Origin of the sequence: Jonesia denitrificans DSM 20603 (assembly GCF_000024065.1) — a bacterium.
Classification (GTDB): domain Bacteria; phylum Actinomycetota; class Actinomycetes; order Actinomycetales; family Cellulomonadaceae; genus Jonesia; species Jonesia denitrificans.
On record NC_013174.1, the window covers coordinates 747,315 to 862,657 of the forward strand.

Here is a 115,343-nt window from a genome sequence, read left to right on the forward strand (position 1 = left end):
TGCACAACCCCCAGAGTGGTGAGCTCCTTGACAATGTTCGACACGGTGGCAGCCGACAACCCGGTCGCACCGGCGAGCTCCACTTGGGTGAGCCCGCCGAATTGCTTGATCGCGTCGATGATCCGCGTCCGATTGGATTCGCGAAGCGACGACTGCGACCCTGGCGTCGGCGGCTTTGCATTCACAAAGTGAACTCTAGCGAACAGGTGCTCTCACCCGGTAGTGACCCGCCCTGAAAGGGGGTGCCTTGTGTGTGAGATCTCCGCTAGAGTAGGTGAGGTGTCACAACTGGCGTATCCCTGACTGTGGGTCAGGTGTGGTGGGGAACCACCGGGGAGTGACACAGCAGCTTCGACCAAGGGTCGTCCGCCTGGGCCCGGTCACGACACGGCATTGTCAGGACCGGAGCTGCCCGTTGCTCTCCTTTCGGTGCCGTGCACAGAAACCGAAGCATCGCGGAACTTCCGCGAGGAGATTGGAGAAGCATGTCCGCCACCGGTGAGTCCATCATGGATCAAGGCCTAGCTCAGGTCGACCCCGAAATCGCAGCCGTTCTCGACGGTGAACTGACACGTCAGCGCGGTACGTTGGAGATGATTGCGTCGGAGAACTTTGTTCCTCGAGCTGTCTTGCAAGCACAAGGGTCAGTGCTGACAAATAAGTACGCTGAAGGATACCCTGGTCGCCGTTACTACGGTGGCTGCGAACAAGTTGATGTGGCAGAAAACCTCGCCATTGAGCGGGTGAAGGCCTTGTTTGGCGCGGAACACGCTAACGTTCAACCCCATGCTGGAGCTCAGGCAAACGCTGCGGTGTTGCATGCGCTGATTAATGCGGGCGACAAAATCATGGGTCTGAACCTTGCCCACGGTGGTCACCTCACCCACGGAATGAAGATTAACTTTTCCGGGAAGCTGTATGAGGTTGCTGCTTACGGGGTGGAGGAAAGCACCTCTCTCATCGACATGGATAAGGTGCGAGACAAGGCCCTTGCAGAGCGACCAGATGTCATTATTGCTGGGTGGTCGGCTTACCCACGGCACCTCGACTTTGCTGCTTTCCGCTCGATAGCTGATGAAGTTGGTGCGAAATTGTGGACTGACATGGCGCACTTTGCCGGGTTAGTTGCGGCGGACTTGCACCCTAGCCCTGTTCCGCACTCCGATGTTGTGTCCTCCACTGTGCACAAAACCATTGGTGGTCCGCGTTCTGGGTTTATTTTGTCCCGAGAGCAGTGGGCGAAGAAGATTGATTCTGCTGTCTTCCCCGGCCAGCAGGGTGGCCCGCTCATGCACGTCATTGCTGCGAAGGCTGTTGCCTTCAAAATTGCTGGTAGCGCTGACTTTGTGGAGCGCCAAGAACGTGTGCTCCGTGGGGCGAAAATCATCGCTGAGCGGTTGACCGGTGCTGATGTTGCTGACGCTGGTGTGTCTGTTCTCACCGGCGGGACTGACGTTCACCTTGTTCTGGTTGACTTGCGTCACTCGGACCTCGATGGCCAGCAGGCTGAAGATCTCCTCCACTCTGTGGGAATCACCGTGAACCGGAACGCGGTGCCTTTTGATCCGCGCCCACCTCGCGTGACATCAGGTTTACGTATTGGTACACCTGCTCTTGCTGCGCGCGGGTTTGGTGATGCTGAGTTTAGTGAGGTTGCGGACATTATTGCTCTCGCTTTGGCAGGTGGAGGCAAGGCGGACGTTGATGCGCTTCGTGCGCGTGTTGACCGACTTGCTGACAACTTCCCGTTGTACCCCGGTCTTGAACAGTACTGAGAGGCGGAGCAGATGACTGCCCAGATACTTGATGGGAAAGCGGCTGCTGCTCGGATGAAGACGCAGCTTGCGGAGCGGGTGGCCGTGCTTCGAACGAAGGGTGTCACGCCTGGGTTGGGCACTCTTCTTGTGGGAGATGACCCTGGTTCTACGTGGTACGTCGCTGGTAAGCATCGTGATTGTGCGGAAGTGGGGATCGCGTCCATTCGCGAGGATCTTCCCGCTGACGCGACACAGGATGACATCGTTGCGGCGATCACACGGCTGAATGAGGACCCAGCGTGCACCGGGTACATTGTTCAGTTGCCGTTGCCGCATGGGGTGGACACGAACGCTGTGTTGGAGCTGATCGATCCTGCGAAGGATGCTGATGGCCTGCACCCTATGAATCTGGGACGCCTGGTTCTGCGGGTGAATGAACCGGTGACCTCACCGCTGCCTTGCACACCTGCGGGCATTATTGCGTTGATTGAAAGCAATGGTGTGTCGCTTGAGGGGAAACATGTGGTGGTGGTTGGGCGCGGAACAACGGTGGGGCGCTCTATTGGTTTGTTGTTGACGCGTCGGGCGGTCAATGCAACTGTCACGTTGACTCACACCGGGACGAGGAACCTTGCTGAGTTGCTGGCTCAGGCGGATGTCATTGTCGCGGCAGCCGGTGTGCCAGATATTGTCACGAAGGAACATGTGAAACCTGGGGCGATCCTCATCGATGTGGGGGTGTCACGCCGGGTGGATGAGGCTACAGGGAAGTCGATCGTGGTGGGTGATATTGCTGCCGATGCGCGTGATGTGGCTGCGTGGGTATCCCCGAACCCCGGTGGGGTGGGTCCGATGACTCGCGCGTTCTTGCTGGAAAATGTGGTGTCAACAGCGGAAAGACACGTGGCTTCCCAAGGCGTGTAGGCAGGTATGTTCTGTGGTTGCCTCAGGCGACCACGTGAATTGTGGGGTGGGGTGCACAAGCACCCCACCCCACAACTGTATGGTGACTTCTCCCCGTCACCCGAGGGAGACGGGGAGGGGGAGAGCCCGTACATTGTGTGGTGAAGCGCTTGACGTTGGGGTGCATGGATGCACAAAACCCCGAGCGCAGTGAAAATTATCACGAACTTCGCAAGAGGTTCATTTTCCGGTGAACGCAACGACGCGTGACCACCGTAAGTTCCACATCGACACCCCACACCCACCGGGGAACTGACAGCACACCGTGCAGGCAAAGGAACGCCATGACATACACACCGCGCACGCGCCACACAGCAGCTCTCCTGCTGACCGGAGCGCTCATCGCGACTCCACTCAGTACGCTGTCCGCAACAGCAAACACCACCCCTACAATCACCCCCATCGCGCAGATCCAAGGAACAGGCGACGCGACACCACTCGCTGGACAACAAGTGACCACCCGTGGGGTCGTCACCGCGAGCTACCCCACCGGTGGGTTCCGCGGATTTATCATCCAAACACCAGGGACCGGCGACAACACAGACAACGCCTCACAAGCACTTTTCATCTACGCCGCCTCCACAAACCTCCCCGCCGTCGGTGACTACGTCGAAGTGACCGGAACCGCCGGCGAATACAACGGACTCACCCAACTATCACAACCCTCAGTGACACCACTGGACGAGTCAGTTGACGCACCACTGCCCTACACCGGGCAGTGGCCGCGCACCGATGAAGAACGCGAACGTCTCGAATCCATGCTCTACCAGCCGTCCGCGCCCTTCACCGTCACCAACACCTACTCCACCAACCAATACGGAGAACTCGGTCTCGCTTTCGGTGACACCCCCCTGCAACAGCCCACCGATGTGGCTCGCCCAGGGACAGATGACGCTGCAGGGGTCGAATCCGACAATGCTGCCCGCACAGTTGTCCTCGACGACGGCGCCACCACGAACTTCTTCTCCACAAAAACAGCCACACCCCCCTACATCTCCGTGACTGACCCAGTGCGAGTTGGGGCACCAGTCACCTTCGACGAACCCGTCGTCGTGGACTACCGCAACGGCACCTGGAAACTTAACCCCACCAGTGCCATCACCCCTGGTGATGAACCCGTTACAGTCAAAAACACCCGCACCAACGCACCCACCAAAGAAACACTCGGTGACGCAGACATCACCCTGGCATCGTTCAACGTCCTTAACTACTTCACCACCACTGGTGAAGACTGGATCAACGCCGGACACACCTGCTCGTCCTACACAGACAAAGACGGTCAAGCAATCACTACCCGCTCCTGCAGCGACAACGGCCCACGCGGAGCCTGGGACACCGAAAGCTTCACCCGGCAACAAAACAAAATAGTCGCCGCGATTAACGCACTGGACGCCAGCGTCGTCGGACTGCTAGAAATCGAAAACTCCGCAGCCCTTGGCGAAGACACCGACGAAGCGACCACCACCCTCGTTGCTGCCCTCAACGCAGCCGCAGGCGAAAAACGATGGGCAGCAGTCGCATCGTCACAGCAACTTCCCCCAGCCAGCGAACAAGACGCCATCACCAACGCGATCATCTACCAAGTTGACCACGTTGAACTACTGGGACAACCACAGGCACTAGGGGACAAATCAGGGGCCGGACAAGCCTTCTCCAACGCCCGTGAACCCATCGGGCAAGCCTTCATCCCGGCCACAGACGGTGAACCCTTCTTCTACGTTGTGAACCACTTCAAATCAAAAGGATCAGCAGGTCCATTACCCGGTGACGACGACCAAGGTGATGGGCAAGGGTCCTCTAACGCATCACGAGTCGCCCAAGCAACCGCTCTCACCCAATGGGTACCCACCGCGCTCGACACCATCGCGAAGGAAACGGGTACCACCATCACCGATGTAGCGCTCGCTGGTGACTTCAACGCCTACACACGTGAAGACCCCATGACGGTCCTGTCCGATGCCGGGTACACCAATGCGGCAGCAACCCACGCTCCCGACAAAGCCAGCTACTCCTATCAAGGGCTGTCCGGGTCGCTGGACCACATCCTTTACAACGACTCCTTCGCAGACCGGATCACGGGCGCAGACATCTGGAACATCAACGCCCCAGAGTCCATTGCTCTGGAATACTCCCGGTACAACTACCACGGCACCGTCTTCTACGAGAACAACGCCTACCGTTCCTCGGACCACGACCCCGTCATCGTTGGGGTCACCGCAGGGTCAGGAACCACAACACCAGCAACAATTGACCTCAACATCTTGGACATCAACGATTTCCACGGACGTATCGACGCCAACACGGTCGCCTTCGCAGGAACCATTGAAGAAGCCCGCAGTGAGCACCCTGACACCACAGTGTTCCTCTCCGCAGGAGACAACATTGGGGCCTCCCTGTTTGCCTCCTCAGTCGCAGACGACAAACCCACCCTCGATGTGCTCAACACCCTCGACCTTGCCGCATCAGCTGTCGGGAACCACGAATTTGACGTCTCCTTCGACCACCTCACCACCCAAATCAAGGAATGGTCACAGTTCCCCTACCTTGGGGCCAACGTCTACACCAAGGGCACAACCACCCCAGCACTGGATGAGTACACAGTCATCGACGTTGACGGAGTTGCCGTTGGGGTGATTGGCGCGGTCACCGAGGAAACTCCTTCCCTCGTGACCCCCGGTGGTATCGCAGACATCGAGTTCGGTGACCCAGTCGATGCAGTGAACCGAGTGGCCGAACAGCTCACTGACGGTGATGACACCAACGGTGAAGCTGACGTCATCGTCGCGCTCTACCACGAAGGAGCAAGTGCCGGAACACCTGACGGATCAACACTCGAGGAAGAAATCGACGCTGGGGGAGTGTTCGCTGACATTGCGACCCTCACCTCCGCAGAAGTTGATGCTATTTTCACAGGTCACACTCACAAACAGTACGCCTGGCTCGCAGACAACAACGGCACCGAACGCCCCATCATCCAAACAGGGTCCTACGGTGACCACATTGGCCAGGCAGTGTTGACGCTCGATACCACAACAAAAGAGGTTGTTGCGGCACGTGCCACCAATATCGCACGCACCACAACCCCCGCATCGGAACTCATCGCCACCTACCCACGTGTGGCACAGGTGTCACAGATCGTTGACGATGCCCTCGCTCATGCACAAGAAGTCGGTGCGCGTCAGGTCGGGTCCATCACTGCTGACATCACCACGGCCTACCGCGACGGGGAATACGTGGACGGAATCTACACAGGTGGCTCTCGTGACGACCGTTCCTCTGCGTCCACACTCGGCACACTGGTGGCGAACTCGTTGCGAGACACACTCCAGACCCCAGAACGCGGCGGAGCAGATTTTGGTGTCGTCAACCCAGGTGGATTACGGGCAGACCTACTCTACGGTGATGACGGTGTTATCACCTACGCGCAAGCAAACGCCGTCCTCCCATTTGTCAACAACCTATGGACAACATCGCTCACAGGTGCACAAGTCAAAACGCTCCTCGAACAACAATGGCAGCGCACAGCCTCAGGTGAAGTACCCAGTAGGCCCTACCTCCAGCTAGGACTCTCCGACAATGTCACCTACACCTTCGATGCATCCCGTGACGAAGGAGACCGCATCACCTCAGTGAGTATCGACGGACAACCACTCGATACACAGCGCACCTATGTTGTCGGAACATTCTCATTCCTCGCACAAGGAGGCGACAACTTCCACGTCCTCAAAGACGGAACGAACACAAAAGACTCCGGTCTGATCGACCGAGAAGCGTGGATTGCTTACCTCACCGCGAACAAGGACCTCGCCCCTGACTTCGCTCGACAAGGTGTCTCAGTGTCCCCACTACCCACCACGGTGACAACCGGTGACACACTGACCACCACAGTCAGCGACCTCAACCTCACCAGCTTGGGTTCTCCTGCCAACACACGACTGACCGTCGAATTCCTTGGTGGAGACCTCAACGACACAGTGACAGCAGGCGAGGTGACGGTCGCACAAGAACAACGAGGAACCGCACAGGTGGCACTCGAGGTACCTGACAGTGCAGCAGGTGCAGGACAGGTGCGTTTCACGGCGCAACCATCTGGCACAACAGTGACCATTCCCATTGACGTGACCGCAGACTCCACACCCCCAGCAGCCGACTACACGACAACAACATCGCTCGACACCGGCAAGAAACACTATGCGGGAGCACCCATCCGCATGTCCGTGACGGTGAAAGCCACACCTGCAACGAACGCCACCACCAACGGTGCGCAAGGCCGTGGCAAAGGATCACACCACGGAAAGAAAACCCCGAAAGTTACCGGCACAGTGGACATTGTCGCTGATGGTGAAACCATCGCCACCGGCCCGGTCAAGAATGGCCGTGCCCACCTCACCGTGACACTCCCAGCAGGTTCACACAGCCTCACAGCAGTGTTCACAGCCACAGATGACACCACATTCAGTGGTTCGACTTCGCCCGAAACCAAGGTCACCATCGCGAAAAACACCAGCGATGTCCGCACCAAGGTCAAGCCCGGGAAAGTGACCACAGACAAACCAGCCCAGGTCGTCATCACAGTCACCGCGAAAAAGCAGGGTGCCGCCCCCACAGGTGACATCACCATCAAAGATGGCACCACAACGATCGCATCCGGCAAACTCACCCCAGGTAAAAAGTCCAGTTCAACCGTCACCGTTGAACTCACCGATTTGCCACGAGGAACATACAAGAAACTCGTTGCCCTCTACGACGGCGACACCAACACGAAGGGATCACAAGAGACCATTCGCACCATCATCGTGCGCTAACACACCACACACAACAGGTGCCAGGTCGCAGCCTTCATCGGCAGCACCTGGCACCTGCCATGTGCTGGCCGTTTGCCCAGCCGCACTGGGCTACGACATGATGGGGGCCATGCTCACCATCGCAACCGTCAACGTGAACGGCCTGCGCGCCGCCTGGCGCAAAGGAATGCCCGCCTGGATCGACGCCGCACAACCAGACATCATCCTCATGCAAGAAGTCCGTGCACCCGACGACATCGTCCACGGGTTCTTCTCCAACGGGTGGTCCCTCGTCCAACAAGCCTGCGACATCAAAGGACGAGCCGGAGTCGCCATCGCCACCCGACACGACATCATCGCCGCACGCATCGGTCTGGGACCACAACAACCAGAAATCCCCGTCGACACCGGCCGCTGGGTTGAAGCCGACATCGCCCTCGAACACGGGCGCACACTGACCGTGGTGTCCGCCTACATTCACTCAGGGACCGCAGGCACCCCAAAAATGGACGAGAAATACTCCTACCTCAACAGGGTCACCACCCGCCTCGCCGAACTCAACACCCCCGACTCCCTTGCCCTGGTCGCCGGAGACATCAACATTGCCCACACGAACAACGACATCAAAAACTGGCGCGGAAACAAGAAAAGCGCAGGGTTTCTCCCAGAGGAACGTGCTTACCTTGACCAATGGTTCGACGCCGGCTGGCACGACACCCACCGCGACCTCGTGGGCGAACAAGAAGGACCCTACACCTGGTGGTCAAACCGAGGCCAGGCATTCGACAACGACTCAGGGTGGCGCATTGACTACCACCTCACCACACCAGAACTTTTCACCCACGCCTCATACCCACGCGTGGACCGCGCACCCTCCTACGACACACGCTGGTCCGACCACGCCCCACTTGTTATTGACTACTCCCTGACACCGGCGTCACGGTAAGGCGCATCCCCGCCAACCCGCGCTCGCGGTGACCTAACTGGGAGGCGATCTCGCGTAAGGTCACCGCAGCCGGGGATGTGGGGTGTGCGAGAACAACCGGGGTTCCCTCGTCTCCGTCTTCACGCAACGTCATATCAAGGGGGATCTGCCCGAGGAGGGGGACATCACGCCCGCTCACCGTGGTGAGCGATGCTGCGACCTGTTGCCCACCTCCCTGCCCAAACAGTGGCACCCGGGTGCCGTCTGGTTGTTCATACCACGACATGTTTTCAATAACCCCAGCAAGTGGTTGCCGAGTTTGCAAAGCGATGGAACCGGCCCTTTCCGCAACCTCAGAGGCCGCCAGTTGAGGCGTGGTGATGGTGAGGATCTCTGAGTGGGGGAGCAGCTGCGCCACCGATATAGCAATATCTCCGGTGCCGGGGGGAAGATCAAGGAGAAGAACGTCAAGGTCTCCCCAGTACACGTCAGTGAGGAACTGTTCGAGTGCCCGGTGGAGCATCGGGCCGCGCCACACCACAGGTTGTCCGGCTGGGACAAACATGCCGATCGACACCACTTTGACCTCGTGTGCGATCGGGGGCAAAAGCATGGAACCCACCTTGGTGGGCACTGAACGAGCACCTAATAGGCGAGGGATGGAAAACCCGTAAATGTCTGCGTCAATCACTCCCACAGACAGCCCTTGAGCTGCCATTGCAGCCGCTAGGTTGGCGGTGACCGTTGACTTTCCCACGCCGCCCTTCCCTGAAGCGATGGCGTAGATGCGGGTGAGGTTCCCTGGTTGGGTGAATGGAATGACTGGTGTTGCGGAGCCGCGGAGCTTGACTTTGAGGGCCTCGCGTTGGTCCGGGGTCATGGCCCCTAACTCCACGGTGACGCGTGCGACGCCGTCAATGCCTTGTGCGGCGACACTGACCCGTTCCTCGATGGCTGACTTCATGGGACAACCCTCGGTAGTGAGATTGATCGCGATAACAACGTGTGCCCCGTTGTCATCGTCGGATGCAATCGACACAGATTTCACCATGTCAAGCTCAGTAATGGGCCGGCGGATCTCAGGATCGATCACCGTCGACATGGCCTCGTGAATGCGCGCTACTAGATCAGCGTGAGGAACGGTAGACATGTCCCCAGTGTAGTGCGCAGCTACACGCTGTCGGTGGGTGTATCGTCCTCGGGTTGCTCATCGTCACGATCAGCAACAGCGTCGTGGGCGGAGCGCTGCAATTCCTCGACGATGACTCGCAGTTCGGAGCGTACAAAGTCACGCGTGGCAACTTCCCCCATAGCGATGCGCAGGGATGCCATTTCACGAGCCAAGTACTCAGTGTCAGACAGGTTCCTTTCTGCGCGTTGCCGGTCTTGTTCTGCTGCGACGCGATCACGGTCTGCTTGTCGATTTTGGGCAAGCAAAATGAGTGGGGCTGAGTAAGATGCCTGGATTGACAGCATAAGCGTCAGCGCAGTGAAACCGTTTGCTGCTTTGTCGAAGCGGAAGTCAATGGGACCCCACGAGTTCCAGATCAGCCATGCAGCACAGAACACGGTCATGTAAAACAAGAACTTGGGAGTGCCCATGAAACGGGCGATCGCTTCGGCGATGTGTCCGAAGGAGTCCTCATTGCCGCGTGTTTTTGGGCGTGTCCACCAGGGGCGGCGGGCCTCACGTGGCGTGTCGAGACGTTCAGCCATGGGGGGTCCCCTCCTTCTCGTCGCGCATGTCAGCAAGCGATGTGTGTGGTTGTTCGCGCCAGTCATCGGGCAGCATGTGGTCGAGGATATCGTCGACGGACACGACTCCCAGGAGCCTGCGCTCAGAGTCGAGGACGGGTAGCGCCAGGGCGTTGTAGGCGGCGAAAAGTCGGGCGACGTGTCCGAGTCGGGCATCGGTGGTGACGTGTTCGATGTCCGTATCGAGGATGGCCCCAATAGGGGAGTGGGGGGGTTCTCGCAGGAGTCGCTGGAAGTGGGCAACTCCAAGGAACCGCCCGGTGGGCGTTTCTAGGGGTGGGCGGACAACAAATACTGTCGATGCGAGGGCCGGGGGGAGGTCCTGTCTGCGGATGTGAGCGAGGGCCTGGGCGATGGGTGTTTCGGGGGCGAGGATGACGGGGTCGGTTGTCATCATCCCGCCGGCGGTGTTTTCGTCGTAGGCGAGGAGTCGGCGCACATCGCGTGCTTCCTCTGGTTCCATGGCTTCAAGGAGTTGGGCAGCTTGGTCGTCGGGGAGCTCATGGAGGAGGTCGGCGGCGTCGTCAGGTTGCATGAGTTCAAGGACGTTGGCGGCACGTTCTGTGGGGAGAGCCGACAAGATCGCGACTTGGTCGTCTTCGGGGAGTTCCTCGAGCACGTCGGCGAGTCGGGGGTCGTCCAGTGCGGTTGCGACTTCGACGCGTCGTACGTCGCCAAGTTCGTGGAGTAGGTCCGCGAGGTCGGCGGGTTTTTTATCAGCGTGAGCGGCGAGGAGTGAGGCTGCGCCTTGTTCGGCGGTGGTGTATTCGAGACCTTGGACAGCGTCAATGTCGACGATGAGGGTTTCGCCCCGCCGACGGAGAAGACCAGTGGTTCGGCCATCAGTGCGACGGACGAAGACTCGAGTGATGTTCCAATCACCGGTCCGGGTGCGTTCGATGGCGACATCCTCGATGAGGGCGTTTCCCGAGCCGTCTTTGAGGGTGACGTTGCGGTCAAGGAGTTCACCGAGGATAAGGGTTTCGGTGGCTCGTTGTTCGAAGCGTCGCATGTTGAGGAGACCGGTGGAGATGACCTGACCGGAGTCAATGGTGGTGACTCGGGTCATGGGGAGGAATACTCGCCGTTTGCCGGGGACCTCAACAACGAGCCCGACCACGCGTGGGGCGCGGGTGAGGCGGAGGAGGACAACCACATCGCGCACCCGCCCTACTTGGTCACCCAGAGGGTCAAAGACGGGTGTGCCAGCGAGTTTTGCCACATAGATTTGGGTTCCAGTGCTGTTCACGTCATTAGACTACGTGGCTTTTGAGTTCTTGACCGGGTGAGCACGCGGTGAGTGGACGGTGTCACATGGTCTCTGAGGAGGTTGTCGGGCAGATCCCAGGTTCCTGGGGGACAATAGAGCTTATGAGTATGATGTCACCTGCCACTCCGCCGAAGGTCCCCACGATGCCTAGTGGTGAACCCATTGCAACGTATTCAACATACCTTGCCGCGCAAAAAGCTGTCGATTCCCTTTCTGATGAGGGTTTTGATGTGCGTAAGGTGACCATTGTTGGGCATGATCTGCACATGGTGGAGCGGGTGACAGGTCGGCTCACTTATCCACGTGTCGCTGCGGCAGGGTTTGCTTCTGGTGCATGGTTTGGTTTGTTTGTTGGGTTGCTGCTGTCGTTATTTAGCCCGGACGGTACCGGCCTCGCGATCTTTGCGGCCATCATGATTGGTGGAGCTTTTGGTCTGTTATTTTCGGTTCTGTCCTACGCGTTGACCGGCGGGAAGCGGGACTTTACCTCGCAGAGCCAGATCGTCGCAGCGCGGTATGTTCTCCTGTGCTCAGGGGAGATCTCGGGGCAAGCATTGCAACTGTTGCGGAGTAAAGGAAACGCCGGTGACCTGGGCGCTCTTTCGCCGACACCGCGTGCAAGCACCACACCAGCGGGGGACACATCTGGGCCACCGGTGACCCCCACGAACTCCCCCCAGGCGCCGGCTGTCCCCGTAGACACCCCAGAAGCAGCATCAGAACCTGCCAGCCCCCCACGCACCTACGGTGAGGCAATTGACGCTGCGAGACGCCAGCAAGCGGCCACTCAGCGCGCCCGTAGCGCATCGACAGCGCCCAGTGCTGACACGGTGAGTGACGATGTGACACCTGCAGAACACTCTGAGGCTGGCGAGCGCGGAACAGGCGATCCGGAAGTACAAGCACCGAACAACCCATTCCGCGCTCCGTGATCGTTAGGCGTTACCTAGCAGGTCAGCCATCCACGCCTCGACATCGGCCACTGTCCGGGGGAGTGCTGCACTGAGATTGCGGTTCCCCTCAGCGGTGATGAGGACGTCATCTTCGATGCGCACCCCAATGCCACGGAATTCTGCAGGGACGGTCAGGTCGTCGGATTTAAAGTACAGGCCGGGTTCAATGGTGAACACCATGCCTGGTTCCAGGACACCATCGAGGTACATGTCACGGCGCGCTTGGGCGCAGTCGTGCACATCCAGACCGAGGTGGTGACTTGTCCCGTGCACCATCCACCGGCGGTGTTGTTGACCTTCCGGTGTGAGCGACTCTGATGCCGGGACCGGCAATATTCCCCATTCTTCCAAGCGTGTCGCAATCACCTGCATGGCTGCTGCGTGGACATCAGAGAATTTCGCGCCTGGTACTGCAGCCTCAAATGCTGCGTCAGCCGCATCGAGCACGGCCTGGTAAATACGACGCTGTACCTGTGTGAATGTTCCGGAGACAGGCAACGTGCGAGTGATATCAGCGGTGTACAGTGAGTCCACCTCAACGCCTGCGTCAACAAGGACGAGGTCGCCCTCGCGCACCTGCCCGTCATTGGTGATCCAGTGCAATGTGGTGGCGTGATCGCCGCTCGCGGCGATCGTCTCATAACCAAGGCCGTTGCCTTCAAGGCGAGCATGGGCGCCAAAGACGGTTTCAATGACGCGCTCACCACGCCGGTGCTCAACGGCTCGAGGCAGCGCCTTGACCACATCGGCAAATCCAGCGATTGTTTCATCAACGGCCAGCTGCATTTGCTCGATTTCGTACTCATCTTTCACTAACCGCACTTCAGACAGCGCCTCGAGAAGTGCGTCATCGAGTTCTGTGGACTGCGCATGGTCCTGGTCAAGACCAGCTTGTTCCCGCAGCAACGTCACGAGCGCTTCCACCGCGGCATCCACGTCGCGCACCACACGTAACCGCACGTGGCTGACGCCCAGGTCTTTGGCTAACACGTCTGAAAGCGTGTCGATGTGTACTGCCCGTATCCCGCTTGCAGTGGTGACATCGTCCAACGTGGGGCGCGCTCCCACCCAAAATTCGCCGTACCGAGAATCGGCGTAGAACTCTTGTGAGTCTCGGCTTGCCAGTGGCCGGACAAACAGGAGTGCCTCGTGCCCGCTGGGGGTCCCCTGGTCGTCGAATGTGGGGTCGAGCACCAAGACAGCATCGGGTTCCTCATCGGTACCGAACCCCGTGAGGTGGGCAAACCCACTGTGCGGACGGAACCGATAGTCCGTGTCATTGGACCGAACCTTAAGCGAACCGGCGGGAATGACCAGACGCTCTCCGGGGAAGCGGTGGGAGACAGCTTCTCGCCGCGCAGCAGTGAAGGCGCTGACCGCCCGTGGTGTGATCCCTAAGTCGGCCCGCGGTGCCCAGCCTGATGTCATGAACTCAGCGAAGCGTTGCGACTGTGGTCGGTGGGACCTGTTATTCACGCGGTCAGAAATGTCTGTTGGTGTGTCGGCGGATCGCGCCGATGTGTGTTCCGTAGCCATACCCACCAGTCTCTCACTGCCCGCCGTATAGTGGGGAGGTGCGCATTGACCTTCACACCCACTCCCATGTTTCTGATGGCACGGACTCTCCGGAACAGGTCATGCGCGATGCGCACAGTGCCGGCTTGGATGTTGTGGCCCTCACCGACCATGACTCCACGTTGGGGTGGGAAGCGGCTGCCCGACAGGCTCGTGATCTTGGCCTCATTTTCGTGCCTGGGTGTGAGATCTCTGCCAAGTACCATGGCATTTCGGTGCACATTCTTGCTTACCTTCATGACCCCACACACGAGCGTATTCGTGCTCATGAGACGCGGGTTGTCACTGCGCGCCGAGACCGGGCGCGGCTCATGGTGGAGCGGCTTGCTGAGGACTTTCCCATTACGTGGGATGTGGTGCTAGACCAAACGCAACCAGGGACAACAGTGGGTCGACCTCACATTGCTGATGCGCTTGTTGCCGTGGGGGTGGTTCCTCACCGCAGTGCTGCGTTTGACACCCTTTTGACTACGTCTAGCCCTTATTACGTTCATCACTACGCCCCTGATGTCATTGAGGCTGTTGAGATGATCGCGCAGGCAGGTGGGGTGTCTGTGTTTGCTCACCCCGGTGCCAGCGCGCGTGGTGAAGTTGTTGGTGACCATACGATCAACGGTATGATCGACGCCGGGCTTGACGGACTTGAAATCCACCACCGTGACAATCCGCCCCATCAACGCGAGCGACTCACCGAGATCGCACGTCGTCGCGGAGTCCTCATCACAGGGTCGAGCGACTATCACGGAGACGGTAAACCGAACCGTCTTGGCGAAAACACCACCACTCAGACGGTGTTTGCACAGATAGAGGAGCGTGGCATGGGCGCAGTGGTCCGACCGTGAACGACATTATTGACATTCGCCTTCTCATTGAGGTGTATGTAACTCTCTTTGTCATCATGGACCCTCCGGGGACGGTACCGATCTTCCTGGGGTTGACCGGGTCAATGACGGCGAAGCAGCGCGCAGGGGCAGCACGAACCGCAATTGCTGTTGCAGCCGGGGTGATCCTTGCTTTTGCGGCTTTTGGTCAGCAGTTATTGACCTACATGCACATTTCTCTTCCAGCGCTTCAGGCTTCTGGTGGATTGCTGTTGCTTCTCATTGCGATGCAGTTGCTGACCGGGAAGATGGAAGAAGAAGCGGACAGTCCGTCGAACAAGAACGTCAACGTTGCCCTCGTGCCGTTGGGCACGCCGCTGTTGGCTGGGCCTGGCGCCATTGTCGCGTCGATGCTTTTTGTGCAGCGAGCTGATGCTTCGGCTGATTGGTTTGCGCTTGCCGTGGGATTTGCTGCGATCTGTCTGACGCTGTGGGTTTCGATGCGTTTCGCAGGTGTCATTCACCGCCTGCTTGGTGAGTCGGGCACTATTCTTGTGACCCGCATCGCTGGGTTGTTGCTTGCTGCGATCGCTGTTCAGCTGATTGCCGATGCGGTCATCGCTTTTGTCCGTGACGCGATGGGGACTTGATACCACCGCAGGTGGAAGGGGATGTTCTCTTCCCAAAACCGCTGGTCGTATGCGTCATGACCAGCGGTTTTATTCTGTCCTGCCAGTAGTGTGGGGATCGGCGTCGGCAAGGAAGTCCATCAACCCCCTGTGTTGGGGAGTGCTCCCGGTGTCATCTTTCATCCAGTTGACACATAGTCCTAGTGACAGAGCATTCCACAAGAAAGCGGTCACCATGGCACTTCGTCCCCGCACACCTGCGCAGTTGGTTGCGCTCACTGCGCTCCTGGGGGCTGTGGTTGGTGTCACCGCATGGATGTTGATGACGCACACCGCCACGAAAGAAATCACGGTGAGTGCGGAATATCCCTCCTACGCGTCATTGGCTGACGCGCAGGAAGCCTCTGATGCGATTGTCGTTGCTCGTGTCCTGGATTCGCGTGTCGAACTCCTTGAGCCGCGGCAAGTGAAAAGTTCACGCGGCGGGGTGCGCGGGGTGGCGACATCGATTGATTCCGGTGCCCGTATCGTCGCCACTATGTACACAGTGGAAGTATCAACAGTGATCAATGGTGACACTGTGCGTGGTGGGGACACCATGACAGTGTCCCAAATCGGTGGGACGTACAAGGGAGTGACCTACATTGACCCGCAGGGGGTTGCGCTCTCGGAACTGGGCGAGTCGCTGGTTCTCCTCCTTGAGGACACTGGTGAGGGAATGTACACGCCCATCCACCCGGATATTGGTGTCTTTGAACAGCGCGCAGGGCTGCTGATTCCCGTGACCGATCGAGTTGCGCCTGAGTTTCGTGGCCTCACAGTCGACTACCTATCGTGGGCTGCGACTGAGTGACATTCCCTTCGAAGGTGTCGCAGTGGTGTGGTGGTCACAAAACCAATATCAGCGTGATGACTCTGTGCCTTCACCCTGATCTGACCGGCGGCGACGACGTTGCCGTGGACGACGCTCGCGGGTTGGCTGCGCAGACGCCGCCTGATCCTGAGGCGGCGCGGTGCTCGATGTGCCAGCGTTAGTCGTCGGTGTTGACTGCGGTGCTTCGCCTGCTTGCTGCTGGGTGCGTGGTGCGACCCGGCGGCGGGTGCGTTGGCGGGCTGGTCGGTCCCGTTCGCCTCGTGACGCTGTGTCTGTACGGCGCTGTGACGATGCGGGGGTGGACGTCTTCTTTGGGGTACGACGGCCTGTTTCACCCACGTCTTCGAGTTCTTCTGCCTGAAGCCCTGCGCGGGTTTGGCGGTCCTTGGGCAGTCGGCCTTTTGTTCCTTCAGGAATGTTGAGGTCCGTGAACAGGTGTGGGGAGGACGAGTACGTTTCAACAGGTTCTGGGATGTTTAACCCGAGCGCTTTGTTGATGAGTGTCCACGTGTGCAGATCCTCCCAGTCAACGAAGGTGACGGCGGTGCCTTTGTTTCCTGCCCGGCCTGTGCGCCCAGTACGGTGAAGGTAGACCTTGTCGTCTTCAGGGACCTGATAGTTAATGACGTGGGTGACATTCTCGACGTCAATTCCTCGTGCTGCCACGTCTGTGGCCACGAGGACGTCAACTTTTCCGTTCCGAAACGCCCGGAGTGCCTGTTCGCGGGCTCCTTGCCCAAGGTCACCGTGCAACGCACCGGCAGCGAATCCTCGTTCAGTGAGTTCGTCGGCTACCTTTGCGGCGTTGCGTTTTGTTCGGGTGAAGATGACGGACAACCCGCGCCCTCGGGCTTGCAAAATACGGGCAATCATCTCGACCTTGTCGAGTGGGTGTGCGCGATATACCACTTGGGTGATGTTCTTCACCGTGGAGCCCAAATCTTCGGGGTCCTGGGCTCTGATGTGTGTGGGTTGGTTCATGTACCGCCGCGCCATGGCGACTACAGCGCCTGGCATCGTTGCGGAGAACAGCATCATTTGGCGTACAGCAGGTGTTTGCGCGAGGATTTTCTCGACATCGGGGAGGAACCCTAGGTCAAGCATTTCGTCTGCTTCATCAAGGACGATCACCCCGGCACGAAGGAGGGTGAGGTGCTTTTGTTTCAGCATGTCAATCATGCGGCCTGGTGTTCCAACAACGACCTCAACACCCCGGTTAAGCGCCGCGATCTGCGGTTCGTATGCGCGCCCGCCATAGAGTTGGACGATCCGAACGGATCGGGTGGATGACGCCAACTCCAAGTCTTTTGCCACTTGTACGGCAAGTTCGCGGGTAGGGACGATGACAACAGCTTGTGGTTTGCCCGGGGCGGGGAGTTGGTCGAAGCCTTCCTCTCCGGGGGCGACAACGCGGTTGAGGAGAGGGAGCCCAAAACCAAGGGTTTTCCCGGTTCCTGTTTTCGCTTGCCCAATAATGTCGTGTCCAGACAATGCGACGGGCAGAGTCAACGATTGGATGGGAAACGGTGAGACAATTCCTGCTGACGCGAGCGCAGCAACGATGTCGCTACGCAGGGGGAAGTCTGCGAATGATGTGGTGAGTTCAGTATGAGAAGACGTGGTCACTTTGCCTCGTGTCGTGCGTCGTGGGCGGTGCCACACAGCGTGTGTCCTCCCGTGAGTTGGGGAGCAACGTTCACGCCGGGCACAGCGCCGGTGGGGGGCAGCCGAACGTGGAAATATGCGTCACGTGGTGACGCGGAGAGTCCTATGTCGTGACGAACGGGCAACCTCAGTACCCACCTAGTGTACCGCTCGAAGTCTTTCTTGGGCAGTAGCGCGCAAAACACCGGTATCCTTGCGGTGTGTCAGTTGATGGAACACCCCACGAAACAACCGCTTCTGCTGAGGATGTGCGCGAGTTGCTGGGCCTCTTGGCCTACACCCAACTCACGGCGAGCCTACGGTACGCACACGATGCTGGTGCCACAGACGTCTTGTCGCGTCGATTGGCTTTTGCTGAACTCGCCGCGCAAGAACACGGCCGCCTCACCGTGTTGCGTGAGCACATCGACCAGACAGGCGGTGACTCCTTGAATCTTTTGCGCCGATATCATGGCGTATTTGACGAGTATGAGTCGCGCACGCACGCGGATTCGTGGCACGAACGGATTTTGAAGGGGTATATCGGTCACAGTGTGGCGCTGGACTTTTGCCGGATCGCGGTCAGTACCGCTCCGGGTGTCACCCGAGAGCTTGTCACGACGCTGTTGGTGGATGATCGTGCACAGGACCTGGCTCGTGACGTGCTGGAAGCAAAGATCACTGACGATCACACGTTTGCTTCGCGTCTTGCGCTGTGGGGGCGCCGAGTCGTTGGAGAGGCGTTGGGGCAAGTTCAGCAAGTAGTGTCGCGAGAACCTGCGCTGGCGAGGCTCTTGTCCGGTGGGGCCGCTGGTTCGGGGTTCACTCCTGACTCAACGGCCCCCACAGATGAGGACAAACAACTCATGGCGTGGCTGTACGCCCAATTAACGGCTGAGCATTCTCGCCGGATGGATCGCCTGGGACTTGCTGCTTAGTTCCTAGATCACGCGTCAGATCAGGCATGGTGGAGATACTCGGGGACATGTGGGTGTTAAAACTGTGCAAATCCCACGGGGCGTTTGTCCGACTCGCCAAACTCAACGTACGCAATGGACTTACCAGGAATAATGATGTGACGTCCTTTTGATGTGGTGAGAGCGAGGGGTTCACCCTTGTCAATGGCCGTGCTCACGTGTTGTGTCAGTGAGTCTGCGTCTGTGTCGGTCTCAAAAGTGACTTCGCGTGTCAGGTTGTGAATGCCAATAGTGACCTGCATGATGGCTCGCTTTCATCGTCGACAGTTGTTAGTGGGTGGCCTCCTGTTGATGCGCACCCACTGTCTTTGCCATCTTAAGTGGGTGCGATCGCCGCGACTGTCTGCGCGGAAGCCTTTCCCTCACGGCGTAACATTCCTGAGATGCCATACCAGGCGAAACGTGCAAGCAGGTCGATGTGCTCCTCCCGGTTGAGTGCGGCTGCTGTGTGATGCAGAACATCGACTGCTGCGTGACGGGCCAACGCGGTCGCACACCGTGCGATGGTGACGGCTTCGTGGTCGCTGAGCTCTGTGATATGGGTGAGTCGAGTGGCAACACGGTGGGCGACAAGCTCTGACGGTTCCTGAATTTTTTCCCGGATATGGTCATCACGGGTGACGTCAGATTCGAAGAGAAGGGTGGCACTGCCCCCCGACTGTTCCGCAAACTCAACATACGCACGCATGATGGCACGGACCGTTGCAAGCCCTATGGTGTTACTGGTGTCATGTGCGCCATCGTGGCGGTGATGGCGAAGATCAGGAGCCGCCGTGGGCGAGTTGAAGATGTCCGACTGGTCGAGAGCGTCGTCAACGGCACGTAACAGTGCGCATTTACGGTCATCAATCGTGGCAAGGTACAGGTCGCGCTTGGAAGGGAAATGGCGGTACAGTACGGGCTTACTGACCTGCGCAGCAACTGCGATCTCGTCCATCGTGATGTGGTGAAACCCGTGCGACGCGAACATAGCTTGGGCGCGCTCAAGGAGTTGTGCGCGGCGGTCCTGTTTTGTCATCCGCCTGCGTGGGGGCTGCGCAGGTAAGGAGCTCACAAGTCCCACCCTAAAGTCCTTCCAGATGGAAAGACAACAGTTTTTATATGGTGGACATTCGGGAAGTCTCACGTGCCTGAGTACTCGTGTCTGTTGCAGCGATGTCAGAAGCGTGTGATTCCATGTGGGAGTGGACACTCCCCTTGACCCTTCGCAGCGCGCATTTCTTGACGCCTACGAGAACACCAACAACAATCTCGTTCTCGTTGGAGCACCAGGCAGCGGGAAAACACACACCATGGTTGAACTTGTCCGACACGCAGTGCACCGTGGTGTTTCCACAGAGCGAGTACTTGTCCTCGCTGCCACCCGTCACCTCGCGTCAGTGCTGCGTACTCGAATCACACAAGTGATCGATGTGCCTGTCCGCGGAGCTATCGCCCGAACAGCACCAGCCCTTGCCTATTCTCTCCTGTCAGCACACGCGGCTGCGCAATCACAACCGTTACCACGGCTGATTACTGGACCAGAACAAGACCACCTTTTAGCACAGATTCTCGCCGGTCACGCCCAAGGGCTTGTCCCGGCTCCAGCGTGGCCTCCCAGTGTTCCCCCTCAGACGTTGTCACTGCGCGGGTTTCGTGACGAACTGCGTGACCTGTTTATGCGGGTCGCTGAGCATGGCTTGACCTCTGGCGAGCTCTTCGAATTAGGTCAACGCCATGAGCGGCCGGATTGGTGTGCGGCAGCACAGGTGCTCGCGGAATATGACACCGTTGTGGAGTTGTCGAGTATGCAACCAGACGTAGGTCGGCGTGACGACCCCGCACGAATTGTGTCTTCAGCTGCGGACATCCTGTCACACTGGGACACCGGTGGGCGTCCCACCTATGATCTTGTCATCGTTGACGATGCCCAAGAAATGACTGCTGCAACAGTGGCTCTTCTCCAGGTACTTCACCGTGATGGGGCCAGAATAGTGATGGCAGGGGACCCGGATATGACCGTCCAAGGTTTTCGTGGTGCCTCTCCTCGCCACCTCAACCAAGCGACGTTCCCGCGCACTGCCCCAGGTGGATTTGCCGCTGAGCGCTTGACCCTCTCCACTGTATGGCGTAGCCATCCCGCAGTACGCGAACGGGTCCGCGAGGTGACCTCAGCCATCGCATCGGCAGGAATTGTAGCTCACCGGCGCGCCACCTCACGACACGTTAACCGTGCACAGGACCCCCAAGCCTCACCGCCCGATGAGAAACCAACCACCGTTTCGCGGACTCAGCCCGGTGTTGAAGCACACCTTGCCCCCAGCATTCACGTTGAAACAAGTGCGATCGTCAACACACTTCGACACTGGCACATTGATGAAGCCATCGCATGGTCGTCCATGGCCGTGATAGCCCGGTCGACTGCTCATCTCCAGAGGATTCGCCGAGCCCTCGAACGAGCCCAGGTTCCCGTCACTGTCCTGGGAACAGACGTTGCTTTGCGTGATGAACCCGCGGTCCGTGGACTCTTGGATGTTCTTGCACTGGCCCGAGACGACACCATCGACCTCGACCTTGTCCTGCGAGTCCTTCAAGGAGTGTACGGGGGGTTGGATTCGCTCGGTATCCGTCAATTGCGCCGCCATCTACGGTCCGCAGAACTTCGTCAAGACGGCGCACGGACCTCCGATGAACTTCTCATTGACCTTATGGCAACTATCCGTGATCACGGACACCATGACATTCCTCCGCACCACGTTGCAGCGGCAGCAATTGGTCGTCTCACGGCGATGATCCAAGCAGCCTGCACTGTGATGCAGGGCCACACACACGATGCGCAAACAGCACTGTGGGCGGTGTGGGACGCGGCCCAAGTGGCCCCCACATGGCGGCACATCGCTCTGTCGGACTCCCCGGCATCGGGGCGCGCACATGATGACCTTGACGCAGTGATGGCACTCTTCCGGTCGGCGGAAACTCATGTGGACCGCATGCCAGACCCGTCCGTCGAGTCATTTATTGCGTTTATCGAAGCGCAGGACCTTCCTGCCGATTCATTGGCAATTCGCAACCAATCAGACCACGTCGTCTCCCTGCTCACCCCGCAAGCAGCAGCTGGCCGACAATGGCAACGAGTGATCATCACTGCACTCCAAGACGGAATCTGGCCAAACCTCACACTGCGAGACTCCCTGTTAGGGTCGCTTCACCTGGTCGACATTCTCACTGGCCGGGCAAGTGAAGACGGCGGTCCCCGCGATTCAGCTGCTCGTACTGACATCCTTCACGACGAGTTGCGGTCATTTGCTCTGTCCCTGTCGCGTGCACAAGAACACGTCATGCTGACGGCAGTTGATGACGATGAACAATCCCCATCCCCGTTCCTTCACCTGGCAGCACCACAACCGCGTCCTATCACGCTGGGAGACGAATCAGGTCCCCTCGACATGAGATCGGTGACAACCGCGGCTCGAGCTGCGCTCCATCAAGCGCTCCTGCGTGAGGACGCCGAGCAAGCCCACCAACTGGCATCTCTCTTGGCCGCAATGGAACCCCACACTCCCGCTTCTGACCCACACACGTGGTACCAAGCACATCCAGTCAGCACAACACTCCCGCTGTTCCACGAGCTCACGACTCTTCCGTTGTCCCCCTCTCGCGTCGACGTCGCTCAGACATGCTCACTGCGCTGGGCGCTCGAAACATCAGGAGGCCAACCAGCCTCAGGGCTCTCCCAAAGCGTGGGCACACTCATCCACGACGTCGCTGCACATGCGCCAATGGGGACGATCACGCAGTTCACACAACTCCTTGACGAACGCTGGGACCAACTGAACTTACCTCCCGGTTGGCCCGCCCAACGACTTCGAAGCCAAGCACAAACCATGGTAGGTAAACTCGCGCAATACACCTCCATGGTCCGTGATGACGTCGTTGAGGTTCTTGTCGAACACCCCTTCACCGTCGAGATCGCTGGTGCACGGATCAGTGGCAGCATTGACCGGGTTGAAATCCTCCGCTCAGGAGACGCACGAATTGTTGACCTCAAAACCGGGCGTACTGCACCTACACAAGCTGACACCCAGGTCAATCCGCAACTAGGGATCTATCAACTTGCGGTCCTCCATGGTGCAGTGCCAGGCGTCGAGCACACGCACGGTGCCGACCTGCTGTACATAGCTACCCCCACCAAGAAACCCACAACACGCCACCAACCACCGCTGACAGAGCCTGACAACAACTGGGTGACAACGCTCATTGAGGACACCGTGACGACCATGCGTTCCGCATCAATGACTGCGCACCGTAACCGGCTCTGTGATCAGTGTCCGGTACGCACTAGTTGTCCGCTGCACACTGACGGGAGGCACCTGTCATGACACGCTTACCTCTCAGCGCCCGAGATATTGCACAATTGCTGGATCTGCCTCACCCCACTGTGGAACAACAAGCAATCATTGAAGCTCCCCTTGAGTCCATGCTTGTGATTGCAGGGGCGGGGTCGGGGAAAACGGAAACCATGTCAGCCCGGGTTGTCTGGCTGATTGCCAATCAGATCATTGCTCCAGAACGAGTCCTCGGGTTGACGTTCACTCGTAAGGCGGCCGGAGAACTGACTGAACGCATCCGTGCCCGTCTGGCCCACCTTGACCGTGTCGCCCCTGGGCTTACTTCCCGGCGCATCGACACCAACAACGACAGACACACCACTGCTGACACCCCACCAGCATTGAGCGCCCTGGCGCGTCCCACGATCTCCACCTACAACTCCTATGCTGCCTCACTGGTCACCGAACACGGGTTACGCATCGGCAGGGAACCCGGCGCCCGCCTCCTGACCGAAGCGAGCATCTGGGCGATGGTGTCAGACATTGTTGACCACTGGCAAGAAGACCTTGACACGGACTACGCCGTGTCAACAATGACCGATGCGGTGGTTACCCTCGCGGGAGAACTCGCCGATCATCTCCTCACAGTGCCCGAGGCCGCAACCCAACTCGATCACCTACTGGAGAGCCTCGCAGACCTCCCCTTAGCTGGGCGAAGCCTCGCCCCCTCCGTTGCCAAGCTTGGGAAGCAACTCGCCACGAAACGGCGCCTACTCGACTTAGTCTCGGAGTATCACCGGGTCAAACGTCACTCAGAGTCCATGGATTTCTCAGACCAAGTGGTTCTGGCTGCTGAACTTGCTCGTGACCATCCGTTTGTCGCCGACACAGAACGACGACGTTTCGCTGTCGTATTACTTGACGAATACCAAGACACCTCGTACGCACAAATCCAGCTCCTCACCGCACTCTTTGGTGATGGGCACCCGGTCACTGCAGTGGGGGACCCGAACCAATCAATCTATGGGTGGCGCGGAGCCAGCGCCTCAGGGCTCACCAGGTTCCCTCGCGACTTTCCCCGCCCCAACGGCACCCCTGCATCGATCGCTTCCCTGTCCACCTCGTGGCGCAACGATGCACAGATCCTGTCGGCGGCTCACCGGATCGCGCTGCCTCTTGCGAGCGCCTCCGCCCTGCCCCTACCCACGTTGTCTACTCGACCTGGTGCTGGGACAGGAAGCGTCACCGTGGGGTACTACCTGTCAGCACAAGACGAAGCACAAGGCATTGCCGATTTCTTCACTCGCCACTTCGTTCCAGGGATGACCACTGCTGCAGTGTTGTGTCGAGCACGAAAACAGTTTCCCCTCCTTGAAGAAACTCTGCGGAACGCAGGCCTCCCCGTTGAAGTGGTGGGTTTGGGTGGGCTCCTGCACACCCCAGAAATCCGTGACCTCGTCAGTATGCTTGAGGTAGTCCACGACCCATCCAGAGGAGATTCCCTGATGCGGTTACTGACTGGACCACGCTTCCACCTGGGGGCACACGACATCCACACCCTCGGTGTGTGGGCACGCGAACTGAGTTCCCGGGCTCACGGTTACAGCGGCCCCCCGCGCGGAGCATTACGTGAAGCAGCTGACGAACGATCCATCGTGGACGCACTCGCACAACTGCCCCCACGCTCGTGGCAGGGGCACCATGGCGAAACATTCAGCGAAGCAGGGTATGAGCGGCTGACTCAACTCTCCGCACTGATCGATGCACTGCGCCAGCAAACCTATCTGGCATTGCCCGAGTTTGTGGACGCAACCGAGCGAGCATTGGGGCTTGACGTTGAGGTGGCGCTACGGGCAGCGCATCGACACGCGGAAACAGGGACCACGGATCCGTCGGACCCGTGGGGTCGCGCGCACCTTGACGCTTTCCGTTCCGTGGTGACAGATTTTGTTCACCAAGCGGTGCACCCCACATTGGGTGCACTACTCGCATGGCTTGACGATGCCCGTGACCGAGAACGTGGACTGGACCGGCCAACAGGACACCTCGACCCGCACGCGATTCACCTCATTACGGTGCACGCAGCAAAAGGGTTGGAATGGGACCTTGTGGCTGTCCCAGCGCTCAGCGACGGTGTTTTCCCCTCCACCGCGACGACCACGCCGCGAGGCCCCACAGATTCTGGGTGGACCAGTCACCTGGGTGCGTTGCCATTTTCCCTTCGGGGAGATGCCCCTGATCTTCCCCATCTCTCCCTCGCTGATGCTGACCATGATGCGGAAATTGCGCGTCGACTCACCGAGTTCACGGCGCAGTGCGGGCACTACCAGGTTGCTGAAGAACGACGTCTTGCCTATGTGGCGTACACCCGTGCGCGCACTGCACTGCTCGTCACAGGTGCCTGGTGGCGCACCGGGAAAACCGCGACCCCACCCTCACCATTCCTCACCGAACTCCTTGACATTGACGGGGTTCAGATTGCAGACCTCGTGACCGAACCAGGAGACGACAACCCGCACCCACCTGACGGTGACACAGCAGTATGGCCACAATCGCTGGTTGACGACATCACCAAGCGTGCTGCTGACCTTGTCATGAGTACACGCCACAACGGCAGACCGATACTTGACCACATCGGCCCGGTACAGGTCCACGGAGTTGACCTCGCGCAGCGAGCGCGACAGGTCTTGAACGTCCAGCAGCGCCCGCGAGGCTCATCAGTGATATTCCCCGACCACGTCAGCGTCTCCGGGTTGGTGGAACTTTCCGCCGACCGCGAAGGTTTCCTCACCCAATACCAGCGCCCCATTCCTCGCCAACCGTCGCCGCAATCACGACGGGGAACAACCTTCCACCTCTGGGTGGAACAGTTTTATGGGCACACCCCGCTGTTCGACATGGATGACCTCGATAACACCAGCGACAGCGACGACCATGGTACGGACCGCACACTTGACGAACTGAAAGCGACATTTGAACAGTCACGGTGGGCACGGCTCACACCCAAGGAACTCGAAGCAGACATCGACGTTGTCATAGCTGGAGTGGTTATTCGAGCTCGAATAGACGCTGTCTTTGATGACCCTGACCGCCCTGGCGGTGTCATCGTCGTGGACTGGAAAACAGGGCGTGCCCCCACAACCGATGCCGACCAGCGTCACCGTAACGTACAACTGGCGGTCTACCGTCTTGCGTGGGCAACATGGTCAGGGTGTGACATCAACGATGTGACAGCAGCGTTCTACTACGTGGCGCAGGACCTCACAGTGATCCCAGACCAACTTCCAGAAAGAGAGGAACTCGAACGTCTTGTGCGTCATGCCGGAAACATCCAGGGTGTTGGCCCCCAGGATCACTGAGAGGTGTTCTTCGGTGAGTCGGCACTCCTGGGTGAGGAAGACACCTGCCGAAAAGCAACAGTTGGAGTATCTGCATAAGGTTGGGGAGGCCGACGGTGCGAGTAGTCGGGGATGACAAGGTCCGTTAACGTCGCCCACGGGTCGTCGACGGTCTGCGCATTGTCGCCACCCTCCTCATCGCTGTCGCCTGTTGCCGACACCGGCCGTAGGCGCGGAATTCCACCCGTTTCCGCGATCGCACCAGTAGGAAGACGACCGGCAGCACTCCGATCCACCCTGGGTAACGAGCCAGTGTCACCAACGACGCGCTCGCGGCCTGCAGGCCGAGTCACAGATGCCTGAGACACATCAAACTCATCACTGCCCTCAAGCGCATCAACAAGATCAGCGATCATGACCCGTGCATCATCAACGACCTCAGAATTGTGAGTACGCACCCCGTGGAGCAACCATTGTGCGAGCGCAAATTCACTGGCAAACGTTGCCCGATCAAGGAGGTGGCGGTCAGCGCTTTCTGTCACACGCATGTGATACGCCTCAACGATTGATTCCACACAATCTGCAGGGGCACCAGCCACAAGCCACGCGAGATCTTCTGCGGGATCACCGCCTTGAACTGCATCCCAATCAACAATCCCCGACACTTGCCCATGCGCCATGATGATGGAATCTGCTGACAACTGACTATGGGTAATAACAGGTCGGAATCGCCACAACGCAACGTTCTCGAGTGCTGACTCCCACCTACGCAACAGTGGTGCCGGGATAGCGCCGGTCCCCGCAGCTTCGTCTAACTCTGCAAGCCGGCGCTCGCGATGTTGCTGAGCCGAATACACCGGGAGACCGCAGGCTTCAACAAGTGTCAGCGGGAGCGAATGGAGTGCGGCAATTGCTCGTCCCAATGAAGCAGCGGCACCAGGGCCTGGTCGCATGGCTTCGAGACGTAATTGGTTGCCGGTCACTCTTGGGTACACGATTGCCCGTCCGCCTCCAATGAGCGGGGCAGATCCAGCAACACGTGGGACAACAAATGGTAGCTCTCCGGAATCAACGGCCGGTTCTAGCCGTTGGAGGAAAGCGACCTCAGCTTCAAGAGTTGCCCCTGCCGCCGCGGTGCGAGGCAGACGGACAACCCATTGACGTGATTCGGAGTCCACAGCAACGGCTGCTTGATACCCGTCGGCACTGCGGATAGGGAACGCATGCCACACATCGAGACCTGGAAGCGCCACGGTTGCCAGCGCTGCAAGGGCAAGCGGGGACTTCCATGCGAGAGGTGCAGGTGTGCCTGCGTGCTCGTTTCCCGGGGCATGGGGTGCCGGTGAGGGGGTCGCGTCCGATGGTGAGGGTGAAGGATGCACACCCCTAGGGTAGCCGCATGAGTGTGGACGACGGCGGACGAACACCGGTGTGGTGTCGCCCGCCGCTGTCAGCTCAGGAGGACAGTTGCTCCAGTTTGTCTTTGACCTGCGCAAGACTTGGATTGGTCATCGCGGTGCCATCAGCGAACACGAGGGTTGGGACAGTCTGGTTTCCACCATTGACAGATTCGACGTAGTCGGCTGTGCCAGGGGTTTCTTCGATATTGATTTCCGTGTAAGGGATGTTGGCGGAGTTGAGTTGGGTTGTGAGGCGGCGGCAGTAGCCGCACCATGAGGTGGAGTACATCACAACCGAACCTGGGGATGCGGGGAACGGTGAGGCGCTCATCGTTACTCCTTTCCTAAGAGGCACGTGTGTTGGGCAACTTACCATGTGTCGTGCAGTGGAGCAGAAATCGCCCGGGTGTGGATGGGGCAGGTGTGGTACCTCCAACCTGACACAATGGTGAAGATGACTGCGCCACACCTGCCCACTGCTGACGAAATTCTTGATGCGCTTGACCCTGACCAGCGCGCGGTTGCGACCACGCTTTCTGGCCCGGTGTGTGTGCTCGCAGGTGCTGGGACTGGGAAGACTCGGGCAATTACTCACCGGATCGCGTATGGGGTACGGACCGGCCACTACGCTCCAACTTCTGTGCTTGCAGTGACGTTTACTGCGCGTGCCGCAGGTGAAATGCGTGCGCGTCTTGCCCAATTGGGGGTCGTGGGTGTGCAGGCGAGAACGTTTCACGCCGCCGCGCTGAAGCAGCTGTCGTATTTTTGGCCACGTGTTGTGGGCGGAGCGCCACCAACAATTGTGGAACACAAAGCACGTCTGGTGGCGTTAGCGGCAACTCGCGTGGGTGTGGAAGTGGATCGAGTGGCAGTCCGTGACTTAGCGAGCGAGATTGAGTGGGCGAAAGTGACGATGCTCGCCCCACAGGACTATGTGACAGCTGCTCAGGCTACAGGCCGTGCGGCACCAGCCGGGAGTGATTTTCGAGATGTCGCCCGACTGCTTGACGCATATGAGGAGGTCAAAGAGCTCGCGGGCGTGATCGACTTTGAGGATGTGTTGTTGCTTCTGGGAGGCATGTTGCATGACCGACCTGATGTGGCCCGTCAGGTGCGTGATCAGTATCGCCGGTTTGTGGTGGATGAGTACCAGGACGTGTCTCCATTGCAGCAGTTTGTTTTGGATCAGTGGTTGGGGCAGCGCCGCGAGGTGTGTGTTGTGGGGGACCCTAGCCAGACGATCTACTCGTTCACGGGGGCAACGCCGCATCATCTGTTGAACTTTGGGGCCCGGTATCACGATGCGACAACGATTCGTCTGGTGCGTGACTATCGGTCCTCGCCGCAAATTGTGCATGTGGCAAATACCCTCCTTGCATCAGCCACTGACCGAGATAAAGTCCCGGTTTTAGAGTTGGTATCTCAACGAGAACCTGGCCCTGAGGTGGGCTTTGAGGTGTATGAGGATGATGTGGCTGAGGCGCAGGGAGTGGCGCGTCATGTGAAGGAACTGGTTGATGCAGGTGCCGCGGCCAGTGATGTTGCTGTGTTAGTGCGGACCAACGCACAACTTGAGCAGTATGAAGAAGCGTTGTCTGCGGTGGGTTTGTCCACGCAGGTTCGTGGGGGTGAACGTTTCTTCTCCAGAAAAGATGTCCGTTCAGCTGTTGTTCTCTTGCAAGGGGCGGCGAAGGCAGGAACAGGCGATGATGCGATCAGTGTCATTGATGATTGCGTCCGCAGTGTGGGATGGAGTAATGACCCGCCACAGACACGTGGGGCAGTTCGGGACCGCTGGGAGGCGCTTGATGCGTTGCGACGCCTTTGCCATGAGCTTGTTTCACAGGGCAATGACCTCGCGCAGGTGGTCGCAGAAATCCAGGAACGAGCGCGTCACCATCATGCGCCCACAGTGGACTCTGTGACTCTTGCGTCTCTTCATGCTGCGAAAGGGCTTGAGTGGCCAATAGTTCACCTCGCAGGAATGAGTGAGGGGTTGATGCCGATCTCGTTGGCTGCGACACCAACTGCGATCGCTGAAGAACGGCGATTGTTGTATGTCGGGATGACTCGCGCTCAGGAGTTGTTGACCTTGTCGTATTCTCAGTCACGGTCCGGAACGAGCCGGTCAGTGCGTCAGGTCTCGCGGTTCCTCGCCCCATTGTGGCCTGGAGGGGCTCCAGCGTCCCGTTCTCGCACACAACGAGCTGTCCCACGCGATGGTTTCGATTCGTTCGGACGGGCGGGCGCTCAGGAAATGGATCGTGCGGTGTTTGAGGCGTTGAAGGCATGGCGCACACAGGTTGCAACCCGTCATGATATGGCAGACCATGCCGTCTTATCGACCAGCGTGATGCGGGCACTCGCGACAGCTCGGCCCGGGAATCGCGACGCTCTGGTTGCAGTTCGTGGCATGGGGCAGCAAAGGGTTGTGATGTGGGGAGAGGAGATCCTTGAGGTCATCCAAAAGTATGGTTCGCACACAACTTCATAAAAAAAGTTCAATAATCAGTTGCCCTTGTATGCACGGGCACCATAGTGTTGTTTCTGTCAGTGAAAACGCGGCTTTGCACTTGTGTGCTTGCCCTGTCTTAGGAGGAGGTGGAACGACGATGAAGAACATGAACCTTGCGGCTCGTGGACTACCGCTTTACGTGAATCGACTTCGTTCTACCACCGGGCTCCCTGAACGTGCAGGGCGTCCACTGGGCGATCAGCCCATACCTCCGCGGACTCACTTGACACTCCAATGATGTGTTGACGTCCACCTAGGATGATCCTCCTCATTGTCTGAGGATGTGACCGCCGCGGAGATCCAACTGGGATCCGCGGTTTTTGTGTATTGGCACAAACTTCACCATCACGATGGCTGATATCCGCGTATCCCGCACCTTCATGAGATTTGGGATACACAGGAGGATATTGTGCGATCAGCAGCGATGCTTGACGCAATGGCCAGCGAGACGACAACGCTGGCGTCGCCCACAACTGAGTTGACGAACTCGTCTGCTCGTACGTCGGCGACTGCGACAAAACCCCTCAGCACCACGGAAAAGGGTGCGTTTCGTGACCTTGTTCAAACCCTCATTCCGTGCCGGAATGAAGATCCTGAACTGTGGTTCGCAGAGCACACCCCGCTTATTGACCAGGCAAAAGAACTATGCCAGCAGTGTCCGCTCATGAGCGAATGTTTGCAAAGTGCGCTGGACCGTCAGGAGCCATGGGGAGTATGGGGCGGACAGTCTCTCGTTGATGGGCGGATTGTTGCCCGCAAGAGAGGACGGGGACGTCCTCGTAAAGACGAGGCGGCATGAGATGAACCGCCCAGTCAATGTACGCGTCGATAAGCACACGGCGCCGGCCGTTATCGCCGGCGCCGTGTCGCCTTTTCTGGGCACCTCAGTGTGATCACTGTCGTATCCCACTCGCCAGTGTGGGCGAAGAATGAGTCTTGAAGTAGTCACACGGGTGACAAGATCCCCATTTATGACGTTGTGGTAACACTGCGCCGTTGGACACTGTCATCACGTGAGTGCTTGTGTGTGGTTGTTCACCACCGAGGAAAGAGGCAATCTCGTGTCCGGCAATTGCCGCAGCCACTGCACGAGAGGTGTGCGAATACGGTGGGTCATCTGTATCTGCGACTGGAGCAGAGCGAGAATGTGTCGGTGTGTTCTGCAGAGACGCTGTACAGCAGTCCACACACGCTGTGGAGCCAGGAATGACAAAAGGGCCGATACGAATGCGTGTTGCTTCCTCCACAACAAAAAGATGTGGAACATGCTCAACGCTGAGCATGGCGGAGGCTAAACGATCATGATCCTCACCCCGTGCCTTGATGACGACGACATCGATCGGAGAATCTGCTCGTCGAATGGTGACCGGGTAACGTGTGGTCAGGTAAGAAATGGCACCCTCACGTCGGCTACGACCGCGTTCAAATACTCCTGAGAGGATCCCGGAGGGCTGCGGAGCGCCGACATCGTCGATCACGAGATGGCGGACACCCAACCCCACCGCATGTGTGATGAGAGCCACCGTTGTTGGTGACAGGCCGCGCACCGCAACAACTGCCCGGGAACGGCGATCCAGGATGATGCGTGATTCTTCGACACCGTACCCCTGTGCTTGTAATGCCGCCTCTTCCCACCTCATGTGTGCGGGAGCTGGGCGCGCCGCGGGCGCGGGTGTGACCGGGGCGTGGACAAGAAAGCCCGCATCAGTGAGGAGCTTTTGCGTCCTTGTTGCACGGGCAGGGACAGTCAACGGGATAGATGTTGACAAACTGCGAAGCCAGCGTTCGGTCTCAAGATCAACATCGGTTAGACAGAGTTGTTCGTCCCTGTTGCCAAATACCACAACTGTTCCGTGTGAGGGAAACGTCAAGCACGCACCATCTCGTAGTTCCATACCGTCCACTGTGGGTCATGAATATCGTGATAGTGAGTTTTCCACAGGGGCCATTGGGTGCACGGGGCAGTGTCCGGCGATGGCGGCGCAGTGAGCGTTGCGTTCACCACATGAGGGGGTGTCGTTCGCTACAGTGGGTTCATGTCAGACCGGGTCGCGCGGCAGCCCGCCACCACGGCGGGCAGTGAGGCGAGCAATCATCCCGAGGAGCAGCAGGCAGAAACCCGGCGAGTTGAGGTGCGCAGGTCTCGGCGCCGCCGAAGTACTGTTAGTGCTTACCGTGAGGGGGACACAACGATCGTGTCCATCCCTGCCCGCTTCACCGTACGCCAAGAGCGGGAATGGGTGAACACCATGATGACGCGTCTTGATGACAAGGAAGCCAGAAGACGGCCCAGTGACGATGAACTCATGGCTCGTGCCCAGGAATTATCTCAACGCTACCTCGGGGGGAAAGCAGTTCCGTCGTCGGTGCGGTGGTCTAACCAGCAAGAACGTCGGTGGGGATCCTGTTCCATGCCTGAGGCTGCGATCAGGATTTCGTACCGTGTCCGAGGGCTTCCCGAGTGGGTCATTGATTACGTCCTCCTCCACGAGCTCGCCCACATTCTTGTGTTCGATCATAGTGAGGCGTTCTGGGATCTGTTGCGAAACTACCCCAAAACCCAACGGGCGCGCGGTTTCCTTGATGGTCTAGCATTCGCCGAAGATACCGCACGGACGTCAGGAGAGCACGCAGGTCACGAGTCGTCACCCTCGTGATCCGCAGAATCGAGAATTTCTGCTAATGCCCGGTCAAAGTCGCTGTCCTGTTTCGGTTCGCGGCGGCGGCGCACATAACCACGCGGATCATCAAGATCAAGGGGACTCGGCAAGAGGTCAGGGTGTTCCCATACACGTTCCCGTTCTTCTTGCCCTTCCTCGGTTGTGAGGATCTGCCAGAGTTCCGCAGCGTTGCGTGATCGGCGTGGCCGTAACTCGAGACCGATGAGGGCTGCAAAGGTTTGTTCAGCAGGGCCGCCTGCTGCTCGCCTCCTCCTGATCATTTCGCTGAGGGCCACCGTTGCAGGAAGGTGGGCAAGAGCCGCTGACGTCACCACATGGTCTACCCATCCTTCGATGAGTGCGAGGGTTGTCTCAAGCCGTGCAAGGGTATCTTTTTGCTCATCTGTTGACTGGATGGAAAACACCCCTGAACCGAGAGCTTCTTGCATGGCGTTCGTGTCGCTGGGATCGATGTCCCGCATCGATCCTTCCAGCGCATCCATATCAATGGTGATACCACGGGCATAAGCATGAATGAGCCCGTATACGTGCGACTGGAGCCACGGAACGTGGGCAAAAAGTCGTGCGTGAGCGGCCTCCCGCAATGCGAGGAACAGGCGGACTTCGTCCTCGGGGACCTCAAGCCCCTGTGCGAACTGCTCAACATTGGTGGGAAGAAGCGCGGTCACGGGTGTGGGCGTGAGTGGCACTCCGATGTCCGTGGTTCCAAACACTTCCCGCGACAAGGTGCCTGCAGCAGTGCCGACCTGCATCCCAAACACGGCGGCACCGATCTGGTGCATGAGCTTCTCAGGGGTCAACCCGTCTGCCCCAAGCATCCCGGTAAACGGGGAGGGCATGCCAGGAACACCGGAGATCTGGAATGACACGGAATCCGCCTGAGAGGACAGATCATCAGGGAGTGAATCTTTGAGAATCTTTGCTAGAGCATCGGCAACAGATTGTGCGATGGGAGCCGCCAGTGATTGCCATGCGGGTAGCGTCAACTCGACCCACTGGGAGCGGTCTAGTGCGCGAACCGTCGCCGCACTGGGAGGGAACTGCGTTGCGGAGTCGAGCCAAAGTTCCGCGACCTTCATGGCATCGTTGACCGACTTCTCTTGGCTGGAAACCACCGATGGGTCACCCTGCGCTCGGGCAGCCTGCCGGGCAACGTCGTGCGCCACATCAGGGTTGACGGCTTCACCTGACGCGTTAGCAAACATCTGAGTGACTTGGTTCAGCAGGGGGCCAAGCACCTGCGGGTCTGAAGGCAAATCCGGACCAGCGAACGAGGTGGGGTCGATGCCCCGCGCCTTCATGTCGCGGATGACCTCATCTGCTTGACTGCCTAACATGGAGCGCAACATGTCTTCCCAGGGTGAAGACCCTCCATCGTCCGGCGTGCCAGGCGTATCGGGGGAGTTGTTGGTCATAAGATCTCCAAAGAAGCAGGGAAGGATTCAGTGTCTACACTTGAGCGTAGCGACTTTTATTTGACCGTGGGGGACAGATGTCGTGCCTGACCAATTCGTTCACTCACAGCGCACGTCGGATCCAAATTCGCATCCGATGATCATAGTTGTGGGAGAAAACCCTCTCGCTCGAGCGGTCTGTGACTATCTCGGGGCAATAAGCGTACCGGATTCGCTCATGTCAGCTCACCGCTTTTCCGGGGCAGATGTGGTGGTCGTCGCGGGGTACGAAGCAAACTTCGCGCAGCGGCAACGAATGGACCCACAGGCGCGGGCACACCGTATCCATGACCGCGCCTTTCGAACCGTCTACGACGCAGCGGCGTGTGGAGTAGAACGGATTATCGTGCTGTCATCAGCAATGATGTACGGAACGACACTCCACACCACGCGTCAGCTACCGGCGTCTCGCCCTGACCACCTGTCCTGGTATGACGACTCAAGTCCTGCTGCACCCCCGCTCACGGGGTTCGCGTCTGATGTTGCACTCTTTGAAGAGTCATTTGCGCAGGCTGTTGCCCAACTTCCAACGGGTATTGCACGGCCAGCTGTCACGGTGCTCCGAGCCGCTGCGATTGTGGGTGGCGAGGTGGACACACTTGTTTCTCGTCACTTTGAAGCACCTCGGTTGCTGGTGATTCGTGGGGTAGAGCGCCGCTGGCAGTTGTGTCATGTGGAGGACCTCGCAAGCGCGGTGCGTGAGTGTGTAGTGAACCGGGTTGACGGGGTTGTCACTGTGGGGGCCGTGCGATTGGAGAATGGTCAATGGGTTCCTGATGAACAGGATTCTGACGTTGTTGCTGCACGTGCGGGCACGCGTGTGATTGCGATGTCTGAGTCGGCGGCGTTCGCTATGGCACAACAGCTTCATCGAGTGGGTATTCTTCCTGCGCCCTCTTCTGATTTGTCGTTTGCGGTGTTTCCGTGGGTCGTTTTTCCTCGCAGGCTCCTCGAACTGGGGTGGCGGCCTCGGTACAGTTCGCTGGAGTGTATCGATGTGCTTGCTCAGGCCACGAAAGGGCGTGTTGGTGTTGGCGGACGGCGGTTTGGTGGTCGCGATGCGGCGGCCGCGGGTGCGGCCGGTGCTGCCGTTGCTGCGCTGGCAACCGCAGCTGTGTGGAAGCAGGCGAGGGCGCATCGGTAGGTGTCGCGGGGTTGCTGGGGAGAGACGGTCAGGTTGTCTGTGCTGAGGGCATACCAAGGGATTGTTCAGGGAAATATCAGTTGGGTGGGGTAGAAACATGGGGTGACTGACTCCCAGCCTGATGTACCACGTTCTTCGCGCCGCCATCTGACCTTTGCGGTGTCGACACTCCTGACTGCTCTGTTACTTGCAGCATTGATGTGGGTGCCTGCGCCGTACGTTGTGCGTACTCCTGGTCCCACGAAGGATGTGCTTTCGGAGGTCAACTCCCAACCTCTCATCACGATCTCTGATGAGGAGAGTTACGACCCCTCAGGTCAGCTGCTTCTCACCACGGTGGGGGTTCAGGGCGGGCCGGCAGCAAACGTGTCGTTTGCGCAAGTGCTCATGGGCTGGCTGGATTCCGATCGCGCAGTGTACCCGGTAGAAACGGTGTACCCACCGGAATCAACACAGGAAGAGATCGAGACGGTGAACAACGCGCTGATGGTCACGTCGCAAGAAAACGCAACCTACGCTGCGCTGACTGAGCTGGACTACACGGTGCCGATGACGTTGACGGTTCAAGAGGTCCTTGATGAATCGCAAGCACATGATGTTGTGCGCAGCGGTGACGTGCTTGTGTCACTTAATGGGCAAGCAATTGACACGTATGCGACGCTTGTTAGTCAGTTGGATGCGGTGACACCCGGAGAGGCAGTGACCTTAGAGGTGATGCGGGAGGGGGAACTCGCGGAAGTGAGTGTCACGACTATCGGGTCGCAAGACTCCTCAGGTGCGCGTCTTGGGTTGACGATCGACATTGGGTTCGATTTTCCGTTTGATGTCGGGATCGCCATTGACAACATTGGCGGACCAAGCGCAGGAATGATTTTTGCCCTGGGGATCATGGACATGCTCACTGAAGCCGACGAACTTGACGGTGCTGTGGTCGCTGGTACAGGCACGATCGACACCGAAGGCAATGTGGGGCCCATTGGGGGCATCCGGCAAAAACTTCATGGCGCCAAACGCGACGGGGCTGAATGGTTCCTTGCTCCTGCGTCGAACTGCGACGAGGTTGTGGGACACACCCCAGAAGGACTTGATGTCATTGCGGTGGAAACCCTGAGCGACGCTTGGACCGCTGTTCAAGCAATCGGGAGTGGTGACACCGACGATCTTGCCCGGTGCAGCTAACGTTCGCTCTGACTTTCACGCAGGACGGACGGTGCGTCCATCAACGGTAGTCCCTACGCTCATGAGGGTTTCTTGATCAGTATGTGTCTGAGCTGTCCTCAGCAAGAGTGGTGCGTACAGCCTCAATGAGGCTGGGCACAAGAGTGGGGCCGTGTGCAACGTCCAAGTCGTCGTCGTTATCGCGGGTGCGAATCGCACACCATGATGACCCACGTCGAAGGACGCCCACAGCAATACGAACATCCTGACGCTCCGGATGGGTGGAGACGTAGGCAAGCGCGGCAGTGGGATCGTCAGGGATCCCATCTTCAGCACTAGGCGGCAAAATGACACGTTCGGTGACGACCGCACAACCAGCAACAGTGGCTGGCCACACGATCGAGCCAAGAAGCTCCTCCAGCGAATCCACGGCTGGGAGGTTCTCCTGCTCAACCGAGGTCAAATGGTGCGGATCGTGTAACGCAGCTTCCACCGTAGCTGCAGGAAGCTGATCAGCCACGGCCGGATCAGCAGCGAGCGCATCGCGAGTGGTGATCAACGCAAAGACGCGGATATCACCATCCCACCCGGCTCGAGACACATGGCGCTCAATTTCAGAGACAGCGTCAGCAAGAGCAGCGACATGGGCTGGCAGGTCAGAAGCAACAGGTCGTGACATACCTTAAGCATGGCATGGTCGCTGTAGCTCCACGACTCAACCCACCTGACAACTGTGAAAGAACTGTGGGAACCTTAAGGAAGCGTCAGGCGTTTACCAGTCGACGATACCCATCCCAGTGATCGACACACCATCGAAGAGCGAGGAAAAACAGTGGCCTTTGCCGCGCAACCACGCCCAGCACGACCCACCCAAGGCAGGAAAATAAGCCCCCTAGCCGTGACGATTGCCACCGCCGGTATCGTCATTGCGTTGGTGTTCCTTGCCGCCCAATACTGGACTGAAGTGCTCTGGTTCCAAGCCATCGGGTTCCAGGACGTTTTATTCACCGAATGGGGAACCCGTATTGCGTTGTTCTTCATTGGGTTGACGGCCATGTCGGTGCCGGTGTGGCTCTCCATGTTCTTGGCCCACCGTAACCGGCCCATTTATGCGCCCTCAACTCCAGAACAAGCAACGCTTGACCAATACCGCGAAGCGATTGAGCCACTGCGCAAAATTGTCATGATTGGGGCGCCGCTAGCAATTGGATTCTTTGCTGGTCTTGCCTTTCAGGCTCAATGGGACACCATTCAGTTGTGGTTCAACGCCAGCGACTTTGGGATTGCGGACCCTCAGTTCCAGATGGACTATTCCTTCTTCGTGTTCACACTGCCAGTGCTCCGTTTCCTGGCGAACTTCCTCATGGCGATCCTCATTATCAGCGGAGTGGGTGCGGCGCTCACTCACTACCTTTACGGTGGGTTCACTCTGGGTACGGACGGGCGATCATCATCTGCAACACGAACTGCGCGCATTCAGTTGTCTCTGATTGCTGCAGGAATTGTTCTGGTCATGGCAGTCAACTACTGGTTTGACCGTTACAGTTTGCTTCTGCAGTCAGGTGACCGGTTCGATGGGGCCGGATACACCGACATTAATGCGGTCATCCCCGCAAAGGCCATCATGGCAGGTGTCGCTGTATTTGTGGCCCTGATGTTTATCGCGACCGCTGTGCGTGGAAACTGGCGGTTACCAGCTGTAGGTGTGGGGCTCATGATTGTGTCCGCTGTCGCCATTGGCACCATTTACCCTGCCATTGTGGAACGCTTCCAAGTGGGACCCAACGCACAACAACTTGAATCGCCCTACATTCAGCGCAACATTGACACGACACGCTACGCATTTGGGCTTGATGACATTGAGGTCACTCCCTATGACGCGAAGCAAGTCGCCGAAACAAATGCGCTTCGGGAAGACGCGGAAACAACCGCATCAATCCGTTTACTTGACCCTACAATTGTCAGCCCTTCGTTCCGCCAACTTCAGCAACAACGTGGGTATTACGCATTTTCTGAAAACCTCTCCGTTGACCGCTACACCGTTGATGGTGAAAGCCGTGACACAGTGATCGCTGTTCGCGAACTCGACCTTGATGGGTTGAGCAACAATCAACGGAACTGGGTTAATGACCACACCGTGTACACACACGGGTATGGTGTGGTGGCCGCCTACGGTAACCAGATCGGTAATGATGGCCGTCCAGCCTTCTTCGAAGGTGCGATCCCTCCTGAGGGTGCCCTGACTGACATGAGCGGGGAAGGTGGCTACGAACCTCGTATCTACTTCAGCCCCCAAGCACCGTCATACTCCATTGTGGGTAACAGCGAAGACGCACAACCACGCGAACTTGACTACCCCACAGATGACGGCACTGGACAGGTGAACTACACCTTCCCTACCCAAGACATCACCGTGGGGCCCTCAGTGGGGAATTTCTGGAACAAACTGTTGTACGCGATCCGGTTCCAGGCCGAACAAATTGTGTTCTCCGACCTCGTCAATGAACACTCCCAGATTGTCTATGACCGTGACCCCGCCGATCGCGTTGAGAAGGTGGCACCATTTATCACCCTCGACAACCGGGTGTACCCAGCAGTTGTTGATGGAAAAGTTGTGTGGATCCTCGATGGGTACACCACCAGCAACAACCTTCCCTACTCCACCTCCGCATCACTAGACGAAGCAACAGCCACCGCGGTCGGCGGGGGAGTGCAAGCTCTGATGCCACAAGAGGTCAACTACATTCGCAACTCGGTGAAGGTCACTGTGGATGCTTACACGGGTGACGTCACTATCTATGCCTGGGATAACGAGGACCCCATTCTCAAGGCATGGCAGAACGTCTTCCCCGATGCGATCACCCCCACGGAAGAAATTTCTGCGGAACTCATGAGCCACATCCGTTATCCAGAGGACATGTTCAAGGTGCAACGCACTTTGCTGACCCGGTACCACGTGGACACTGCTGAAGAGTTCTTCTCTGGTCAGGACTTCTGGCGCGTCCCCGACGACCCGTCCGCACCACAAAACGTTCAGGGCTTGCGGCCGACGCAGCCTCCCTACTACCAGACGCTCCAAATGCCACGCCAGGATGGGTCGGCGTTCTCGTTATCCACACCGTTCATTGCCGGTGGTACAAACGACCGAAACGTGTTGACAGGGTACTTGGCCGTGAACGCGGAGGCGGGTGAAACACCCGGGCAACCGGCAGAAGACTACGGGAAACTGAGGCTACTCGAGCTTCCGCGAGGCTCAATTGTGCCTGGTCCAGGCCAGGTGCAGAACAACTTCTCGTCCGACTCTGGGATTGCTCAGCAGCTGACCTTGTTGAAAAACAACCAAACCGATGTGGTCAACGGAAACCTGCTGACCCTGCCCGTCGGTGGTGGGTTGCTCTACGTGCAACCGGTGTATGTCCAAGCGTCCTCTGGTACCCAATTCCCACTACTGCGCAAGGTTCTTGTCGCGTTTGGTGACCGCGTGGAAATCGCGGACACCCTTGATGAAGCACTTGACGCAGTGTTCGGTGGTGAATCAGGGGCAACAGCTGGTGATGCTGAGGTCGCAGAAGACGACATTGAGATCGATGATTCTGCGGTGCCCGAACCGGGAGACACACCGCCAGGTGACTCGGCAACAGAAGAACCAGATGCGCCGCAAACAACAGAACCGGCTGACCCAACTCAGGAACCCAGTGACTCACCGAGCACACCCGGTTCCGCGGATGCGCGGGCTGACTTGGATGCGGCACTCCAAGACGCACGCCAGGCCATGGAAGATTCCCAAAAGGCGCTCACAGATGGTGACTTCACCGCCTATGGTGAAGCCCAAGCGCGCCTCCAACAGGCCGTTGAACGGGCACTCGCTGCTGAGGAAGCACTTCAGTAGCCATCAGTGACATGACGTCACACAACGGGGGCCAGCACGAGAGGTGCTGGCCCCCGTTGTGTTTGTCACCCACAGTCCGCATCTTGAGGACGACAGTCATCCCACGACCACCGCCAACACCACGTAGACTTGCCTGTGACTGAGCCGACTTGGCCATAGAAACAAAGAGAACGGGAACGTACCACATGACCGCGCCCAACACCCTTGACCATGGGTCACTGGACTCACTGCCCACCGTCATCCTGACGCACGGGGGCAGTGGATCTCGCGTCGAAATCACTCAACGCGGAGCGACCGTGTTGTCGTGGAAGGCGCCGTGGCGCCGTGGCCTTGGAGATTTTATGGAGGGGTTTGTCTCCGAAGAGGATTTCAATGGGCAATCCGGAATGCGTAACGGTCTGCTTTTTCCGGTTCAGAACCGCCTTCGCGATGCCCGCTACAGCTGGGACGGGAAAACGTACAGTGTTCCCATGCAATGCCCATCAGATCCAGAACCGATCCACGGGTTTGTGCGGCTCCACGATTGGACACTGATTGCTACTGACCTCGATCACGAGGACCGGGTGTCGGTTGTGTTTGCTTTCTCGATCCGCCCGGGCGACCATGACTGGTACCCTTTCTCTTTGGATCTGACAGTTCGCTATGAACTGACCGCCGACTCACTGAATGTGGAGTTCCGGTGCATGAATATTGGTGACACCGACGCTCCAGTGAACTTTGGCTGGCACCCGTACTACCGGATCCCAGGGCACGAAACTTTTGACGATCTTGCCTTGCGTATTCCAACCCGTGCGCAAGTCAACACTGACGATGCGCTGATTCCGCTTCCCGGTGACGCCGCCTATGATGTCCGGGCCAGCGACGTTATCCATGAAACGCTCGCAGATGTCCACTATGACACTGCATTCACGGCGTTGGTCAGAGATGAGGACGGAATCATCCGCACGCGCCTGACTGAAGGAATCGACGGTCCTGGTTTGGCCTTGTGGCAGGAACGCGGTGGCGTGTTGGTGTACACCGAGGGGAACTACCCTCGGTACCGCGGGTCAGTTGCAATTGAACCGGTCGAGTCCCTCACTGACGCGTTTAACCGTCCAGATAGGCAAACAGAGGTCCGTCTTGAGGCAGGAACCGAACGTGTGTTCCGTTTTGGTGCTTCGGTCGTCCAGTAGTTAAGCGTCACCAGCAGGGTGGTGTGCTTCACAGAGGTAAGGATCACACCGCCCTGCACGGGTTATCGTTTGATAACGCCACGTGAACGTGCGTATAGTGGTCAAGCCGACGCGGGGTGGAGCAGCTCGGTAGCTCGCCGGGCTCATAACCCGGAGGTCGCAGGTTCAAATCCTGTCCCCGCTACTACAGGGAATCGTGTCTGCAGGTTCCCTCACGGGTGAAAGTCCGTGCACGAGCAGACCGTCGCGGGGTGGAGCAGCTCGGTAGCTCGCCGGGCTCATAACCCGGAGGTCGCAGGTTCAAATCCTGTCCCCGCTACCAATTCACAGGGCCGAGAGATTTTCTCTCGGCCCTGTGTGTTTCCCCTGCGGTTCCCCACTGTGTGGGATCTGGGGGGCGCGGGACGTATGGCCCAGGGCTACACGCGAGGCCAGGTTTACGTTGACACTATGAACGATTCAAAAGTTCTTGAACTGTCAGTGGATGTGGTGGACCAGTTGGCAGCGCTTGCTGACTCCGTTCGTCTTGCCATCGTGCAACAACTCGCAACGTACGGGACACAGTGCGTGTGTGATCTCAACACCCACGCACAAGTCTCCCCAACAAAGTTGAGTTACCACCTCAAAATACTCAAAGATGCCGGGCTCATCCGGGGCACCCGTCGCGGGCGTTGGATTGACTACGCACTGGTTCCCGGCGCTTTTGATGAGATGGCTGGCATCCTTCATCAACTTGGGCGCGCCACTGAGAAGGCGGCCCTGTCATGACACCCCCACGCGCTCTTACCAGCAACAAAGAATGGGTCCTGAAAGCTCACGTACTAGGCTTCCTCGTTGCTGTTGTTGGTCTCTTCGCGCTCAATGAATGGGCGTGGGATGCACTCTTTGCCGCGATTCCAGGCGTGGCCATGGATCATGGGTGGGGTGCAGCCCTTCACTTTTTCCTCTATGACACAACAAAGATCATGCTCCTGCTTGTGGGCATTATTTTCCTTGTCGGGCTACTGCGCGCATCAATCAATACTGATAAAGTGCGCGATTGGCTAGCGGGAAAAGGCCTTGTTGTTGGGCTCCTCCTTGCCATTGTGTTTGGCGTGATCACCCCTTTTTGTTCCTGCTCGTCCATCCCTTTGTTCATAGGATTTGTGGCAGCAGGTATCCCGCTATCGATAACTCTGACCTTTCTCATCGCCTCACCACTGGTCTCCGAAGTAGCAGCGCTACTCATTGCCACCCATTTTGGGTGGCAGATCGCTGGAGCGTACGTGCTGTCCGGTGTTGTCATCGCCTTTGTGATCGGCCTCGTTCTTTCACGGTTTTCCCTTGATCAGTACCTTGAACCCATCATCACGCGGACTACCACACCTTTAGTACCTCCATCTTCTGCGCATCAACCACTGGCGTTGACATGGCAGTCCCGTGTGGACGTTGCCACGGATGACGTTCGTGACATTGTGGGGAAAGTGTGGCCGTGGATCCTCGTGGGAGTGGGAGTCGGTGCCGCTATTCACGGCTGGGTCCCAGCCAGCTTCTTCTCTTCGGTCGCTGGCAGTGACAATCTCCTGGCGGTTCCAGCAGTGTCTCTTGCTGCAGTCCCGCTCTACGCGAACGGTGGCGCCGTCATCCCGATTGCCGAGGCCATGTGGGCGAAAGGTCTTCCGGTCGGGACAATGCTCGCATTCATCATGAGCGCAATCGCGCTATCCATCCCCGAGGCCATCATGCTGCGGCGCACCATGAAACCTCAACTTCTTGTCATCTTCTTTGGATCAGCCACGGTAGGGATTATGACTGCCGGATACCTGTTCAATTTCTTGTTTGCCTGATCACCCACCAGGCGTCCACCCACTCACAAAGGAAACGCTCATGAGCACCCACATCACCGTCTTTGGCCCCGGATGCGCCAACTGTGTCCGTCTCGACAAGGAAGTCCACAAGGCCCTAGCAGCCACAGGCATCAACGGAACCGTCACTAATGTGACTGACTATGCAGACATTGCAGCCGCAGGTGTCACCGCCACGCCAGGTCTCATGATCAACGGTGAACTCCTCGTCACTGGGCGTGTCCCCAAAGCACAGGAGATAGGGGAGCTTCTTACCCGGTACAGTGGGTAGTACTCGCAGCCGCGCGCGAGCACAGCCACACCACCAAAACACTACTCGCTGGTTCACCAGCGGGTAACTCGCGCGCAAGGAGACACAATGCACCTGCCCTATATTGCCGGAATGACCTGGGGTTGGACTGGGGTTCGCGGAACCTGGACCGGAGACGCTGCTAAGCACTCCATGACTCTCATGGCGCAGCGACTCCACGTGAACTGGACTGCCATCACGTTCGCTGCCCACCAAGACACCGCATGGTCGACCACGATCCACTACGAGGACGAACCTACCGTCACTGACGACGAGATCCGCACGGCGATCTCCCAAGCGCACAACCTTGGACTTCAGGTGTGCCTCAAACCCGTTGTCAACGTCAGTGACGGAACCTGGCGGGCGCACATCAACTTCTTCGACCACGATGTTCCTTGTGAACCCACATGGGGCCAGTGGTTCGACAGTTACACCCGTTTCATCGTGCACTATGCGCGTATCGCTGAAGACATGAACGTTGCCATGTTCTGCATCGGATGCGAAATGGTGAACACGGATCGTCGAGCAAACCAATGGCGTGACGTGATCCACGCAGTACGTCAGGTGTATTCAGGCTTGATCACCTACAACTGTGACAAATACCAGGAAGACAACGTGACGTGGTGGGACGCAGTAGATGTGATCTCCTCCTCAGGCTATTACCCGCACGGAACCTGGGACACCGAACTTGACCGCATCGAAAACGTTGTCAGACGGGAAAACAAACCCTTCTTCTTTATGGAAGCCGGTTGTCCATCACGCGAAGGGTCACAGCACCTGCCCAACGACTGGAACCTCGTTGGCGAGCCCAGCGGGGCAGCACAAGCCCAATGGTATGACGACGCATTCCACGCGTGTGACACCCGCCCCTGGGTCCGTGGTTTTATGTTGTGGGACTGGCCTGCCCACCTGTACCACCCAGATGAGGCCGCCACCAACGATGATTACTGTCTGTATGAGAAACCAGCAGAACGTACCGTCCGGAAATACTACGACGCGCATCGGCAATAATCCCCACCTGCCACAGCAACACTCCGGAAAACACCGGCATAACAAAGGCGTGCCCCTCGACCAACTGGATAATCGAGGGGCACGCCTTTCTGCGGCCCGAGGTGCCTTAGGCCCCGTGGCACCTCACGAAGATGATGCGCAAGCCGTCCCATTCAGTGTGAAACTGCTTGGTGCTGGGTTTGAACCGCTGTGCGTTCCGTTAAACCCAAACTGAACGCTTTGACCTGGGTTGATCGTTGCGTTCCAGGCAGCGTTTGTCACGGTCACCTGAGAACCTGAGGAACTCACGTCTGCCGACCACATGTTCGTGATCGTTTGTCCCTCGCTGAACGCGAAGGCCAAAGACCACCCCTGAATAGGGGAGTCAGACACGTTCTTCACCGAGACTGATGCTGTGAAACCACTGTTCCAGTCGTTGCTGGAGTAGGTGACCTGGCAACTTGCTGGCCCTGTGCCAGGATCAGTGGGCTCAGGGTCCGGGTCGGTTGGTTCGGGGTCAGGATCAGTGGGTTCTGGATCCGGGTCGGTTGGTTCGGGGTCAGGATCAGTGGGTTCTGGATCTGGGTCGGTCGGTTCTTCGCCCCCGCCTGAGCCATCACCTGGCGTGTAGTTGTCCACGTCACCAACAATGATGCCGCGACCGTTAGTTCCGATGTACACCCGACCGACAACGTCTGGGTCACCGGTGATGGAAGCTCCCGTCCAGTACCACTGGTTTTGGTCATCGTTGATGCGGTGCCAGGTGGCACCTTCATCGTCAGAACGGAAGATCCCGCGCTCGCCACCAATCTTTGACGAGGTGTAAATGATGGGGTAATCGCCGGTCGTTTCCGGTTTTCCAAAACCGATTGAGTCACCTTCGTCGACCCCGGTGAGCTGTGACCAGGTCACACCGCCATCGGTTGACCGCCACATTCCGTAGGTTTCGCCGGTGGTTCCGCCAGCCAACCATACGTGTCCTTCGTGACCTGGTACTGCACGGAAGCGCACATTTCCTTCTGTGGGAAGACCAGTGAAAGCCGATGCGGTAAAGGACTGACCTGCATTCGTTGAGTAGTAGAACTTCCCTTGCGCGTAGGCGTAGAACTTTTTGGGATCTTCCCGGTCGGAGGCAACTTGCGCTCCCTCAGGTAGGCCAGTGAGGTCACTCCACGTTGATCCCAACGTGGTTGAGCGACGTGCTGGACCGCCCTCTGGTGCCCACACGATTGCTGATGCGTCAGCGCTGATGGCAACAGTTCCTGGACCTGTGACATCGCCGGGCTTGTTGCCCGCAAACCACGAGGATCCGCCTGAGGTGGACACGCCAATCCATGACTCTGTTTCACTGGAAATTGATTTTCCGGCACGCACCACTGTGTCTGGTTTGTCTTCGGCGAAGTCGATTGATGACACGGTGTCATGGTGCGGTTGGGAGTAGTGGAAACTGTCAGGAACGGTGGAGATGTCTGTGTGAGCGAATCCGCCAATGTCACCAAGTGCTGAGTACAGTTCGACGTTCCCTGGAGGAGCAGCAAGATCTTGGACAGAGGTCTCTTCGATCCCTTGTGCTTTCACACTGATATCAACTGTGCCACCGGTGTCCCAGTCGGTGAGGTTGGTCCCTCCGTAGATACCGCCACCAGTGCCGTAGTAGAACCGGTCTGAGTTGTGCGGGTCAATCTCGAATGATTGGGTCATCCACCCGAGTTTCGGGTTGGACTCTGGTGGCTGGACGGTGCGACCAAAATCAAGCCAGGGCGCGCCAGAGTAGTCATGCGTGAAACGTGCAAGACGGTTGGGGTATCCGTCGAATTCCCAGATGGGTGACCAGGTTTCTCCCCGGTCCGTGGACCGGTAGATGAACATGTCAGGCCACCATGAGATTTGTGAGTTCACCATGATGGTGTCGGGGTCATTGCGGTCAATGGTGAGCCCTGAATAACCAAAAGCAGCATCTTCGCTGGAGGAGGGGATCGGGCTGATTTGGGTCCATTCGCCGCTGGTTACGTCGAGCCGCCAGACGTCACCTTTGGAGCCGTCGTATGGGCCACCGGTGTCAGAGGTCGCAATGTAGAGTTGTTGGCCTTCGTGGTCAAGTACGCCTTTTTGGGCGAGGTAACCGGTTGGCTGTCCTGGGATGCGCTCCCAGGTGCTGCCGCCATCTGTTGTCCGGTAGACGGTGTTGTCTTTGTCAGCGACACCCACGTAGATCGTTTGGGTGGTTTGCCCTGCGTTGGCGGAGGTGGGGTCGAACGTGACCCACACAACTCCCTGGTTGTCAGCGGTGTAGTCGTAGCTGGGGTCCTGAACGTAGTTCCCTGCGTTGGGAAACTCAGTGACTTTGTTCCAGGTCTCTCCGTAGTCTGTTGATTTCCACAATCCATTGCCTGACTCGGTTCCCAGGTAAAGGATTTTGTTGTTGTTGGGGTCGATGGCGAGCCGTTCGCCCATGCCGCGACCAGGCATGTTGCCGCCGATCTTGAATGGCAACATGGTTTTTTCCCAGGTGTTGCCTCGATCGGTCGACCGAAGAATAGCGCCGTTTTGTGGGTCCCAATCTGTTGTGTAGGTTCCGGCCGCAAGGTAGACACGGTCGGGGTCCACAGGGTCGGTGGCGAGTGAAAGAATGCCCGAGTGGCTCCACTGGTCCCAGCCGAGGTCATCATTGAGTGGTTTCCACCGTCCGCTTTCTTCGTCAAGACGGTAGGCGCCACCGATGTCTGTGCGGGCATAGACGAGGCCTGGCTCGCTCTGGTTGAAGATGATGCCTGGGACGAATCCGCCCCCAACGATCTCTACGTTGGACCATGAATATCCGGATGGGGAGTCCCCGTTGCTGTAGGCGGCTGGTGCTGTTGCGAGTGGACTTGCTGTTGCTGCAAGTCCGACGCCGCTGACAGCGAGTGTCGCTGTTGTTGCGGTCGCCATGAGTGTTCTCAGTCGCATCCGCGTCACTCCTTCGTGTTTGAGCGGTTCACCTGATGAACGACGCGTCTTGCCGCTGGCTTACGCGCACGTTGCGCCCGACTTTAGCGAAGCGCTTCGATGAGGCCAACCAGGTGAATCGTTTAAGATCTGCTGCTTTGCGTGGGCATGTGTCCACAGGGCCAGGGGGTGCGTAACCTGTGGGGGTGGCAAGCATGTTGCTTGCCACCCCCACACGTCATGTTGGGTGCCGATTATGGGCAGTGTTGTCCGTTGATCGTGAAGTTCGACAATGCTGTGCTGCCGTTTCCGTTCTTTGCGACGTTGAAGTTGAAACTAACGGATTGTCCGGGGGCGATCGTTCGGTTCCACGTCCCTGGTGTGACGGTCAGGCGTTGTCCGTTTTGACTATAGGTCCCCGACCAGCCAGTAGAGAGTTTTTGCCCTTGCGGCAAGGTGGTGGCGAAAGTCCAGTCGGTGATGGGAGTCGTTCCCTTGTTGGCTACGACAATGTCCATGGTGTAGCCGCTGCCCCAGTTCGCACCAACCTTGGCACTGATCCCGCATGTCAAGCCGGGTGTGCCACCATTGTCCCCACCTGAGGCGCTCTTCGCGCCCATGGCTTGAGCAACCGATGCGAGAGCTGGTTTTGTTGTGTAGTTCTCGTTCCACGGAAGGGAGGCGTTCCAGCCTGGTGAGACCTGTGGGATCCATGAGTATTTGTCGGTGATTCCCCAGATGGTGACACCGGTGCACCGTGAGATGCCAAAGCAGTTTTCCACAACTTGCCCGTATTCGCGCGCTTGGGTGTTGAGGTCCTGTTGAGAAGCTGGAAGCTTGATGCGAATGTCGAGTTCGGTGATCCGGACGTCCACACCAAGATCAGCAAACCGCTGGAGGTTCTGCTTGTTGGTTGCAGGCAGTTCGCCAACAATCAAGTGGGTTTGGAACCCGACACAGTCGATGGGGACTCCGCGGGACTTGAAGTCTTTGACCATGCGGTAGATGGCGTCAGATTTGGCGTTGATGCCGTCCGTTGAGTAGTCGTTGTAGCACAATTTCGCGTTCGGGTCTGCTGCGCGTGCCGTGCGGAACGCCTCTTCAATCCAGTAGTCCCCCATGACCTTCTGGAGTTCGGATTGGCGGCGGGTGCCGTTCCATTCGAAGGCTTCGTTGACCACGTCCCACGCCTCAATTTGGCCTTTGTAGCGCCCTGCGACTGCTTTGATGTGGTCGTTCATTGCACGTCGCATGTCATCGCGCGAGGTGATTTGCTTTGCCCAGTTTGGCATCTGTGAGTGCCATACCAGAGCGTGCCCGTACACTTTCTGGTTGTTTGCCTTGGCGAACGACATGATCTCGTCGGCGCCATTGAAGGTGAATTGTCCACGTCGTGGTTCGGTTGCGTCCCACTTCATGTTGTTTTCGGCGGTGACCATGGAAAATTCGCGCTGAGCAATGGCCTTGTACTGGCTGTCTTGCGCTGCGATGTGTGGTGCGTAAGCGAAACCAAAGGTTTTTCCTTTGCGGGCGGCTGCGTCCCGAAGAGGCTCGTAGTCGTGGCCGATTCCTTTGGTGGCAGTGGTGATTGTTGGGCTGGTGGGCAACTCGGCATTGAGTGGGCTTGCCTGGGTGGGTGCGGCCAGTGCTGTGGTAGCCAGAACACTCAACGCCGCGATGAGTGTTGCTGCTGTTCGACGTGTCTTCACAAGTCTCCCTCGTTGTGTAGTCGAGCACGATGGGGGTGGATGTGTGTATCGGTTCACATCGTGCCTCCTCAGTATTGATAACGAACTGATAACGGGCAACGGGGAGTGGTTTATGGGGAGAACAAGCCACAAAAGCCGCGTGTGGGGCGCACAGCGCGCGGCCCGGGCAGGTCACCCCACCCGGGCCGCGCATCAGTAGTCACAGCGTGCTAGTTGCAGGCCGCTCCGTTCAGCGTGAAGCCACTCAAGGAGCCAAGAGACCCTTGGAAGTTGGCATTAAACCCGATGCTCACACTTGCCCCGGGAGCCAGGGTCGAGTTCCACGCCACGTTCCGAGCCGACAGGGTCGACCCAGACTGCGTGTACACCGCATTCCACCCCTGAGCCAACGAGTGCCCTGCTGGAAGCGCTGCTGTCAGTTCCCACCCATTAATCGCCTGGGAACTGGTGTTCTTAATGGTCACCGTCGCCGTGTAGCCTGAGTTCCACGAGTTCACACTGGCAGTGACCTCGCAAGCGCCCGGTGTGGGATCAGTAGGCGGGTCGGTGGGGTCAGTTGGAGGATCAGTAGGATCAGTGGGTGGGTCTGTGGGGTCAGGCGTCGATCCACCAGTTGTTGCCCCCATCACCTGGGCAAGTTCCGCAAGGGCAGGCTTGACTGAGTAGTCGCTGTTCCACGGAAGAGCAGCGCCCTCGCCCGAGAACACATCAGGGATCCAGGAGTACTGGTCAGAGATACCCCAAATTGTCACACCATTACAGCCATCAACAGCCCAGCAAGCCTCAAACACTTTCTTGTAGTCCTGAGCTTGCTGTGCGATGTTTTGTTGGCTCGCAGGCGTGTTCATGCGAATGTCGAGCTCGGTGATGCGAACCTCCACACCCAGGTCCACAAATCGTTGGATGTTCTGCTGGTAAGTGGAAGGAACCTGCCCCACGATCAGGTGGGACTGAAGACCAACACAGTCGATGGGAACACCACGTGCCTTGAAGTCACGGACCAGGTTGTAGATGGCTGTGGACTTGGAATTGATGGCGTCAGTGGAATAGTCATTGATGCAGAGCTTCGCGTTCGGGTCCGCGCTGCGTGCCTCGCGGAACGCCTCCTCAATGTACCCATCACCCAGGACGCGTTGGAACACCGACTGACGTCGAGTGCCGTTGTCTTCAAATGCTTCGTTGACAACATCCCAGTACGCAATGTCCCCCTTGTACCGTCCAGCCACCGCGTTGATGTGATCTTTCATGACGGTGCTCAGCCGGGTTGGGTCCGAAATGTTGCTCGCCCACCCTGGCAATTGCGAATGCCACACGAGTGTGTGCCCGTACACTTCTTGGTTATTCGCTTGGGCGAAGTCGACGACGGCGTCAGCTCCACTCCAGTTGAATTGGCCTTCGGAGGGCTGTACTGATTCCCACTTCATGGTGTTTTCTGCGGTCACCATCGAGAATTCGCGTTCTGCGATGGCGCGATAGTTCGCGTCCTGTTGGGCAAGGTGAGGCGCGTATGCGAAACCGAAGTAGCGGCCGGAACGTTCAGCGGCGTCACGGAGTGGCTCGTAGTCGTGCCCCACACCTGCAGGTGCGGTGGTGAGAGGAATTGCTTGGGCGATAGCCCCAGGAACCACAAGAGCTGTGGTCAGGGCCAGCGCGCCCAGTAGAGTGCGCTTGTTCATTGTTCTCCCTAGTTGATGTGGCACGAGGTGCCGTTGATGGTCATTGCATTCGGAACGGGGTTACTGCCGGAATGTGTCCCGGAGAAACCGATCTCAACAGATCCTCCTGGCGGGATAATGCCGTTCCATGCAGCGTTTGTCAGGGTTACTGACGACCCACTGCTCGTTGCGTTGGCAGACCACACATTGGTGATGGTTTGCCCCGCAGAGAAATCGAATGCCAATTCCCACGACTGTATGGGGGCATCCGATGTATTGGTGATGGTGAGGTTGGCGGTGAATCCAGATGCCCAATCATTTGTTGTGTAGGCAACCGTGCACGAACCGCCCGGTGACGGTTCGTCGGTCGGCTCATCGGTGGGATCAGGATCAGGGTCGGGTGTGGGGTCATCTGTTGGTTCGTCGGTCGGCTCATCGGTGGGATCAGGATCAGGGTCGGACGGTGAATCACCCGAGACGTCACTGAGGCTGATGCCCGTCGTGGAATTCGCCCCACCCAGGGGAACATCATGATCCAACGACACGAACTTACCGTTGTGGGACCACAAGGCAGGTTCCAGTAAGTCATACTTGGCTTCATCCCAGCTTGCCCAGTCGTACCCAAGTAATCCGCCTGTGTCACCGGAGTTGGGGTTCAGTACCCAGAATGTGTGGTGAAGTCGTTCATCAACGATGAGGTCGCGGATAGCGTTCATCCACTTTTCGTTGGGTCCACCATCTAAGAAACCACCCCATTCACCAATGAGTAGCGGTGCAATGTTGTCCTGGTGGATGTACAGCCAGTTTGGCCCCCACACCTCGTCTTCTAAGGATTGACGATCCCAGTCATCCTCGAACCATGGTTGAGACGCAACAAGTGGCCCGTAATCGTGTGGTGAATACACGAGTTGGGCTTGGTGCTCGCCAAGGTCAACAGGGTGCTCTTTGACACCGCGAAGGTTGCCACCCCACCAGTAGTTGTCGTAGTCGTTCACGCCAGTTGAGGTCCAGTCGACTCCGTCTTTGGGGTAGATTTGGATCCCTTCCACGAGGATGAGCATGTTGGGGTTGTGGGTGAGAATCCGGTCAGCGGCCTGTTCCGCAAAAAACTTGAAGTTGTCGTGGTCTGTTGACGAATCCCACTTCGCGCGCTCGGCATCACCTTGCGAACCGTGAGGTTCGTTTTTCAGATCGGCGCCAATGATGGTGTCGTTGTTTTTGTACGTCTCTGCGACCCACTCCCACGCATTCAGAGCATCACCGGTCGTGATGTCACCTTTGTACCACATGTTGTACACGTGACCGGAGTTATCTGCCTCAGCAGAGTGCACATCGATAATGACTTTCAGCCCGTACTTTTCGCACAAGTCGAGCCAATGGTTGAAGATCTCAAGATTGTTCATCCCGGCGAGATCAGGGTTCGCGAACTCGTTGATGTTGGGGTTCTCCAATGGCGTTCCAGCACGCCATTCCAAGAGGAGTTCGGTGGAGACAGGAACACGGATGACATTCATACCGCGTTCTGCGACTTGGCGGGTTAGGGTCTCCAAGTTGGCGGACCAAAGACCGTGAAATACCCGTTCGGAGGCGTTAAATCCAAACCAGTTGACACCGGTGAGCCAGACCGGGTTGCCGGTGGAGTCAACGATCTGGTTGCCTGAAGTAGACAGCCAATCTTCCGTACTGGGGGCAGATTGGGCTGCGGGTGCACCCGTGGCAGCGAGTGCAGCTCCTAAAGCAAAAGCAAGGAAAGTTGTGCGCCGTGTTCTCACTGTTGAGTCCTTACACGAGGATGCTGGGCCCGCCGTACGGCGGGCCCAGCGGGGGAGAGGTTAGGAACAGGTTGCGCCGTTCAGTGTGAAGCTGGTGGGTGCGGGGTTGTTCCCGTTGTGGGTTCCGTTGAAGCCGAACTCCACGGTTTGTCCTGCGTTAATGGTGGGGTTCCAGGCAGCGTTGGTGATGGTTGCTGTGGAACCTGTTGATGTGTTGGTTGCGGACCACAGGTTGGTGATCTGTTGACCGGCAGGGAAGGTGAACGCCAGGCTCCAGCCGTTAATGGGTTGGGTGGAGGTGTTCGTGATCTTCACTGTTGCGGTGAAACCACTGTTCCAGTCGTTGGTGGTGTAAGTGACATCGCATGTGCCACCTTCACCTGGGTCGGTTGGGTCAGTGGGTTCTGGGTCCGGATCGGTAGGATCGGTGGGTTCTGGGTCCGGGTCGGTTGGGTCAGGGTCCGGATCGGTAGGATCGGTGGGCTCTGGGTCCGGGTCCGTTGGCTCAGGATCAGGATCCACACCATCGGGGTCGATCACTGGGTAGGCGTTCGCAACGAGTTCTTGGAACTGCTCGGAGAACCACTTTCCGGACACAGGTGCGTTCGGCAAAGCGCCAGTGAGAAGTCCGTTGAGCTTAGGCGAGTTGAATGTGGGGTCGCACATCCGGTCGAAGCCTTTGCCCTCATCGTTGGGGATTTCGGAGGAGGAACCATCTGATTCACCCGGTGGTTTCACCCACACGTAAGCGTCAAGGTGTGAGTTGGGGAAGTCAGTGGGGGCAGCTTGTGGGCGTTCCCCAATTCCTGCTCCTGCAGCGTTGCACCATGCGCCACGGTGGGTGCGTTGGTCCACTCGAGACTGGTCAACATAGGTGTTGAGGTCGGAGGAGGTGCTTGCCGCGGTGGGCCGGTCTGGGCCACCCCACCCGTTGCGGGAGGTATCAACGAGCATTCCGATGTCGGAGGGGAAACCCGCGGCGACGAGGCGACGGTACAGGTCAGCTGTCCAGTCTGCTTCGTCAAATGCGGTGTTCCACTCGTAGTAGTCCGAGGAACGGATGGGTTGTCCACCGACCTGCTTGCTTGGGTCGGGAAGGAACGGTTCGTTCAACGGTGTGGTGTTCGCTGTGTTGGTGACGAACCCGTGGATGGAATCGAAGCCCTTGTTGGTCATTTGGGCAACTTCAGTAAAGGTTTGTACAGACCCTGTGGCGTTGTCTTCCCAACCGAGCCACCCGGAGTGGGCTGCATCCACGTAGTTGTACACCCCTTGGATGTCTGAAAGTTCAGACAGAGCGTAAGCGACACCCTCTTTGTAGTAAGGCTCCGCTTCCACACACTTGGGGTCGTGCATGTTGGTGGTGAGGTTCGGCAGTGAGTCAGGCTCGATCGTTGTGACGATCCGCAGGTCACGGTATTTGGGCTCAGCGAGGATCTCGGTGATCGCGTCGATGTACTCTTCTTTGTACTTGCGAAGCCCCTCTGCCGTGGCTGGCAACTCTCCGTTGGAGGCGAGCGCGTAGCAGTCACGTCCTGGGAGGTTGTAGATCACGAGTTGCAAGACAATCGGGTCATTGCCTTGTTTTTGTTCTAACGCCTCATCGAGGTGGAAGCGAAGGCCCGGGCCGTCCACATTCCCTTCGATTGCTGAGGTACGGTCCATCCACACTGCTGTCGGTTCATCAGCAATTGCACGCATCTTCGCGGCGAGGGTTGGGTCTGATGACTGGACGGAGTCTGCTTCTTCGTTGACGTTGTCGCTCCAGTACGGGTTGACGTACCAGTCAGCTCCAACAAATGGGTTGTCGACGTTAGTTTCGGCGGCAACGGCTGGGGTGGTGAAAGCGGTCACTGCGAGTGGGGCCGCTAGCACCATTCCTGCGGTTGCGGCTGCGATATTCTTTCGCAGCGTCGTCATGCGAGGTGTCACGCAATCCTCCATGGTCAGGCTTGCCGGCACCCTCATTGGTGCCGGTGTGGCGAAGTCCGCCACATCCAGTACCCAACAACACTCAGTGTGTGACCGAGAACACCTGAAAGGTTTAAGTATCAGAATTCCTTGGTGGAGCTATTGTTCCGCGCACAGACACTGGAGGTAGCGGGACGGTGATGTTACTGCTGCTCCCAGCGGACAAGAGGTCCATCAATGCGTGGCCTACATGTTCACCCAGTGCGGTGAAGGGTACGTCGATGCTTGTGAGCGATGGGGTCGCTAGTGTTGCTTGGGCTGAGGAACCAAGACAGATGAGCGAGAGATCCCAGGGGACATTGAGTGAGAGGCGGCGTGCGACATCCAAGGTGATGAGTGCAGTGTCATCTGTGTCTGTGACCAGTGCGGTGGGGCGTTGAGTCCCGGTGAGTAGGGCTCGAGCCGCAGCTGCTGAATCCTCAGGTGTCCGTGTGACGTGGGTGAGGAGACGTGCTCCGTGGCGAGCTGCGCTCACGCGTGCTGCTTGAGTCGTACGACTGACCGTGTCCCGGGTGGGGTCGCTGTGAAGAAAACCTACAGTGCGGTGACCGAGGTCGCACAAAAGGTCAACGGCTTGGCCTATGGCATGTGGTTCATCAACCCATACTGAGATGTGAGGAGAAGAGATTTGTGGATGCCCAACAACGACAGCAGGGATATGCTCACGGGAGACGACGGCTAGGCGAGGATCATCGTGGATCACATCGCGCACAATGACTGCGTCGAACCGGCGTTCCAGCCAACCGGTGTGATACATCGTGGCTGCCTGTTCTTCATCTGCAACTACTTTGAGCCATAGGGAGTGCTCATGTTTTTCCAGGGTGTGTTGGAGCCCAGCAAGGAAGTCCATGAAGTGCCCTGATCGGCTGGTGGAGCTTTCGCTGTGAATCAAGGCGAGTGCGATGGATCGTTCTGAGGTGCGCAGCGATCGCGCGGCGGCGGATGGTCGCCATCCGTACTCATCGGCAATGCGTAACACGCGGTCACGGGTTGCCGGGGAGACACCGGGACGGCCATTGAGGGCATACGATACGACAGCGATTGACACACCAGCGGCTCGGGCTACATCCGTGATGGTTGGACGTTTGCGCGTTTGTGGCTTAGATTCGGGTGAAGTTTCGGGTGAGTTAGGTCTCATCACGGAACAAGCATGCGGGATTTGATCGCTCAATGCACATTCTGGGCGTGGGGTGGTCAACCCGCAGGTATCAAGGGGGAGAAAATGGCAAGTGATATTGGCGCATGTGGGGGACATGACCAAACAGCGACGTTTGGTGTGTATTCTCCAGTAGTTGGTGGATTCTATTTCGGGAAGACTCTCGCTGGGATCGCCCGCGTCCTTCGCGGGGCGGGCCACAACGTTGTGGCCGTGCAAACTTTTGCAGCTGATCTCGATCGAGGGCGATTTCCGGAGTCCGCAACAATAGACACGATCCCAGGCAGTGACACCTTTGACGGTTTCATTGTGGTCACTTCTGCACTGGATGCAACTGCATTGCGTGGGTTGTACGACACGGGGAAACCTGTCGTACTTGTTGGGGCAGCGCGCCAAGAGTTGCCAATCCCCACCGCAACTCCGGACAACGTGGGGGCGGTACGATCTGCGGTCGATCACCTGGTCAGTCACGGACACCGAGAAATCGGTTTTGTTGGAAACCTCCACCAGTTCGATGTGCGCGAACGGTATGCGGCATACCGTGAAGCGTTACGTAGTCATGGCATCACAGTCGATGATGCGTGGGTGTTTAAGGCACATGACAACCAAGAAACCGCTGGTGTGGTTGCCGGTCAGCATTTTATCCAGCGTGGACAGCCGACCACTGCCACTCTTGCGGCCACGGACCGCAACGCGGTGGGGTTTGTGAAAGCATTACGTCAGGCGGGGTTGAGGCTACCCACGGAACACGCCGTTATCGGGTTTGACCGATCTGAATCGGGCGCGCGCCTTCGCCCACGGCTCACCACCATTGATCCGCACCATGACCGGGTGGGGGAGTTGGCTGCTCACCTGCTGTTGAAGCAGTTTGTTGGTGAGAGCGTGACGGCTCGTGAGCATATTTCCGATGCGACTCTCATTACCCGGGAGTCGTGTGGGTGCGTGGAGGTGTTACCTGACCGAAGTACTGTGAGTCAGGACGCGGGGGAGTATTCGTCAGCTTCCGCCGACCTAGCACTCACTGCTCGGCATGTTTTTGCTGGTCCAGCGCACACAACGGGTGCGAACGCGTTGCATGTGGGCACATGGACATCGGCGATGATGGAGATCATTACCGCAGCGACAACACGCGCTGTGATCCCAAATACAGCAGTATTAACGCGTGTCGCAGACGCAACGACAGCGTTAAATCCGCAACCAGAGGCACTCGAGGCGCTTTTGACGGTGCTCCGAGCAACGGAAGTCGAAGCGCGGTCGACGCTTGATGTGACATGTCGAGCACAACAAAACGCACTGACGGCAACAATGACCCGGCTGACTGCAGCTCTCACAAAGGGGTGTACCCGGGCACTGTTGAACCGTTCTGGCGCACTCGAACAGATGCTCGCCCACCAGTATGAAATTGATATTGCGTTGATGCGCTTTCATGTCTCAGATCCGCGAACCCTGAGCTGGTTACCGACCACGTTCCGTGGCGGCGCGGTTCTTGCGTTGTGGGAACGTGACGCACATGGGACCTCCACGGGGAAACTGGTTATTGCTGGTACCCGCGATGTGGGTTCCACTGGTGCTCGCCTGCTAGGTGAATCGATGGCCGCAGCCGCGTTCCCCCCTAGCGTGGTGACCAAGACGGTGGGGAACTCTAAATCAGACATTCTTTTTGTTGTTCCCGTCACTTTTGCGGGGAGCGACTGGGGGTATCTCGCGGTGTCAGGATTGGCGGACACTCGGGCAACCAGCGCCCGTGACCGCTTCAATCATTGGGCGGCGATGTTGGCGGTTGCGCTGGATCACGAGCAAGCGCATCGGCAGTTAAGTGACGAAGCGGAATCCCTGCAACTGATGCTTGCCCGAAAAACGGAGGCAACAAGTCAACTCCTGGAAGCTGAAGAGCGATACGCCATTGCGGCAGCAGTCAACCAGGATGGGATGTGGGACTGGGATGTGATCACTGGGAAGGTGTACTACTCACCAAGTTGGCGCCAAACAATGGGGTTGGCTGAAGGGGAAACGGCCTCGTCATTGGACACATGGACATCACGGGTCCACCCTGAAGATCGCCCCGCCATGCAGATGGCGATCGCTCAACAACTTGCTGGACTAGATGAACCGTTCCATCTGTCACAGCGGGTCCGAGACGCTTCAGGGTGCTACCGGCACGTCGTGGTGCGAGGGTTAACGCTCGTCAATGATGCTGGTGTCCCCGCCCGTATTATCGGGGCGTTGACCGTTGTGCATCCCACCTTTGACGACGAGAACCGGAATGGGGGAGTCGAGCAGGACACGTTGGGTCGTGGAACCCAAAATGAATTTGCCGATCGGTGATCGTTTCTTGGACCCAATGACAATCATGGACGCGTCGATCCGTTCGGCGTGATCCAAGATGGCGTCAGCGACGTCCAGGGAGTCGGAACGGAATGCCACGTCAACGCCCGTCTTTGCTTGTGAGATCAGATTGGCCAGGTGAGAAGGCAGGGGCGCGTCATCGGGGGCTGGGGTGAGGACGAGGACCACAACGGTGTCCTGCCGGCGTTGTGCTTCGGAAACGGCAGCGAAAAACGCAGCTTCCCCTTGGGTGGTGTCGTTGTACGCAACCAGGACTGGCACGGACGCTCCTTCGTGTTGTTACCCCGCGTCAAGGACGAGGTCTCGTAAATGGTCAAGGTCTTGGTCAGACCACTGGTCAGCAGCGGTGATAGCGGCCCACGCATCGACGTATTCACCATGGTACTGGTGCCCGTGACCGGTGGGGACGTCACCAGACAATGCCATGTCGACGGTGACTTGCCAGAATGTGACAGCAGGTAGCCACACCATGTCGACGCGGCGGTCGACCCCGGCTGGTTCGGACAGCCAAGGGGGCGGACTCCACAGCAGATCTGGTGACCACCACACAACAGCATCGGAGGCGTGTTGCAGATACACGATGCGTGGGTTTGACCAGTCCTGGCCAAGATCCCACAGGCTGTGTGAGGAGCGAGGCGTGGAGGAAAACCTCACGGTACGACCATCGTCAATGATGGGGGTGATCATGGGGGAGGGTGGGTCGCGATGTTCGGTCAGGACCTCCCAGGTTGTGGTGAAACTGGGGGTGCCGACAAAGAGGGCGCCATCTGCACGTTGAGTCATATCTTGGATGCCGGAGAAGGCTCCTTGCATTCCGTAGGATCCCAGCGAGAGACCGGCAATGTATAGTGCCGGCCGCGTGTCTTCGGGTTGCGCACTCCAAGCAGAGTAGACAGCCTCAAACAGGGCGCGCCCGGCAGCTGGTGGCGTGTCCCGGTCGGACACGAAGGACACCCAACTGGGCAGGTAGGAATATTGCATTGACGCGATGGCGGTGTCACCACCGTGAAGATATTCGAAGGTGTCAGCCATGGCTGGTTGAACCCAGCCGGTGCCGGTCGATGTGACAACAAGCAGCGCAGAGCGGTCCCAAGCGTTGGTGCGGTCAAGTTCTGCAACCACATCAGCGGCAGTGTCCTCGAGATGTCGAGCGTCATCCAGGCCCGCATACACGCGAATGGGGTCGTGGACTTGTGCACGGTCAAAGGCGTCTACCTGGTCGGCTAATACCATGAGGTCCTCACGTGTTGGACCAGAGGCGACGAACGCACGTCCTTGGCGCCCGAGGCCATCCCATGAGTTGAGCGAGGAGGGTGACCCTGAACGCTCAGGCGAGGTCGGTTGTGTCAGTCCAGCAGGAATTTCTGTGTCCACGCTGGAATATAGGTCGTTCATGGCGCGCAGAGAGAATGAGACAACAGTGCCATTTAAAACAAAAATTGTCCCGATAGCCACGATGATAGTGGAAGCGAGAACTGCGGCACGCCGGGGGATCCAGCGCGATAGTAGACGCGCAACCCACCGGGCCAGTCTTCGTAAACCTCGAGCTGTATACAGGAGGGCAAGGGAAAGAGTCAGCGCGATAAGCAGTTGCGCGGTGACGTGTTCTGGGCCATCTGCGCTCATGCCAAACAAGCGCCTCAACTCAGTTTGCCAATGAGCCCCCAACGCCATAAACACCGGGACAAGAACGATTGCAGCGAGCGTGAGGACACGCCATAACAGGATGGAGGTGGAGTGCCGCCACGCGTGACGGAACCCTAGCCAGCGCATGAACCACCCCACGGTTGCGCCAATTGCGTACCCAGCCATGATGGACAGCCCTGAAGTCATGCCTTGGAAGTACCAGGGTCGCGGGATCAACGAAGGTGCTAACGAAGCGCAAAAGAACGCCAACGCCAAGACGAGACCGGTTGCAGACAGGGTGTTGCGGAATCGGATGAAGAATGTCGTGATGCGGCGTCGCCATGGGACCGAGGGAGTCCGCGCCGAAACAGGCTCGTCCGCTGGTGGCGCATCGGGGGTCATGTTTGTCACTGTAGTTCGGTGCTGGCAGAGCCGCTTGACGAACCACAGGCGAGGTGTGTCACACCGGTGACAAGCAGATGAACTTTCTGAGTCCGGGCGCGCCGTGAGTAAACGGGGTCGCGGGGGCGGCGTACGCTCACAGTGACAGGTGTGATACGACTCACAAGGAGTGTGTATGTCTGACCAAGCCAACCAATCCCCCTCCACGAAGCGCACATACGTTCTCGACACCTCGGTGCTCCTCTCCGACCCGCGCGCCATGGAACGCTTCGCCGAACACCACGTGGTCCTCCCCATCGTCGTCATCACAGAACTCGAAGCAAAACGCCACCACCCCGAACTTGGATACTTCGCCCGCAACGCACTGCGCCGCCTCGACGCCCTGCGCGTCACCCACGGAGGACTCGACGCACCACTACCCGTCAACTGCGCGGGGGGCACACTCCACGTCGAACTCAACCACATCAACCAAGACATCCTGCCCGCAGGATTCCGTCTCCACGACAACGACTCGCGAATCCTCGCCGTCGCCGCGAACCTCGCCGCCGAACACCACCACGTCACTGTCGTCTCCAAAGACCTCCCCATGCGGATCAAAGCCTCCGCCGTCGGACTCGACGCCGAAGAATACCGGGCCGAACAAACAAGCGACACCGAATGGACCGGCACCGCCACCCTCGACGTCACCCACGAACTCGTCAACGAACTGTGGGAACACGAATCAATCCCCTGGGACCACCTCGAACCCCACATGGGAGAGACCCCACTGACACCCGTCTGCCACCAAGGCCTCATCCTCCACTCCCTCCACGGCTCCGCCCTCGCCCGAATTACCCCCGACAAACACGCTGCCCTCGTCAAAGGAGACCGAGAACTCTTCGGGTTGCGTGGACGCTCAGCCGAACAACGCATCGCCCTCGACCTCCTCGCTGACCCCTCCATCGGCATCGTCTCCCTCGGTGGACGAGCCGGAACTGGAAAGTCTGCGCTCGCACTGTGTGCAGGTCTGGAAGCAGTCCTCGAACGGCAACAACACCGCAAAATCATCGTGTTTAGGCCCCTGTATGCAGTTGGTGGGCAAGAACTGGGGTACCTCCCCGGTTCAGAAACCGAAAAAATGAACCCCTGGGCACAAGCCGTCTACGACACACTCGGAGCCGTTGTCTCCCCCAACGTCATTGACGAAATCGCCGACCGAGACATCCTCGAAGTCCTGCCACTGACCCACATCCGAGGACGCTCACTGCACGACGCCTTCGTCATCGTCGACGAAGCCCAATCACTAGAACGCAACGTGCTCCTCACCGTGCTCTCCCGCATCGGCCAGTCATCACGCGTTGTCCTCACCCACGATGTGGCCCAACGAGACAACCTCAGGGTTGGACGGCACGACGGTGTCACAGCAGTGGTTGACACCCTCAAAGGAAACCCACTGTTCGCACACGTGACCCTGACCCGGTCTGAACGCTCACCCATCGCGGCGCTCGTCACAGACATGCTTGACACCCTTGACCTCTGACAAAGCTAGCCACACGCGTTATGATTCGGCGATGGACTTCGCCGAGCGAGCACACCACCAGTGGCACACCATTGCACCTGACATTGACATTTCGCACCTGCTCACAACAGGACGACTCCAACGCATCGCATCGTTTGTCACAGCACGATCAGAACAGCGACTTGCAGAGTTTGGCATCAACAGAGGTGAATTTAATCTCCTCAGCGTGGTCAGACGCAGCGGGAAAAACTGTCGTGCCACCGAACTCTCTGCACTCACCGAATCCTCAGGGGCTGCAATTACCAAACGTCTCGAACGGCTTGTTGCCAAAGAACTGGTTGTGCGAAAAGAACTCCCCAGCGACCGCCGTGTCGTGCTCGTGTCCCTCACCGACAAAGGACGAGACCTCATCGACCAGGTGTTTCCCCTCATGGTGGAACTGGAACGAGAGTTCATCGCGCCACTCAATGAAGGGCAACGCCACGCACTCGAAGAAGCGCTCACGATCATGTTGCAGCACGCTGACCCCAGTGACACCTAAACAACCAACTCGCACAGCTCGACAACGACGCACGGGTGGTGGGCACAGTGCCCACCACCCGTTGCGATGCCCCGCGTCTCTTGAGTTGTCAGACGGCTCAGGGAACTGGCTATTTTTCCAGTGACACTAGTTGCGCCCGGTCATTGTGGACACATCAAGAGCTGAGTCAAGTTGTTCTTCAGAGACTTCGCCGCGCTCCACGAACCCCAACGCAATAACGGCGTCACGCACAGTCATGCTGTGAGCCACCGAGTACTTCGCCACCTGTGCAGCCGACTCGTACCCAATGACCCGGTTCAGTGGCGTGACAATAGATGGTGATGACTCAGCCAACGCGCGTGCATGCTCGACGTTCGCGGTGATACCAGTGATCGTCTTGTCCGCCAACACACGGCTCGCATTGGCAAGCAAACGGATAGATTCCAAGACACCTTGCGCGATCACAGGGATTTGCACGTTCAGTTCAAAGGACCCGCTCGCTCCAGCCCACGCGACAGTAGCGTCATTGCCCACCACACGTGCGCCAACCATAAGCACCGCCTCAGGGATGACTGGGTTGACCTTGCCCGGCATAATCGAAGACCCTGGTTGCAAGTCAGGAATAGCGATTTCCCCCAAACCAGTGTTTGGTCCAGAGCCCATCCACCGCAGGTCGTTGCACATCTTGGTGACAGACACAGCGATAGTGCGCATGACACCAGAAAGTTCCACGAGGGAATCGCGGGCAGATTGTGCCTCAAAGTGGTTGCGTGCCTCTGAAAGCGGCAGCCCAGTGTCCTCGACGAGAAGTTCAATGACGCGCTGTGGGAAACCATCAGGGGTGTTGATCCCCGTGCCCACAGCAGTTCCCCCCAAAGGGACCTCGCCCACCCGGGGTAAAGCTGCTTGGAGGCGTTCAATCCCATAAGCAACCGCTGCCGCGTACCCACCAAACTCTTGCCCCAACGTCACCGGGGTGGCATCCATGAGGTGGGTACGCCCGGACTTCACCACATCAGCGAATTCGGTGGCCTTGGCATCAAGCGCACCGTGGAGGTGTTCCAGCGCAGGGATGAGCGTGTGGATCACCCCTGCAGTTGCCGCAACATGCACTGAGGTGGGGAACACGTCATTCGACGACTGGGACGCATTGATGTGATCGTTGGGGTGCACATCACGCCCAAGGTCCTGGGTGGCCAACGTGGCAAGAACCTCGTTCATGTTCATGTTCGACGATGTGCCCGAGCCCGTTTGGTAGACATCGACCGGGAAATGTTCGTCAAGCTCACCAGTTGTGACACGGTCAGCGGCCCGCACAATGGCATGGGCGATCTCAGAGTCAAGCACCCCCAACTCGGCGTTGGTCAAGGCCGCAGCCTTCTTCACACGCGCGAGTGCATCAATGTGAGAGCGCTCCAGTGGTGTCCCAGAAATCGGGAAATTCTCCACTGCGCGTTGAGTTTGTGCACGGTACAGTGCGGTGCGCGGAACACGCACCTCACCCATCGTGTCGTGTTCGATGCGGTAATCCACGGTGACGTCAGTGTCAGGTGTCGAAGTCATGACACCATCCTGCCAAAGGAAACGCCCCTGTGGAAATGCACACACTCACAGGTGAGGCCCACGTTCCATACACGCGGACACCACACGTGTCATCAGATCACTCAGAGATGGGGCCAATGGACCCAATGAGGTGTGCCTGACCGTCGTTGAGGTCATACTCCAAACCAATAATCGCGCAGCGCCCCTCAGCCACCGCGTCACGCACACTCGCAGAATAACTGTGCAGCATCTCCACAGTGTGCTGAACATGCACCCGACGAAGTTCATCAGCCGACACCGACTCAATCCCCCCTTCAGCGGTGGTCATGGCCACAATAGAGGGGATCACCCGGTCAGTGACAGCACGCACCATGCCTGGAGGCTGCACCCCGGTCCGGAGCGCATCAGTTGCCGCCTGGACTGCACCACACGAATCGTGCCCCAACACAACAATAAGGGGGGTGCGAAGGATCTCCACCGCATACTCAATAGACCCAATCACCGTGGTATCAAGAACATGCCCAGCTGTCCGCACAACAAACAGGTCCCCAAGACCCTGATCAAAAATGATCTCCGCAGCGACCCGAGAATCAGAACACCCAAAAAACGTGGCCACAGGATGCTGAGCAACCCGCAACTCTTCGCGACGGTCAAACCCCTGCGAGGGGTGTTCCATCGTGTTATTGACAAAACGAGTGTTGCCCTCTTTGAGCTGTTGCCACGCTTGTGCTGGTGAGAGACCGGTTGGCATCTCTCCCCTCCTCATGGTGCTGGGCCGGGAACGTCGCGGGACGTCACCACGGCAAAGTGGTCGAGCAGAAACATCAACAATGTACCTGCCCGACCCCCTCACCCCAGATTTCCGTCTAGGGGGTGGATGGTCCACCCTTCCTGTGGTACGTGAGCTAACGGGGCAGCTCACCCAACCACGGCGGGTTCGCACCAGCACGCGACACCGTGATCGCAGCAACCGCAGCACACTGAGAAATGATCTGCGTCAACGCATCATCAGACAATGCACGAAGCTCCTCACGGTGCTCACCACCAAGAACACCGTGCTGCCACAACCCATGAATCAGCGCACCCATAAAGGAATCGCCGGCACCCACCGTGTCAACCACATCAACACGCGGCGCCGACACAGTCAGCGTCCGGCCATCGTGCGTGACCAACAACGCACCAGCCCCACCCTCAGTCACCACCACAAAAGCAGGACCCTGACCCGCCCACCGGCGGGCCACATCATGCGGTTCCTGCCCCGGATACAACCATGCAAGGTCCTCATCCGACACTTTGACCACATCACACAACGACACATACCCCTCAACGATCTCCCGCACCGCATCAGGGGACCCCATGAGCGTGGGACGCATATTCGGGTCATAGGTCAACGTGGCATGATCACGCGCACTGGCCAGCAGCGCATGAACCTTCGCCCCACCAGGCTGCACAGTTGCCGCAATCGACCCCGTGTGCACCACCACAGCGTCACCAGGGACCACATGCCCATCAGGCAGGTCCCACGTGAGATCAAACTCGTAACTTGCCGCCCCCGTGTCATCAAGCAACGCATGCGCAACACTGGTGCGCAGCGCGCCACGAGACGCATCATCAACAGACACTTGGGACTGCTCCAACCACGCTGCGACCGTGTCCCCACGGTGATCACGCCCCAGGTGGGTGAGCAACTGTGCACGCCGACCCAACCGGCCAAGCGTCAACGCAACGTTTGCGGGCGACCCGCCAGGGTGCTCCACAGCGGGCGCACCAGGGTGAGTAACAGCATCAATAAGGGCCTCACCGATGACATAAGCGATCGGGGAGGAGAGATCTCGCGACATGTGACCTACTCTTCGTCGTTGTTGAGTTGTTCGGTATGCGCGCGGACTTTCTCGAGGCGCGTACGCGCCCCGTCCAACCATTGTTGACACCGTTGCGCCAAAAGCTCACCGCGTTCCCACAATGCGAGAGAGTTTTCGAGCGTTTCGTTACCCGTTTCGAGACGCTGAACAATCCCGATCAGCTCATCACGAGCCTCCTCATAAGGCATCGACTCAATATCAGCGTGCGTGTTGTCACTCATTTCTCATCCTTTGTTGAAGGGAAAACCTCCGCCTGAACAGCAGTCACAGCCGCCGTCAACGAACCACGTGCCACCGTCACCGTGATGTCACTGGGCACTGACACCTGCGCCACATCCCGCACCACCGAACCATCACCGCCCTGAACAATGGCATAACCACGCTCCAATGTCGCCGCAGGTGACAGTGCGCGAACCTGCGCCCGCAACTCACTGACCTGCCCTCCCGCACGCAGCAACAACCGATCCAACGCCACGTGTAAGCGCTCGCGGGCTTGAGTGATCGTGGCAGCGCCGCCGTCGATCAGAGTGTCCGGGCGGGCCAGGACAGGTCTGCTCCGCACAGCGGACAACCCTGCATACTCTCGGTCAAGCTGAGCGGACAACGCCCCACGAATACGGGACAGTGCACTGTCCAAGCCAGCTTGTTCCTCAGCGACCATCGGGACAATCCGCTTCGCCGCATCGGTTGGGGTCGAGGCGCGGACGTCTGCAACCAAATCAAGAATGGGAGTGTCCCGTTCGTGCCCGATCGCTGAAACCACCGGGGTGCGGGCGCCAGCAACAAGTCGCACCAACGACTCGTTGGAAAACGGAAGCAGATCCTCAACCGCTCCACCACCACGAGCAATGACAATGACATCGACATCGTCGCGGTCATCAAGTTCACGCAGCGCCGCCGACACTTGCGGGACAGCGTTCACCCCCTGAACCGCCACTTCCCGCACCTCAAATTGCACCGCAGGCCACCGCAGTTGCGCGTTCACCAACACATCATGCATAGCCTCAGACTCACGCCCGCAAATCAACCCCACCCGCTGGGGCAGAAACGGGAGCGGTTTCTTACGGCTCGCATCGAAAAGCCCTTCCGCAGCGAGAGAGTTTTTCAACTGTTCGATGCGGGCCAACAGTTCCCCCACACCGACTTGCGCGATCTCGCTGGCTTGCAGTTGAAAACTGCCGCGTTTGGTCCAGAACGTGGGTTTCACCTGGGCGACCACATGGGCGCCCTCCGTCAACGGACCAGCAGCTGCCAGATTACGGGCAAAAATCGACAGGGGAAGGGACATGTCCTGCTCGGTGTCCCGCAAGGTCACAAACGCCATCCCGGCACCGGGGCGGCGATTGAGTTGCACTATTTGACCCTCAATCCACAACGGAACCATACGGTCAATGTATTCGGCGATCTTTGTGGACAGCACACGCACCGGCCAGGGGTTGTCCCGGGTTGTTTCGGCTGCTTTCCCAGCTAATGGGCGTGGGGGAGTGTCAGCACGGTCTACGGAGGGGGCGGGAGCCTGGCCGCGGGTGGCGCCGCCCGTTGGCTGTGACGAAGCGCCCGTAGCGCCGGTCGTGCCATTACCGCGTAACGGGTGTGTTGAGGGTGTGTTGTTCGTGTCCACGCACCTAAGCCTGCCGTATCCCTGTGACATCCGCACAATGTCTCCACAGGTCGCGGTGGCAGGGTGCCCGGTGCCACACGCCCCGGCACTGACACGGCTGAAGAAACCCACCTAGACTGGTGGGGTGACTACTGACGCGTCGAGAACCCAAGCCCCTGTGTCCTCGCTTCATGCGCCCATTGAAACTGCTGCCCGTCAAGTAACGGAACCGGTACCAGCGGACACCGGCAAACGGGTGTTGCTCGCAGCCCCCCGCGGGTACTGTGCCGGAGTTGACCGTGCAGTCATCGCCGTGGAGAAAGCCCTGGAAGTACACGGTGCGCCGGTGTATGTCCGCAAAGAGATCGTCCACAACAAGTTTGTTGTGGAAACCCTCACCGACCGTGGCGCCATCTTCGTCAACGAAACAGATGAGGTCCCCGAGGGAGCGCGCGTGGTGTTCTCCGCGCACGGGGTGTCACCAGCGGTCGTTGCTTCCGCGCAGCAACGAAACCTACAAACAATCGATGCGACCTGCCCGCTGGTCACAAAAGTCCACAAAGAAGCTGTCCGGTTTGCGTCCGACGATTACGACATTCTCCTGATCGGGCACGACGGCCACGAAGAAGTAGAAGGAACCGCTGGCGAGGCGCCCGACCACATTCAGGTAGTGAACTCCCCAGACGAGGTGGACAAAGTTGTTGTCCGCGACCCGGACAAGGTGGTGTGGATATCCCAAACCACGCTGTCCGTGGATGAAACCATGGAAACCGTGCGCCGGTTGCGGGAAAGATTCCCCACTTTGCAAGACCCACCCAGTGACGACATTTGCTACGCCACGCAAAACCGGCAGGTCGCCATGAAGAAACTTGCCCCGCACTGCGACCTCGTCCTCGTGGTCGGGTCAACGAACTCGTCAAACTCGGTGCGCCTCACCGAAGTCGCCCTCGACGCCGGGGCGCGCGCGTCCTACCTCATTGACTACGCCAAAGAAATCGATGAGACGTGGCTTGATGGAGTGGAGACCGTGGGGTTGTCATCTGGTGCGTCCGTCCCAGAAATCCTTGTGCAGGACGTGCTGAAGTTCCTGGCTGACCGCGGGTATGCGGACGTGCAGGAAGTGCGCACCGCCACCGAGGACCTGCTGTTCTCGTTGCCGCGCGAACTGCGCGCGGACCTGAAAAAAGCTGGCGTGGGTGATGGCCGCCCCAAGCGTGGCCCGCGCACCCCACTCAACGTCGCCGTTAAGTAACCCCACACCCCACATGGTGGTGCCGCCCTGTGCAGTGCGGTGCCACCTGCCGATGTGACACGGCCGTCGCGCGAGAAACTACCACCCAGCGCGTGACGGCCGTAGACTTACCTCTTGTGGCTCTTACTATTGGAATCGTTGGTCTCCCCAACGTCGGCAAATCGACCCTCTTCAACGCGCTGACACGCGCACAGGTTCTCGCAGCGAACTACCCGTTCGCCACGATTGAACCCAACGTGGGGGTGGTGCCCTTGCCGGACGAACGGCTCGTGAAACTCGCCGAGATTTTCTCCTCCGAACGTATCCTGCCCGCCACTGTCTCCTTCGTGGACATCGCCGGGATCGTTCGTGGCGCATCGGAAGGTGAGGGACTAGGGAACAAGTTCCTTGCGAACATCCGTGAAGCTGACGCGATCTGCCAGGTCACCCGCGCTTTCGCGGACCCTGACGTGGTCCACGTGGATGGGAAAGTATCCCCCAAGGACGACATTGAAACGATCAACACTGAACTGATCCTCGCTGACCTGCAAACCTTGGAAAAAACGCTGGTGCGGTTGGAAAAAGAAGTAAAAATCAAAAAGGGTGACCCCACCCTCCTTGAGGCAGCGAAACTCGCCCAAAAAATCCTTGAAGAAGGCACCACACTATCCGCTGGGGCAAAGGTCGCAGGACTGGACCTCACCGAGGTCGCGTCGTTGCAGCTCATGACCGCGAAACCCTTCATTTACGTGTTCAACACCGACGATGAAGGCCTCGCGAACAAAGAATTCCAAGCAGAAATCCGTGACATGGTTGCGCCAGCGCAGGCGATCTTCCTTGACGCGAAGTTCGAATCTGAACTCGTGGAACTCGAACCCGACGAAGCCGCAGAAATGCTCGCCGAAACTGGGCAAGACGAGGCCGGCCTTGACCAACTCGCACGCGTCGGCTTCGACACCCTTGGCCTGCAAACCTACCTCACCGCAGGCCCCAAAGAAGCCCGCGCCTGGACCATCCGCAAAGGCTGGACTGCCCCCCAAGCTGCAGGCGTCATCCACACCGACTTTGAACGTGGATTCATCAAAGCTGAAGTCATCTCCTTCGACGACCTCGTCGACACCGGGTCAGTCGCCAACGCCCGCGCCGCCGGAAAAGCCCGCATGGAAGGCAAAGACTACGTCATGCAAGACGGCGACGTGGTGGAATTCCGCTTCAACGTCTGACGTGTTCCGGTCGTTGAGCCGGCCGCAGGCGAGACGAAACGTACCTATACTGGCCTCATGATAGACGAGTGGCGACGCGTGTACAGAGAGTCGACGATGGTGGGCTGGGACTTCTCGACCCTCGACGGGCAGCTTAGCGCCGACGAACCGTGGTGGGACTTCGAACAGGATTGCTTCTCCGCCATTGCTTCTGCACGGCGGATTGCGGACCTTGGGACCGGTGGCGGTGAGAGGCTGCTGGACCTGCTGGGCTCAGACGACATCACGGGCAAGAGCATCATCGCCACTGAGGGTTGGGAACCGAACGTCGCGGTAGCGCACCGCGCTCTTGCCTCGCGGGGCATCGCAGTTGTCAGGTACGACTCTGAGCAGGACACGCGGATGCCGTTTGCCGACAGCAGCTTCGATCTCGTGATGTCCCGCCATGAGTCGATTGATCCGCAGGAGATTGCACGGGTGCTGGCTCCCGGGGGTCGATTGTTGACGCAACAGGTCGACGGGCATGATGCAGAGGAGGTCCACGAATGGTTCGGTCAGCCGTTTGAGTATCCGCATGTGACTTCGCGTCGCTTCGTCGATGACATTGAGATGGCGGGCCTGAATGTTGACGTCGTGGACGATTGGCATGGAACGATGGAGTTCGAGAGCGTGACGGCGCTGGTCACGTATCTTGCCTTGACTCCTTGGGATGCGCCGAACTTCTCCGTATCTGAGCACGAGGCCCAGCTGTTGGCACTGGACGAAGATCGCCCGATCAAGGTGACTCAGCGGCGTTTCCGCGTGTACGCGACGAAGCCGTAGGCCGATGAAGCTGGAGGGTTGGGCCGCACACCGTCAACGCTCACGCAGCGCGGCGGGGACTGAGGCAGATCGGATCGAGACGATCTACCCGGGAGAGATCCTGATGGAGGACTTCATCGAGGGTTTCGGGATCACGCAAAAGAAGCTTGCGGTGTCGATCGGTGTGCCCCCGCGCCGGATCAATGAGATCGTGCACGGCAAGCGCGGGATCAGTGAGGACACAGCTATCCGGCTCGCGCGCTACTTCGGCACGTCCGAGGAGTTTTGGATGAACTTACAGTCGAACTATGAGCTGCGGCTCGAGCGTCGAGCGCTGTGCGACATGGTCGCGGCGATCACGCCACTGCGCTTGACGTGATGGACCGCACAGTGCTGCGCCCCGACGGCGTCTGGATCGCGGTCACCGACCTCGGTGGCGATGGCCCCACCGTCGTACTGTTGCACGGCCTCGCGGGGAGTTCACGCGAACTGTTGCCCACGGCGCATGCGCTACCGGGCTATCGTGTGCTGCTCGTAGACCAGCGGGGGCACGGCGCGAGCACGCGGCTTCCCGATGATCTGTCGCGCGATGCGTTCGTCGGAGACGTCGTCGCAGTGATTGAGGAACTCGTCCCTGGGCGGCGGGCGACGCTTGTCGGGCAGTCGATGGGAGCCCACACCGCGTTCCTTGTCGCGTTTCTTGGATCTCACTTGGGCTGACGTTGGTGGGCATCGCGGGATTAGGAGCATGGATAATCTTCCACTGATTTTCTATTTTCGTACACCGGCGAGAGTGGACGTGCTTTCACTTCTCCGCCACATGACGTTTTGCCGCACGTAACACAAGACTGAAACGCGAATCTCCACTTGGAGAAGTGAGACACAACGAAGCCCCTCTGCAGTGTGAGCTGCAGAGGGGCTTCGTTGTTCTAGAGCTAGTTGTGCTTGTCTTGGACGAGTGCTCCGATAGAGCGTACCCAAAAACGGAAGACTAGAACGGATTTGTGCGTGGAGGTGATGGTCTCCTGCGCGAAGCCCTGCGTGGTTCAGCTATACCTGCAGCTTCGCGTGCGAGGCGCAGAGGGCTGATGTCAGGTATGGGTTCGAGTGTGCCGAGCCAGTCATCGCGCCCCAGAGCGCGCAGCACCTTGATCAAGGTTTTCAAAGAGGAACCATGCCCTGTTTCAAGTTTGGTGAGAGTTGCGCGCGTGATATTTGCACGGTCGGCTACTTCCTGTTGCGAGAGGTCTTCTATGAGGCGTGCTCGACGCACGTGGGCGCCAAACTCTTCTTCATTCATAATGAGTACCTTTCTATCCATTAGAGCCGATATTAGCGTTAATGCTCGCAAATATATTCATTGATTTGCTCTGGGAAACTACTACACGAACCCCATCATCAATAGGTGGGCGCTGGTGGTGAAGCCGCTTCCACTAGGGCGTCGCGCAGCAGTACTTCAGCGATGTTGGTCGCATGACCCTATCGGCTTCATACACCCACCCCCAACCCTTCATATGTGAGTGAAGGGGAAGCGCAGGGAGCAACCGGATTACTCAATTTCCCCGATCGAGGCAATGATTGCAAACATAAAAAAAATTAATCAAAACCCCTATACGGCAAAGCGACGTCATGCTAGCATAAAACTGCACGTCGCAAGCGTGTGACGTGTTTCCGGGGGGCCAAGGGCTAATGCCCAGAGAGTCCCACAAGGCACTATGCAGGGAGCTTCAATGAAGAAATCACTCGCCACGATCGCAATCGTTGCTTTGCTCGCAACGGGAGCAACATCCGCCCAAGCACTGTCCTACACGGGCACCAAGTACGGTAGCTCGATTTTCACGTCGGGCTCGTACCTTTCAATCAAGGACAACAAGAATGACGGACAGTTCCCATCGGTGAACTACAAGTACGCCGGCGGAACAAAGCAAGGCGGAATAGCAAACAAGAACGGCTACGGTGTGACCCTTTCCTTCAACGCCCCAAGCTCAATCACGGCCATTCAACCCTGCATCTCACGGACGGCCCTTCCAATGAGCTGCGGTTCTTGGATCTACTAGCAAGTAGGAAGCGTCAAAAAAACCAATGAAACCCTTGGCGAATCTTGTTATCGCATTATCGGTCTTTGTCTCATTGATGTTCGCGACCGCTCTCCTCATTCTGCACACAGAAACGGAGAGCCGAGCGGATCTCACACAGGTTCGAGGGCCTGCATATGTTGAGGACGAAGATAAGGCGAACCTCGCATGGTCAATCGATGGAACTGCCGTTGAGGACCAGCTGATTTCCGTCGTGTACTACTCACCACGAGGCGAGGATATCGCTCCACCGCCAGGGTTGAGTCGGTGGCCAAGCCCTGGGGAAGTAGCGGTATCCCCAGGGCTTCTGGCCCACCGTGAATTCATTGAGACCCAGTTTGGAAATATCTCTGAGACAATTTCTCCGTCAGTCTTGCTAAACGCCGGCGAGGGCGTAGTGATCGTTCGCCCTGTTGATGACTCAGACCTGTGGAATAGAGCGGCCGCAGGAGACCGCGCCTATTTCGCTTCAGGCTTTGACATGCAGTCAGATCCAGTGCCCTATGGGGACGCATTATACGAAAACAATGCTGGCAAATTACTGCCACTTCTTCTGATTTCCCTTGTGCCGCCGACGTTTCTTTTAGTCGCTCTGATGCGGTCGCTTGTTCTAGCAGGAGTCGCACGAGAGCAATACATCTTACAAACGATGGGGGCCTCCCGCAGCGTTCTGATAGGAAAGCTAACGCAGACTTTTTGGCCGGGGATAGCAGGAGGTGCACTCACGGCATGCGCGGTGCAAGCATTTCTCATGCGTGAAGGTGCCACGATTCCTTTTGCAGAGTTTGGCCTTGCGGAAGGTGCGCTGCGTAGCGCGGCCGGAACAGTTTTTCTGGTAGACACTTTGGTTGTGGCAGGATTCTTCTTGCTTATTTGCTTACCTATTACGAAACTTCGCGCGCAACGCAGTAACCACCGTACGAAGCCGACTAGTGATCGCGGACTTGTTCTCTTTGCTATTGGACTCCTTGCTGTAAGCGCAGGGACAATCCTTCTCCTGAAGACGAGAACCAGCATTGAAATCTACTTTTGGTTCTCGGGCATCATACTGATCTGCGCGGGGCTGTTTTCAGCGCTCCGGGTATTGATCCGCACAAGTGGGGAGCGATTCTCAACTGCGACCGCCCGGAACATTATCATTCGCTGGATATCTCCAAACGCTGGCAGAGTCGCATTAGCGTCAGCACTAACGGGCGGGTTCGCAATCATTGGCAGTGTGATTGCAATGGTTTATGTCACCGCCAGTTCAATTGATCCCAACACGATCCCCGGAGGAACTGCACAACATATTTCTTCGACAACGGTGTCATGTAGACAAAACGATTCTGCGTGTCTTCAAGGCCTAATCGAGGATGTTGGATCGGCGGCTTCTGGCGCTCACGTGTTTGCTGTGATGTCTGATGACTCGGGCAACTCGTTTGTTATTGCGAGTTCACAAGAGCAGAGCGAGCTTAACAGTCTTCAAAGCAAGTACGGACAGCTAGCCCGCGAGCTCATAAGTGGGCAAACAGTTGTTGAGTCTACAGGCGGCAATTTCTCGCGCGGTGAGGTAATCGCGGTCAGCGAGGAAGGGACTTTGATGATTGATTCCTTCCAAGGGATCCGAGCAAGCGGCACCGAACGTATACCGCTGACTAAATGGTATGGAGATGCAGATGCCGCTGCCAGCCACATTTACCAGTTCCAGTCGAGATGGATTACCTGGTTCTTGGGCGCTTCCTTCCTTGTTGTTCTTACTTCTACAACCATTACGTCAGTCCTACGGATGCGACGTGAAGCATTAGAGATGGCATCAATAGCGGCGATTAGTGGTCAGAGCACCTCGTTGGGTAGATCGATGTTCCGTCGCTCGATCATCATTGCTGCTCTCTCAACGGGTTTTTCGCTCGCCATTGCGTTGTTGGTCAGTATGCAAATCGGTGCGACGATGTCAGTCAATATCCCGTTTTCTTTTATTGGGCTGCTGGCTGCCCTTTTGATATGTTCGCTCGTCCTTGAAGGGATCGTTGCTCAAACGGTACTGTCGAGGGCGGCAAAAGTCTGGGTTCCTGGGAAGAGTGGTGTGCTGTAGTGGAAGAAGTGTTGCGCGTTTCCGAGCTTGTGTGTGGTTACAAGAAGCCACTGTTTGATCCCATCAGTTTCAGTCTGGAACCGGGGGAGTCTATCGCGATAACAGGAAAATCAGGGACAGGGAAAACCACAGTACTCAATACGGTCTTGGGTTTCATGTCCCCTATATCTGGCAGTGTCGTTATTGATGGCCGCGAAATTGGCGGTCTTCCATACCAGCAATTGGCACGCCTGCGGTCGTCTGTTGTGGGAACCGTGTTCCAACACGGTGAACTACTCAGCGAGTATTCAGCCACGGACAACGTTGCACTTGCGAGACTACTCATGAAAAAGCGTGATTCCGCTGCCTATGAGACCGCACGAAAGTTGGTCGACTCATTCCAGGTGGAACCCACGCGAATGGCGCGTGATCTGTCTGGCGGAGAGCGACAACGCGTCGCGTTGGCCAGGGCTTTGATAAACCAGCCCAAACTGATCCTCGCTGACGAGCCCACGGGATCGCTCGACCCAGAATCAAGAGACGACATCGTGGGTCGACTGATCGATGTATCTCGAACCCATGGCACTTCCTTGGTGATTGTCACTCATGATCCAGTGGTCGCTGCTATTGCTGACAAGCAGCTTCGATTGGTTCCGGCTGTGCCTCAAGCAGGCGAGATAGCCGGCGTCGGCAGACTAGCTAGTGGCGCTCTGAAGTGAATGGCGAGAGACAAGAAGCAGATCTTCTAGATTAAGTTTGCGTAGACCCGAAGCACAGCCCCTCTGCAGCTCACGCTGCAGAGGGGCTGTGTTGTGTTTAGAGGTTGTTGTAGTGGTCGGCGAGCATCTGGTGCGCTTGTGCGACGGATAGTCTCATTATTTCCGTGTCGGGAAGGTTGAGTGCTTGTTTGAGTTGGTACACGACTTTGAGGTCGAGCCCTTGTGGCTCACTGTTTGGTGGTGCCGGCCTTGGTGGAAGTGTCTTGTGGTCAACGCATTGGAAGAACTGGTCTTTGGTGCAGTCCAGTTGGTCGCGCAGGATGTGGCTGAGCATTGACGGCGCGTAGGTGTCTCGTCCGACAGGGTGGGATATGCGGGTTCGCAAGATCCGCCCGTCAAGGAGTGTGAGGGTGTATGTCCTGTGGTGGTTGACTGTCCGCAGGAGCTTCCATTCTTCAGTGACACAGAATTCGTTGTGGTCGTGGCGTGTGGCTGCCCGGTGGGTGTTGCCGCTCATGCGTCGATCAGCCATTCTTTGAGTTCGTTGTCGCTGAGGAGTGAGATCAGTGTAACTAGGCCCCAGTTCTCAACGTGGTTAGGCGCGGCCGAGTAGACGTCTTTCCAGTCTTGCGCGTATTCGCGTAGGTCAAGCATCAGGTTGTCTACGGCTTCATCGATCGTTGTGGCTTCGCTTGCGAAGGGGAGTCCAGGAATGATGAGCACGTATGCCCCATCTTCGAGGATTACCTGGGGGCGCGCTTCGACAGTGTGGTTGAGGAAGGAGAGCAGCGACGCCTTCTCGGTGACAGCGTAGTGTTCTGCTCCTCGTTCAATGATCGGGGTGCGTGCTTGACGGGCCTGGTTCAGGACGTCACTCATTGCCGAACGCGCTTCATTGGTCTTGAATACTGATGCCATGTCTACGAGACTACACTCTTGTACATGCGTGTACATACTTGTCCTTTAATGGTTGCCGACGTGGTGCGTGCGGTAGATGTCTAAGAGTTCAGTGAGGGAGGCGAGGCCTTGTTGCGCGCTTCCGTAGTAGGAGCGCACCTGCTGGTCTGGCATGAGTCCTTGCGTGAGTTCAAGGATGTCTTGGGTTCCTTCGAGGCTGAGCATGAACAGAATCTCGTGGGACGCGCGGCTGGTGTCGAAGTCGTCGAGGGCCGCGAACACGAACCTGTTGTCGCGTTGCGGGTCGGTGACGGTGAGTCCTTCTGAGTAGCTGAACGTTTCAACGTGCAGGCCAGCTTCGTTGATGAGGCGTACAGCCTCGTCAGCGTATGTAGCGGTTGCGTCAGGCACGGTGACCGCTTGTGGTGAGTGAAGACTGCTGGAGTGCTGCGCAATAGTCTGCTTCTGCACTGGCACGGTTGGTGCGCCGTGGCGCTCCGGCAGTAATGGCTCGATAGAACTTGGGTGGTGTGAAGATCCCGTACACTCGTGCGGCGTTTGAGGGGTGGACGGCGTTACACAGGTTGCATGGCTGCTTCATGGGGTGATGTCTCGTTTCAGATAGGGCGAGGTGTTTTGGGTATAGAAAACCCCTGACAACAAGTGCTGTCAGGGGTTGAGGTCTACTTAGTGGCATTGGGATGGTGAGTCCATACTTCTTCGAGAATCACCGTCTTGCCGTCGACATAGAACCAAATTCGAGCAGTTCCGCCTTCCGTGGGCTTGTGCTGCCATCGTTGATAGGTCTTCCCGTCACGGGTGATCGTGCTCTGGTCGCCTTTTAGTGGATAGTTGGTCGGTGTTCGCTCGTGAGGGTGAGCCGTCAAGTGTTCCCACGCGTCAACGAGGACGTTTCGATGGGTAGCCTTGAGGTCGCTCCAGCCTTTTTGAGCGCGAGCTGTGCCGGCCTTGATTGTGTATTCAGTTTTTCGGATGGGGCGAGGAATGGTTTGGTCTCTTCCCATATGTCATGGCCGTCCAAGTTCGTTGGACGCGTCCAGCCATTCCGTGGCCTGCGGGGCGATACCTGCAGCGTAGTTGGCTGCTGTTTCTCGCCAGCTTATGAACTCCATTGCCACGAGGTGCGGCTGACCGGTAGAGAAAGAAGCTCGCGCAGCGTGGATGAGTTCTTGAACGCATTGTTGACGTTCAGTTTCATTGAGTGCGTAAATCCACGGAAACTGTACCATCATGCGCTCGACGAGGGTGCCGCGGTCATCGGTTATCACAGCGATGAGTTGTGCAGCAAAGTTGAGGAGTTCGCTTTTCTCGTCGGCCTCGACCTTGGTCATAAGAACCAGGGATTCTCCTCCGCGCCGCGTTACAGTAACGGGCTGTGATTCGGCTTCTGCAAAGACCTCTGCCGCATTACGGCTGAGTTCAGAGGAAGCGAAGACTGGGCGTTCGCGTGTGATGCTCATGCAACCACCTTACTTCAGAAATAGTTCAGAACTCAATGTGAATTGAGTCGGTTCAAAGAATTGCCACTAAGGGTGCGGTTAACAACAAGAAAAGCACCCGATGACGGGTGCTTTTCGAGAGTGCGTGGAGGTGCTGTTTGCTACTGCTGTAGGTGGAGTTTGTAGCGCATGTGTGAGTAGTGTTCTTGACCGCCCACTGAGCGCCACGTTGCCACTTCTTCGGGAGTGGAGCGCCTGGGTGGAAGAGCAATAAGTGGATTGGATTCTGAACGGTCGATGTCAATGGCACCCGCAGCGCGTTGTTCGTCTACGAACGCTTCGAGAGCTCTTGCTGCATCGTCGATGCGCTTGGCGTAGTTGGCGTCGCCAGTGTGAATGTCCATGAGTTTGGCTAGGCCTCGTAGAATGCTGGCACCGTCTTCTATCTTGCCCACGATGTCTTTGGTGATTTTCGGCTGTTCAGGTTGTGGCTGAACGGGTGTGCGCTTCTTGAATAGGTTCATTGTTGTGACTCTCCTTGTTCAGGTTGGTTGTCTTCTCAATCGGCGAGTTGTAGCGAAGTGTTCGCGAACTCGGCAGCCCAAGCGTCGTAGTTGAAGTCAGGCTCTAGGCAGACTTTCGCGAGCTCGTCAGTCATGTCGCCGTAGTCGAAGTCAGGCTCGTCGGGGAAGACGAGGCATCCTTCTTCGTCCCATACAGAAGCCGGCACGTTTGGGGCATCGGTGGTCAAGATGGCTACTGGCTGGGTTGATTCTTTGCTGCTCATGTCGACTCCTGGTGGGTGTGATGTGACGGTGTGCCCTCAGCTTTTGCCGAGGGCACACGTAGCGTGGTTGTTGCGGTGACCGCGGTTGGGCTACTTGAGCACTATGAACTTCTCGACGGCTTCGATTCCGGCCGCTCGAGCCTTGAGGTAGCAACCTTGCCCTACTTGGGTGGGGTCGAGCTCCAGCGTCAGGCCGGGGGCCGCGATGTTCGTGATGTCGAATCCGACAGTCGCATTTGGTGCGTAGTAGAGCACCTTGTATCGAGCTGATTCTGGGTTGCGCCATCCGCCGTCGCTTGCAAGGACGATGATTGAGCCTGTGTTGATGTTGAGCCACACCGTGTCGGTTGGGTCTTCACGCTTTGCTTGCGCTGCGACGTCTTCTGCGATGGTGTGGGGGATACGGGTCTCGACTAGCTTCCACATGTGGGACCTCCAATAGGTGGAGTTCCGTTTTAACGTCTAGTCGCGTTCCGCTTCAACGTCTGGTTCGAGTGCGACCAGCAGGCGAATCACCGCGCGGCCTGGGGCTAGCGAAATGCTCGGTTGATCGCGCTGCCAGTCTGAAACAGGGTGATCCACACCAGGAACTTCTGGATTGGACGCAGCGGCCATGCGACAAGTCCTCGCCACCCTCGGCGTCGCGACCAGGACCTACTAATCCGTACCTGTGTGCCACCGGTCGAGTTCTCCAAGGCGAATTCAGTCAGAACCGAATTGCCTTGCGCGACGTCGGGATATCCGAAGCTCCATGCGATCCTGTCCGGTTGGTGAATTGCGATGAGTTCAACACTGCGTCGACGAAACTGGGGCTCGATCTTCACGGGCTTGCCGTCTGGATGCGTTGCGGGTGCAAAGCCCTCCCAGACCGCACCCGGCGTCGCTTCTTGACTGGTCTGGTCGAGGCTGCCGATGCTCGGTTCCCACTCGGGGATACGTGCGGGGTCTGTGAGGAACGCCCACACTTCGTCCAGTGGTGCGGATACGAAAGTCTCAGTCGTTCCGGTGGTCCGCCCCTTCACTTTCGCTGCGGCGGGCATGGACTTCATGGAGGGCGCGTCGGCCCGATCGAGGCGTTCGATGAGCGCATCGGGTGTCGTGCCGAGGCGGCGGAGGATTTCCGTGATCAGACCGCTGGGTTCTGCGACGAGTTCCCGGAGAACGGCGGCAGCGTCGCCTGGCTTGCCTTTGCTGCTGGACTTCGCGATGAGGTCCCGAGCGCGAGGAGTCCACTCGTATCCATCCGTCTCGTGGAACACGATGCGCCCGGCCTCGGGGAACGACGCCTCGATGCCGAGCGAGGTCAGCTGTGCATCACGTTGTTCCTCGACGGCGAGACGGGCGTTATCGATGTCGATACCCAGCTCGCGCAGTGCGCGGCCGGCGGACTGGTCGTTGATGACCAACGCGAGGAACAGGTGGTCGATGTCGGCTTCGCGGAGCCCGAGCCGGGATGCTTCTTCCATTGCGGCCAGGGAAAGCGATTGGCTGGTTTGAGCGGCGCGGACGAGTTTGTTCATCTGTTCCTCCTGGGTGTCGAGATCGCGGGGTCAATTCTTTTGGAGTGTTTCTTGTGGGCGGCTTGTCGCGTCACTCCGAGCGCGTCGGCGATCTCCTGCCAACTCATGCCTGAACGCAACGCAGCCTCGACCTGCCGAAGTTCCAAGGTGTCCGCGAGTACGCGTAAGGACGCTACGGCCCGTAATCCTGCTTTCGGGTCGCTGGTATCGGCTGCTACTGTTGCGATCCGCGGAGACTCCATGCCGTCAACCTACGTTGCTAAGTGACGGTCTGTCAACCTGGGTTGCTTCCTCGCTCGGCGAGCTCGATGATCGCAGCCAGGAGAGGGATGGCGCTTCGGCGAATTCGCCGGGTTCTGAGAGGTTGGTACGTGTGGCGACGTGGTGGAGTTCCGGTTTAACGTATAGCGTTAATGACGCTCGCCGTTATATTCTGGTCCCGTGATCAGATCGTTCGGCGACAAGGAGACCGAACGGCTGTGGCGTCGTGAGCGCGTGCGCTCGATCGATCCGAGGATTCATCGGGTCGCGCTGCGCAAACTGCGTCAGGTGGGGTCCGCGGAGTCCATCGAGGACCTCCGTGTCCCACCCGGTAACCGCCTCGAAGCTCTCAAGGGCAACCGATCTGGTCAGCACAGCATCAGGATCAACGACCAGTGGCGGATCTGCTTCGTGTGGACCGCCGCCGGACCAGAGGAGGTGCAGATCGTTGACTACCACTGACAAGATCGAGCCGATCCACCCGGGCGAGGTGCTCATGGAGGACTTCATCGAGGGCTTCGGCATCACGCAGAACAAGCTCGCCGTATCCATCGGCGTTCCGCCGCGACGGATCAACGAGATCGTGCACGGCAAGCGAGGGATCACCGCAGACACGGCGCTGCGGCTCGCGAAGTACTTCGGCACCTCGGCCGAGTTCTGGATCAACCTGCAGAGCCACTACGAGCTGGACCGTGCGGAGGACCTCGCGGGCGAGCAGATCGCGTCGATCACGCCACTGCAGGTCGCGTGAGCGACTTCGCCGCCTACGCGCCCAGCGTGAATCCGTCGGTGGCCAACGGGACGGTCAGCACCAGGTTGGCCGACCCGGCGGACGCTGGCGCGCTCGCCACAGTCATGGCAGTGCGTGGCGGAACCGTCGACGAACACGTCGATCGCGCGCGGAGGATGATTCAGCGGCTGGATGTCCTGCTCATCGCTGAGCGGGATGGAGATGCAGTCGGCTGGTGCGGTGTGCAGAAGTTCGCACTTCGCCCCGGCTCTGATCCGGAGTGGCTGATCGAAGGGCTGACGGTCGTGCCTGAGGCGCGCCGAGAGGGTGTCGCTGCCCGGCTGCTGGGCGAGGTGCTCCGAGCCGCGACGGAGAGAGCGCCTGGCGAGTCGGTCTTCAGCGTGATCAACGCCCGGAACCTCGTCTCGATCGATCTGCACCTGAAGCTGGGATTCGTCGAGGTGGGGCGGTCGGCGAACTACGCGGGCATCGAGTTCACCGGCGGTGAGGGAGTGCTACTGAGGCATGGGTGACCTCTTGACCTAGAGGTTGGTCTGTACCGGAACTCGGTGGAATTTCGTTTTGCGCTTTAACCTCTGGCGCTGGGGTTGTTTGAGTAGCGTCACTCGTTCTCGATCAGTGTGATCGTGTAGTCCTCTGGCGATGGTAGTTCGACATGGTCATCACCGAAGGGCATGTAGTTGACGGAGTGTGGGCGTTCATTGACGACCCAGAGCTCGAGTAGTCCGAGGGTTGTTTCTCCATTGGATACTTCGGCGAAGCTGAAGGGGCCGCCGTCATGCATGATGCCTTGAGCGTTGGCGGCGGGTGTGACGGAGATGAGGAAGCAATCGCAGCTGTCGTGCTCGTAGCCACCCCAGGTGGCTTCTGTGAGCTGGGATCGTGCGATTGAGGATGCGGTGTCTGTGCCGCTGCAGAGAATGGCCAGCAGTGTGTTTTCCAGGGGAGTGAAGCTCCCGCCGGCGAATCGGGTGTTCTTCGGGGTCATGGTGCTCCAGTTTTCGAAGGTTGCAAGGCTAGTCCGTTTAGTTGCCGGCAATGCGGTTGAGGGTCGCCACGAGGTTCAGGAATGTGCGTCTGCCGTCTGGCGTCAGCCGAACCAGCGTTGTTCCGTACCGGTTCTTACGCTCCTTGGAGATCTCCACCAGGCCGCGATCCTCCAGGTCTCGGAGGATCTTGGAAAGGTCGGTCATCGACAAGCCCGTCGTATCCTGCAGCGCAGGGAAGTCCGCTTGTTCGACCTGACTCAGGTGTGACAGCGTGACGAATCGCTTGGGCGCGACCAGGTGCGCATCGATCTCTGCATACGACATGTCAGCGGCGGATCAGGAGCACGACATAGAACACTAGCCATGCCGCAGGGGCCAGGCCCGCGAAGATGAACGCTTCAGGGAATGGAATCGTCTCGCCATGCATGAGGCCCCGCCAGACGGGAATCAGGAGCCAGACGGCGAAAGCCGCGGAGATGATGGTCCCCTTCAGTCTGGGTTCGTTGGGCTGGCTCAGCCGCTTGGAGATCCAGACGTTCGACGTGACGATTGCGCCCAAGGTGAGCGGAATGGCCCACCAGGGAAATCCGCTCAGCGCGAGGATCCCTGACGCGAACGACAGTACGATCGTGGCAAGCGCGCTCACGTGGTCCCGGCTATCGAAGACCCGTCGTGGTCGCGGAGGCATCGAGTCGAGTAACCGCTGTGCTTCGATGGCAGTGATGTTGCTGATCTCGGCTGGTAGGCCCCGCATGAGTTGCGAGATCGAGTTGCGCCCGGCGGCCCTCCGTGCGCTGAAAAGAGTTGATCGGCAGGACCAGCCTCGTATTCAGGGCGCGATAGCGCTCTTGGCTGCCGATCCTCGTCCGCCGGGCGCGAAGGCGTTGCAGGGCTGCGACGCGTTGCGGATCCGAGTCGGGGACTATCGGACCATCTACACGGTCCAGGACAACAGACTGTTGGTTATCGTCGTGACCCTTGGTCATCGGCGCGAGGTCGATCGCTGACCTGGTGCACGGCACCGTGCTCGCCTTCGCTCACTCGCGCCTACTCGTGCTTGTCCCGAAATACTCGCACCACGCGAAAAGCGAATAGAGTTCCTGCTTAACGTGTGATTAGTATGGCCTTGTGACGTCACGAGAGCAGCGCGAAGCAGTCCTCGCAGCAACGAAGCAGGTGCCCGAACCCTTCTACGAGGCGTACCCGGGTGGATGGCCAGGGGAGGTTGGTACAGCGCTTGTAGATGCGGTGTATTCCATCCGTGCCCGGTATAGAACGCGCGATCCGCAACTCGGTGTGCTCGGGCGAGTTCGAGCCTTCCGTGAAACGTACCCCGCAGCCAAGGATGATCTTGGATCGCTCAGCAGGGTAGGGAGCGATGACCTCAAGATAGTCATGGGATCAGGAAAAACCGCAGGTCGTCTCAAGTCGGTGGTGGTGCTAGAAGCCGCTGACAGCCTGGTCGCTGCCGGATTTGTACGTGCGGATGATGTGCTCGCAGCGGATCCGGCCCGAGTGAAGAATGTCTACACGGCGGTATCAGGTCTTGGTTGGGTGACCTACGAGTACTTCTCGATGCTGTTGGGAGTGCCTGGTGTCAAGGCTGACACCATGATTGTGCGCTTCGTGAATCTCGCATTGGCGCAGAGCGGACTGTCCAAAGTTAACGCTGCTACGGCCCGTGATCTGGTCATCGCTACCTGGAGAGAATCAGGCAAGGGTGCAACGCTCACGCACTTTGAGCATGCCTTGTGGCGATACCAAAGTGAGTCCGGAGCCTAACGTACGGAGATGGAGGAGGAATGGTTCTCTTCCACGATACTTACTGCTGTGCCACATTGGCGGGTGTAACTCTCGTCAGGTTGAAGACGTGATTCCCTCTGGGGGAGTCACAACATTGGCCTCTTGAAAGTTGCAGTGCGTAACACGACTGCCGCCCAACTACTCCAGTCTGGTATGGACAACCTGAACAGAGGGTGAGCAGGGTCCTCGGGACTACCCTCGGGACACGTTGTAGTGGCGTTCTCAAACACATGCGGTGTGCGGAGGTAGCCCGCTCGATCGTATCTATCTGGTACAAAGAGGCGAGATGCGGCGGGCATTGACCTGCCCGTAGCGTCGCACCTGCCCAGAGTTACCCACGCTTGCTCACCGGTAGTCATCAAATACTCACAACACGCGGGACGTCGTCGAGTTCCGGTTCAACGTGTAACGAGGGACGGTTGTGGAGGGTGAGGTCGCGGATACACAACTGGGTGGGCATTTGCCCGATGAGGTGAGAAGCGCCACGGAGCATCACACGGCCGTCGTCGTTGGTGGTGGCCAGTCCGGCCTAGCCACGGCATACTACCTGCGGCGCTACGAAGTGGACTTCTTGATCTTGGACAATCAAGAGGTACCCGGTGGAGCGTGGTTGCACGCGTGGCCTTCACTGACGCTTTTTCCGCCGCGGAGTTTTCCAACCTGCCCGGCTGGCCTATGCCGCAGTACCCGGGGTATCCGCCGGCACGCCATGTCATCGACTATCTGACAAGCTACGAACGACGGTATGACCTCCCGGTTCGGCGCCCAGTGCACATGCGCAGCGTGTCCCACGACGGAGGGATGTTCTTCCTAGATTCGACCGTCGGCCAATTCACAGCGGACCTCCTCGTGACGTCGGAGGTCACATGGTTCACGCTTAAGCGGCCGCGCTGGATGCCTGATGATGTCGATGGCCGCGATCTCTTTCTCCGCAGCCGCCGCCGGATTCTCGGTGGCGATTCCGGCCCGAACCTCGGGGACATTGTCGCGCTTCCTCATCTCCGTGAGCTCCGCGATTCCGGCCAGCTCACCGCTACCCCCATCTTCGATAGTTTGAGCGAGCTCGACCACGACCATCTGATCTGGTGCACTGGTTTCCGTCCGGCCCTCGGCCCATTCCGCCACCTCATGCGTGGCCGCGAAACCGCGGTGAAGAATCTGCATCTCGTCGGCTACGGCAACTGGACCGGCGACGGCTCGGCAACCCTGATGGGTGTCGGGCCCTTTGCCAAACACACTGCCCGGGTAGTCGCGGGCCGTGTCGATGAAGCACGGCAGCACGAGTTTTGAAATGGCGCCAACGTAACTCGACTCAGCGCTTCGCTTGCGCAGCCCGCAGGCCGTTCAAGATCACGATGACTTCGGCGACCTCGTGAACCAACACGACGGCAGCCAGGCCCAGCACGCCGCTGATCGCCAGCGGCATCAACACGATGATGATGGCCAGAGACAGCACGATGTTTTGGTTGATGATCCTGCTGCCTCGGCGGGCGTGCTGCAGCGCCTGCGGGATCAGCCGGAGGTCGTGGCCGGTGAAGGCGACGTCAGCGGACTCGATCGCGGCGTCAGAACCGGTTGCTCCCATCGCGATGCCCACCGTCGCGCCCGCCAATGCCGGAGCATCGTTGATGCCGTCGCCGATCATCGCCGTCGGCGTCTTGGAGGAGAGTTCGGCGACGATGCTTGTCTTGTCCTCTGGACGCAGCTCGGCGCGCACGTCGTCGATTCCGGCGATTTCAGCCAGCGCCCGCGCGGTGCGAGTGTTGTCGCCGGTGAGCATGCTCACTTCCACGCCGTTGGTGCGCAGGGTCTGCACGACTTGGGGTACCTCGGGCCGCAGCTCGTCGCGGACCCCGATCGCCCCGGCGAGGGCGTCATCGACGGTGACAAGGACGCAGGTCTGGCCCTCGGACTCCATGCGCTCAACGTCTGCCTTTAGTGGCCCGGCGTCGATCCACCGGGGGCTGCCCACCAGCACCCGTCGACCTTCGACGGTGCCGCCGATGCCATGTCCGGCTTCCTCGCTGATGTCCTGGGCGGCGGGCACTTCGGGCACCGCTGCCGCGATCGCCGCGGCGAGGGGGTGTGTCGATTGCTGCTCAACTGCCGCCGCGAAGGCAAGCACCTGCGCCCGATCGAATTCCACTGCCGGGACCACGCCGGTAACCTCGGGCTGGTTGCGGGTGAGGGTTCCGGTCTTGTCCACCGCCAGGTGACGGATGCCGCCGAGCCGCTCGAACGCCGCACCGGACTTGATGACCACGCCAAACTGGCTGGCCGCGCCGATCGCGGCCACGACCGTCAGCGGCACGGAGATTGCCAGCGCGCACGGCGACGCGGCGACCAGGACCACCAGCGCACGGGTGATCCACGTCTCGGGGTCGCCGAGCAGCGAGCCGATCACGCCGACCAGCACCGCCAGGATCATCACTCCGGGCACCAGGGGTCGGGCAATCCGGTCGGCAATCCGGGCGCGGTCGCCCTTTTCCGCCTGCGCCTGCTCGACTAGGTCCACGAGTGTGGTCAGCGAGTTGTCCGTTCCAGCTGCGGTCGTCTCGACCTCCAGCACACCGGCGGAGTTGATCGCTGCCGCGGGCACCTCGTCGCCGGGCGCGACCTCCTCCGGAATGGATTCTCCGGTGACCGCTGAGGTGTCAATGCTGGAACGTCCGGAACGAATGATGCCGTCCGTGGCGATCCGCTCCCCGGGGCGCACAAGCATCAGCTCGCCAACCACGAGGTCCTTCGCTGTGACCTCGACCGCCGTGCCGTCACGCAGCACCGTCGTGGTCTGCGGTACCAACTTCAACAGTGCCCGCAGTCCGCCCTGGGCTCGGTCCATGGCCTTGTCTTCCAGTGCCTCGGCGATCGAGTATAGGAACGCTAGCGCCGCGGCCTCTCCGACGAAGCCGAGGATTACCGCGCCAACCGCGCTGATCGTCATCAGCAGGCCAATGCCGAGCTTGCGCTTCGTGACAAGGTTCTGGATCGCTCCAGGCGCGAACGTATACGCACCCAGCAGCAGGCCAACCCAAAACACTACCGTTGCGGGCGTCTCCAGCCCGGACCAGTCCAGTGCCAGGCCTGTGCAGAGGGCTACGCCGGAGAAGATCGGCAGTAGCAACTCGGGGTCCTTCCACCATGGCCGATCGAGCTCTTCGATCTCCGCGGCGGGTTCGTGTTCGCATCCACACGCCGAGCTCATGCGTCCGCTCCCTTCACGCCGCAGCCGGGCACCGAGCACTCAGGGTCGATGCACGGGGCGTTTTCGTCGACATCCAACGTCGCGTTCACCAGCGCGTCGAGCGCTGCCGCGAGGTGCGGATCGGCGATTTCGTACCGAGTCTTGCGGCCCTCTGGCTCGGCGACGACGATGCCGCAGTCGCGCAGGCAGGTCAGGTGGTTCGAGACGTTCGAGCGGGTCAGGTCCAAGCTGTCCGAGAGCACGGCCGGGTAGCTCGGGCCGTCGAGTAGGGTCATCAGGATTCGGGAGCGCGTCGGATCGGCCATAGCTCGGCCGAGCCGGTTCATGACGTCGAGGCGTGAAGCAATAGTCAGCATGCGCTGAACTATACAGCACAAGCTGAATTATTCAAGATAGACTGAACTGACATGAACGCGCAGTGCCTGTGACCGGCAGGAATTAGTCGATGGGATAGCCGGTAACTGGGCCTTCGCGGTTCGGCTGCCAACCCAACGCGGGGGCGACATGCGTGGCGAAGTTGTCCAAGATCTTCACGTTGACGTCTACGCCCATCCCGGTAGGGATAGTGATGAGAAGGGTGTCGGCGGATATGACGGCGGCGTCGGCTTTGAGCTGCTCAATGAGCTTGTCCGGCTCGGCGGCGTAGGTGCGGCCGAAGGTGGAGGCGCCGACGTCAGGCAGCGTGCCCACCTGGTCGGAGCCGGAGGCCTGCATGCCGAACATCTGCATGTCCGCGCCGTCGACGATGGGGAAGACGGAGCGGGACACCGACACGCGCGGCGTCCAATCGTGGCCCGCCTCCTTCCACGCGGCGCGGTAGCGGCTGATCTGATCCGCCTGGATTTCGCCCAGGGTCTCGGCGGTGGTCTCGGACACCAGGGTGGACGACATCAGGTTGAGCCCGTCCTTGGCGGCCTGTTCCGCCGAGGTGTGGGTGCCGGAGCCGTAGAAAATGTGTTTGCGCAGCTCCGGCGCCATGGGGAAGACCGGCAGGGCGGAGCCGGGATGGAACATGTTGGGGTACTGCCGGTCCAGCGGTGCGGCGGTGGCGAACCCGTTGCCGTCCACTGCAGCCATGAACGCATCGAGGTGGGCGCGTGCCACGTCCGCGCCGTTGGGAGCTTCGCCCTTGTAGCCGAAGGCCTCCCAGCCGCGGTCAGCCACCTCCGGGGCACCGCGTGAGACGCCCAGCGCCACGCGGCCACCGGAAATGTGGTACAGCGATGCGGCCTCTTCGGCGAGGTAGAGCGGGTTTTCATAGCGCATGTCGATGACCCCGGTGCCCACCTCGATGTGATTGGTGGTGGCCGCGACAGCCCCCAGCAGCGGCATCGGGGCGGAGGCCTGCGGCACGAAGTGGTGGACACGGAAGGACGCGTTGTTCACGCCGATTTCGTCCGCGGCCTGGGCGACCTCCAGATGAGTCTTGGCGATCTTTTCCGCAGATGGCCCGCGCTGGCCACCGAAGGCGTAATGCCCGAAGCTTAAGAATCCGAACGCTTTCATTGGATAACACTCCTTGTGATGGTGTTAACGAGAAAGTAACTGTGCAACGAGATACCGTGGAGTTCCGGTTTAACGTCTAAGTTGCGCTCTGGTTGTCGACCGCCTGCGTGCCCCGTGCCGTGATCTGGCCGAATACGCTCGTGAGGAGACAACGTGGCGTCTCATTTCCGCACCCGGATCCCCTGGAAGCCGTGAACGAAGAGGCTGTTCTGTCGTGCGGAGTTCTCGGCTCAGTGATATCACGCGGCACAATCGGCTTGTGGATGCGGCCGAGGAGCCTCGACCGCCGGCATCGAAGAAGCTCACTGGCCGTGATGCCTGGCGCGTTCGTACGGGGAATTGGCGGGTCATCTACGAGATCCATGACGACGAACTCTTTGTCGTGGTTGTTGCAGCGGGCAACAGGCGTGACGTCTACCGGGGCTGAAGACGTCGAGATCGTGGACTGCCACTGAGGAGGGATGATGGTCGGGAAGCTCTACCCGCCGGTCCATCCGGCTATCCCTTAATCTAGGCTGATGGGAAACAGTGGAGTCAATAGTTCGTGGCGGGAACGTCAAGCCCACCTGCGTGAGGTCATGGCGGAGGCCAAAACACTGGAGCGAGAACCGGCAGCGCGGTGGGTAACCGTGGTGTTTGGGGCAGCCACCGCGCTCTGGATAGTCGTTGTGGTGTGGTTGGCGCTGACACTTCCCGACGAAGTTCCCATCCACTGGTCCTCAGGTGGTGTCCCTGATGGGTGGGCATCAAAAACTGGTGCTCTGGCCTTCTCTATCCTCGTGCCGCTCGCAACGATCTTTCCCCTCGTGTTCTTATCTCGTCTTGTTCTGGCAGCCCCGGACACACTGAATTCCCCACACAAGGAGTGGTGGATCGCCGAACCGCATCGGCTCATACGGTGTGAACGGCTCCTGCGCGAGGACCTCATGGTGATCGTTGCGTTGACCGTTGTCCTTCTCACCACGGTTGACGTCCTGATCGGGTATGCCGCTCACCAACCTGGGGGAGTGGTACCAAGTTGGTGGTTCACCATCCTGCTTGTGGCCTACGTTCTCGCTCTGGTGGGGTATACCACCTGGATGTACGCAAGTGCCCGCTACCGACCGACGAAACCCGTCCCACCGACTGGGAAGTGACCACCCCCAACTGTCGCCGAACACGGACCACTATGACGACTGTGTCGGCCATAACCGACCGTTGAGACGCTCACAGTCGCCATAACGGTGGGGTTGGGTCCCACCACGTCGATCGAACCATGCTTCACCGCACTGTGTACCACGGCCACCCATCTTTGCTTCACTGATGAGAAACACGAAGGAACTCGACGTGACTTCTTCGAATGTCCCGCACAATGACGACCACATTCACCCGCGCCGTATCTGGATTGTTGGCGTGTCCGGGGCGGGAAAAACGACGCTGGCACGAAAGGTCGCGCACCAACTGGAGGTAGCGCATCTGGAGTTGGATGCCGTGTTTTGGAAAGAACATTGGACGTTTCGAGACCTCGATGAAGCCCACGCAAGTATCCGTGCGTTCCAGGCTGCGCACTCACACGGGTGGGTCATGGATGGGAACTGGACAAGCCGCCTCAACGGGATGCTCACCCCGGGAACACCGGGAGGCGCCGATGTTGTGGTCTGGCTAGACCACCCGCGCCTGCTCACCATGTGGCGAGTAATCACAAGGACCCTGAAGCGTGGTATCACCCAAGAACCACTGTGGCATGGCAACACTGAACGCATCCGTGGGTGGTTGTCCACCGACCCTAACCACAACATTGTGCTCTTTGCGTGGCGTCAGCACTCAGCCCTACGCGCGCGGTGGGAACACCAGGCGCGCTCCTCACCTCACGTTGTACGGTTGCGAGGGCGTGCACACGTATCACGCTGGCTGCGCACACTCACTCCACCCTCAATGCATGGACATGACCACCGTCGTGAGGACACATGAAAACACCACACATCCCACCCGCTGTCTGGTTCGCAGCCGCAGCAACCACACAACACGCTGTGACGCGACGCCGCCCCACCACACTCAGATCGCGCATCGTTAGTAGCGCCCTTGCGTCCGCAGCCCTCGCGCTCGGTGCGAACAGTATCCGCGAGTTCGCCCGACTCCACACAACCATCCACCCACACAAAACCGAACAATCATCCGCGTTGGTCACCGACGGCGTGCACCAGATCACGAGAAACCCCATGTACGTCGCGTTAGCAGGTGGCCTCGTTGCACAGGCTGTTGCGCGGCGTTCCCTGGTGGCACTGGTCCCTGCAGCCGCGTTCGTGGCCGTCATGAACGCCACCCAAATCCCCGCAGAAGAACACGGGCTCACAGCAACGTTCGGACCCGAGTACGAACGCTACTGCGCCACCGTACCCCGGTGGATCACCCCGGGCAGTGTTGCACGGTTCGCCCGGTGAACAACCCACATTCCACGCCCGGCACACCCGCGTCAACCACCAAGCTCCTGCGCCGCATCCTGTTAATCACTGCGGCCGTGTGCGCTAACATCTTCGCCACGCTGCCACACCTTACAGTCCTTGGCACCGTTCGTGGGCTAAGCCTCATCCCCATTGCCCAGGCAGTCCTGCTGTGGGCCGCCCTGGGGTTGGTCGTGTGCGCGCTCGCGGCTCTGTGTGCCCGGTCGTTTGCCGCCGCAACGATCCTCCTGATTGCGGCGATCGCTGGGGTGATGCCCATGCTGACCTGGTGGTGCTGCTCGAGGTGGACGAACCGTTCCTCACAGCCTTGGCAGACACGCCGGTGGGAGTCAGCCACCCCTACCCGCCAACCAGCCAGGGTGAGGCGTGGGCGAACACGCTTGCGGGCGTCGGCACGTTTCAGCGCACACACACGGACCTGCCGCTGATTCTCGCTGGGGACTTTAATGCGGGCAGGGGGCACGCCGCGTTCCGGTCGGCGACCAGTGGGCTTGATACGCCGGCTGGGCTTGGCTCGCGCATCGGTCAATGGACCTGGCCCATGGGCGAAAAACTAGGGCCATTCACAACCCTCGACCATATTCTCACCAGAGATTTTGGCGTGATGAGCACAGGAACGCTCACCATCCCAGGCACCGACCATGCCGCCGTCACCGCAACCCTCAACGCCTGCCCAGCAGGGTGAATTCGCCTTCCGATGCGCTCGCAGACGATCAGCGCGAGAGAACTGTGAGTAGTCGGCCTAGGGTGGAAGAAGAACCCGCATCACCATACGGTGATCCCTGCGAGTTCTGTGAAACCACGGCCGATGGGGGAGACGTCATGAAGGCAGCACGGTATTACGACCGCAAAGATATCCGGATTGAAGACATCGATGAGCCGCAACTGCAACCAGGTACGGTTGCCATTGATGTGGCCTGGTGCGGGATTTGTGGAACAGACCTTCATGAGTATCTTGAAGGTCCCATTTTCATCCCGCCGAAAGGTAGCCCACACCCGATCTCTGGGGAAGAAGCCCCTATCACGATGGGGCACGAATTCTCAGGGGTTGTGACCGCGCTGGGGGAGGGGGTCACAGATGTGGCAGTGGGTGAGTCTGTTGTCGTGGAGCCGTACATTATCCGGTCCGATGTGGACACAACACCGGGGCAGTCCTATCAACTGTCGCCTGACATGAACTTCATTGGGCTTGGGGGCCGCGGCGGTGGGCTCTCTGAGAAAATCGTTGTGGAACGCCGCTGGGTTCATCCTGTTGGTGACATTCCCCTTGATCAGGCGGCACTCATTGAACCATTGGCAGTTGGGCATCATGCGTTTGTGCGGTCAGCAGCACAAGCGGGGGACGTCGCGATCGTGGGCGGGGCTGGTCCCATTGGGCTACTCACGGCTGCGGTGTTGAAGGCTAAAGGACTGACTGTTTACGTCTCTGAAGTGTCCACGGCCCGCAAGGACAAGGCACGGTCAACGGGGGTGGCAGATGCGGTGTTTGACCCTCGTGAGGTGGATGTCGCCGCTGAGGTGCGTGAATTGACCGGTGGCCATGGCGCCGATGTGGGGTTTGAATGTTCTTCGGTCCCGGTTGTTCTTGACATGCTCATGGATGCGGTGCGCCCGGGCGGCGTCATCGTGAACGTGTCTATTTGGGGTCACAAGCCTGAGGTGGACCTCCCCGCGTTGGTGCTGAAGGAAATCGATCTGCGCGGAACGATCGGTTATGCGGGAGATCACCCGGCCACCATCCAACTCGTGCAAGAGGGCAAAGTGGACCTCGCTCCCTTTATTACTGCACGGATTGGGTTAGACGACTTGGTGGCGCAAGGTTTCACGCAACTTATTGAGAACAATGAGCACCACGTCAAAATCATTGTCAATCCACGTGGGTAGGAGCCCCCATCTTGGGCGGTACATCCGTTGATTTAACGAGTTGGAAACATAACGGAAACACAAGGGCGTGATTGTTACGTCACAAACGTTAAGCGCTCATCCCGTTGATGTGACTAAGTCGTTAGGCGCATAATTCAGCGCTTCATCGCAACTAATGTCCATCAGATGAGATATGTGTTTCTGAAGTTACCAGTCAGTATCTCTTTGATAACGATGACTGTGATATTGCGCGATCTTGTCGTCAGCAGTGCTGTGGCGTGTGTACCTTTCTAATTAACCCAATGGGAGTAGTAGTGCCCGGTCACGCAAGCGGCGCTGGTAACAACCAGCATCCACGACAGTGACAGTGAAGAGCGGGCACCTCCCGTCCCTCGAGGAGGAACAGTGAAGATCAGGAAGATGGCTGCGCCTTTCGCAGTCCTCATGAGCGCCTCGCTGGTGCTCGCAGCCTGCGGTACGTCAGAAGAGCCAGAGCAGAACGAGACGACCGGTGGCACCAACCAGGGTGAAGCTGACACCACCGGCAAAGTCGACCTCGGCGATGTGACCACCAAAGAAGACACCATCTACTACTCGCTTGGTGGTGAAGAGTGGCTCGGCTTCAACGGAAACACCCCCGAGACCTACTCAACCTACAACTCGGTCATCAACGAACGCCTCATCGAAGGCTTCATGTACTACGGTACTGACGGCACCGTGTACCAGAACGAACAGTTCGGTAACTTCCGCCTTGTCTCTGAAGACCCCATGGTTGTTGAGTACACCATCAACGACAACGTCACCTGGTCAGACGGCGAACCTGTTGCCTACGAGGACTACCTCCTCGAATGGGCTGCCCAGGCAATCGCCGATGGTGAGGACGAAGAGGGTAACCCGAAGCCACTGTTCAACCACGTTGGTGGACTTGACTTTGGTGGTCGTACCCCTGCCGGTCCACAGGGCGAGCCTGGTGGCAAGACCTTCACTTTCGAATACGAAAACCCCTACCCCGACTACCAGCTCCAGGTGAACTTAGCGTTCCCAGCACACATTGTTGCTGAGCAAGCAGGCATGACCCTTGACGAGCTCGTTACCGCCATCCAGGACAAGGATGTTGAGGCTCTTCGTCCAGCTGCGAAGTTCTGGAATGAAGGTTGGCTCTCCCCCAACCCAGGTGAGCTTCCTGACGAGGCTATCGTCCCAGTGAACGGCCCCTACAAGTTGTCCTCATGGGAGCGCGGTCAGTCCGTGACCCTGGAAGCCAACGAGAACTACTGGGGTACCCCGCCGGCAACCAAGACGCTCGTGTACCGCTTTGTTGCACCAGAGGCACAGGTTCAGGCGCTGCGTAATGGTGACCTGCACGTCATCGAACCACAGGCCGATGTGGACACTGTTGCTCAGATCGGGCAGATTGGTGACACCGTCACCATGGCAACAGGTCAAAGCCTGACCTGGGAACACCTTGACTTCAACTTCATCGACGGCAACGAAATGGGTGCAAACCTTGCCCTCCGTGAAGCATTCGCCATGTGTGTTCCTCGTCAAGACATCGTCGACAAGCTCATCAAGCCAGTTGACTCAGAGGCAGTTGTCATGAACGCTCGCGAGGTGTTCCCCTTCCAAGCCAACTACGACGAAGTTGTCTCCGAAGCATATGACGGCCGTTACGACGAGGTTGACATCGACGGTGCAAAAGCAAAGCTCGCAGAAGCTGGCGTAGAAACACCATTCACTGTTCGCCTTGGATACTCACAGCCCAACGCACGCCGTGACGCTGAGTTCCAACTCATCCAAGAGTCCTGCAACAAGGCTGGATTCGACGTTCAGAATGTTGCCGGACCAGACTTCTTCTCCAAGACCCTCCCCAACGGTGACTACGATGTAGCCATGTACGCGTGGGCAGGTTCAGGCCAGGTTGTCTCCGGTCAAAACATCTACTCGACCAAGGGTCAGCAGAACTACGGTAAGTACTCCTCTGAAGCTATCGACATTGCATGGGAAGCACTCTCCTCCACCCTTGACACCAGCCAGCAACTTGAGCAGGTCAAGGTCATCGAGAAGAACCTGTGGGACGACCTCTACGGTATTCCACTGTTCGCACACCCAGGTGTTACCGCATACGACTCCAGCCTGCAAAACGTGCGCCGCACAGCAACGCAGTCCACAGTCGCGTGGAACGCCGAGCAGTGGGTCCGCGCAGAGTAAGCGGATTCAGACACTCAGACAGACAGTGTAAGATAACCGCTTAACGTGTGAGCGTCACAGCGATAAACGGGGTGGGGCCGGAAACAGCCCCACCCCGTTGCGCGGTCGCAACACACGCCGCTATCCGTGGCATGATAAGTGGGTTGCGGTATGACGATCGATCATCGTCGGCGCCAAAGTACCTAAGGACAAGTTCGTGACGAGATACATTCTGCGCAGACTCGGGGTCTCATTCCTCGTCCTGCTCGGCGGATCCCTCCTCCTGTTCGTCCTCACCATTAATTCTGGTGACCCCCTCGAGGACCTACGTGAGTCAAATGCGGAGAACCGCGACTACCTGATTCAACAACGCACCGCATACATGGGGCTCGACCAGCCCTGGTACTCCCGCTACTGGGACTGGCTCACCGGAGTATCCAAATGTGTCGCCTTGAACTGCGACCTCGGCACCAACCGAAATGGTGTTGACGTCGGCTCAATGCTTGGCGCAGCAGCAAGCTCAACCCTCCGTCTCGTTGTTTTTGCCACGGTGATCGCCATCGTCGTCGGTATCATCGTTGGTATTCTCACCGCGATCCGCCAATACTCTGGGTTCGACTACGTTGTCACCTTCTTGGCCTTCCTCTTCTACTCCCTCCCCGTGTTCTGGGTTGCCGTGCTTCTCAAGGAATACGCTGGCATCGAGTTCAACAACTGGATGCGAGAACCCACACTGACGCCGGTGCAGATCATCCTCATCGCGGTCATCCTTGGTTTCATCCTCCAAGCTGTCCTCGGTGGGCACTGGAAACGCAGACTTCTCACCGCTGGAATCGCACTTGTCGTGATCGCTGGCGCCCTTGCCTACTTCTCCTCAGTAGAATGGTTCCGCCGCCCAATGCTCGGGATCGGATTCGTCGCGCTCGTCGGAATCGCAGCCGCGGTGGGGTCCACCGCACTATTTTCCGGTATCAACAACCGCAAGGTGCTGTACGCAACGCTGACCACTGCAGGTGTGGGAATCCTGGCCTACTTACCTGTCCGTCCACTCATTGACGAACCAACGTGGTTACTCCTCATTGGGCTGTTTGTATTGACGATTGTGGTCAGCTACGCCATCGGATGGTTCATGGGGGGTTATTCGCGCAAGGCGGCAGCCAACCTTTCCCTCTTCACCGGTGTGTCGATCGCATTCCTCACATTCATTGACGCAGCAGTCGCCCACTGGGGTTCCATGCTTGCACTCAAGCCGCGCCCGATTTCCACTATTGGTTCTCAGACCCCAAACTTCCCTGGCGGATTCTGGGAAACACTGCTTGACCTCGGGGCACAGATCCTGTTGCCAACCATCGTGCTGACACTGATTTCGGTTGCGTCCTACACGCGGTACACCCGCTCCTCCATGCTCGAGGTACTGAATCAGGATTACATTCGCACAGCACGGTCCAAGGGGCTTTCTGAGCGCGTGGTCATTGTGAAACACGGTTTCCGCAACGCGCTGATCCCCATCACGACAATCGTGGCCTTCGACTTCGCTGGCCTCATTGGTGGCGCTGTCATTACCGAAAAGGTCTTCGGGTGGAAGGGAATGGGTGAGATGTTCGAAACTGGGCTTCGCGCCGTGGACCCGGCGCCGGTCATGGCTTTCTTCCTTGTCACCGGAACAGCAGCGATCGTCATGAACCTCATCGCTGACTTGGCCTACGCTGCCCTTGACCCACGGATTAGGCGGTGACCTGGTGACTTTCAACAACCGGAACGTACACCACGGACGAATTCGTGCCGCCCGGCTCACCAGCCCCGTGGCATCCCTCACTGGAGCGACCCATGTCTAATATCCAACAGACAGGCGGCGACGCCTTTAGCATTGAATCGGAAATCAGCGATTCGCAAAAAACCTACTCCCAGGGGCAGCTCGTTCGACGTCGATTCTTTCGGCACAAAGGGGCCATCGTCTCCTTGATCGTGCTCGGATTTATCGCACTGCTGTCCATCAGTTCGATCGGGGTCGGACCAATCCCTGGGTGGTGGGACAAGAACTTCATCTCCGCAAATCCCATCGTCAATGGGGGAGCGCCAACTATCTCCTGGACCGGTTTAGGGGAACACCCCTTTGGACAAGACACCATTGGCAAGGATTACTTCGCGCTGGTGATGCGTGGAACCCAGATTTCACTCCTCGTTGCGTTCACTGTAGGAATCGTGTCCACGATTATTGGAACCATCGTTGGTGCTCTCGCTGGATACTTCAGAGGGTTCGCAGAGGCCTTCCTCATGCGGATGACTGACCTCGTCATTATCATCCCGTTGCTGGCGTTGGCAGCTGTACTGGCTCGTGCTGCCTCCGACAAGGGCGTGTTCTTTCTTGCTCTGATGCTCGCCATTGTCACGTGGACAGGACTAGCCCGCCTCGTGCGTGGTGAAGTGCTCTCCCTTCGTGAACGTGAGTTTGTCGCATCGGCTCGTGCAATTGGGACCAGCCCGTGGCGCATCATTTTTAAGCACATCCTGCCCAACACAATCGGTGTCATCATCGTGTCAGCCACGTTGTCCATTGCGTCAGCGATTTTGCTTGAAACCTCCCTGTCCTACCTGGGTTTTGGGGTTCAGTCACCTGATGTATCACTGGGTTTGTTGATCAGCCAGTACCAAAACGCATTCCTGACCCGCCCCTGGTTGTTCTGGTTCCCCGGCATCATGATTCTTCTCATTGCGTTGACGATTAACTTCATTGGTGACGGCCTTCGCGACGCGTTCGACCCACGCCAGAACAGGAGCAAGGACTGATGACGACAGCACCATCCCACACCCCAGAGACAGGCTCTGAACCTGTCTTGCAGTTCGCTGACCTCGATGTCCAGTTTGGAACAGAGTTTGGGTCTGTCCATGCTGTCAAAGGCATTTCTCTTCAAGTTCGCCCCGGTGAAGTACTCGCTCTTGTTGGAGAGTCCGGTTCCGGAAAATCGGTGACTTCGATGACCGCTCTGGGGCTGTTACCTAGCAACGCGCGGATTAACGGTGATATTCGAGTCACTGACAAGTTCGTCAACAAACTCGATGACAAATCGTTGCGTCGTATGCGTGGCAACGATGTTGCCATGGTGTTCCAGGAACCCATGACAGCACTCAACCCCGTGCTGACTATCGGCGACCAGCTCACAGAGTCCCTGGAACTGCACGACATAGCCCATGGAACAGAAGCCGATGCGCGTGCAGTGGAATTGTTGCGCATGGTTGGCATCCCTGAACCAGAGCGTCGTGTCAAACAGTACCCACACGAAATGTCTGGTGGTCAGCGTCAACGTGTCGTTATCGCGCTCGCTTTGGCGTGTAACCCGCGCGTCATTATCGCTGACGAACCCACCACTGCACTTGACGTGACAGTGCAGGCCGAAATTCTTGACCTCCTTCGATCGTTGAAGGACAAACTCAACACCGGAATTCTGCTCATCACCCACAACATGGGTGTGGTTGCGGACATGGCTGATCGAGTTGCCGTCATGTTCAAGGGGGACATTGTGGAGCGGGGAACCGCTGATGAGGTTCTCACCCGTCCTCAGCACCCGTACACCAAGAAGCTGCTTGCTGCTGTCCCACACTTGGGTCGAGGCCCAGCCCAGTTTGGTATGCGACGTACACCCGTGGAGCCGCTCAAACCTGGGCAGTCACTCGCGCTCGACGTGCAAAACCTCGTGGTGGAATACCAACGAACTGGCAAAGCGCCATTCCGAGCCGTTGATGACGTCACTTTCTCCGTAGCACCAGGAGAAATCGTCGGTCTTGTCGGTGAATCAGGGTCAGGGAAGTCGACGATTGCGCGGTGCGCGCTCGGGCTGATCCCGGCACATTCTGGTTCCGTGTCGATCCTTGGTGAAGACCTCCACACCATTAAGCGAGCACAGGAGAAACAACTCCGACGCCGAGTGGGGGTTGTCTTCCAGGACCCTGCCTCATCACTCAATCCACGCTTCCCCATCGGTGACTGCATTGCCGAACCTCTCGTGGTCCATAAGGTCGGGAACCGTGCATCACAACTGAAGCGCGTCGAGGAACTTCTTGAAGCAGTTGAACTGCCACGGACAGTCATCAACCGCTACCCACACGAACTCTCAGGTGGTCAACGCCAACGTGTGTCGATCGCGCGGGCGCTCGTGTTAGACCCTGAGTTCTTGGTTGCAGACGAACCGACTTCAGCATTGGATGTTTCTGTCCAAGCGTCTGTTCTCAAAATGTTCCTTGAACTGCAGGAACGCTACCAGTTCGCGTGCATCTTCGTGTCCCACGACCTCGCTGTTATTGACATGTTGGCTCACCGAGTCGTGGTCCTGGAAAACGGTCAGATCGTTGAACAAGGCAGCCGTGACCAAGTGCTGGGAGCACCACAACAGGAGTACACCAAGAGGCTCATTGCTGCAGCGCCTGTCCCTGAACCTGGGGAACAGCGCCGCCGCCGTGAAGCACGGTACGCGTTGCTGAACCAACTCGGTGAACAACGCACTGAACTTCGCTTGAACTAGCCGTCGTCACATCATCGAAAGGGCCACGAGATGCACTTATACCGTGTATTTCGTGGCCTTTTTATCGCCACCTTCGCAGTTTTCGTCCTGCTCATGGCCGTACTAGGAGCTCTCGGCGCCCTCGTTGAGACCAGTGTGACTCGGGTGATTGCCGGCCATGAACAGCTTGTCACCATGCCACAGTTCACAGCGCACACGCGGCTGCCCGAATCTGGTCGTATCCCGCAGGATGTCTCCCGATGGGTGACAGAAACCGCATCGACAGCCGGTGTTGAGGCAGCGGTGACAACGCAAGCGGACCCAGCGGGCGGTACCGATTTCCTTCTCCTCACAGTGTCAGTGGATCCCACCACAATCACAGCTCGGTACCTGGGCGAGGTCATGGAAGAGCTGGATACTGTCCCGACTGTGCTTCGTGATGCAGGGTTGGGCGACCGTGGGATCGTGATCGATGACGAGCTTGTGCCAGCACTCAACCAGGTCACTATTGATGTCGACCGCGCCCGCGAGGTTGCTCGTACCCCGGTCGTGGTGGTGTGGTTGGTGAGCATGGCCGTTGTTGTTGGGGTGTGTGTCGTCTCTGCAGAACGAGCACGTGCATGGGCGTCGACACTGCGTGCACGCGGAGCTGCTTGGCATCAGATGGCGACGGTTGTTGCGGGTGTACCAGCGATTGCCTCCGTGGTGGCGGGGTTCCTTGTCGTTGGCGGTTCATGGCTGTTGGCCCCGACACCTCGTGAGTGGGTGGTCGCTGCCGTTGGTGTGCTCACCGCAACAGGGGTGTCGTGTGCGGTGGCGACAACCATTGTGTGGTTGGCCTGCGGTCCCCAGCCGCCACGCACCGTGGTGCGGCAACGCCAGCTCGTGACAGTGCTCGTCGGGGTTGTGATCACGATCCTGATCAGCGCGATGTGGTGGGTAGTGACTCACCCTATGGGAACAGGCACCGTGTGGGCGATGGCTGCCATCGTCTTGTCGTGCATTGTGGTGGGTGTGGGTGCAGTAGTTGGGGCAGCTCGCGCGGCTGTGCGCTACCCCAAGGTGCTGCGCCATCCCTCACCCGCCATGGTCGTGGGCACGGCATCGGTTGCCCATGCACGTGCAGGGATGTTGGCGCTGGCAACCAGCGGCGCGGCGATAGTCGCAGTTGTGGTGTGGGCGGCGGTCATTGTTGATGGTGCACGTGACGCAGAAGAACAGGCGGTGGAAGCGAGGTTTCCAGCCGCGGTGGAATGGGAGGCAGGGGGCGAAGTTCAAGCGTTGAGGTCACGAGAACTGACAGATAGTGACGCAACACGTCGGGATGCGCGTGCGTTCACCACACATCTCACTGGTCAGGTCGGATCTACTGATGTTGCCATGCGTGCTGTCCCCATCACGACGTCAGCCGTAGTCACCAATGGTGAACTAGCCCAGATTACCCGTGACCTCCACGCGAAAATACCGTCCCAGCTGCCCGCAGTGGGCGAGGACGGGCGTATCACCATGACATTGACCGCTGACCGGTGGAGTAGCGAGACGATCCACTACGCCGGTGCGGGTCTCACCGTTGACACAACTGTGTGGCTGGTCCATCCTGACGGTGACATTCGCGTCGCCAACGCGTCAGCGCCATGGCGATGGGACGACCAGCACGGACAAGCACACATCGATGCCGTGGACCCTTCTGCAACGAATGGGTACCGGGTCGCTGGCGCGCGAGTCACGGTGAACACCCCACCTGCACACAGCGATGGCACGGTGATCACCGCCGATCTCACGAACCTTTCCCTCAACGTCAACGATCAGCCTCTGCCCCCCGCGTGGGGGCACATCCCAGAAACAGTGCTGCTGGGTGACACCTTCACCATCGGTGCCACCGACCCAATTCCCGCTGCGATGAGCACACGCTTTGCCACGCACATGTCCCTGGAGATCGGGGATCAAGTGACTGTCGCATCGGCAGGCTCACGGGTAGTTGTACTGCTCACAGAGGTGTTTGAGCAAGATCGCTATTCACGTGATGATGTTCTTGTGCCTACTGAGGCATACGTGTCGGCGCACGTTGGCTCTGGCGGCGTGCCCCGTCACCCAACACAGGGGTGGGCGCGCACAGCCGATAATGCCCCAACTGAGGCAACCGTTTCGGTCAGGTCTGTGACGACCGGAGTGTTTCCGAACATAGTGTTTGTCTTAGCGGCCGCGGTCAGCGCTGTCATGGGAATGGCTGGGTTGTGGGTGGTCAATGCAGCTACTGCCCGCGAGTGGGCCAAGGACGAGAGAGCTGCTGCACTCATTGGGCTTCCCCGTCATGTCGTTCTGCGGGCTCGCAGGGTGACGTGGGTGTGGGTTGCTGTTGTCACAATTCCGCTCAGTGCGCTGGCTGGTGTTGGTGCGGCTGCGCTGATGCTGCCAACTTTCCTCGCTGCGATGGGGTGGTGAGCGGCGTATGGGGGTTGTTGTACGGGCAGCGTGGCGTCAGGCACGGGCCATCCCTGATGGGCAAATGGCAGGTGCTGCGCTCGTGTGGTTGATCACGGTTCTCCTTCTTGGGACACCTGTTATGGCGTCAGCAGCGGTAGAGGCTCTCGTCGAGCACCGACTCGACCAGGTGTCTGGGTTAACGCGAGATCTTCGTGCTGTTGCTCAGCTTCCCGGGGACCAGTATGACCCGGACGGCAGTGGACGCGAGTGTAGTTTTGGGTGTCTTGCTGCGATGACAGGTGACGCGGGCCGTCAATCGCGTGACGTGTACAGTTCGTCACTCCACGCGGTCACAGGTGATGTTCGTGTTGCAGTTGTAGGGCGCGAGGATACAGCGTGGGTGCCTGCTGACTCACCGGTCCGTAACCCGTTGGTGTCGTTGACGGTGGTTCCTGGTTTTGACCGTGAGGTCACTGTCGTCGATGGTCGGCTTCCTGTCGAGTCTGCACAGACACCGGAGGTTGTGCTTGCGGTGGAGTCTGCTGACGCATTGCAGTGGGAGGTGGGGGAGACACGCACAGTGGGGACCGCTGACGTTGAGTTAGTGGGGACCTATTCGGCGCGTATCGAGGATGCCCCCGTGTGGGATCATGTTGCGGGGCTGAATGGTCCGCTGATTGATGACGATTTTAATGCCGGGTTGACCGTCACTGTTCGTGCTGTTCTTGCCGATGCGAGTGGCGTTGTTCCAGCCACTCCACCGTCGCTCACCATGTGGGTTCCGGTCATTCCTGAGGAAGTGAAGGACCCGTTGGGGACCGCCACTGAGCTTCGTGGGGTGGGCGGACGTGAGTTTGATGTGCTCGGGTTGCGTCTTCGGTTGACCAGCAGTGCCCCTGATGTTCTTGAAGCGGCGGCGTTGGCGAGCCGTCATGTTCTTGTCACGGCTGCGGCGTTCCTGGTGGTTGCGTTGACGGCTGCTGTGGTGGCGTTGGTGATGGTGATGCGGTTAATGGCCGATGCGCACTCAGACTTCCTGCGTGTCTTGCGAGCGCGCGGCGCTAGTGGGGGTGCGGTGTGGTGGGTGGGTGCACTCATTCGCTTGCGCGTTGTGGGTCTGGCGGTCGTTGCGGGGGTAGTCACTGTTGTCTTGGCGGCCCGTTATGGGCTGGAGAATGGGCGATGGGTGTCTCTTGCTGAGGCAGGCCGCGTGGTGTCCACGATATCTTCGCTCGAGTTGTCTGGAACTGACTTGGTGGCGCGAGTTGCCACGCTTGTGGGGGTGGTCGCGGTCACCAGTGTGGTGGGGGTTGCGGTCACTCGCTTTGTTGCTTCCCGGATTCCGTTGCGATCTCCGGGTGTGGTCCTTGCGGTGGCACGGATTCGTCACGAACGAGGGCACATGAGTGCGGTTGTATTGGTGACTGCTCTCACTATTGGTGTGGTAAGTGGTGCTGTGTTTTTGGTGGACAGTAACGTGCAACTGCGGGGGGTTGCTGAGAGCGCTGTGGGGGCAGATATTCGGGTCTCGAGTCAGCGGGTTGATGATGACACGGTGGAGCAGATCCGTACTGTTGAGGGTGTGGACAGGCTGACAACAGTGTCATGGGTTCCTGATGCTGCTGTGCGGATCGGGGGGGCACGGCAGGGGGTTAATCTGTATGTTGCAGATATTCAGTCGTTGGCTGAGCATTCTGCTTACGCGGTGCGTGTCGGTGATGTGTCGGCGTCGACAGCGGTGATGAGTTCAGGGCTGGCTGCTGACCTTGGAATCGTCGACGGGCAGACCGTTGGTGTTGATGTGGTGACAAGTCTTGGTGTTCTTCCCGAGCTGACTGTCACCGTGGTTGATGGTGCCCCGGGGCTACCTGCTGTGAATCGGTGGCTGATTGTTGATGCACAGTTCTTTGCCAGTGTTCCGCCGCCACGGGTTGTCTTTATTGATTGCAGCAGCGCGGACATAGCGGATATCGCCGCAACGGCGGAGTCTGTGTCCGTGGTTGTTCCGCATAGCACGGTGGAAATGTATCCTGAGGTTTTGGATGAAACAGCGCGTGACCCTGGCATCCACATGACCACGATGGCGGCATGGGGCGCCGTGATCACTGCCCTTCTTGCCGCGCTTGCTGGGACGTGGGCGTTACGTACTGCCATGGTTCGTTCCACCCGGTTGCAGAGGGAGATGTTGCGTTCTCTTCGGGTGTCACCTCGGATAGCGCAGACCTCGCACAGCATGACTCAGGTATTTGTGTGTGCACCGGCAGTTGTGGTGGCTAGCGGTGCCGCTGTTCTTATTGCTCACTTTCTCACTGAAACGCTTACATGATGACCAAGGATTCCACGGTGCCCTCCACACGCCATATCTGGAGTGAACATAGCCAGCCTGATGTGTCTGACGCTGACATCCTCGTGCGCGATCTGGTGAAAATCTATGCGTCAACTGGGGTTGAGGTCCAAGCACTTCAGGGTCTCAGTCTCAAAGTGTCTCGTGGGGAAGTGGTGGCGATCATTGGGGCGTCTGGGTCTGGGAAATCAACGTTGCTTTCCATTTTGTCTGGCCACAACACTCCGACGGCAGGGCAAGCATGGGTTGCGGGTCGCAACTTGACCACGCTGACCCCTCGGCAACGAATCCATTTTGCTCGCTCGAGTGTGGGGTTCGTGTGGCAGAACACGACAAAGAACCTCATATCGCATTTGAGTGTGCTTGATAATGTCATGCTCCCGTTAGGTCTTGGTGCAGGTGAGCCGCATCGCTTGCGTACTCGCCGTGCGCAACGGAGACGCGCCTATGAGGTACTCACGTCGTTGCAGTTGGATGGACATGCGCACTTGTTCCCTGCCGCCCTCAACAGTGCAGAGCAGCAGCGGCTTGCTATCGCCGTGGCCCTTGCTGGTCACCCTCGTGTCATTCTTGCTGATGAGCCTACTGGCGACTTAGATGATCACGCGTCACGTGATGTGTTGGCTGCGTTCACGGATGTGAGCGGGCAGTTCGGCACAACTGTGGTTGTTGTGACTCACGACCCGACCATTGCGAATCATGTCCAACGAACAATTGCCATCCGCGATGGGCGCACATCGTTGGAAGTGCTGCGTCGTACCACTACAACGCCTGATGGGCAGGTGACTGAAGTTGTGGAAGAATTTGCTGTGATTGATCAGGTGGGACGCGTCCAGATCCCTGCTGAGTTCACCCACGAGCTAGGGTTGGTGGACAGGGTTCGTCTGGCCATGACAGATGGACACGTGGAAATTAGGCCGGAGGGGCACTCATGACAATTGATGCGCCCCTGGTGGAACTCACAGATGTGACCTTCCGGTACCCAAAGACTCAGTCATCGTTTACTTTGTTTGTGCCAACTTTTGTCGTGCAGCCGGGAGAGATACTGGCTATTACAGGACGCTCTGGTGCGGGAAAAACAACTCTTCTTCATCTCATCGCTGGGTTGTTGGCACCGCAGCAGGGGACTGTGACGACTGGCGCACCGTGGGCGCACATCCCTCAAGAACTTGCACTGTTTGATGTTCTCACTGCGCTTGAGAATGTGACGCTTCCCTTGCATGTGGCTGGGGTCGACGAGTCGATGAGAGTTGCACGAGCGCGCCTGGCGCTTGCATCGGTGGGGTTGGACCGGCACGAACGCCAACGTCCTCCACAATTATCGGGAGGGCAATGCCAACGTGTTGCTATTGCCCGAGCGCTCGCGCAACAATCTCCACTCCTGCTCGCCGACGAGCCAACTGCCCAACTCGACTCGACGAGTGCCAAAAATGTGATGGACCTCATCCATGAGATCGGACACGAGGGCAAACGGGGAGCAATCGTGACAACTCATGACCCTCTCGTGGTTGCGCGGGCTGATCGCGTCCTTGAGATTCGTGACGGAACCATCCACGAACGAGACACGTGAAGTACGATTGCATAGGCCATCGTGTGAACGACGCCGAACGCGCCACAACGGCGCCTTCCACGTTCCAAGGCCTGCGCCCCTGACCGCGAAACACCGGGCGCCCTTCGTGTCATCAACCCCGAAATGAGCTCTTCATGTCAGTGCGCTCCAACCTGCGCAATGTAGCGATCGTTGCCCACGTCGACCACGGTAAAACTACCCTCGTCGACGCCATGTTGCGTCAAGCCGGCGCCTTCGATCCCCGCGCGCAACTTGAGGAGCGCGTCATGGACTCCGGCGACCTTGAACGTGAAAAGGGCATCACAATCCTCGCCAAAAACACCGCCATCCAATACGCGGGCCCAGCAGCGCAGGCCGCCGGACACGCAGATGGCATCACGATCAACGTGATCGACACCCCCGGCCACGCTGACTTCGGTGGTGAGGTAGAACGCGGCCTGTCCATGGTTGACGGCGTTGTGCTCCTTGTCGATTCCTCCGAAGGGCCGCTCCCACAAACTCGTTTTGTGCTGCGTAAAGCACTTGCCGCAAAACTCCCCGTGATCTTGGTGGTCAACAAGGTAGACCGCTCCGATGCACGCATCGAAGAGGTCGTCTCTGAAGCAACGGATTTACTTCTCGGGCTTGCCTCAGACCTTGCTGAGGAGATGGACCTCGACCTCGAGTCTGTCCTGGATGTCCCCGTTGTGTACGCGGCAGCAAAAGCTGGCCGTGCCAGCATGGAGCAACCCGCTGACGGAACTTTGCCGGACAACGACAACCTCGAGCCACTGTTCGCGACCATCATCGAAAAGATTCCAGCCCCCACCTACGATGAAGCAACCCCACTGCAAGCGCACGTGACGAACTTGGACGCGTCACCATTCCTTGGGCGACTGGCATTGCTGCGCATCCACAATGGAACTATTCGCAAAGGTCAACAAGTCGCGTGGTGCCGCACCGATGGTTCTATCCAGCAAGTGAAAGTCACTGAACTGTTGGAAACCAAGGGTCTCGACCGCGAACCGACCGAATCTGCCGGTCCTGGTGATATTGTTGCGGTCGCAGGAATCGCAGACATCATGATCGGTGAAACCCTCGCTGACATCGACGATCCACGCCCATTGCCCGTGATCACAGTTGACGACCCGGCGATCTCCATGACTGTGGGAATCAACACCTCACCATTGGCCGGAAAAGGCGGTAAAGGCCACAAAGTCACGGCCCGTCAAGTTAAGGACCGCCTCGACTCAGAGCTAGTGGGTAACGTGTCGCTCCGGGTCCTGCCCACCGAACGCCCAGATGCGTGGGAAGTGCAAGGACGTGGTGAACTTGCTCTCGCAATCCTGGTGGAACAGATGCGTCGTGAAGGCTTTGAACTCACTGTGGGTAAACCACAAGTGGTGACCAAGAAGATCGACGGCAAAGTGCACGAACCCATGGAACGCATGACCATTGACGTTCCAGAAGAATACCTCGGTGCAGTCACCCAGCTTATGGCGCAACGCAAAGGGCGCATGGAAACCATGACGAACCACGGTTCGGGCTGGGTGCGCATGGAATTTGTTGTTCCCGCCCGTGGTCTCATTGGGTTCCGGACCCGATTCCTCACCGAAACCCGCGGGACAGGGATCGCCTCATCCATCGCTGAAGGGTACGAACCATGGGCTGGACCCATTGAGACTCGCAACAACGGGTCACTTGTAGCCGACCGTGCTGGTGCCGTCACCCCCTTTGCCATGATTAACCTCCAAGAACGCGGAACATTCTTTGTCGACCCAACCCAAGAGGTCTATGAAGGCATGGTCGTGGGAGAGAACTCCCGCAGCGAAGACATGGACGTCAACATCACCAAAGAAAAGAAACTGACGAACATGCGGTCCTCAACAGCCGACTCTTTTGAGAACCTTGTGCCACCACGCAAACTCACGCTTGAAGAGTGCCTTGAGTTTGCACGCGAAGACGAATGCGTCGAAATCACCCCAGAGATCATCCGCATCCGTAAAGTGATCCTTGACGCCACCGAACGTGCCCGGGCTACCGCCCGTGCGAAGCGCGCATAACTAGGCGACGCGCAGCATGACGCATCAGGTGGGCGTGACCATCCACGAGGTAGTACCACAAGGACACCTCCTGGCGGTGCACGCCCACCCTGACGACGAAACACTGTTCACCGGTGGACTCATCGCCTTGTGGCGGGCCGCAGGCTTACCGGTCACTGTGGTGACCTGCACCCGTGGTGAACAAGGCGAAGTCATTCCGGAGCGTCTTGCACATGTTGGTGTGAACGCCCAGTTGCTTGGGGACTACCGGACCACGGAGTTACGGCGTGCCATGGCGGCACTGGGTCCTGGTATTCACCAGATATTCCTGGACGAGTTATCCCCTCCTGGTCATCAAGATCATGACGCAATGAGGTACACAGACTCTGGCATGCAGTGGGCGGGCACGGGGCTTCCTGGTGTCTCGGGGCAAGCAACCGCTGCCCCAGACGCACCACCGACTGCGCTGACGCGGCAACCACTGGCGGAACAAGCAGAACGCCTCGCCGCACTCATCACCACTCTTGCTCCCCACACTGTGGTCACCTATGAGCCAGGTGGAGGGTACGGGCACCCCGACCACGTCCGCGCCGTACAGATCACCCAAGCAGCAGTGCAGATTGCACAGGGCGATGGTTCGCACGGTCAGCCAACTCATGTGTGGGGGTGTGTTCAGCCAGCTGAGCTTGCGCGCTGGGGGCGCGCCCAGATGGCCGATGTGCCCCGGAATGCGACCGCGCTTCTTCCTGACCCCCATGGGCCTCTCCCCTCATTGAACAGCCATTCACCGCGCATGATGCATCTTGCGCACACCTTGCCCGTGGCGCATCAGGTTATGGACGCTCTACGCGCCTATGACACCCAAGTGCACTGGGTGCGGGACGAGCCCCACCCATCACCAGAGCGTGAGTACCACGGTCACAAGGTTGCCGTGCTTGGGTCCTATGCGTTGTCCAACAACATCCTCGCACCTGTCTACTCGGCCGAGTTCTACGCTGATCTCAGCGACCTGTCAGATAACCTTCAGCAGTGATCGGTACGCTCCCCACATGACGACAAGCAAACGCGACATCACACTCGCAGTGTTCGACCACACCCTGTCCGCGGGACTTGGGCTCTTCATCGCAGCGCTCGGGACAACAATCCACCGCCAATGGCAGCCCTACACACTCATCGCGTTGCTTGTCACCATCGTCATCGCAACGATCATGCTCAGAGCATGGCGTGGACTTTCCCTCGTGATTCCCTTCGGAGCTGCGATTATCATTACCGTGCAAGTCCTCATGCAAAGTGGACCCGGGGGAGACGTACTTCTCCCAGACCAACCCATCAGCTACGTGTGGATCATTGGGTCAATCGCGACAGTTGGACTGGGATGTTTCACCCCACGATCATGGTTTCGTGACGAAAAGGTGACGAGAACTTCCACAACAGTTGCGTAAAATGAACGATGGTGTCCGCGCGCGACAACACCACATCACTCACTCACACCATCGTGACTAATTCTGGAGCAGGACATGACACAGGGCGCTGATCCTCAGCCCAACAAGGCCAAGGACCACCCCGGGGAGCCCGCAACCCCCAAGCCCACGCCATCACAGGACACACCTGGTGACAAGGCACCCACCCCCGACGACAACGGTACTGCTCAACCAACAACCGACACCTCACCTGGAACATCCCCAGCAACTGAAGGTGACGCGACTGCGACTTCAGTTCCAAAATCAGCAGGTTCGCCGACCACACCGGCTGACGCACAGGCCGCTGACGACAAGGCTGCCAGCGGAAAAACCACCGACGACAAGGCTGCCAGCGAAAAAACCACCGACGACAAGGCTGCCAGCGGAAAAACCACCGACGACAAGGCTGCCAGCGGAAAAACCACCGACGACAAGGCTGCCAGCGAAAAGGCCACCGAGCCACAGGAAGCTACACCGCCCGCGCCAAAGAAGCGCTCCGCAGCGCCCATCCCCATCTTGTCCACACCACCACAAGATCCGCTTGCGCCCATCAGCAGTGCACCAGAAAAAACAGGACAACCATCGGCAGCGTCCCCACCGCAGCCAACTCGTCAACCAGAGGCGAGCGACATTCCTGCCCCCAAGGCGGCAGACACACCCGCAACGCCACAACGCACGTCGGTGAAAAGCACGACCTCACCCACCGCGGGACCAGCGCCGACAAAGAAACTCGTGCCCCCAGCTAGCGTGCCAACCGCGCAAGCCGAGCCCCCCGCGCAAGCCGAGCCCCCCGCGCAAGCCGAGCCCCCCGCGCAAGCCGAGCCCGCATCCTCTGCCAGCACATCAGCAAGCCCCGCACGGGTCACTTTGGACGACATCGACAATGCAGAACTCACACGAACCTGGCCACGCGCCGTGGGAATCGGAGCGGCAGTTCTCGTTGTTCTCGCCGGTCTTTACCTCGGTGCCCAATGGGCATTTGCGGACACTATTGCGCGGGGAACCACGGTTGCTGGTGTCGATGTGGGCGGGCAGTCCGCTGATGATGCCCGCGCAACCCTTGAATCCGAGCTCACTCCCCGGCTCACAGACACCGTGGAACTGACCGCCGAGGACAAACGGGCATCTTTTGACCCCGCCGAAGCCGGAATCCAACTGAACCCAGATGCCACTCTTGCAGATCTCACCGGCTTTACCCTCTCTCCGGCAAGGCTGTGGGACCACATCGTGGGAGGGTCCGATGTCACTCCGATCCTCGAGGTTGACGACGCTGCGCTCACCGACACGATGAAAGCGCTGTCAGTTGACCTTGAAGAAGAACCTGTCAATGGAACCGTAGCATTTGCTGATGGTGAAGCAGTTGCGAGCAAAGCTGAGGATGGGCGGGGGATCGACATCGCCCAAGCCAAAGCGCGCATCCTTGACACAATTGTCACGCCAACCCGCCCCATCGCACTCGACGTGGTCGTCAAAGAACCTGAGATCACGCAAGACATCACTGACGAATTCTATGCCCAAGCGCAAACCATGGCATCGGGACCTGTTGAGGTGTCAGTTGATGGAAAAGACATTGAACTTCCCGTCAAAGCGTTCACCAAAGCAATCACGGTGAAAGCCGAAAACGGGACCATGGAGTTCTTGTTTGATGGAGAACGCCTTGGCAAAGAAGTCCTTAAACGGGTGGATGGTCTCCTCACAGAAGCAGAAGATGCCCATTTTGAGTTCCAAGACGGAAAACCTGTCATCGTGCCAGGGAAATCAGGGACACGCATCGACAATGACCAATTGGCTCAAGCAGTATCCACTGCAGCTACTCAGCAATTGGGGGAGCGCTCCACCACTGTTGAACTTGTTGAAGCTGAGCCAGATGCATCGGTGGAGGCACTAGAAGAGCTAGGGATCAAGGAACGCGTCGCTCACTTTAAAACCCCACTGACCAATGACTACCTGCGTACGGAAAACCTTCGTCTCGCAGCCCAACGGATCACCGGGTACCTCGTGGAGCCCGGTGAGGAGTTCAACCTCCTTGAAGTAATTGGACCTGTCACTGCGGCCAATGGGTATCACGCCGCTGGTGTTGTGGTCAACGGAATCCACACAGATGGGGTTGGTGGTGGACTGTCCCAAATGTCAACCACCACATACAACGTCGGTTTCTTCGCAGGAATGACTGACATTGCCCACCGTCCGCACTCCTACCACTTTTCCCGCTACCCAGAGGGCCGCGAATCCACGATCTTCGTGGGATCGATTGACATGATTTGGCGCAATGACTCGCCACACGGTGTACTCATGCGTTCGTACATTTCGGGCGGTAATCTCCACGTGGAGGCCTGGTCAACGAAAACGTACAAGGTGGAAACAACCACCTCGCCGCGATCCAATGTGGTCCCTGCGACGATGACGACCGTGACAGCGGCGAACTGTGAAGCGCAACCCATCGGTAGCCCAGGGTTCACTGTGACTGTGACCCGTAAAGTCACCGAAATTGACAGCGGCAAGGTGGTCATCGACGAAGCGAACACCTGGCGGTATAAACCTGATCATGGTGTGACGTGCAAGAAACCGGAGTCCAAGAAAGACAAAGACGAGGACGAATAGACCATGCTAGGAAAAAGCGCCCGCGAATCCACCATCCACGCAGCCCAAGCTGCGCAGAGCGCACAGTGGGCCCGTGCGGGTGATGAACTGCTCGACCTCGGGTCACGTGCGTCAACGTTGTCGACGATCGCATCGATTGAGGCTATTAGTGCGGTAGTGCACATCGGTCACCCTGCTCAGCCTGACCCCGAACTTGAGCGACTGCTTCTCACTGGTGATGACGCCCTCATTATTACTGCAGCTGTTCACATCACTCCGCAATGGGTGTTGGCAGCGCGCAGCGAATCCACAAGTGGCACAGTCCTTGCTGACGAAGCGGGGATGCGTGATTGCCGTACTGAGTTGCGGGCGCTGGGGTTAGTTCCCCAAGTCGTTCCCACTCATATGCCCATGGCTGAGCGTGTTGCGATCGCAGGACCTGACGATTTGTTGTTAGTCGAGCGTGCCATGATCCCCGTCGGGTACACAGAAATTGCCCTATCATCGCGCCTTCGTGACTTGTCAGAGCTGTGGTACGGGCTGCTGGAAGCATCCCGCGGGTTACCGTCCTTTAGTGATCCTGCTCAGATTTGGTTGGCGTTTGGTCCACAGGAAGACCATGAAGGGTCGTTGTTGTCGACGTTGACGGTGTTCGCAGACCACAGCGTTGACCTGCAGCATTTACGTAGCGCCCGGGCAGCATCGGGCACGCACGTATTTTTGTCGTCGTTTGGGATCCCCTCCTCAACCCATTTGCGAGGGTTGCTGGACACTCTTGAAGGGCGCGGCATTGATTACCGGATCCTTGCGGTCATCCCGGGGACACAGCACCCGCACGGTCCTGACGCCATCAACCCGGTGTGGGACAACGAACTGTATACGCGTCGGTGAATGAGCATGGTTGAGCAGTGCGTGTACCTTGGCCCTGAGGGCACGTTTACGCACGATGCGGCACGGGCGGCAGTGCCCCCGAACGTGCGCCTCGCTCCACTTGACGATGTGCGCGCTGTGTACGCAGCAGTGGAACGTGGCGACGCGCGCTGGGGAGTTGTCGCCATTGAGAGTTCTGTCGAGGGGTACGTCATCCCGTCTCTTGATGCGCTGGTTGCGGCACGCAATGTCGTTGCTGTGGCGGAGGTGTTTCGCGAAATTTCATTCGATGCGTTTGTGCCGGCCGGTGCCCTAGGGCAGGCGACTCATGTTGTGGGTCACCCTGTGGGGCTCGCGCAGTGCGCCGACTTCATCGCAACCCGTGGGCTCAAAGCCGTTCCTGCCGCGTCGAATGCTGCCGCGTGCCGTGACGTGCAGCCACACGAGATCGCGCTCGCACCTGCGGTGTGTGGTGAGTTGTATCCGGTCACACGCATTGCATCGGGTGTGGAGGATTTTTCGGGTGCACGAACCCGCTTTTTCTTGATTACTCAGCGGTCACGAGGCGTCAGCGTGGTGGATTCTCGTGCTGATGCATCGATGATTGCCATTACTCCGCGCGCTACTGGGCCGGGGGTGTTGGCCCGGATCGCACAGGCTTTTGGGGATCACGGGATCAACATGTCGTCGTTGATCACCAGACCGTTGAAGGCGCTCAGTGGCAAGTACACGTTCATTGTGACTGTCGATGCGCCAACGTGTGCCCCAGCAATGCAGGCTGTGCTGCACGACCTCATGGATCATGACGATGCCTTGAAAACGTTGGGTGTGTATGTGCGTTCTGGTCAACTCGATCAAGGAATTGATGAGTCACGGATAGCCCCGGGGTCAGTCGGTCGTGAGGATTCGGGTGATGTTGTTGATCACGCATTGTTGTGGGGTGGTGTGGGCTTGTGAATGTGACAATCATTGGTCTGGGGTTGATTGGTGGGTCGGTGGCGCGTGCCTGCGCTGAACAGAAGCTGATGGTGTCCTCCTGGGATCCGAACCCCGACACGCGCGCTGCAGCGCGAGCTTGGGGAATACCGGTGGCTGAGAGCCGGGAAGCGGCTGTGGAACACGCCGACCTGGTTGTTGTCGCGACTCCGTTGGTGGCAATGGAGCAGACCTTTCAGTGGCTTGCGCAGTGTGCCCCACCACAGGCTGTGATCACCGATGTAGGGTCGGTGAAGGAACCGGTGATCGCGCACGCTGTGGCTCATGGTGTGGGTGATCGTTTTGTTGCCGGCCACCCGATGGCTGGTGCTGAGTCCAGTGGTTTCGACGCTGCCTCGTCGTCGCTGTTTCGCGGTGCGACGTGGGCGGTCACCCCTTTACCTCTCACTCAGGTTGATCGCGTGTTGGTCGTGGCGCGGTTTGTGATGGGGGTGTTGGGTGCGCGGGTGATGTTTCTGACCCCAGATATTCACGATGCGGGTGTGGCGTTGGTCAGTCATGTCCCGCATGTGTTGGCGCATGAACTGCGTGGTGTGGTGGGCCAGGACCGGCATGGCCGGGTCGCGCAGGCGTTGGCTGCGGGGAGTTTTCGGGATATGACCAGGGTGGCGCGCGGGGATGCGGTGCGGAACGCGGCGATGGTGTGGGAGAACCGTGATCAGGTGTCGAGGGTGTTGGACGTGATGATTGCTGATTTCACTGATCTACGTCGGGTGTTGGGTTCGGCGTCGGATCAGGGTGATGTTGAGGCGTTCTTCACTCGTGGTGGCACTGTTTCTGAATCTGATCGTGCCCACGCGACGCTGACAGTCACCCAAGACACTCCCGTGAGTGTGCTCACCGCGTTGGGGGAGTTAGGACACCTCGTGGTTGCGCTCACCGATGTTGATGACCAACCCGGTCATGGCGCCCATCTCACGTTTGCCGCGCACCACGGGGTGAGTTAGTCCTCGATTGTGCGTGGCCGTCGCCGTGGCGGCGGTGGTGGCACAGGTTTACCTATGGCGATCTGGTGGGCCGGGATAATGACTTCGCCGCGGCGAGTATCCAGAGTTAAGCCGGCCTCTGAGGTGGCAATGATGACACCGAGGTGGTCGGTGTACCGGTGACACGCATCGTCGATCAAGGTCGCGCGTACC

General features: G+C 58.5%; 105 protein-coding genes, 2 tRNA genes, 1 pseudogene and 1 riboswitch (2 of these 109 cut by a window edge). Of the genes and pseudogenes, 63 read left to right on the top strand and 45 right to left on the bottom strand.

From position 1 onward, the window contains the following. Positions 1 to 185, bottom strand: the 5' end (the start) of a protein-coding gene (locus JDEN_RS03490) for an ROK family transcriptional regulator (protein WP_015770985.1). 1,024 nt of this gene lie to the left of the window's left edge; the window shows 185 of its 1,209 coding nt (coding positions 1-185); its start codon is at positions 183 to 185; its stop codon lies off the left edge, out of view. Positions 186 to 274: 89 nt separating this feature from the next. Beyond that, positions 275 to 383: riboswitch (ZMP/ZTP riboswitch) on the top strand. Between the two features lie 102 nt (positions 384 to 485). Here JDEN_RS03490 and glyA point away from each other — a divergent pair. From glyA to JDEN_RS03510, 4 genes are all read left to right on the top strand, one after another. Beyond that, positions 486 to 1,775, top strand: coding sequence for a serine hydroxymethyltransferase (gene glyA, locus JDEN_RS03495; protein ID WP_015770986.1), 1,290 nt, complete (start codon positions 486 to 488; stop codon positions 1,773 to 1,775). Positions 1,776 to 1,787: 12 nt separating this feature from the next. Then, complete coding sequence (locus tag JDEN_RS03500; protein ID WP_015770987.1) at positions 1,788 to 2,681, top strand: bifunctional methylenetetrahydrofolate dehydrogenase/methenyltetrahydrofolate cyclohydrolase; 894 nt, start codon at positions 1,788 to 1,790, stop codon at positions 2,679 to 2,681. Between the two features lie 323 nt (positions 2,682 to 3,004). Further along, positions 3,005 to 7,525 (top strand): ExeM/NucH family extracellular endonuclease, encoded by a 4,521-nt coding sequence (locus JDEN_RS03505; protein WP_015770989.1) that lies wholly within the window; start codon positions 3,005 to 3,007, stop codon positions 7,523 to 7,525. Between the two features lie 109 nt (positions 7,526 to 7,634). Next, positions 7,635 to 8,450, top strand: coding sequence for an exodeoxyribonuclease III (locus JDEN_RS03510; RefSeq protein WP_041288124.1), 816 nt, complete (start codon positions 7,635 to 7,637; stop codon positions 8,448 to 8,450). Here JDEN_RS03510 and JDEN_RS03515 read toward each other — a convergent pair. The 3 genes from JDEN_RS03515 to JDEN_RS03525 are packed head-to-tail and all read right to left on the bottom strand — an operon-like array spanning position 8,416 to position 11,433. Further along, complete coding sequence (locus tag JDEN_RS03515) at positions 8,416 to 9,579, bottom strand: Mrp/NBP35 family ATP-binding protein (protein ID WP_015770991.1); 1,164 nt, start codon at positions 9,577 to 9,579, stop codon at positions 8,416 to 8,418. The genes JDEN_RS03510 and JDEN_RS03515 overlap by 35 nt on opposite strands. Before the next feature lie 20 nt (positions 9,580 to 9,599). Further along, positions 9,600 to 10,145: a DUF1003 domain-containing protein gene (locus JDEN_RS03520; protein ID WP_015770992.1), complete on the bottom strand. Its 546-nt coding sequence runs from the start codon at positions 10,143 to 10,145 to the stop codon at positions 9,600 to 9,602. Then, positions 10,138 to 11,433 (bottom strand): magnesium transporter MgtE N-terminal domain-containing protein, encoded by a 1,296-nt coding sequence (locus tag JDEN_RS03525; protein WP_015770993.1) that lies wholly within the window; start codon positions 11,431 to 11,433, stop codon positions 10,138 to 10,140. The genes JDEN_RS03520 and JDEN_RS03525 overlap by 8 nt, the downstream gene beginning before the upstream one ends. A 164-nt stretch (positions 11,434 to 11,597) precedes the next feature. Here JDEN_RS03525 and JDEN_RS13945 point away from each other — a divergent pair, with 164 nt between their 5' ends. Next, a complete protein-coding gene (locus JDEN_RS13945; RefSeq protein WP_174564710.1) occupies positions 11,598 to 12,386 on the top strand; it encodes a YflT domain-containing protein in 789 nt (262 codons plus the stop codon). Positions 12,387 to 12,389: 3 nt separating this feature from the next. Here the strand turns inward: JDEN_RS13945 and JDEN_RS03535 are convergent, their stop codons facing one another. Next, positions 12,390 to 13,943 (bottom strand): aminopeptidase P family protein, encoded by a 1,554-nt coding sequence (locus tag JDEN_RS03535; RefSeq protein WP_015770995.1) that lies wholly within the window; start codon positions 13,941 to 13,943, stop codon positions 12,390 to 12,392. Positions 13,944 to 13,981: 38 nt separating this feature from the next. On the opposite strand from JDEN_RS03535, the gene JDEN_RS03540 reads away from it, so the two are divergent. From JDEN_RS03540 to JDEN_RS03550, 3 genes are all read left to right on the top strand, one after another. Continuing rightward, complete coding sequence (locus tag JDEN_RS03540) at positions 13,982 to 14,824, top strand: PHP domain-containing protein (RefSeq protein ID WP_015770996.1); 843 nt, start codon at positions 13,982 to 13,984, stop codon at positions 14,822 to 14,824. Next, positions 14,821 to 15,453 carry a MarC family protein gene (locus JDEN_RS03545; protein ID WP_015770997.1) on the top strand — a complete coding sequence of 211 codons (633 nt, stop codon included), beginning with the start codon at positions 14,821 to 14,823 and terminating at the stop codon, positions 15,451 to 15,453. Before JDEN_RS03540 ends, JDEN_RS03545 begins: the two co-directional genes overlap by 4 nt. Positions 15,454 to 15,667: 214 nt before the next feature. After that, complete coding sequence (locus tag JDEN_RS03550; RefSeq protein WP_143713229.1) at positions 15,668 to 16,285, top strand: hypothetical protein; 618 nt, start codon at positions 15,668 to 15,670, stop codon at positions 16,283 to 16,285. 48 nt (positions 16,286 to 16,333) lie between these two features. On the opposite strand, the gene JDEN_RS03555 is transcribed toward JDEN_RS03550, so the two are convergent. Continuing rightward, positions 16,334 to 17,932, bottom strand: coding sequence for a DEAD/DEAH box helicase (locus JDEN_RS03555; protein WP_226926607.1), 1,599 nt, complete (start codon positions 17,930 to 17,932; stop codon positions 16,334 to 16,336). A 239-nt stretch (positions 17,933 to 18,171) separates the two neighbouring features. Between JDEN_RS03555 and JDEN_RS03560 the strand changes: the two genes are divergently transcribed. Then, complete coding sequence (locus JDEN_RS03560) at positions 18,172 to 18,888, top strand: ferritin-like fold-containing protein (protein WP_015771000.1); 717 nt, start codon at positions 18,172 to 18,174, stop codon at positions 18,886 to 18,888. 56 nt (positions 18,889 to 18,944) lie between these two features. Here JDEN_RS03560 and JDEN_RS03565 read toward each other — a convergent pair whose 3' ends face one another. Together JDEN_RS03565 and JDEN_RS03570 are read right to left on the bottom strand one after the other, a co-directional pair. Then, positions 18,945 to 19,169, bottom strand: a complete 225-nt coding sequence (locus tag JDEN_RS03565) for a DUF3107 domain-containing protein (protein ID WP_015771001.1) — start codon at positions 19,167 to 19,169, stop codon at positions 18,945 to 18,947. A gap of 74 nt (positions 19,170 to 19,243) precedes the next feature. Next, the gene (locus tag JDEN_RS03570) at positions 19,244 to 19,981 is read right to left on the bottom strand and encodes a TetR/AcrR family transcriptional regulator (RefSeq protein WP_143713231.1); all 738 of its coding nucleotides are present in this window, start codon (positions 19,979 to 19,981) and stop codon (positions 19,244 to 19,246) included. 130 nt (positions 19,982 to 20,111) lie between these two features. Between JDEN_RS03570 and JDEN_RS03575 the strand changes: the two genes are divergently transcribed. Continuing rightward, on the top strand, positions 20,112 to 23,285 hold the full coding sequence (locus tag JDEN_RS03575; RefSeq protein ID WP_041287802.1) for an ATP-dependent helicase: 3,174 nt from the start codon (positions 20,112 to 20,114) through the stop codon (positions 23,283 to 23,285). Beyond that, entirely contained in the window at positions 23,282 to 26,593 is a 3,312-nt protein-coding gene (locus tag JDEN_RS03580; protein WP_015771004.1) for an ATP-dependent DNA helicase, read from the top strand. The genes JDEN_RS03575 and JDEN_RS03580 overlap by 4 nt, the downstream gene beginning before the upstream one ends. On the opposite strand, the gene JDEN_RS13365 is transcribed toward JDEN_RS03580, so the two are convergent. Together JDEN_RS13365 and JDEN_RS03590 are read right to left on the bottom strand one after the other, a co-directional pair. Next, on the bottom strand, positions 26,587 to 27,954 hold the full coding sequence (locus tag JDEN_RS13365) for a phosphotransferase (protein WP_015771005.1): 1,368 nt from the start codon (positions 27,952 to 27,954) through the stop codon (positions 26,587 to 26,589). The two genes, JDEN_RS03580 and JDEN_RS13365, sit on opposite strands and share 7 nt — an antisense overlap. 73 nt (positions 27,955 to 28,027) lie before the next feature. Beyond that, complete coding sequence (locus JDEN_RS03590; protein WP_015771006.1) at positions 28,028 to 28,303, bottom strand: mycoredoxin; 276 nt, start codon at positions 28,301 to 28,303, stop codon at positions 28,028 to 28,030. Between the two features lie 123 nt (positions 28,304 to 28,426). Between JDEN_RS03590 and JDEN_RS03595 the strand changes: the two genes are divergently transcribed. Beyond that, positions 28,427 to 30,466: an ATP-dependent helicase gene (locus tag JDEN_RS03595; protein ID WP_041288129.1), complete on the top strand. Its 2,040-nt coding sequence runs from the start codon at positions 28,427 to 28,429 to the stop codon at positions 30,464 to 30,466. A gap of 430 nt (positions 30,467 to 30,896) precedes the next feature. Next, positions 30,897 to 31,286, top strand: a complete 390-nt coding sequence (locus JDEN_RS14235; RefSeq protein WP_015771009.1) for a WhiB family transcriptional regulator — start codon at positions 30,897 to 30,899, stop codon at positions 31,284 to 31,286. Positions 31,287 to 31,380: 94 nt separating this feature from the next. Here the strand turns inward: JDEN_RS14235 and JDEN_RS03605 are convergent, their stop codons facing one another. Continuing rightward, a complete protein-coding gene (locus JDEN_RS03605) occupies positions 31,381 to 32,382 on the bottom strand; it encodes a hypothetical protein (protein WP_015771011.1) in 1,002 nt (333 codons plus the stop codon). 141 nt (positions 32,383 to 32,523) lie between these two features. Between JDEN_RS03605 and JDEN_RS03610 the strand changes: the two genes are divergently transcribed. Then, positions 32,524 to 33,144, top strand: a complete 621-nt coding sequence (locus JDEN_RS03610) for a M48 metallopeptidase family protein (RefSeq protein WP_015771012.1) — start codon at positions 32,524 to 32,526, stop codon at positions 33,142 to 33,144. Here JDEN_RS03610 and JDEN_RS03615 read toward each other — a convergent pair. Further along, positions 33,123 to 34,583, bottom strand: coding sequence for a zinc-dependent metalloprotease (locus JDEN_RS03615; protein ID WP_015771013.1), 1,461 nt, complete (start codon positions 34,581 to 34,583; stop codon positions 33,123 to 33,125). The genes JDEN_RS03610 and JDEN_RS03615 overlap by 22 nt on opposite strands. Positions 34,584 to 34,800: 217 nt before the next feature. On the opposite strand from JDEN_RS03615, the gene JDEN_RS03620 reads away from it, so the two are divergent. Further along, positions 34,801 to 35,766, top strand: a complete 966-nt coding sequence (locus tag JDEN_RS03620; protein ID WP_049754415.1) for a Rossmann-fold NAD(P)-binding domain-containing protein — start codon at positions 34,801 to 34,803, stop codon at positions 35,764 to 35,766. Between the two features lie 102 nt (positions 35,767 to 35,868). Then, positions 35,869 to 36,945, top strand: coding sequence for a YlbL family protein (locus JDEN_RS03625; RefSeq protein ID WP_015771015.1), 1,077 nt, complete (start codon positions 35,869 to 35,871; stop codon positions 36,943 to 36,945). A 76-nt stretch (positions 36,946 to 37,021) separates the two neighbouring features. Here JDEN_RS03625 and JDEN_RS03630 read toward each other — a convergent pair whose 3' ends face one another. Beyond that, a complete protein-coding gene (locus JDEN_RS03630) occupies positions 37,022 to 37,603 on the bottom strand; it encodes a PPA1309 family protein (RefSeq protein WP_015771016.1) in 582 nt (193 codons plus the stop codon). Between the two features lie 153 nt (positions 37,604 to 37,756). Here JDEN_RS03630 and JDEN_RS03635 point away from each other — a divergent pair, with 153 nt between their 5' ends. The 8 genes from JDEN_RS03635 (at position 37,757) to JDEN_RS03670 (ending at position 45,129) form a co-directional block, all read left to right on the top strand. Further along, positions 37,757 to 40,813: a UPF0182 family membrane protein gene (locus JDEN_RS03635; protein ID WP_015771017.1), complete on the top strand. Its 3,057-nt coding sequence runs from the start codon at positions 37,757 to 37,759 to the stop codon at positions 40,811 to 40,813. Between the two features lie 185 nt (positions 40,814 to 40,998). Next, positions 40,999 to 41,985, top strand: coding sequence for an aldose 1-epimerase (locus JDEN_RS03640; RefSeq protein ID WP_015771018.1), 987 nt, complete (start codon positions 40,999 to 41,001; stop codon positions 41,983 to 41,985). 110 nt (positions 41,986 to 42,095) lie between these two features. Then, positions 42,096 to 42,169: transfer RNA gene (locus JDEN_RS03645), tRNA-Met, on the top strand. Between the two features lie 61 nt (positions 42,170 to 42,230). Next, positions 42,231 to 42,307 (top strand) — tRNA-Met (locus JDEN_RS03650). A gap of 128 nt (positions 42,308 to 42,435) precedes the next feature. After that, complete coding sequence (locus JDEN_RS03655) at positions 42,436 to 42,753, top strand: ArsR/SmtB family transcription factor (RefSeq protein WP_041288133.1); 318 nt, start codon at positions 42,436 to 42,438, stop codon at positions 42,751 to 42,753. Next, complete coding sequence (locus JDEN_RS03660) at positions 42,750 to 43,811, top strand: permease (RefSeq protein WP_015771020.1); 1,062 nt, start codon at positions 42,750 to 42,752, stop codon at positions 43,809 to 43,811. Before JDEN_RS03655 ends, JDEN_RS03660 begins: the two co-directional genes overlap by 4 nt. Before the next feature lie 40 nt (positions 43,812 to 43,851). Continuing rightward, complete coding sequence (locus tag JDEN_RS03665) at positions 43,852 to 44,100, top strand: thioredoxin family protein (RefSeq protein WP_015771021.1); 249 nt, start codon at positions 43,852 to 43,854, stop codon at positions 44,098 to 44,100. Between the two features lie 87 nt (positions 44,101 to 44,187). Beyond that, entirely contained in the window at positions 44,188 to 45,129 is a 942-nt protein-coding gene (locus tag JDEN_RS03670) for a glycoside hydrolase family 113 (RefSeq protein ID WP_015771022.1), read from the top strand. A 123-nt stretch (positions 45,130 to 45,252) separates the two neighbouring features. On the opposite strand, the gene JDEN_RS03675 is transcribed toward JDEN_RS03670, so the two are convergent. The 6 genes from JDEN_RS03675 to JDEN_RS03700 form a co-directional block, all read right to left on the bottom strand. Next, on the bottom strand, positions 45,253 to 48,057 hold the full coding sequence (locus JDEN_RS03675) for a cellulose binding domain-containing protein (RefSeq protein WP_015771023.1): 2,805 nt from the start codon (positions 48,055 to 48,057) through the stop codon (positions 45,253 to 45,255). A 233-nt stretch (positions 48,058 to 48,290) separates the two neighbouring features. Continuing rightward, on the bottom strand, positions 48,291 to 49,745 hold the full coding sequence (locus JDEN_RS03680; protein ID WP_041287804.1) for an endo-1,4-beta-xylanase: 1,455 nt from the start codon (positions 49,743 to 49,745) through the stop codon (positions 48,291 to 48,293). Positions 49,746 to 49,954: 209 nt separating this feature from the next. Next, positions 49,955 to 51,421: an endo-1,4-beta-xylanase gene (locus JDEN_RS03685; protein ID WP_015771025.1), complete on the bottom strand. Its 1,467-nt coding sequence runs from the start codon at positions 51,419 to 51,421 to the stop codon at positions 49,955 to 49,957. Between the two features lie 8 nt (positions 51,422 to 51,429). Next, positions 51,430 to 53,172: a cellulase family glycosylhydrolase gene (locus JDEN_RS03690; protein WP_015771026.1), complete on the bottom strand. Its 1,743-nt coding sequence runs from the start codon at positions 53,170 to 53,172 to the stop codon at positions 51,430 to 51,432. A gap of 60 nt (positions 53,173 to 53,232) precedes the next feature. Beyond that, positions 53,233 to 55,104 (bottom strand): glycoside hydrolase family 6 protein, encoded by a 1,872-nt coding sequence (locus tag JDEN_RS03695; protein WP_015771027.1) that lies wholly within the window; start codon positions 55,102 to 55,104, stop codon positions 53,233 to 53,235. 112 nt (positions 55,105 to 55,216) lie between these two features. Next, entirely contained in the window at positions 55,217 to 56,281 is a 1,065-nt protein-coding gene (locus JDEN_RS03700; protein WP_015771028.1) for a LacI family DNA-binding transcriptional regulator, read from the bottom strand. Between the two features lie 84 nt (positions 56,282 to 56,365). Between JDEN_RS03700 and JDEN_RS03705 the strand changes: the two are divergent. Beyond that, a pseudogene (locus JDEN_RS03705) lies at positions 56,366 to 58,462 on the top strand (substrate-binding domain-containing protein); the annotation flags it as partial. 12 nt (positions 58,463 to 58,474) lie between these two features. On the opposite strand, the gene JDEN_RS14060 reads toward JDEN_RS03705, so the two are convergent. Both JDEN_RS14060 and JDEN_RS03710 read right to left on the bottom strand, forming a co-directional pair. Further along, a complete protein-coding gene (locus tag JDEN_RS14060) occupies positions 58,475 to 58,906 on the bottom strand; it encodes a universal stress protein (protein ID WP_015771029.1) in 432 nt (143 codons plus the stop codon). Between the two features lie 18 nt (positions 58,907 to 58,924). Further along, positions 58,925 to 60,673 carry an alpha/beta hydrolase gene (locus JDEN_RS03710; RefSeq protein ID WP_015771030.1) on the bottom strand — a complete coding sequence of 583 codons (1,749 nt, stop codon included), beginning with the start codon at positions 60,671 to 60,673 and terminating at the stop codon, positions 58,925 to 58,927. 175 nt (positions 60,674 to 60,848) lie between these two features. Between JDEN_RS03710 and JDEN_RS03715 the strand changes: the two genes are divergently transcribed. Beyond that, complete coding sequence (locus JDEN_RS03715) at positions 60,849 to 62,192, top strand: PhoH family protein (protein ID WP_015771031.1); 1,344 nt, start codon at positions 60,849 to 60,851, stop codon at positions 62,190 to 62,192. A gap of 31 nt (positions 62,193 to 62,223) precedes the next feature. Next, positions 62,224 to 62,712: a MarR family winged helix-turn-helix transcriptional regulator gene (locus JDEN_RS03720; protein WP_015771032.1), complete on the top strand. Its 489-nt coding sequence runs from the start codon at positions 62,224 to 62,226 to the stop codon at positions 62,710 to 62,712. A gap of 126 nt (positions 62,713 to 62,838) precedes the next feature. On the opposite strand, the gene JDEN_RS03725 is transcribed toward JDEN_RS03720, so the two are convergent. The 5 genes from JDEN_RS03725 to xseA all read right to left on the bottom strand — a co-directional run bounded on the left by JDEN_RS03725 (position 62,839) and on the right by xseA (position 67,716). Continuing rightward, on the bottom strand, positions 62,839 to 64,254 hold the full coding sequence (locus JDEN_RS03725) for a class II fumarate hydratase (RefSeq protein WP_015771033.1): 1,416 nt from the start codon (positions 64,252 to 64,254) through the stop codon (positions 62,839 to 62,841). A 97-nt stretch (positions 64,255 to 64,351) separates the two neighbouring features. Next, positions 64,352 to 64,984, bottom strand: coding sequence for a carbonic anhydrase (locus tag JDEN_RS03730; protein ID WP_015771034.1), 633 nt, complete (start codon positions 64,982 to 64,984; stop codon positions 64,352 to 64,354). A 154-nt stretch (positions 64,985 to 65,138) separates the two neighbouring features. Next, a complete protein-coding gene (locus tag JDEN_RS03735; RefSeq protein WP_015771035.1) occupies positions 65,139 to 66,074 on the bottom strand; it encodes a carbohydrate kinase family protein in 936 nt (311 codons plus the stop codon). A 5-nt stretch (positions 66,075 to 66,079) separates the two neighbouring features. After that, the gene (locus JDEN_RS03740) at positions 66,080 to 66,316 is read right to left on the bottom strand and encodes an exodeoxyribonuclease VII small subunit (RefSeq protein WP_015771036.1); all 237 of its coding nucleotides are present in this window, start codon (positions 66,314 to 66,316) and stop codon (positions 66,080 to 66,082) included. Then, positions 66,313 to 67,716, bottom strand: coding sequence for an exodeoxyribonuclease VII large subunit (gene xseA / locus JDEN_RS03745; protein ID WP_015771037.1), 1,404 nt, complete (start codon positions 67,714 to 67,716; stop codon positions 66,313 to 66,315). The genes JDEN_RS03740 and xseA overlap by 4 nt, the downstream gene beginning before the upstream one ends. A gap of 178 nt (positions 67,717 to 67,894) precedes the next feature. Here xseA and JDEN_RS03750 point away from each other — a divergent pair, with 178 nt between their 5' ends. The 5 genes from JDEN_RS03750 (at position 67,895) to JDEN_RS03770 (ending at position 71,649) form a co-directional block, all read left to right on the top strand. Continuing rightward, complete coding sequence (locus JDEN_RS03750) at positions 67,895 to 68,947, top strand: 4-hydroxy-3-methylbut-2-enyl diphosphate reductase (protein ID WP_041288139.1); 1,053 nt, start codon at positions 67,895 to 67,897, stop codon at positions 68,945 to 68,947. A 116-nt stretch (positions 68,948 to 69,063) separates the two neighbouring features. Continuing rightward, positions 69,064 to 70,149: a redox-regulated ATPase YchF gene (gene ychF, locus JDEN_RS03755; RefSeq protein WP_041288140.1), complete on the top strand. Its 1,086-nt coding sequence runs from the start codon at positions 69,064 to 69,066 to the stop codon at positions 70,147 to 70,149. A gap of 57 nt (positions 70,150 to 70,206) precedes the next feature. Beyond that, on the top strand, positions 70,207 to 70,950 hold the full coding sequence (locus JDEN_RS03760) for a class I SAM-dependent methyltransferase (RefSeq protein WP_041287805.1): 744 nt from the start codon (positions 70,207 to 70,209) through the stop codon (positions 70,948 to 70,950). Between the two features lie 4 nt (positions 70,951 to 70,954). Further along, positions 70,955 to 71,308, top strand: a complete 354-nt coding sequence (locus JDEN_RS03765; RefSeq protein ID WP_015771041.1) for a HigA family addiction module antitoxin — start codon at positions 70,955 to 70,957, stop codon at positions 71,306 to 71,308. Further along, positions 71,308 to 71,649 carry an alpha/beta fold hydrolase gene (locus tag JDEN_RS03770; RefSeq protein ID WP_015771042.1) on the top strand — a complete coding sequence of 114 codons (342 nt, stop codon included), beginning with the start codon at positions 71,308 to 71,310 and terminating at the stop codon, positions 71,647 to 71,649. Before JDEN_RS03765 ends, JDEN_RS03770 begins: the two co-directional genes overlap by 1 nt. Before the next feature lie 271 nt (positions 71,650 to 71,920). Here the strand turns inward: JDEN_RS03770 and JDEN_RS03775 are convergent, their stop codons facing one another. After that, the gene (locus tag JDEN_RS03775) at positions 71,921 to 72,250 is read right to left on the bottom strand and encodes a helix-turn-helix domain-containing protein (protein WP_083775103.1); all 330 of its coding nucleotides are present in this window, start codon (positions 72,248 to 72,250) and stop codon (positions 71,921 to 71,923) included. Between the two features lie 409 nt (positions 72,251 to 72,659). Between JDEN_RS03775 and JDEN_RS03780 the strand changes: the two genes are divergently transcribed. From JDEN_RS03780 to JDEN_RS03790, 3 genes are read left to right on the top strand one after another with little or no spacing between them, the layout of a single operon-like run. Continuing rightward, the gene (locus JDEN_RS03780) at positions 72,660 to 72,986 is read left to right on the top strand and encodes a hypothetical protein (RefSeq protein ID WP_015771044.1); all 327 of its coding nucleotides are present in this window, start codon (positions 72,660 to 72,662) and stop codon (positions 72,984 to 72,986) included. A 34-nt stretch (positions 72,987 to 73,020) separates the two neighbouring features. Then, positions 73,021 to 75,075 (top strand): hypothetical protein, encoded by a 2,055-nt coding sequence (locus tag JDEN_RS03785; RefSeq protein WP_143713235.1) that lies wholly within the window; start codon positions 73,021 to 73,023, stop codon positions 75,073 to 75,075. Next, positions 75,075 to 75,773, top strand: a complete 699-nt coding sequence (locus JDEN_RS03790) for an ABC transporter ATP-binding protein (protein WP_015771046.1) — start codon at positions 75,075 to 75,077, stop codon at positions 75,771 to 75,773. The genes JDEN_RS03785 and JDEN_RS03790 overlap by 1 nt, the downstream gene beginning before the upstream one ends. 97 nt (positions 75,774 to 75,870) lie before the next feature. On the opposite strand, the gene JDEN_RS03795 is transcribed toward JDEN_RS03790, so the two are convergent. From JDEN_RS03795 to JDEN_RS03840, 10 genes are all read right to left on the bottom strand, one after another. Then, complete coding sequence (locus tag JDEN_RS03795; RefSeq protein ID WP_143713237.1) at positions 75,871 to 76,305, bottom strand: cytotoxic translational repressor of toxin-antitoxin stability system; 435 nt, start codon at positions 76,303 to 76,305, stop codon at positions 75,871 to 75,873. Next, positions 76,287 to 76,691: a hypothetical protein gene (locus JDEN_RS03800; RefSeq protein ID WP_041288145.1), complete on the bottom strand. Its 405-nt coding sequence runs from the start codon at positions 76,689 to 76,691 to the stop codon at positions 76,287 to 76,289. Before JDEN_RS03800 ends, JDEN_RS03795 begins: the two co-directional genes overlap by 19 nt. 45 nt (positions 76,692 to 76,736) lie before the next feature. Further along, on the bottom strand, positions 76,737 to 77,081 hold the full coding sequence (locus JDEN_RS03805) for a hypothetical protein (protein WP_015771049.1): 345 nt from the start codon (positions 77,079 to 77,081) through the stop codon (positions 76,737 to 76,739). Beyond that, positions 77,074 to 77,271, bottom strand: a complete 198-nt coding sequence (locus JDEN_RS13615) for a hypothetical protein (protein ID WP_015771050.1) — start codon at positions 77,269 to 77,271, stop codon at positions 77,074 to 77,076. Before JDEN_RS13615 ends, JDEN_RS03805 begins: the two co-directional genes overlap by 8 nt. A 427-nt stretch (positions 77,272 to 77,698) precedes the next feature. Then, a complete protein-coding gene (locus JDEN_RS03815) occupies positions 77,699 to 78,151 on the bottom strand; it encodes a type II toxin-antitoxin system prevent-host-death family antitoxin (RefSeq protein ID WP_015771052.1) in 453 nt (150 codons plus the stop codon). A gap of 140 nt (positions 78,152 to 78,291) precedes the next feature. Beyond that, positions 78,292 to 78,654: a hypothetical protein gene (locus JDEN_RS03820; RefSeq protein WP_015771053.1), complete on the bottom strand. Its 363-nt coding sequence runs from the start codon at positions 78,652 to 78,654 to the stop codon at positions 78,292 to 78,294. A 35-nt stretch (positions 78,655 to 78,689) separates the two neighbouring features. After that, the gene (locus JDEN_RS03825; protein ID WP_015771054.1) at positions 78,690 to 78,917 is read right to left on the bottom strand and encodes a hypothetical protein; all 228 of its coding nucleotides are present in this window, start codon (positions 78,915 to 78,917) and stop codon (positions 78,690 to 78,692) included. 90 nt (positions 78,918 to 79,007) lie between these two features. Then, positions 79,008 to 79,343, bottom strand: coding sequence for a hypothetical protein (locus JDEN_RS03830; protein WP_015771055.1), 336 nt, complete (start codon positions 79,341 to 79,343; stop codon positions 79,008 to 79,010). Between the two features lie 104 nt (positions 79,344 to 79,447). Then, the gene (locus JDEN_RS03835) at positions 79,448 to 80,437 is read right to left on the bottom strand and encodes an SRPBCC family protein (protein ID WP_015771056.1); all 990 of its coding nucleotides are present in this window, start codon (positions 80,435 to 80,437) and stop codon (positions 79,448 to 79,450) included. Next, entirely contained in the window at positions 80,434 to 80,679 is a 246-nt protein-coding gene (locus tag JDEN_RS03840) for a hypothetical protein (protein WP_015771057.1), read from the bottom strand. Before JDEN_RS03840 ends, JDEN_RS03835 begins: the two co-directional genes overlap by 4 nt. A gap of 199 nt (positions 80,680 to 80,878) precedes the next feature. Here JDEN_RS03840 and JDEN_RS03845 point away from each other — a divergent pair, with 199 nt between their 5' ends. From JDEN_RS03845 to JDEN_RS03855, 3 genes are read left to right on the top strand one after another with little or no spacing between them, the layout of a single operon-like run. Continuing rightward, positions 80,879 to 81,160 (top strand): type II toxin-antitoxin system RelE/ParE family toxin, encoded by a 282-nt coding sequence (locus tag JDEN_RS03845; protein WP_015771058.1) that lies wholly within the window; start codon positions 80,879 to 80,881, stop codon positions 81,158 to 81,160. Beyond that, complete coding sequence (locus JDEN_RS03850) at positions 81,147 to 81,449, top strand: HigA family addiction module antitoxin (RefSeq protein ID WP_015771059.1); 303 nt, start codon at positions 81,147 to 81,149, stop codon at positions 81,447 to 81,449. The genes JDEN_RS03845 and JDEN_RS03850 overlap by 14 nt, the downstream gene beginning before the upstream one ends. After that, a complete protein-coding gene (locus tag JDEN_RS03855) occupies positions 81,446 to 81,961 on the top strand; it encodes a GNAT family N-acetyltransferase (protein ID WP_015771060.1) in 516 nt (171 codons plus the stop codon). The genes JDEN_RS03850 and JDEN_RS03855 overlap by 4 nt, the downstream gene beginning before the upstream one ends. An 89-nt stretch (positions 81,962 to 82,050) precedes the next feature. Here JDEN_RS03855 and JDEN_RS03860 read toward each other — a convergent pair whose 3' ends face one another. Genes JDEN_RS03860 through JDEN_RS03870 form a run of 3 tightly spaced genes read right to left on the bottom strand, consistent with a single transcriptional unit; the run spans position 82,051 to position 83,084 of the window. Continuing rightward, the gene (locus JDEN_RS03860) at positions 82,051 to 82,437 is read right to left on the bottom strand and encodes a hypothetical protein (protein WP_015771061.1); all 387 of its coding nucleotides are present in this window, start codon (positions 82,435 to 82,437) and stop codon (positions 82,051 to 82,053) included. A 37-nt stretch (positions 82,438 to 82,474) separates the two neighbouring features. After that, entirely contained in the window at positions 82,475 to 82,762 is a 288-nt protein-coding gene (locus JDEN_RS03865) for a transcriptional regulator (RefSeq protein ID WP_015771062.1), read from the bottom strand. Position 82,763: 1 nt separating this feature from the next. Further along, positions 82,764 to 83,084 carry a hypothetical protein gene (locus JDEN_RS03870; protein ID WP_143713239.1) on the bottom strand — a complete coding sequence of 107 codons (321 nt, stop codon included), beginning with the start codon at positions 83,082 to 83,084 and terminating at the stop codon, positions 82,764 to 82,766. Positions 83,085 to 83,190: 106 nt separating this feature from the next. On the opposite strand from JDEN_RS03870, the gene JDEN_RS03875 reads away from it, so the two are divergent. Both JDEN_RS03875 and JDEN_RS03880 read left to right on the top strand, forming a co-directional pair. Beyond that, a complete protein-coding gene (locus JDEN_RS03875; RefSeq protein WP_015771064.1) occupies positions 83,191 to 83,445 on the top strand; it encodes a type II toxin-antitoxin system RelE family toxin in 255 nt (84 codons plus the stop codon). Between the two features lie 121 nt (positions 83,446 to 83,566). Then, positions 83,567 to 84,220, top strand: a complete 654-nt coding sequence (locus JDEN_RS03880) for a hypothetical protein (protein ID WP_015771065.1) — start codon at positions 83,567 to 83,569, stop codon at positions 84,218 to 84,220. Between the two features lie 379 nt (positions 84,221 to 84,599). On the opposite strand, the gene JDEN_RS14195 is transcribed toward JDEN_RS03880, so the two are convergent. Next, positions 84,600 to 84,734: a hypothetical protein gene (locus tag JDEN_RS14195; protein ID WP_264284697.1), complete on the bottom strand. Its 135-nt coding sequence runs from the start codon at positions 84,732 to 84,734 to the stop codon at positions 84,600 to 84,602. Here JDEN_RS14195 and JDEN_RS14065 point away from each other — a divergent pair. Both JDEN_RS14065 and JDEN_RS03885 read left to right on the top strand, forming a co-directional pair. Beyond that, complete coding sequence (locus tag JDEN_RS14065; protein ID WP_226926606.1) at positions 84,714 to 84,968, top strand: NAD(P)-binding protein; 255 nt, start codon at positions 84,714 to 84,716, stop codon at positions 84,966 to 84,968. The two genes, JDEN_RS14195 and JDEN_RS14065, sit on opposite strands and share 21 nt — an antisense overlap. Further along, on the top strand, positions 84,860 to 85,531 hold the full coding sequence (locus tag JDEN_RS03885; RefSeq protein WP_226926660.1) for a hypothetical protein: 672 nt from the start codon (positions 84,860 to 84,862) through the stop codon (positions 85,529 to 85,531). The genes JDEN_RS14065 and JDEN_RS03885 overlap by 109 nt, the downstream gene beginning before the upstream one ends. A 22-nt stretch (positions 85,532 to 85,553) precedes the next feature. On the opposite strand, the gene JDEN_RS03890 is transcribed toward JDEN_RS03885, so the two are convergent. From JDEN_RS03890 to JDEN_RS03900, 3 genes are all read right to left on the bottom strand, one after another. Beyond that, a complete protein-coding gene (locus JDEN_RS03890) occupies positions 85,554 to 87,446 on the bottom strand; it encodes a heavy metal translocating P-type ATPase (protein WP_015771066.1) in 1,893 nt (630 codons plus the stop codon). Then, on the bottom strand, positions 87,443 to 87,802 hold the full coding sequence (gene cmtR / locus JDEN_RS03895; RefSeq protein WP_015771067.1) for a Cd(II)/Pb(II)-sensing metalloregulatory transcriptional regulator CmtR: 360 nt from the start codon (positions 87,800 to 87,802) through the stop codon (positions 87,443 to 87,445). The genes JDEN_RS03890 and cmtR overlap by 4 nt, the downstream gene beginning before the upstream one ends. Before the next feature lie 82 nt (positions 87,803 to 87,884). Next, on the bottom strand, positions 87,885 to 88,952 hold the full coding sequence (locus tag JDEN_RS03900; RefSeq protein WP_015771068.1) for an LLM class flavin-dependent oxidoreductase: 1,068 nt from the start codon (positions 88,950 to 88,952) through the stop codon (positions 87,885 to 87,887). A gap of 259 nt (positions 88,953 to 89,211) precedes the next feature. Between JDEN_RS03900 and JDEN_RS13380 the strand changes: the two genes are divergently transcribed. The 21 genes from JDEN_RS13380 (at position 89,212) to JDEN_RS04005 (ending at position 115,151) form a co-directional block, all read left to right on the top strand. Further along, positions 89,212 to 89,379, top strand: a complete 168-nt coding sequence (locus tag JDEN_RS13380) for a type II toxin-antitoxin system RelE family toxin (protein WP_319014241.1) — start codon at positions 89,212 to 89,214, stop codon at positions 89,377 to 89,379. A gap of 91 nt (positions 89,380 to 89,470) precedes the next feature. Next, positions 89,471 to 90,088 (top strand): DUF1648 domain-containing protein, encoded by a 618-nt coding sequence (locus JDEN_RS03905; protein WP_015771070.1) that lies wholly within the window; start codon positions 89,471 to 89,473, stop codon positions 90,086 to 90,088. Positions 90,089 to 90,278: 190 nt separating this feature from the next. After that, a complete protein-coding gene (locus tag JDEN_RS03910; protein WP_015771071.1) occupies positions 90,279 to 90,902 on the top strand; it encodes an AAA family ATPase in 624 nt (207 codons plus the stop codon). After that, on the top strand, positions 90,899 to 91,372 hold the full coding sequence (locus tag JDEN_RS03915; RefSeq protein ID WP_015771072.1) for a methyltransferase family protein: 474 nt from the start codon (positions 90,899 to 90,901) through the stop codon (positions 91,370 to 91,372). Before JDEN_RS03910 ends, JDEN_RS03915 begins: the two co-directional genes overlap by 4 nt. A 289-nt stretch (positions 91,373 to 91,661) precedes the next feature. Then, positions 91,662 to 92,078 (top strand): endonuclease/exonuclease/phosphatase family protein, encoded by a 417-nt coding sequence (locus tag JDEN_RS03920; RefSeq protein WP_041287808.1) that lies wholly within the window; start codon positions 91,662 to 91,664, stop codon positions 92,076 to 92,078. A 137-nt stretch (positions 92,079 to 92,215) separates the two neighbouring features. Next, positions 92,216 to 93,277: a 2,3-butanediol dehydrogenase gene (locus tag JDEN_RS03925; protein ID WP_015771074.1), complete on the top strand. Its 1,062-nt coding sequence runs from the start codon at positions 92,216 to 92,218 to the stop codon at positions 93,275 to 93,277. A gap of 384 nt (positions 93,278 to 93,661) precedes the next feature. Beyond that, positions 93,662 to 95,464, top strand: a complete 1,803-nt coding sequence (locus JDEN_RS03930) for an ABC transporter family substrate-binding protein (RefSeq protein WP_015771075.1) — start codon at positions 93,662 to 93,664, stop codon at positions 95,462 to 95,464. 196 nt (positions 95,465 to 95,660) lie between these two features. Next, on the top strand, positions 95,661 to 97,178 hold the full coding sequence (locus JDEN_RS03935) for an ABC transporter permease (RefSeq protein WP_015771076.1): 1,518 nt from the start codon (positions 95,661 to 95,663) through the stop codon (positions 97,176 to 97,178). 92 nt (positions 97,179 to 97,270) lie between these two features. Then, on the top strand, positions 97,271 to 98,230 hold the full coding sequence (locus JDEN_RS03940; RefSeq protein WP_015771077.1) for an ABC transporter permease: 960 nt from the start codon (positions 97,271 to 97,273) through the stop codon (positions 98,228 to 98,230). Beyond that, a complete protein-coding gene (locus JDEN_RS03945) occupies positions 98,230 to 99,960 on the top strand; it encodes an ABC transporter ATP-binding protein (RefSeq protein ID WP_015771078.1) in 1,731 nt (576 codons plus the stop codon). The genes JDEN_RS03940 and JDEN_RS03945 overlap by 1 nt, the downstream gene beginning before the upstream one ends. A gap of 30 nt (positions 99,961 to 99,990) precedes the next feature. After that, positions 99,991 to 102,381 (top strand): hypothetical protein, encoded by a 2,391-nt coding sequence (locus tag JDEN_RS03950; protein ID WP_015771079.1) that lies wholly within the window; start codon positions 99,991 to 99,993, stop codon positions 102,379 to 102,381. Between the two features lie 7 nt (positions 102,382 to 102,388). Then, positions 102,389 to 104,689 carry a hypothetical protein gene (locus JDEN_RS12930; RefSeq protein ID WP_015771080.1) on the top strand — a complete coding sequence of 767 codons (2,301 nt, stop codon included), beginning with the start codon at positions 102,389 to 102,391 and terminating at the stop codon, positions 104,687 to 104,689. A 17-nt stretch (positions 104,690 to 104,706) separates the two neighbouring features. Then, positions 104,707 to 105,642, top strand: a complete 936-nt coding sequence (locus tag JDEN_RS03965) for an ABC transporter ATP-binding protein (protein WP_015771081.1) — start codon at positions 104,707 to 104,709, stop codon at positions 105,640 to 105,642. Beyond that, entirely contained in the window at positions 105,639 to 106,277 is a 639-nt protein-coding gene (locus JDEN_RS03970) for an ABC transporter ATP-binding protein (protein ID WP_015771082.1), read from the top strand. Before JDEN_RS03965 ends, JDEN_RS03970 begins: the two co-directional genes overlap by 4 nt. A 134-nt stretch (positions 106,278 to 106,411) precedes the next feature. Then, positions 106,412 to 108,319 (top strand): translational GTPase TypA, encoded by a 1,908-nt coding sequence (gene typA / locus JDEN_RS03975; RefSeq protein ID WP_015771083.1) that lies wholly within the window; start codon positions 106,412 to 106,414, stop codon positions 108,317 to 108,319. A gap of 16 nt (positions 108,320 to 108,335) precedes the next feature. After that, positions 108,336 to 109,331 (top strand): PIG-L family deacetylase, encoded by a 996-nt coding sequence (locus JDEN_RS03980; protein ID WP_015771084.1) that lies wholly within the window; start codon positions 108,336 to 108,338, stop codon positions 109,329 to 109,331. Between the two features lie 16 nt (positions 109,332 to 109,347). Further along, positions 109,348 to 109,740: a hypothetical protein gene (locus JDEN_RS03985; protein WP_015771085.1), complete on the top strand. Its 393-nt coding sequence runs from the start codon at positions 109,348 to 109,350 to the stop codon at positions 109,738 to 109,740. A 75-nt stretch (positions 109,741 to 109,815) separates the two neighbouring features. Continuing rightward, positions 109,816 to 112,359 carry a VanW family protein gene (locus tag JDEN_RS03990; RefSeq protein ID WP_015771086.1) on the top strand — a complete coding sequence of 848 codons (2,544 nt, stop codon included), beginning with the start codon at positions 109,816 to 109,818 and terminating at the stop codon, positions 112,357 to 112,359. Between the two features lie 3 nt (positions 112,360 to 112,362). Then, positions 112,363 to 113,229, top strand: a complete 867-nt coding sequence (locus JDEN_RS03995) for an ACT domain-containing protein (RefSeq protein ID WP_015771087.1) — start codon at positions 112,363 to 112,365, stop codon at positions 113,227 to 113,229. 6 nt (positions 113,230 to 113,235) lie between these two features. After that, positions 113,236 to 114,165: a prephenate dehydratase gene (locus JDEN_RS04000; protein WP_049754420.1), complete on the top strand. Its 930-nt coding sequence runs from the start codon at positions 113,236 to 113,238 to the stop codon at positions 114,163 to 114,165. After that, the gene (locus JDEN_RS04005; protein ID WP_015771089.1) at positions 114,162 to 115,151 is read left to right on the top strand and encodes a prephenate dehydrogenase; all 990 of its coding nucleotides are present in this window, start codon (positions 114,162 to 114,164) and stop codon (positions 115,149 to 115,151) included. The genes JDEN_RS04000 and JDEN_RS04005 overlap by 4 nt, the downstream gene beginning before the upstream one ends. On the opposite strand, the gene JDEN_RS14070 is transcribed toward JDEN_RS04005, so the two are convergent. After that, a protein-coding gene (locus JDEN_RS14070) for a hypothetical protein (RefSeq protein ID WP_015771090.1) crosses the window boundary here: on the bottom strand, positions 115,148 to 115,343 show its 3' portion. The gene runs 113 nt beyond the window's last position; the window shows 196 of its 309 coding nt (coding positions 114-309); its start codon lies beyond the right edge, outside the window — the gene reads right to left on this strand; it ends in the stop codon at positions 115,148 to 115,150. The two genes, JDEN_RS04005 and JDEN_RS14070, sit on opposite strands and share 4 nt — an antisense overlap.

Coding starts and splice junctions, on each gene's coding strand:
- JDEN_RS03905 (WP_015771070.1), top strand. CDS start 89,471: ATGGGAAACAGTGGAGTCAATAGTTCGTGGCGGGAACGTCAAGCCCAC.
- JDEN_RS03985 (WP_015771085.1), top strand. CDS start 109,348: ATGACGACAAGCAAACGCGACATCACACTCGCAGTGTTCGACCACACC.
- JDEN_RS03630 (WP_015771016.1), bottom strand. CDS start 37,603: ATGTCACGACCTGTTGCTTCTGACCTGCCAGCCCATGTCGCTGCTCTT.
- JDEN_RS03710 (WP_015771030.1), bottom strand. CDS start 60,673: ATGACCCCCGATGCGCCACCAGCGGACGAGCCTGTTTCGGCGCGGACT.
- JDEN_RS03735 (WP_015771035.1), bottom strand. CDS start 66,074: ATGTCGCGAGATCTCTCCTCCCCGATCGCTTATGTCATCGGTGAGGCC.
- JDEN_RS03520 (WP_015770992.1), bottom strand. CDS start 10,145: ATGGCTGAACGTCTCGACACGCCACGTGAGGCCCGCCGCCCCTGGTGG.
- JDEN_RS03615 (WP_015771013.1), bottom strand. CDS start 34,583: ATGACCAACAACTCCCCCGATACGCCTGGCACGCCGGACGATGGAGGG.
- JDEN_RS13945 (WP_174564710.1), top strand. CDS start 11,598: ATGCCTAGTGGTGAACCCATTGCAACGTATTCAACATACCTTGCCGCG.
- JDEN_RS03800 (WP_041288145.1), bottom strand. CDS start 76,691: ATGGCATCAGTATTCAAGACCAATGAAGCGCGTTCGGCAATGAGTGAC.
- JDEN_RS03500 (WP_015770987.1), top strand. CDS start 1,788: ATGACTGCCCAGATACTTGATGGGAAAGCGGCTGCTGCTCGGATGAAG.
- JDEN_RS03565 (WP_015771001.1), bottom strand. CDS start 19,169: ATGCAGGTCACTATTGGCATTCACAACCTGACACGCGAAGTCACTTTT.
- JDEN_RS03795 (WP_143713237.1), bottom strand. CDS start 76,305: ATGGCTGATCGACGCATGAGCGGCAACACCCACCGGGCAGCCACACGC.
- JDEN_RS03915 (WP_015771072.1), top strand. CDS start 90,899: ATGAAAACACCACACATCCCACCCGCTGTCTGGTTCGCAGCCGCAGCA.
- typA (WP_015771083.1), top strand. CDS start 106,412: ATGTCAGTGCGCTCCAACCTGCGCAATGTAGCGATCGTTGCCCACGTC.
- JDEN_RS03945 (WP_015771078.1), top strand. CDS start 98,230: ATGACGACAGCACCATCCCACACCCCAGAGACAGGCTCTGAACCTGTC.
- JDEN_RS03840 (WP_015771057.1), bottom strand. CDS start 80,679: ATGGAGTCTCCGCGGATCGCAACAGTAGCAGCCGATACCAGCGACCCG.
- JDEN_RS03725 (WP_015771033.1), bottom strand. CDS start 64,254: ATGACTTCGACACCTGACACTGACGTCACCGTGGATTACCGCATCGAA.
- JDEN_RS03675 (WP_015771023.1), bottom strand. CDS start 48,057: ATGCGACTGAGAACACTCATGGCGACCGCAACAACAGCGACACTCGCT.
- JDEN_RS03595 (WP_041288129.1), top strand. CDS start 28,427: ATGACTGCGCCACACCTGCCCACTGCTGACGAAATTCTTGATGCGCTT.
- JDEN_RS03835 (WP_015771056.1), bottom strand. CDS start 80,437: ATGAACAAACTCGTCCGCGCCGCTCAAACCAGCCAATCGCTTTCCCTG.
- JDEN_RS03950 (WP_015771079.1), top strand. CDS start 99,991: ATGCACTTATACCGTGTATTTCGTGGCCTTTTTATCGCCACCTTCGCA.
- JDEN_RS03980 (WP_015771084.1), top strand. CDS start 108,336: ATGACGCATCAGGTGGGCGTGACCATCCACGAGGTAGTACCACAAGGA.
- JDEN_RS03865 (WP_015771062.1), bottom strand. CDS start 82,762: ATGTCGTATGCAGAGATCGATGCGCACCTGGTCGCGCCCAAGCGATTC.
- JDEN_RS03995 (WP_015771087.1), top strand. CDS start 112,363: ATGCTAGGAAAAAGCGCCCGCGAATCCACCATCCACGCAGCCCAAGCT.
- JDEN_RS03670 (WP_015771022.1), top strand. CDS start 44,188: ATGCACCTGCCCTATATTGCCGGAATGACCTGGGGTTGGACTGGGGTT.
- JDEN_RS03655 (WP_041288133.1), top strand. CDS start 42,436: ATGAACGATTCAAAAGTTCTTGAACTGTCAGTGGATGTGGTGGACCAG.
- JDEN_RS03535 (WP_015770995.1), bottom strand. CDS start 13,943: ATGGCTACGGAACACACATCGGCGCGATCCGCCGACACACCAACAGAC.
- JDEN_RS03900 (WP_015771068.1), bottom strand. CDS start 88,952: ATGAAAGCGTTCGGATTCTTAAGCTTCGGGCATTACGCCTTCGGTGGC.
- JDEN_RS03665 (WP_015771021.1), top strand. CDS start 43,852: ATGAGCACCCACATCACCGTCTTTGGCCCCGGATGCGCCAACTGTGTC.
- JDEN_RS03505 (WP_015770989.1), top strand. CDS start 3,005: ATGACATACACACCGCGCACGCGCCACACAGCAGCTCTCCTGCTGACC.
- JDEN_RS03780 (WP_015771044.1), top strand. CDS start 72,660: ATGAAGAAATCACTCGCCACGATCGCAATCGTTGCTTTGCTCGCAACG.
- JDEN_RS03700 (WP_015771028.1), bottom strand. CDS start 56,281: ATGAGACCTAACTCACCCGAAACTTCACCCGAATCTAAGCCACAAACG.
- JDEN_RS14195 (WP_264284697.1), bottom strand. CDS start 84,734: ATGCTCCGTGGCGCTTCTCACCTCATCGGGCAAATGCCCACCCAGTTG.
- cmtR (WP_015771067.1), bottom strand. CDS start 87,802: ATGCTGACTATTGCTTCACGCCTCGACGTCATGAACCGGCTCGGCCGA.
- JDEN_RS03830 (WP_015771055.1), bottom strand. CDS start 79,343: ATGTGGAAGCTAGTCGAGACCCGTATCCCCCACACCATCGCAGAAGAC.
- JDEN_RS03970 (WP_015771082.1), top strand. CDS start 105,639: ATGACAATTGATGCGCCCCTGGTGGAACTCACAGATGTGACCTTCCGG.
- JDEN_RS03685 (WP_015771025.1), bottom strand. CDS start 51,421: ATGAACAAGCGCACTCTACTGGGCGCGCTGGCCCTGACCACAGCTCTT.
- JDEN_RS03660 (WP_015771020.1), top strand. CDS start 42,750: ATGACACCCCCACGCGCTCTTACCAGCAACAAAGAATGGGTCCTGAAA.
- JDEN_RS12930 (WP_015771080.1), top strand. CDS start 102,389: ATGGGGGTTGTTGTACGGGCAGCGTGGCGTCAGGCACGGGCCATCCCT.
- JDEN_RS13615 (WP_015771050.1), bottom strand. CDS start 77,271: ATGAAGCAGCCATGCAACCTGTGTAACGCCGTCCACCCCTCAAACGCC.
- JDEN_RS03730 (WP_015771034.1), bottom strand. CDS start 64,984: ATGCCAACCGGTCTCTCACCAGCACAAGCGTGGCAACAGCTCAAAGAG.
- JDEN_RS03740 (WP_015771036.1), bottom strand. CDS start 66,316: ATGAGTGACAACACGCACGCTGATATTGAGTCGATGCCTTATGAGGAG.
- JDEN_RS03890 (WP_015771066.1), bottom strand. CDS start 87,446: ATGAGCTCGGCGTGTGGATGCGAACACGAACCCGCCGCGGAGATCGAA.
- JDEN_RS03760 (WP_041287805.1), top strand. CDS start 70,207: ATGATAGACGAGTGGCGACGCGTGTACAGAGAGTCGACGATGGTGGGC.
- JDEN_RS04000 (WP_049754420.1), top strand. CDS start 113,236: ATGGTTGAGCAGTGCGTGTACCTTGGCCCTGAGGGCACGTTTACGCAC.
- JDEN_RS03940 (WP_015771077.1), top strand. CDS start 97,271: ATGTCTAATATCCAACAGACAGGCGGCGACGCCTTTAGCATTGAATCG.
- JDEN_RS03775 (WP_083775103.1), bottom strand. CDS start 72,250: ATGGATAGAAAGGTACTCATTATGAATGAAGAAGAGTTTGGCGCCCAC.
- JDEN_RS03770 (WP_015771042.1), top strand. CDS start 71,308: ATGGACCGCACAGTGCTGCGCCCCGACGGCGTCTGGATCGCGGTCACC.
- JDEN_RS03825 (WP_015771054.1), bottom strand. CDS start 78,917: ATGAGCAGCAAAGAATCAACCCAGCCAGTAGCCATCTTGACCACCGAT.
- glyA (WP_015770986.1), top strand. CDS start 486: ATGTCCGCCACCGGTGAGTCCATCATGGATCAAGGCCTAGCTCAGGTC.
- JDEN_RS03875 (WP_015771064.1), top strand. CDS start 83,191: ATGAGTTGCGAGATCGAGTTGCGCCCGGCGGCCCTCCGTGCGCTGAAA.
- JDEN_RS03510 (WP_041288124.1), top strand. CDS start 7,635: ATGCTCACCATCGCAACCGTCAACGTGAACGGCCTGCGCGCCGCCTGG.
- JDEN_RS03925 (WP_015771074.1), top strand. CDS start 92,216: ATGAAGGCAGCACGGTATTACGACCGCAAAGATATCCGGATTGAAGAC.
- JDEN_RS03515 (WP_015770991.1), bottom strand. CDS start 9,579: ATGTCTACCGTTCCTCACGCTGATCTAGTAGCGCGCATTCACGAGGCC.
- JDEN_RS03820 (WP_015771053.1), bottom strand. CDS start 78,654: ATGAACCTATTCAAGAAGCGCACACCCGTTCAGCCACAACCTGAACAG.
- JDEN_RS03640 (WP_015771018.1), top strand. CDS start 40,999: ATGACCGCGCCCAACACCCTTGACCATGGGTCACTGGACTCACTGCCC.
- JDEN_RS03550 (WP_143713229.1), top strand. CDS start 15,668: ATGGCACTTCGTCCCCGCACACCTGCGCAGTTGGTTGCGCTCACTGCG.
- JDEN_RS03590 (WP_015771006.1), bottom strand. CDS start 28,303: ATGAGCGCCTCACCGTTCCCCGCATCCCCAGGTTCGGTTGTGATGTAC.
- JDEN_RS03715 (WP_015771031.1), top strand. CDS start 60,849: ATGTCTGACCAAGCCAACCAATCCCCCTCCACGAAGCGCACATACGTT.
- JDEN_RS03990 (WP_015771086.1), top strand. CDS start 109,816: ATGACACAGGGCGCTGATCCTCAGCCCAACAAGGCCAAGGACCACCCC.
- JDEN_RS03620 (WP_049754415.1), top strand. CDS start 34,801: ATGTCAGCTCACCGCTTTTCCGGGGCAGATGTGGTGGTCGTCGCGGGG.
- JDEN_RS03765 (WP_015771041.1), top strand. CDS start 70,955: ATGAAGCTGGAGGGTTGGGCCGCACACCGTCAACGCTCACGCAGCGCG.
- JDEN_RS03580 (WP_015771004.1), top strand. CDS start 23,282: ATGACACGCTTACCTCTCAGCGCCCGAGATATTGCACAATTGCTGGAT.
- JDEN_RS03610 (WP_015771012.1), top strand. CDS start 32,524: ATGTCAGACCGGGTCGCGCGGCAGCCCGCCACCACGGCGGGCAGTGAG.
- JDEN_RS03605 (WP_015771011.1), bottom strand. CDS start 32,382: ATGGAACTACGAGATGGTGCGTGCTTGACGTTTCCCTCACACGGAACA.
- JDEN_RS03720 (WP_015771032.1), top strand. CDS start 62,224: ATGGACTTCGCCGAGCGAGCACACCACCAGTGGCACACCATTGCACCT.
- JDEN_RS03815 (WP_015771052.1), bottom strand. CDS start 78,151: ATGAGCATCACACGCGAACGCCCAGTCTTCGCTTCCTCTGAACTCAGC.
- JDEN_RS03860 (WP_015771061.1), bottom strand. CDS start 82,437: ATGACCCCGAAGAACACCCGATTCGCCGGCGGGAGCTTCACTCCCCTG.